Source organism: Amycolatopsis sp. MtRt-6 (assembly GCF_017308975.1).
Classification (GTDB): domain Bacteria; phylum Actinomycetota; class Actinomycetes; order Mycobacteriales; family Pseudonocardiaceae; genus Amycolatopsis.
On record NZ_JADWPD010000015.1, the window covers coordinates 91386 to 206728 of the forward strand.

At 72.2% G+C, this 115343-nt stretch carries 69 protein-coding genes, 4 tRNA genes and 1 pseudogene (2 of these 74 cut by a window edge); 50 read left to right on the top strand and 24 right to left on the bottom strand.

The window, feature by feature from the left end; genetic code table 11:
- From asnB to I4Q55_RS25015, 9 genes are all read left to right on the top strand, one after another.
- Nucleotides 1-356, top strand: the 3' end of a protein-coding gene (gene asnB, locus I4Q55_RS24980; protein WP_206790974.1) for an asparagine synthase (glutamine-hydrolyzing). It extends 1555 nt beyond the left edge of the window; only the last 356 of its 1911 coding nucleotides appear in the window; its start codon lies off the left edge, out of view; the stop codon is at nucleotides 354-356.
- A complete protein-coding gene (locus tag I4Q55_RS24985; RefSeq protein WP_206790976.1) occupies nucleotides 353-2530 on the top strand; it encodes a bi-domain-containing oxidoreductase in 2178 nt (725 codons plus the stop codon). Before asnB ends, I4Q55_RS24985 begins: the two co-directional genes overlap by 4 nt.
- The gene (locus I4Q55_RS50225) at nucleotides 2527-2658 is read left to right on the top strand and encodes a hypothetical protein (RefSeq protein WP_277991959.1); all 132 of its coding nucleotides are present in this window, start codon (nucleotides 2527-2529) and stop codon (nucleotides 2656-2658) included. The genes I4Q55_RS24985 and I4Q55_RS50225 overlap by 4 nt, the downstream gene beginning before the upstream one ends.
- Nucleotides 2655-4652, top strand: coding sequence for an alginate lyase family protein (locus I4Q55_RS24990; protein ID WP_206790978.1), 1998 nt, complete (start codon nucleotides 2655-2657; stop codon nucleotides 4650-4652). The genes I4Q55_RS50225 and I4Q55_RS24990 overlap by 4 nt, the downstream gene beginning before the upstream one ends.
- Before the next feature lie 9 nt (nucleotides 4653-4661).
- Entirely contained in the window at nucleotides 4662-6188 is a 1527-nt protein-coding gene (locus I4Q55_RS24995; RefSeq protein ID WP_206790980.1) for a right-handed parallel beta-helix repeat-containing protein, read from the top strand.
- A 1-nt stretch (nucleotide 6189) separates the two neighbouring features.
- The gene (locus I4Q55_RS25000) at nucleotides 6190-7458 is read left to right on the top strand and encodes an O-antigen ligase domain-containing protein (protein ID WP_242546672.1); all 1269 of its coding nucleotides are present in this window, start codon (nucleotides 6190-6192) and stop codon (nucleotides 7456-7458) included.
- Complete coding sequence (locus I4Q55_RS25005; protein ID WP_206790981.1) at nucleotides 7455-8624, top strand: glycosyltransferase family 4 protein; 1170 nt, start codon at nucleotides 7455-7457, stop codon at nucleotides 8622-8624. Before I4Q55_RS25000 ends, I4Q55_RS25005 begins: the two co-directional genes overlap by 4 nt.
- A complete protein-coding gene (locus I4Q55_RS25010; RefSeq protein ID WP_206790982.1) occupies nucleotides 8621-9268 on the top strand; it encodes a phosphatase PAP2 family protein in 648 nt (215 codons plus the stop codon). The genes I4Q55_RS25005 and I4Q55_RS25010 overlap by 4 nt, the downstream gene beginning before the upstream one ends.
- Nucleotides 9269-9855: 587 nt before the next feature.
- Nucleotides 9856-10464 carry a maleylpyruvate isomerase family mycothiol-dependent enzyme gene (locus tag I4Q55_RS25015; protein WP_206790984.1) on the top strand — a complete coding sequence of 203 codons (609 nt, stop codon included), beginning with the start codon at nucleotides 9856-9858 and terminating at the stop codon, nucleotides 10462-10464.
- A 228-nt stretch (nucleotides 10465-10692) separates the two neighbouring features.
- On the opposite strand, the gene I4Q55_RS25020 is transcribed toward I4Q55_RS25015, so the two are convergent.
- From I4Q55_RS25020 to I4Q55_RS25070, 11 genes are all read right to left on the bottom strand, one after another.
- Nucleotides 10693-12174 (bottom strand): right-handed parallel beta-helix repeat-containing protein, encoded by a 1482-nt coding sequence (locus I4Q55_RS25020; RefSeq protein ID WP_206790986.1) that lies wholly within the window; start codon nucleotides 12172-12174, stop codon nucleotides 10693-10695.
- Nucleotides 12175-12267: 93 nt separating this feature from the next.
- Nucleotides 12268-13584 carry a glutamate-1-semialdehyde 2,1-aminomutase gene (locus I4Q55_RS25025; RefSeq protein WP_206790988.1) on the bottom strand — a complete coding sequence of 439 codons (1317 nt, stop codon included), beginning with the start codon at nucleotides 13582-13584 and terminating at the stop codon, nucleotides 12268-12270.
- Nucleotides 13585-13592: 8 nt separating this feature from the next.
- Nucleotides 13593-14141, bottom strand: a complete 549-nt coding sequence (locus I4Q55_RS25030) for a dTDP-4-dehydrorhamnose 3,5-epimerase family protein (protein ID WP_206790990.1) — start codon at nucleotides 14139-14141, stop codon at nucleotides 13593-13595.
- Nucleotides 14138-15322, bottom strand: coding sequence for a polysaccharide pyruvyl transferase family protein (locus tag I4Q55_RS25035; protein WP_206790991.1), 1185 nt, complete (start codon nucleotides 15320-15322; stop codon nucleotides 14138-14140). The genes I4Q55_RS25030 and I4Q55_RS25035 overlap by 4 nt, the downstream gene beginning before the upstream one ends.
- Complete coding sequence (locus I4Q55_RS25040; RefSeq protein ID WP_206790992.1) at nucleotides 15319-16263, bottom strand: glycosyltransferase family 2 protein; 945 nt, start codon at nucleotides 16261-16263, stop codon at nucleotides 15319-15321. The genes I4Q55_RS25035 and I4Q55_RS25040 overlap by 4 nt, the downstream gene beginning before the upstream one ends.
- A 7-nt stretch (nucleotides 16264-16270) precedes the next feature.
- Nucleotides 16271-17596: a hypothetical protein gene (locus tag I4Q55_RS25045; protein WP_206790993.1), complete on the bottom strand. Its 1326-nt coding sequence runs from the start codon at nucleotides 17594-17596 to the stop codon at nucleotides 16271-16273.
- A gap of 5 nt (nucleotides 17597-17601) precedes the next feature.
- Nucleotides 17602-18876 (bottom strand): DUF4910 domain-containing protein, encoded by a 1275-nt coding sequence (locus I4Q55_RS25050; RefSeq protein ID WP_206790994.1) that lies wholly within the window; start codon nucleotides 18874-18876, stop codon nucleotides 17602-17604.
- Entirely contained in the window at nucleotides 18876-19895 is a 1020-nt protein-coding gene (locus I4Q55_RS25055) for an NAD(P)-dependent oxidoreductase (protein WP_206790995.1), read from the bottom strand. Before I4Q55_RS25055 ends, I4Q55_RS25050 begins: the two co-directional genes overlap by 1 nt.
- Before the next feature lie 5 nt (nucleotides 19896-19900).
- Complete coding sequence (locus I4Q55_RS25060) at nucleotides 19901-20548, bottom strand: PIG-L deacetylase family protein (RefSeq protein ID WP_206790996.1); 648 nt, start codon at nucleotides 20546-20548, stop codon at nucleotides 19901-19903.
- Nucleotides 20545-21336, bottom strand: coding sequence for a glucose-1-phosphate cytidylyltransferase (locus tag I4Q55_RS25065; protein ID WP_206790997.1), 792 nt, complete (start codon nucleotides 21334-21336; stop codon nucleotides 20545-20547). Before I4Q55_RS25065 ends, I4Q55_RS25060 begins: the two co-directional genes overlap by 4 nt.
- A gap of 1 nt (nucleotide 21337) precedes the next feature.
- Nucleotides 21338-22570 carry a class I SAM-dependent methyltransferase gene (locus I4Q55_RS25070; protein WP_206790998.1) on the bottom strand — a complete coding sequence of 411 codons (1233 nt, stop codon included), beginning with the start codon at nucleotides 22568-22570 and terminating at the stop codon, nucleotides 21338-21340.
- Nucleotides 22571-22768: 198 nt separating this feature from the next.
- Here I4Q55_RS25070 and I4Q55_RS25075 point away from each other — a divergent pair, with 198 nt between their 5' ends.
- Complete coding sequence (locus I4Q55_RS25075) at nucleotides 22769-23137, top strand: YrdB family protein (protein WP_206791000.1); 369 nt, start codon at nucleotides 22769-22771, stop codon at nucleotides 23135-23137.
- A 7-nt stretch (nucleotides 23138-23144) separates the two neighbouring features.
- On the opposite strand, the gene I4Q55_RS25080 is transcribed toward I4Q55_RS25075, so the two are convergent.
- Nucleotides 23145-24113, bottom strand: a complete 969-nt coding sequence (locus I4Q55_RS25080; RefSeq protein WP_206791002.1) for a hypothetical protein — start codon at nucleotides 24111-24113, stop codon at nucleotides 23145-23147.
- Between the two features lie 136 nt (nucleotides 24114-24249).
- On the opposite strand from I4Q55_RS25080, the gene htpX reads away from it, so the two are divergent.
- On the top strand, nucleotides 24250-25101 hold the full coding sequence (htpX, locus tag I4Q55_RS25085) for a zinc metalloprotease HtpX (protein ID WP_206791004.1): 852 nt from the start codon (nucleotides 24250-24252) through the stop codon (nucleotides 25099-25101).
- Here the strand turns inward: htpX and rfbA are convergent.
- Together rfbA and I4Q55_RS25095 are read right to left on the bottom strand one after the other, a co-directional pair.
- A complete protein-coding gene (gene rfbA, locus I4Q55_RS25090; RefSeq protein ID WP_206791006.1) occupies nucleotides 25098-25979 on the bottom strand; it encodes a glucose-1-phosphate thymidylyltransferase RfbA in 882 nt (293 codons plus the stop codon). The genes htpX and rfbA overlap by 4 nt on opposite strands.
- 51 nt (nucleotides 25980-26030) lie before the next feature.
- The gene (locus I4Q55_RS25095) at nucleotides 26031-27167 is read right to left on the bottom strand and encodes a sialidase family protein (protein WP_206791008.1); all 1137 of its coding nucleotides are present in this window, start codon (nucleotides 27165-27167) and stop codon (nucleotides 26031-26033) included.
- 134 nt (nucleotides 27168-27301) lie between these two features.
- On the opposite strand from I4Q55_RS25095, the gene I4Q55_RS25100 reads away from it, so the two are divergent.
- Nucleotides 27302-27961 carry a hypothetical protein gene (locus I4Q55_RS25100; RefSeq protein WP_206791009.1) on the top strand — a complete coding sequence of 220 codons (660 nt, stop codon included), beginning with the start codon at nucleotides 27302-27304 and terminating at the stop codon, nucleotides 27959-27961.
- A gap of 34 nt (nucleotides 27962-27995) precedes the next feature.
- On the opposite strand, the gene I4Q55_RS25105 is transcribed toward I4Q55_RS25100, so the two are convergent.
- Nucleotides 27996-28487 (bottom strand): YajQ family cyclic di-GMP-binding protein, encoded by a 492-nt coding sequence (locus tag I4Q55_RS25105; RefSeq protein WP_176173343.1) that lies wholly within the window; start codon nucleotides 28485-28487, stop codon nucleotides 27996-27998.
- Between the two features lie 117 nt (nucleotides 28488-28604).
- Here I4Q55_RS25105 and I4Q55_RS25110 point away from each other — a divergent pair.
- Nucleotides 28605-28686 (top strand) — tRNA-Tyr (locus I4Q55_RS25110).
- Between the two features lie 103 nt (nucleotides 28687-28789).
- Here I4Q55_RS25110 and lon read toward each other — a convergent pair.
- From lon to I4Q55_RS25125, 3 genes are all read right to left on the bottom strand, one after another.
- On the bottom strand, nucleotides 28790-31192 hold the full coding sequence (gene lon / locus I4Q55_RS25115; protein ID WP_206791010.1) for an endopeptidase La: 2403 nt from the start codon (nucleotides 31190-31192) through the stop codon (nucleotides 28790-28792).
- Nucleotides 31193-31292: 100 nt separating this feature from the next.
- Nucleotides 31293-32147: an SAM-dependent methyltransferase gene (locus I4Q55_RS25120; protein ID WP_206791011.1), complete on the bottom strand. Its 855-nt coding sequence runs from the start codon at nucleotides 32145-32147 to the stop codon at nucleotides 31293-31295.
- 71 nt (nucleotides 32148-32218) lie between these two features.
- Nucleotides 32219-33157: a GNAT family N-acetyltransferase gene (locus I4Q55_RS25125; protein ID WP_206791012.1), complete on the bottom strand. Its 939-nt coding sequence runs from the start codon at nucleotides 33155-33157 to the stop codon at nucleotides 32219-32221.
- A 236-nt stretch (nucleotides 33158-33393) separates the two neighbouring features.
- Here I4Q55_RS25125 and I4Q55_RS25130 point away from each other — a divergent pair, with 236 nt between their 5' ends.
- From I4Q55_RS25130 to I4Q55_RS25155, 6 genes are all read left to right on the top strand, one after another.
- Nucleotides 33394-36039 (top strand): bifunctional diguanylate cyclase/phosphodiesterase, encoded by a 2646-nt coding sequence (locus I4Q55_RS25130; RefSeq protein ID WP_206791013.1) that lies wholly within the window; start codon nucleotides 33394-33396, stop codon nucleotides 36037-36039.
- Between the two features lie 80 nt (nucleotides 36040-36119).
- Nucleotides 36120-36192 (top strand) — tRNA-Thr (locus I4Q55_RS25135).
- Between the two features lie 50 nt (nucleotides 36193-36242).
- Nucleotides 36243-36315, top strand: a tRNA-Met gene (locus I4Q55_RS25140).
- Nucleotides 36316-36364: 49 nt separating this feature from the next.
- Nucleotides 36365-36529, top strand: a complete 165-nt coding sequence (rpmG, locus tag I4Q55_RS25145) for a 50S ribosomal protein L33 (protein WP_005152047.1) — start codon at nucleotides 36365-36367, stop codon at nucleotides 36527-36529.
- A 76-nt stretch (nucleotides 36530-36605) separates the two neighbouring features.
- Nucleotides 36606-37055, top strand: a complete 450-nt coding sequence (locus I4Q55_RS25150; protein ID WP_206791014.1) for a MaoC family dehydratase N-terminal domain-containing protein — start codon at nucleotides 36606-36608, stop codon at nucleotides 37053-37055.
- Nucleotides 37052-37450, top strand: a complete 399-nt coding sequence (locus I4Q55_RS25155; RefSeq protein ID WP_206791015.1) for a MaoC family dehydratase — start codon at nucleotides 37052-37054, stop codon at nucleotides 37448-37450. Before I4Q55_RS25150 ends, I4Q55_RS25155 begins: the two co-directional genes overlap by 4 nt.
- Nucleotides 37451-37525: 75 nt before the next feature.
- Here I4Q55_RS25155 and I4Q55_RS25160 read toward each other — a convergent pair whose 3' ends face one another.
- The 4 genes from I4Q55_RS25160 to I4Q55_RS25175 form a co-directional block, all read right to left on the bottom strand.
- On the bottom strand, nucleotides 37526-38431 hold the full coding sequence (locus tag I4Q55_RS25160) for an SGNH/GDSL hydrolase family protein (RefSeq protein WP_206791016.1): 906 nt from the start codon (nucleotides 38429-38431) through the stop codon (nucleotides 37526-37528).
- A gap of 35 nt (nucleotides 38432-38466) precedes the next feature.
- Nucleotides 38467-39426 carry a hypothetical protein gene (locus tag I4Q55_RS25165; protein WP_206791018.1) on the bottom strand — a complete coding sequence of 320 codons (960 nt, stop codon included), beginning with the start codon at nucleotides 39424-39426 and terminating at the stop codon, nucleotides 38467-38469.
- Nucleotides 39423-39773 carry a GntR family transcriptional regulator gene (locus I4Q55_RS25170; protein ID WP_206791020.1) on the bottom strand — a complete coding sequence of 117 codons (351 nt, stop codon included), beginning with the start codon at nucleotides 39771-39773 and terminating at the stop codon, nucleotides 39423-39425. Before I4Q55_RS25170 ends, I4Q55_RS25165 begins: the two co-directional genes overlap by 4 nt.
- A gap of 61 nt (nucleotides 39774-39834) precedes the next feature.
- Nucleotides 39835-40755 carry a TIGR03619 family F420-dependent LLM class oxidoreductase gene (locus I4Q55_RS25175; protein WP_206791022.1) on the bottom strand — a complete coding sequence of 307 codons (921 nt, stop codon included), beginning with the start codon at nucleotides 40753-40755 and terminating at the stop codon, nucleotides 39835-39837.
- Nucleotides 40756-40961: 206 nt separating this feature from the next.
- Between I4Q55_RS25175 and I4Q55_RS25180 the strand changes: the two genes are divergently transcribed.
- The 6 genes from I4Q55_RS25180 to I4Q55_RS25205 all read left to right on the top strand — a co-directional run bounded on the left by I4Q55_RS25180 (nucleotide 40962) and on the right by I4Q55_RS25205 (nucleotide 44554).
- Nucleotides 40962-41034: transfer RNA gene (locus I4Q55_RS25180), tRNA-Trp, on the top strand.
- Between the two features lie 26 nt (nucleotides 41035-41060).
- Entirely contained in the window at nucleotides 41061-41501 is a 441-nt protein-coding gene (gene secE / locus I4Q55_RS25185) for a preprotein translocase subunit SecE (RefSeq protein ID WP_206791025.1), read from the top strand.
- 65 nt (nucleotides 41502-41566) lie between these two features.
- Nucleotides 41567-42400 (top strand): transcription termination/antitermination protein NusG, encoded by an 834-nt coding sequence (gene nusG, locus I4Q55_RS25190; RefSeq protein ID WP_206791027.1) that lies wholly within the window; start codon nucleotides 41567-41569, stop codon nucleotides 42398-42400.
- A 74-nt stretch (nucleotides 42401-42474) separates the two neighbouring features.
- A complete protein-coding gene (rplK, locus tag I4Q55_RS25195; RefSeq protein ID WP_043781763.1) occupies nucleotides 42475-42912 on the top strand; it encodes a 50S ribosomal protein L11 in 438 nt (145 codons plus the stop codon).
- 78 nt (nucleotides 42913-42990) lie between these two features.
- Nucleotides 42991-43710 carry a 50S ribosomal protein L1 gene (gene rplA, locus I4Q55_RS25200; protein WP_206791029.1) on the top strand — a complete coding sequence of 240 codons (720 nt, stop codon included), beginning with the start codon at nucleotides 42991-42993 and terminating at the stop codon, nucleotides 43708-43710.
- A gap of 70 nt (nucleotides 43711-43780) precedes the next feature.
- Complete coding sequence (locus I4Q55_RS25205) at nucleotides 43781-44554, top strand: alpha/beta fold hydrolase (RefSeq protein ID WP_206791031.1); 774 nt, start codon at nucleotides 43781-43783, stop codon at nucleotides 44552-44554.
- 1 nt (nucleotide 44555) lies between these two features.
- Here the strand turns inward: I4Q55_RS25205 and I4Q55_RS25210 are convergent, their stop codons facing one another.
- On the bottom strand, nucleotides 44556-45449 hold the full coding sequence (locus I4Q55_RS25210) for a hypothetical protein (RefSeq protein WP_206791034.1): 894 nt from the start codon (nucleotides 45447-45449) through the stop codon (nucleotides 44556-44558).
- Between the two features lie 312 nt (nucleotides 45450-45761).
- Here I4Q55_RS25210 and rplJ point away from each other — a divergent pair, with 312 nt between their 5' ends.
- From rplJ to I4Q55_RS25275, 13 genes are all read left to right on the top strand, one after another.
- The gene (rplJ, locus tag I4Q55_RS25215) at nucleotides 45762-46316 is read left to right on the top strand and encodes a 50S ribosomal protein L10 (RefSeq protein ID WP_206791036.1); all 555 of its coding nucleotides are present in this window, start codon (nucleotides 45762-45764) and stop codon (nucleotides 46314-46316) included.
- A gap of 50 nt (nucleotides 46317-46366) precedes the next feature.
- Complete coding sequence (gene rplL / locus I4Q55_RS25220; RefSeq protein WP_206791038.1) at nucleotides 46367-46753, top strand: 50S ribosomal protein L7/L12; 387 nt, start codon at nucleotides 46367-46369, stop codon at nucleotides 46751-46753.
- A 403-nt stretch (nucleotides 46754-47156) separates the two neighbouring features.
- Nucleotides 47157-48338 (top strand): ABC transporter ATP-binding protein, encoded by a 1182-nt coding sequence (locus I4Q55_RS25225; protein ID WP_206791040.1) that lies wholly within the window; start codon nucleotides 47157-47159, stop codon nucleotides 48336-48338.
- Between the two features lie 38 nt (nucleotides 48339-48376).
- On the top strand, nucleotides 48377-49129 hold the full coding sequence (locus I4Q55_RS25230; RefSeq protein WP_003060268.1) for an ABC transporter permease: 753 nt from the start codon (nucleotides 48377-48379) through the stop codon (nucleotides 49127-49129).
- Nucleotides 49130-49133: 4 nt separating this feature from the next.
- Nucleotides 49134-49970, top strand: a complete 837-nt coding sequence (locus tag I4Q55_RS25235; RefSeq protein ID WP_003060266.1) for an ABC transporter permease — start codon at nucleotides 49134-49136, stop codon at nucleotides 49968-49970.
- Nucleotides 49967-51292: an MCE family protein gene (locus I4Q55_RS25240; protein WP_206791042.1), complete on the top strand. Its 1326-nt coding sequence runs from the start codon at nucleotides 49967-49969 to the stop codon at nucleotides 51290-51292. Before I4Q55_RS25235 ends, I4Q55_RS25240 begins: the two co-directional genes overlap by 4 nt.
- On the top strand, nucleotides 51289-52317 hold the full coding sequence (locus I4Q55_RS25245; protein WP_206791043.1) for an MCE family protein: 1029 nt from the start codon (nucleotides 51289-51291) through the stop codon (nucleotides 52315-52317). The genes I4Q55_RS25240 and I4Q55_RS25245 overlap by 4 nt, the downstream gene beginning before the upstream one ends.
- Nucleotides 52314-53300 carry an MCE family protein gene (locus I4Q55_RS25250; protein ID WP_206791044.1) on the top strand — a complete coding sequence of 329 codons (987 nt, stop codon included), beginning with the start codon at nucleotides 52314-52316 and terminating at the stop codon, nucleotides 53298-53300. The genes I4Q55_RS25245 and I4Q55_RS25250 overlap by 4 nt, the downstream gene beginning before the upstream one ends.
- Entirely contained in the window at nucleotides 53297-54484 is a 1188-nt protein-coding gene (locus I4Q55_RS25255; protein ID WP_206791045.1) for an MCE family protein, read from the top strand. The genes I4Q55_RS25250 and I4Q55_RS25255 overlap by 4 nt, the downstream gene beginning before the upstream one ends.
- Entirely contained in the window at nucleotides 54481-55650 is a 1170-nt protein-coding gene (locus I4Q55_RS25260; protein ID WP_206791046.1) for an MCE family protein, read from the top strand. Before I4Q55_RS25255 ends, I4Q55_RS25260 begins: the two co-directional genes overlap by 4 nt.
- The gene (locus I4Q55_RS25265; protein WP_206791047.1) at nucleotides 55650-56915 is read left to right on the top strand and encodes an MCE family protein; all 1266 of its coding nucleotides are present in this window, start codon (nucleotides 55650-55652) and stop codon (nucleotides 56913-56915) included. The genes I4Q55_RS25260 and I4Q55_RS25265 overlap by 1 nt, the downstream gene beginning before the upstream one ends.
- 36 nt (nucleotides 56916-56951) lie before the next feature.
- Nucleotides 56952-57521 carry a hypothetical protein gene (locus I4Q55_RS25270; RefSeq protein ID WP_206791048.1) on the top strand — a complete coding sequence of 190 codons (570 nt, stop codon included), beginning with the start codon at nucleotides 56952-56954 and terminating at the stop codon, nucleotides 57519-57521.
- An 82-nt stretch (nucleotides 57522-57603) separates the two neighbouring features.
- Nucleotides 57604-58584 carry a hypothetical protein gene (locus I4Q55_RS25275; protein WP_206791102.1) on the top strand — a complete coding sequence of 327 codons (981 nt, stop codon included), beginning with the start codon at nucleotides 57604-57606 and terminating at the stop codon, nucleotides 58582-58584.
- Nucleotide 58585: 1 nt separating this feature from the next.
- Here the strand turns inward: I4Q55_RS25275 and I4Q55_RS25280 are convergent, their stop codons facing one another.
- The gene (locus tag I4Q55_RS25280; RefSeq protein ID WP_206791050.1) at nucleotides 58586-59827 is read right to left on the bottom strand and encodes a hypothetical protein; all 1242 of its coding nucleotides are present in this window, start codon (nucleotides 59825-59827) and stop codon (nucleotides 58586-58588) included.
- Nucleotides 59828-59903: 76 nt separating this feature from the next.
- Here I4Q55_RS25280 and I4Q55_RS25285 point away from each other — a divergent pair, with 76 nt between their 5' ends.
- The 12 genes and pseudogenes from I4Q55_RS25285 to I4Q55_RS25340 all read left to right on the top strand — a co-directional run.
- Nucleotides 59904-60896 (top strand): Gfo/Idh/MocA family oxidoreductase, encoded by a 993-nt coding sequence (locus tag I4Q55_RS25285; RefSeq protein WP_307793296.1) that lies wholly within the window; start codon nucleotides 59904-59906, stop codon nucleotides 60894-60896.
- Nucleotides 60893-61672, top strand: coding sequence for a Gfo/Idh/MocA family protein (locus I4Q55_RS25290; RefSeq protein WP_206791052.1), 780 nt, complete (start codon nucleotides 60893-60895; stop codon nucleotides 61670-61672). The genes I4Q55_RS25285 and I4Q55_RS25290 overlap by 4 nt, the downstream gene beginning before the upstream one ends.
- Before the next feature lie 186 nt (nucleotides 61673-61858).
- A complete protein-coding gene (locus I4Q55_RS25295) occupies nucleotides 61859-62074 on the top strand; it encodes a DUF5988 family protein (protein ID WP_242546673.1) in 216 nt (71 codons plus the stop codon).
- A 24-nt stretch (nucleotides 62075-62098) separates the two neighbouring features.
- Entirely contained in the window at nucleotides 62099-63289 is a 1191-nt protein-coding gene (locus I4Q55_RS25300; RefSeq protein WP_206791054.1) for a cytochrome P450, read from the top strand.
- Between the two features lie 41 nt (nucleotides 63290-63330).
- Nucleotides 63331-77502: a type I polyketide synthase gene (locus tag I4Q55_RS25305; RefSeq protein WP_206791055.1), complete on the top strand. Its 14172-nt coding sequence runs from the start codon at nucleotides 63331-63333 to the stop codon at nucleotides 77500-77502.
- Nucleotides 77503-77508: 6 nt separating this feature from the next.
- A complete protein-coding gene (locus I4Q55_RS25310) occupies nucleotides 77509-92658 on the top strand; it encodes an SDR family NAD(P)-dependent oxidoreductase (protein WP_374194488.1) in 15150 nt (5049 codons plus the stop codon).
- A gap of 10 nt (nucleotides 92659-92668) precedes the next feature.
- On the top strand, nucleotides 92669-98071 hold the full coding sequence (locus I4Q55_RS25315; RefSeq protein WP_206791057.1) for a type I polyketide synthase: 5403 nt from the start codon (nucleotides 92669-92671) through the stop codon (nucleotides 98069-98071).
- A gap of 28 nt (nucleotides 98072-98099) precedes the next feature.
- Entirely contained in the window at nucleotides 98100-103532 is a 5433-nt protein-coding gene (locus I4Q55_RS25320; RefSeq protein ID WP_206791059.1) for a type I polyketide synthase, read from the top strand.
- Between the two features lie 52 nt (nucleotides 103533-103584).
- Nucleotides 103585-113886 (top strand): annotated as a pseudogene (locus tag I4Q55_RS25325) (beta-ketoacyl synthase N-terminal-like domain-containing protein); the annotation flags it as partial.
- Between the two features lie 15 nt (nucleotides 113887-113901).
- On the top strand, nucleotides 113902-114678 hold the full coding sequence (locus tag I4Q55_RS25330) for an arylamine N-acetyltransferase (RefSeq protein WP_242546725.1): 777 nt from the start codon (nucleotides 113902-113904) through the stop codon (nucleotides 114676-114678).
- A 17-nt stretch (nucleotides 114679-114695) separates the two neighbouring features.
- Entirely contained in the window at nucleotides 114696-114884 is a 189-nt protein-coding gene (locus tag I4Q55_RS25335) for a hypothetical protein (RefSeq protein WP_206791066.1), read from the top strand.
- On the top strand, nucleotides 114881-115343 hold the 5' end (the start) of the coding sequence (locus tag I4Q55_RS25340) for a 3-dehydroquinate synthase (RefSeq protein ID WP_206791068.1). The gene runs 593 nt beyond the window's last position; only the first 463 of its 1056 coding nucleotides appear in the window; the start codon lies at nucleotides 114881-114883; the stop codon falls past the right edge of the window. The genes I4Q55_RS25335 and I4Q55_RS25340 overlap by 4 nt, the downstream gene beginning before the upstream one ends.

The window sequence follows — 115343 nt, forward strand, 5'->3', positions numbered from 1 at the left end:
AGGTCGTGCGGGCGGCGTTCAGGATCCCGGGGAACAAGAAGATCGTCGGCCGCGCCGGGAAGATGGCGCTGAAGAACGCGGCGCTCAACATCCTGCCCAGCGAGATCGTGCACCGGCCGAAGGGCCTGTTCAGCGCGCCGCTGCGAGCCTGGATGAGCCGCGACCTGGCGCCGCTGGTGCGCGAAGTCGTCAACGACGGCGTGCTCGTTTCGTCCGGTTTCCTGCAGCGCGAGGCGTTGCAGCGCATGGTCGCCGAGGACGCCGCCGGTCAGGAAGACCGCGGCAAACACCTTTGGCACGTCTTGACTCTTGAGTATTGGTACCGGAACGCGATGTCTGGAGCGGGAGCGAAGTGAAGCAGGTAGTCCAGAACTACAAGAGCGGGGAGCTGGCGCTCCTCGACGTGCCCGAGCCGGCCTGCAAGCCGGGCGGCGTACTGGTGCGGACGGTGTACTCGCTGATCTCGACCGGCACCGAGATGATGAAGGTGTCCGAGGCCAGCATGTCGCTGGTGGGCAAGGCGAAGGCGCGGCCGGACCAGGTCGCGAAGGTCATGCAGAGCGTGGCGACCAACGGCCTGTCGGCGACCTACCGCAAGGTGACGTCCAAACTGGACTCCTACACGCCGCTCGGCTACTCGCTGTGCGGCGTCGTCGAGCAGGTCGGCGACGGCATCACGGACGTTTCGGTCGGCGACCTCGTGGCCTGCGCGGGCAACGAGCACGCGCTGCACGCGGAGCTCAACTGGGTGCCCAAGAACCTCTACTCGCCGGTGCCCGCCGGCGTCGACCCGCGGCACGCGGCGTTCGGCACGGTCGGGTCGATCGCGATGCAGGGCGTCCGCCGCGGCGAGCCGCAGATCGGCGACGTCGCGCTCGTGATCGGGCTCGGCCTGATCGGCCAGCTGGTCGTGCAGCTGCTGGCGTCGTCCGGCGTGCGTGTGGTCGGCGTCGACCCGGACCCGGAGCGCTGCAAGCTCGCCGAGAGCCTCGGCGCGCTGACCTGCGCACACCCGGCGTCCGGCATCGTCGACACGGCCGTGGACGAGCTGACCCACGGCGCGGGCGTCGACCAGACCTACCTGGCCGCGGGCGGCAACACGAACGACCCGGTGGAGCTGGCCGCGAAGCTGTCGCGCGACCGCGGCCGCGTGATCGACATCGGCAAGTGCAAGCTCGACCTGCCGTGGAACGCCTACTACGAGAAGGAACTGGACGTCCGGTTCTCCCGGTCGTACGGGCCGGGCCGCTACGACCCGTCGTACGAGCTGGAGGGGCGGGACTACCCGATCGGCCAGGTCCGCTGGACCGAGCGCCGCAACCTCGAGTGCGTGCTCGACCTGATCGCGCGCGACCGGCTGGACGTCGAGCCGCTGATCACGCACGTGTCGGACTTCTCTGCCGCCGTCGAGACGTACAAGTCCTTGAACGAGGGCGCGTTGAAGGCCGTGGCGGTGCTGTTCCGCTACCCGGACGCGGTCGCCCGGACGGAGCCGGTGGTGACGTCGGCGCGGGTCGGGGTGGTGTCGTCTCCGGCTGCCGCGTTGCCGGCCGGGCAGCCGGTGCGCCTGGGCTTCATCGGGGCGGGCAACTACGCGTCGTCGATGCTGCTGCCGCACCTGGTCGAGCGCGCGGACGTGCAGCTCAAGCACGTCGCGACGACGTCGGCGCTGTCCGGCGCCAACGCCCGGCGCAAGTTCGGCTTCGCCGCGGCGTCGACGGACATCGACGACGTCCTCGGCGACTCCTCGATCGACGCGGTGTTCGTCGTGACGCGGCACAGCTCGCACGCGGAGCTGACCCGCCGGGCACTGCTGGCGGGCAAGACGGTGTTCGTCGAGAAGCCGCTGGCGCTGTCCGAGCTGGAGTTGCAGGAGGTCCTCGACGCGATCGAGGAGTCCGGCAACGACCGGCTCCAGGTCGGCTTCAACCGCCGCTTCGCCCCGCTGCTGCACGAGGCCCGCGAGCAGTTCGGCCCGCGCGTCGGCCCGGCGAGCGTGCGGTACCTGGTCAACGCGGGCCGCCTCGACCACGGCAGCTGGTACAACCAGACGGACTCGGAGGGCTCCCGTTTCGCGGGCGAGGGCGGGCACTTCATCGACACGGTGAGCTGGCTGCTCGACGCGGACCCGGTTTCGGTGTACGCCACGGGGGATCTGCAGGTGACCCTCGGCTACCCGGACGGTTCGACGGCGGTGATCACCTACGCCGAGGCGGGCTCGTCGGGTTTCCCGAAGGAGACCTTGGACGTCGTGGCGGACGGAAAGGTCCTGAAGTTCGACGACTTCGTCCGCGCATCGGTGTATTCGCGCAAGAAGTGGGCGAGTTCCCGGATCCCCAAGGGCCGCGACAAGGGCCAGGCGGCCGAGGTCAACGCGTTCCTCGACGCGGTCCGGACGGGCGGCCCGATGCCGATTTCGGTGGAGTCCCTGGCCGCGACAACGCTGGCAACCCTGGCCGCCCAGACGAGCGCGGCGAACGCGGCACCGGTGCGGATCGAGCTGCCGCGGAAGGCGGGTGCACCGGCATGACGAGCGTCGTCTCGGTCCGGCCGGGCATGCCGAGCGTGGGGCGTGTCCGGCGGGATCTGCTGTGCTCGGCCGTGCCGGACGTCGCGCCGATCCGGTCGGCGCTGGCGAAGGCAGGTGCCCGGCCATGATGGGTCCCGGCTGGTACCTGCGCCGGCTGTCCCGGATGGGGCCGGCGGAGGTCGTCGGGCGCGCGCGGCATGCCGTTGTCCAGCGGCAATGGCGGTCCGCGCTGCCGACGCCGCCCGACTGGCCTTCGCGCCCCCGCTTCACCGCGACGCTGCCGGCCGGCGTGCTGGGCAAGGTGTCCGGCGAGGCGGTCGCCCGGCTGCTGGCCACGGCCGACGAGCTGATGGCGGGCCGCGCGGAGTTCTTCGGCGTCGAACGCACGGACTTCGCCTCGCCCGACTGGTTCCTCGACCCGAAGACCGGGCGCCGCGCGCCCTCGGACGTGTACGCGTTCGACGTCCCGTACCGGTCGGAAGACACGGTCGGCGACATCAAGCAGATCTGGGAGCCGTCGCGCCACCAGCACCTCACCGTGCTGGCCGCGGCGTACGCCCTGACCGGCTCTCCGGCGTACGCCTCGCGCGTGGCCGAGCACCTGCGGTCGTGGTGGACCGCCAATCCGCCGTTGCGGGGGCCGCACTGGGTGAGCGGCATCGAGCTGGGCATCCGGCTCCTGTCGTGGGTTTGGACGCGCCGGCTGCTCGACGGCTGGGCGGGCGCGGCGGAGCTGTTCGAACAGAACCCGGACTTCCAGCTCCAGCTGTGGCACCACCAGAACTGGCTCGCGACGCTGCGCAGCCACGGCTCGTCGGCGAACAACCACGTGATCGCCGAGGACGCCGGGCTGCTGGCCGCGGCGTGCGCGTTCGGCTGGTTCCCGGAGTCGGCGGGCTGGCGGGTCGAGGCGATGCGGTCGCTGGACGTCCAGCTGGGGCGCAACACGTTCGCGTCCGGGCTCAACGCGGAGCTGGCGTCCGAGTACCACGGCCTGGTGCTGGAGCTGGGCCTGGCGGCGGCGGCCGAGGCCGATGCCGCGGGCACGCCGGTGCCGGATTCGACGTGGGACGTCCTGCTCCGGATGACCGACGCCCTGGCGTCCATTGTGGACAACAAGCTGCGCCCGCCGCGCCAGGGCGACGCCGACGACGGCTTCGGCCTGGTCGTCGACGGCACGGCGACGGACCGCTGGGCGTCGCTGCTGGCCTCGGGCGAGGCGCTGTTCGGCCGCCTGGACTGGTGGCCGCCGCTCCCGGGCGACGACGTGCGGACGCCGCTGCTGGCGTCTTTGGTGTCGCGCACCCCGCGGGTGCAGGGCGTCCGCCCCGGCCGCCGTCCGGCGCACCTGCGGGACGCGGGGATGACGATCCTGCGCGCGGGCCGGGTGTGGGTCCGCTGCGACGGAGGTCCCCACGGGTTCCTGTCGATCGCGGCGCACGCCCACGCGGACGCGCTGTCGCTGGAGGTCCGCCACGACGGAGTGGACATCCTGGCCGACCCGGGCACGTTCTGCTACCACGGCGAACCGCAGTGGCGGCAGTACTTCCGGTCGACGCTGGGCCACAACACGCTCGAGCTGGCCGGCCGCGACCAGTCGGTGTCGGGCGGTCCGTTCCTGTGGACCCGCCACGCGGTGACGAAGGTGCTGGAGGTGCACACCCCGGACATCGGCCCGGCCCGCTGGTCGGCAGCCCACGACGGCTACGCCCCGGCGGTCCACCGCCGCACGGTGGAGCTGGACGGCGACGAGCTGAAGATCGTCGACGAAGTGCTGGGCGAGGGACCGCCGGGAGAGGCGCGGTTGGCGTTCCACTTCGGCCCGTCGGTGACGGTCATGCTCGACGGAACCACGGCCCGCCTCCGCTGGACGGCCGATGGAACGAGCGAGTCCGGTGCCGCCGCCGATCCCGTTGCCGGGCGGGTTTCCGGTTCGCTGACCAGCGCTGCCCGCACCGCCGTCATGGAACTGCCGTCCGAACTTGCGTGGACCGTGCACCGGGGTGACACCGAGCCGCCGCTGGGCTGGTACTCCGCCGGGTTCGGGCGCAAGGAACCCGCCACCACGCTTGTCGGCTCCGGGATGCCCGGACACCTCACCACCCTGCTCCGCTTCAGTTAGGACCCCGCCGTGACAGCCCGCCGCTTCCGACTTCGCCGCGCAGCTCCGCTGCTCGGTGTCCTGCTCACGGTCGCGGCGTGCTCGGGCGGTCCGGACACCGACGGCGGCCCGGTCCAGGCCACCCCGGCCCCCAGCGGGTCGGTCGCCGCGGTGTGCGACAAGCAGCCGGCCGGCCCCGCGGCCGCGCCGGCGGGTGCCGTCGTCGTCGATCCCGCCGTGCCGGGCGACCTGGCGGCGAAGACGCGTTCGGCCGGGCCCGGCACGACCTTCTGGCTCAAGCCCGGCAAGCACATCCTGGGCGACGACAAGTACGACCAGGTGTCCCCCAAGGACGGCGACGTGTACATCGGCGCTCCCGGCGCGGTCGTCGACGGCCGGAGGATCAACCAGTACGCCTTCACCGGGCACGCGGTCGACGTCAAGATCACCTACCTGACCGTGCAGGGCTTCGTGGCCCCGCGCGACGAAGGCGTGGTCAACCACGACTCCGGCGACGGCTGGTCGATCGAGCACTCGACCATCCAGGACAACGACGGTGCCGGGCTCATGGCGGGCGCGCGCCAGCAGGTGCGCGGCAACTGCCTGCGCCGCAACGGCCAGTACGGGATGAACGCCTACTCCGGCACCACGCCGCTCACCGCGCTCGTCGTCGAGGGCAACGAGATCGCCGGCAACAACACCGGTGACTGGGAAGCCAAGATCGACGGCTGCGGCTGCAGCGGCGGCGTCAAGTTCTGGGCCGTCAACGGTGCCGACGTGCGCGGCAACTGGGTGCACGACAACCACGGCACCGGCCTGTGGGCCGACACGAACAACAACGACTTCCTCATCGAGGGCAACCTCATCGAGAACAACGACAGCGCCGCGCTGATCTACGAGATCAGCTACAACGCGATCATCCGCGACAACACGATCCGCAAGAACAACTGGGCCGACGGCCGCCGGTACGCCGACCGCGGCGACAACTTCCCGACACCGGCGATCTACATCTCCGAGTCCGGCGGCGAACCGCGGATCAAGGCCCGCACGGCGAAGATCGACATCTCCCGCAACTACCTGGAGAACAATTGGTCCGGGATCACGCTGTGGGAGAACGCCGACCGGTTCTGCAACAGCCCGGCCAACACCTCCTCGGGCGACTGCACCCGGCTGGTGCCCGCCGTCAAGCAGTGCGCGGCCCCGGCGATCGCCAGCGGCCCGCTTCTGGCCGACTGCCGCTGGAAGACCCAGCACGTCGACATCCACGACAACAAGTTCGTGCTCGACCCGGCGGTCGTGGGCTGCCAGGCCTCGTGCGGCCGGATGGGCCTGCTGTCGAACTTCGGCACCTACCCGGACTGGTCGCCGTACCGCGGCGAAGACATCCAGGAAGCGATCACGTTCAAGCAGGACAACCGCTGGCACGACAACAGCTACGTCGGCCCGTGGACGTTCATCGTCCACTCGGCCGACCGCGTCCTCGAGATCGGCGAGTGGGAAGGCGCGCCGTATTCGCAGGACAGCGGCAGCACCTTCACCGCGCAGGGTGGAGGCTGACATGGCGACGCACCCCGCACCGGCCGGCCTTCGCGGTGACGCCGCGCCCGAACCCGTGTCCTCGACGCCGAAGTGGGCGGGCGTGGCGTGGGCGCTGCTGATCCTCAACACGCTCGGCTCGACCGGCGCGAAGACGATCCTCCCGCTGCCGCGGTCGGTCAGCCAGCTGGTCACCATGGGCTCGCTGATGACGGCGTTCGTGATCGCGCTGGCGCTGAACAAGCACCTGCGGATCCGCCCGAGCGCGTACCTGCTGCTGCTGACGGCGCTGCTGGGAACGAGCATCCTCTCCAGCGCCGACCTGCAGGAGGGCCTCGGCGCGTTGTTCCGGTGCTTCCGGCTCACGGTGTTCGTCTCCACGCTCTGGTTGCTCACCCGCTGGTGGGACGGCGGGTTCAGCTTCGTCCGGTACCACATCCGCACCTACGCGGTGGTGCTCGCGTCGGTGGCGGTCGGCCTGGTGATCTCGCCCGGCAACGCGATGCCGGAGGAGTACGGCGGCCGGCTTTCGGGCGCGGTCTGGCCGTTGACCCCGCCGCAGATCGGCCAGTACGCGGCGGTGATTTCCGGGCTCACGCTCCTCCTCTGGTTCGGGCGCCGCACGACGTGGCGCAGCGCGGTGCTGATCGTGGTGCCGGTGCTGGGGCTGCTGATGCTCACGCACACCCGCACGGCGACGCTCGGCCTCGTCGCCGGCCTCGCGGTGGCCTTCCTGTCGATGGTCCTGACCAGTGCCCGTGCGCGGAAGGTGTTCGCGTGGACGGTCGGCATCGGCGGGGCCGCCGGCATCGTGCTCGCGGGCGCGCTGCAGACGTGGTTCCTCCGCGGGCAGAGCGCCGACAACTTCTCCAGCCTGACCGGCCGCGCGAAGGTGTGGGACGCACTGCTGGAGGCCCCGCGGACGACAGCGGAGTACATCTTCGGCGTCGGCCTGACGGACAAGTCCTACGACGGCCTCCCGATCGACAACAGCTGGCTCGCGATCTACCACGAGCAGGGGTTCGTCGGGATCGCGCTGGTCGCCGCGTTCCTGCTGACCCTGATCGTGGTCGCGGTGCTCCGGCCGCCTTCGCTGGCGAGGGCGTGCGCGATCTTCCTGATCACCTACTGCGTTTCGGCTTCCTATACCGAAGCGGGTCTCGGCGACGCCTCGCCGTATCTGCTGCACCTGGCGGTCGCCGCGTCGCTGCTGGTCCGCGGGGTGCCGCAGTCCGACGAACAAGCATTCATCCCGGCGAAGGGGGCAGACGTGCGAGGTGCAGGCGCGTGAAGGTGCTCGTGGTGCACAACCGCTACCGGTCCGAGCAGCCGAGCGGGGAGAACAACGTCGTCGACGCCGAGGTGACGTTGCTCGCCGAGGGCGGTCACCAGGTGTCGTTGTTCGAACGCCGCAGCGACGACATCGCGGCGATGCCGCTGCCCCGGAAGGCCGCGGTACCGCTGATGGTGCCGTGGAACCCGGTGGTGCGGAAGGAGCTCGCTGCCCGGCTGCGGGCGTCGCGCCCGGACGTCGTGCACATCCACAACACGTTTCCGCTGCTGTCGCCTTCGGTGGTCGCCGCGTGCGCGGACGCGGGGGTGCCCGCGGTCGCGACGCTGCACAACTACACGATGGTCTGCCCACCCGGCACGCTCCACCGCGACGGCCGCATCTGCACCGAGTGCGTCGGCGGCTCACCGCTGCCGGCGGTGAAGCACGGCTGCTACCGCGGTTCGACCGCGGCCACGCTCCCGATGGCGGCGAGCATGGTCGCGAACCGGCGCCGGTGGTGGACGGGGGTGTCCAGGTTCTTCTGCATTTCGGCGGCCCAACGTGACCTCCTGGTGTCGGCCGGGATGCCCGGCGAGCGGATGGTGGTGAAGCACAATTTCGTCACCGACCCCGGCGTCCGCCGCACCGGCGACGGCAAGCACGTGCTGTTCCTCGGCCGCGTCACCGAGGAAAAGGGGGTCGGCCTCCTGATGCGGGCCTGGGACCGCCTCGGCGGTGCCCTGGGCGTGCCGCTGGTCATCGCCGGGACCGGCCCGATGCAGGACGAGGTCGCCGCCTGGGCGGCCGGCCGCACGGACGTCTCGTACGTCGGCCTCCAGAACAAGGCGCAGTGCCGGGCGCTGACCGCCGACGCGGTCGCGGTGGTCGCCCCGTCGACGTGGCTGGAGGCTTTCGGTCTGGTGGTGGTCGAGGCGATGGCCGCCGGCGTGCCGACGGTCGCGGCCGCGCACGGCGCGTTTCCCGAGCTGGTCGACGACGGTGTCACGGGGCTCCTCCACGTGCCGGACGACGAGACATCCCTGGCGGACCGCCTCCGCGCGGTCGTCGCCGACCGCAACCGCGACATGGGCGACGCGGCCCGCGTCCGGTACGAGAAGGACTTCACGCCGACGGTCGGCTTGGACCGGTTGATCGCCGGGTACGAGGCGGCGATCGGGGCGTGAGGCAGCTGGTCCGGACGGCGCCCGCGGCCCTGCCGGCCGTGCTGCGGGCCCCGCTGGCGATGACGGCCGCCCTGGCAACGGCGGTCTTGGTGGCGCTGGGCATCCTCCATTTCCGCGACTCGGGCCTGACCGGCATCGATGCCGCGCTCCTCCCGTCGATTCACGGGGTCGTGCCGCCGTGGCGGTACGTCGCCTTGGTCGTCGACTTCGGTGGCGAGCCGGTGGGTGCGGTGATCTTGGTCGCGCTCCTTTCGGGGGTGTGCTGGTTGGTCCGCCGCGTTCGGACGGCCGTGCTGACGGTGGCGGGTGCCGTGGTGACGGTGGTGGTGACGACGGTGTTGAAGCCGCTGGTCGGCCGCACCATCCACGGCGAGTTCCTGTCGTACCCGAGCGGGCACACGGCTTTTGCGACGGCGCTGGCGTTGGTCATCGCGCTGTTGCTCACCGAGCGGTGGGGGCTGGGCCGGGCAGCCGCGGTGGCCCTCGTGTTGGGGTTGGCGTTGGTTGCCGGCGTGGTTATGGGGTGGGCCGAGGTGGCGTTGGGCGCGCACTACCCGACGGATGCGGTCGGCGGGTTCTGTGCCGCGCTGGCCGCGGTGCCGGCGACTGCTTGGGTGGTGGACCGGGTGGCTGACCGGCTCTGAGGGGCGGGGCGGTTCTCTGGGGTGGTTGCCTCCTAGGGGCCTGCTGTGTCAGGTGCGGGGTTGTGCCGGGTCGGCTGGTGCGCTGATCGGCTTGAGGTGCGGGTGGGGTGTGCGCCACGGCGGGTGACTTGCTCTCTGAGGGGCAGGGTTGGTTCCCGCTGCGGGGCGGACGGGCGCGCGCTGGGGTGGTTCGGCCGCCGACCGGCGATGTGGGTGGTGCGGATTGGCGTGGCTGGCGCGCTGCCCGAGGCGGACGGGTAAGTGCCGTGGGGGTGGCTGGGGTTGCCGTTCGGTGAGAGCTGGTGCGCTGGTCGGTGCGGACGGGCAGGCGGCCGTGGGGCGGCTGGGCCTGCCGAGCGAGGCGGGGCTGGTGCGCTGGTCTGCGTGGGGGCGGACGTCCGCCGAATAGCCGGGTGTGGCACGTGTTCGTCGCGGGCGGGCGCCCGCTGGGTAGCCGGGTTGTGGTGCGCCGAGCAGACGGTGCCACTCGGCTGGAGGCGACCCGGCCGGGGAACTGTTTCCGGCCGGGTGTCGGTCCAGGCCGGTTTCGTTCGTCGGTGGGGGACCTACCTGTGAAGGAGATCCCCGTGATCCACGATCTGATCGCTGCCGAACGGCGAGAGCTGGCCGGCCTGCTCGATGACCTGCCTTCGTCGGGGTGGCACTCGCCTACCTTGTGCGCCGGCTGGCGGGTTGCCGAAGTGGTTGCGCACATGACCATGCCCTTCCGGTTCTCCGGCGGGCGGTTCGTTTGGGAACTCGTGAAGTCCGGCGGGCGGTTCAACGTCATGGCCGACCGCGTTGCCCGGCGCGAGGCCGCCGAGCTTTCCCGTGAGGCGCTTGTTGCGTCGCTGCGGGACAACGCCGACCACCGTTGGCGGCCGCCGGGCGGGGGTGCCGCAGCGGCTCTGAGCCACGATGTGATCCACGGTCTCGACATCACGACCGCCTTGCGGCTGGACCGGCGGGTTCCGCTGGACCGTCTGGAAATCATCTTTGCCGCGATGAAGCCCCAGCAGATCCAGTACTTCGGCACCGATCTGACCGGCGTCGCCTTGCGGGCCGATGATCTCGACTGGTCGTACGGCGCCGGGACGCCGCTCATCGGGGCGGCACAGGATCTGCTCCTGGTTCTCTGCAATCGGCGGTTGCCCGCCGGGCGTCTTCGGGGCGAGGCGAGTGCTCGGTTCACATGAGCAATTAGTCCATAGTGGATGGAGCGGGCGAGGTGGGCGGGGTGGACGGTCGATGTGGTCATGTCTGCGACGGTACCGAACATGCGTGCGATCGCCATCGCTGAAACGGGTGAACTGTTGCTGTCCGAAATTCTCCGTTCGCGACTTTTCCCTTAAGCAGCAAGGAAAAAATGGGATTTCGGGACGGGTCGAGCCGAAAACTGTCGGACCCCGTCGGCAAGCTCGTGATCAGCAGCCGGCGGACCCACCGCCGAACGAAGAACACTCGTCCTGCGAGTAGGGCGCCGCCCGCCAGCTCGCAGCGTCGACCGTCCTGGAGGCGTCATGCACCACGAACGTCCACGGCCCGGCGTAAGAATTGCCGTGCCACCGGTTGGCCTGGTCGAACGTGATGGCCTCTTCGATCACCGTTCCCTTGTAGGGCGACCAGTCCGGGAACGTCCCGTAGTTCGACAGCAGTGCCATCCGCCCGCACAGGCTCGTGCAGCCGACGCGGCCGGCGTCGAAGCGGAACGTGTTTCCGTGGACCTCCACCCGCTGCGTCTTCCAGCGGCAGTCGTCGTACGCCGGGGGCTTCTCGATCCGGCCCGCGGTGCACGAAGCCTTGTCGGCCGTCTTGGTGCAGTAGCCCGTCGATGTGTTCGCCGGGCTGTTGCAGAAGCGGTCGGCGTTCTCCCACAACGTGATCCCGGCCCAGTTGTCCTCGAAGGTGTTGCCGCTGATGTCGATGGCCGACGTCCGCGCCGGCACGCGTGGCTCGCCGCCCGATTCCGACACGTACACCGTCGCCGCCGGGAAGTTGTCGCCGCGGGTGGCGAACGCGCGACCCTGCACCAGGGTGTTTCGGCGGAACGTGTTGCCGCGCAGCACCAGGTTGTAGCTGGTCTCGTAGAACAGCGCCTCGGCGTCGTTGGCCTCGAACAGGTTGTCCTCGACGAGGAAGTCGTTGTTGTTCGTGTCGGCCCACAGGCCGGCGCCGTGGTTGCCGTGGACCCAGTTGCCGCGGATGTCGGCCCCGTTCACGGCCCAGAACTTGGCGCCGCCGCTGCACCCGCAGCCCGGCACCTTGGCTTCCCAGTCACCGGTGTTGTTGCCGGTGATCTCGTTGCCCTCCAGCACGAGCCCGGTGATGCCGTCGCCCGCCTGGTACGCGTTGAGTCCGTACTGCCCGTTGTTGCGCAGGCAGCTGTGCCGCACGACCTGGCCGGCGCCGGCCATCAGCCCCGCGCCGGCGTTGTCCTCGATGGTCGTGTTCTCGATGAGCCAGCCGTCGCCGGAGTCGTGGTTGACCACGCCCTGGTCCTGCAGCGCGACGAAGCGGCGGATGGTGAGGCCGCGGAGCTCGACGTTGCGGGCCCGCTGCGTGAAGGCCGCCCGGTTGACGCCGCGGCCGTCGACGACCGCGCCCGGCGCGCCGAGGTACACGTCGCCGTCCTTGGGGGCGACCTGGCCGTACTCGTCGTTGCCGAGCGTGTGGGTGCCGGGCCGGAGCCAGAACGTCGTGCCCGGCGGGTGTGCCGCCGTCTTGGCCGCGAGGTCGCCGTCGACGGCCGGGTCGACGGCGACGGCTCCGGTGGGTGGCTGCTCGTACCCGGTGGGTTGGTGGTCGCACACCGGGCCGGGCCCGTCGGCGGCGCCCGCGACCGCCGGGCACGCCACGGCGATCAGGAGCGAGCAAGCAGCGACGAGAACCGCACGAGATCTGCCCATGGCAGGACGCTACGCACGAACGGGCCGGAAAACAGTCACCCTCAAGTGTCCTCATCGGACCCAACGGGTGAATCCGGCCCGCCCGTGCGGGGATCAGGCGAACTTGCGGAACACGGGCTGCACCGGGCGCCCGCCCAGCCACGGCGTGGGGTCGTTCGCGTCGAGAGCCTTCCGGTACACCGTGCAGGCCTGGGCGACGACGTCGATGGTCTTGTCGATGTCGGCTTCGGTGAGCGCGGCACTGACCACGAAGGACGGCCCGAGCACGCCGCCGCTGATGAGCTCGCGCAGGAACAGCGTCCGGTACGGCTGCGACGGCCTGCACTGCTCGTCGAGCGTGCCGAAGACCAGGTTGCTGGCCCGGCCGCGGACGACCACGTGGTTCTCGACGCCGACCCCGGCCGCCACCTCGCGGACGCCGGCGGCGAGCCGGTCGCCGAGGGCGTGCAGGCGGCCGATGACGTCCTCGTCGCGGTAGACGTCCATGACCGCCATCGCGGCGGCCAGCGAGTGGGTCTCGGCGCCGTGCGTGGTCGAGAGCAGGAACACCCGCTCGCGGTCGGTGCGCAGGCCGCCGATCTCCATCAGCTCGCGCTTGCCCGCCAGCGCGGAGACGGCGAAGCCGTTGCCGAGGGCCTTGCCGAACGTCGAGAGGTCGGGCGTGACGCCGTAGAGGCCCTGCGCGCCCTGGGCGGACCACCGGAAGCCGGTGATCATCTCGTCGAAGACCAGGACCACGCCGTGCCGGGTGGTGAGCTCGCGCAGGCCCTGCAGGTACCCCGGCGGCGGTTCCACCGCGGCCGCCGCCTCCAGGATCATGCACGCGATCTCGCCCTCGTGGCGCTGCAGCAGCTCTTCCGCGGCTTGCAGGTCGCCGTACGGGAAGGACACCGTCGCTTCCGTCGTCTCCTCCGGGATGCCCGCGTTCATCGGCGTGGTGCCGATGAACCAGTCGTCGGTGGAGAAGAAGGCGTGGTCGGCGCACTTGGCGACGAGCTTGCGGCCGGTGGCCGCGCGGGCCAGCCGGACCGCGGCGGTCGTCGCGTCGGAGCCGTTCTTGGTGAACTTCACCATGTCGGCGGTCGGGATGTTCTCGAGGAACCGCTCGGCCGCCTCCGCCTCGAGGATCGACGGGCGGATGAAGTTGCTGCCCTTGTCCAGCTCGCCGCGCACCGCTTCGACGACCCGCGGGTGGGCGTGGCCGAGGCTGACGGCTCTCAGTCCCGCGCCGTACTCGACGTACTCGTTGCCGTCGACGTCCCAGACGTGCCCGCCGCGCCCGTGGGAGATGACCGGGGCCATCCCCTCGGGATACTGGTCCGAGCCCTTGGCGTAGGTGTGCGCACCGCCGGGGATGACCCGGTGCAGCCGCTCGTTCGCCATGGTGGAGCGGGGCAGGTTCGTACCCATGTCGTGGCTCACCTCGTTGGTTTCAACGCGTCTCCGAGAGACGGCGCGCGTTCGTCCCGGTCACTGACCAGTGTGACCGACAATGGCCACGGAATGTCCAATTCGGGGTCTTTGTACGAAATTGTGATGTCCTCGGCCGGGTCGTGTGCCCGATCGATGCGGTACGACACGTCGGAAGGATCCGTGAGTGACTGGAATCCGTGCGCGCACCCCGCCGGGATGTACACGGAAACCTGTGTCTCACCGGAAAGTTCGAATGTTTTCACATTCCGGAATGTCGGCGAATCCGGTCGGAGGTCCACGACGACGTCGAAGATCGCGCCGTGCGAACACCGCACCAGCTTGGCCTCGCCGGCCCCGCCGCGCAGGTGCATCCCGCGGACGACTCCCTTGCGGGACCGGGAAAGACTGTCCTGGACGAAGCCGTCCGGGTCGATGCCCACCGAGGCGACGACGTCGCGGTCGAACGTCCGGCTGAAGAAGCCGCGCTGGTCCGCGTGCGGCGTGGGTTCGAACAGGTACGCGCCGTCGATCTCGGGCACCGGAACGGCCTTCATCGCCCACCCCCGAAGAGGGCCGCCGAAAGGGCGGCGAACTGGTCCTTGAGCCGTTGCGCGTTCATCTCGTTCCGTTCCTGGAGCGTCTGGCGCAGTTCGGCCGAGCGGTTCTCGAGTTCGGTGAACTGCTCGACGAGCCGGTCGAAGCCGACCGTCTTCGCCCGCTGGGTGAAGCCATCGAGGCCCATTTCCGCCATGAGGACGTCGTTCTTCGGTGCGTAGCCGATCGCCACGGTCGGTGTCGAGACCTTCAGGGCGCAGAGCACGTTGTGGTAGCGCGTGGCCACCACGCTGTCCACCGCGGCCATCTCGTGCATCAGCTCGTCCAGGGTCTCCGCCGGAGCCGCCGTCACCAGCGGGGACGCGGTTTTCCCGATGATCTCGTCGACGACCTGCCGGTCGATCCGGTCGCCGATGAACAGCCGGACCCCTCTGCCCTGGTCGACGAGCCACGCGACGAACCGGTTCATCGTGTCCACGTAGTGGCGGTAGATGCGGCCGGCCTCGGCGCGGTCGTCGTTGCCGCCGTAGTAGGCCATCACCCCGACGCCGACGGTGCCCGGCTTGCCGGGGGCGGCCGGGGTGGGAAGGGAGAACGCGAGGTCGGGATAGACCTGGTCGGCACTCGTGTCGACGCCCATGGCGCGCATGGCGTCGCGCGAGATGTCATCACGGTAGGAGCGGTAGGCGGCGAGCCGGCCGGACCAGCGGACCAGGGCGCGGGTCGCCCGGGCGCTGATCTCGTTGGCGCCCACGCAGACGAGCGCCACCTTGGTGCCGAAGAGGCGCCCGGTGGCGGAGAGGAGAAAGAGCGAATACGGGAAACCCCAGGGACGCAGCGGCAGCGTCGCTTCGAGCACGCCCATGCCGGGCACGATGACGACGTCCTGCTTCCGGACCCAGGCCGCGGTGCGCGCGATGTCGGCCAGCTTGCCGAAGCCCTTGAGAGCGACGGAGCGCAGGCCGGACGCCGTCTCGTACTCGGACTGGTTCCAGTGCAGCGGCGTCGCGTCGAGGCCGTACCGCTCGCGGACGATCTCGGGACCGCCGGCCAGGGCGCTCAGCACCGCGTCCGGGTACTCGGCGCGCAGGTAGCCGAGCACGGCTTCGAGGGAACCGTCGTTGCCGAGGTTCCCCGAGCCGAGCAGGCCGAACACGCCGACGCGCGGGGCACGCTTCACGCGAGCCTGCCTTCCCGGCCGGCCACGATCTCGTTGACCGTGGCGACGTCGGAGGCGGTCGGCGCGCGGTCCTCGACACGCTCGCCGTGGCCGGACCGGGCCCGGTTGGTCAGCCAGGCGCCGAGGTGGCCGAAGCACTCGCGCTTGTCGGCGGCCGAGATCGGCGCGCGGCGGATCAGGTCCGCGAAGCCGTAGACGTACTCGCCGAGCAGGCGGACGGTGGGGTTCCGGAGCCGGTTCGTGCGCCGCGGGTCCAGATTCGCGCACCGGCTCCGGATGGTCGGGTTGGCCCGCTCCGCGCGGCCCGGGTGGTCGCGGCGGAAGTAGAGCAGCTCGGGCACCTGGTGGAACGGGCCGTGCAGGGCCAGCTCGGCCGAGTACGTCCGGTCGGCGTGGTGGTAGCTGTCGAGCGGCTTCACGCAGCGGAGGACTTCGGCGCGGATGACGCCGTAGAAGTCGTCGCCGCCCGGCTCGAACAGGATGCTGCGGAAGCGGTCCGGCGCGTGCCGGGACGCGGTGTTCAGCGTGTACTCGAGCGGCTGGACGATGCGGCCGTCGCCGTCGATGATCGCCTGGTCGCAGTGGGCCAGGATGATGTCCGGGCGCTCGTCGAGGGCCTCGACGCACCGCTTGAGCAGGTCGCGGGCGTACAGGTCGTCGTGGGACACCCACTTGAAGAGCTCGGTGCGGGAGACGTCGAACACGAAGTTGTGGTTCGGCGTCGCGCCGATGTTCTTCGGCTGGCGGACGTACCGGATCCGGGAGTCCTTCTCGGCGTAGCGGCGGCAGATCTCGTCGGTGCCGTCGGTGGAGGCGTTGTCCGAGATGATCAGCTCGAAGTCTTCGTAGGTCTGGCCGAGCAGGGCGTCCAGCGACTCGGCGAGGTACTCCTCGCCGTTGTACACCGGGAGGCCGAGGCTCAGCCGCGGGACGGTGGTCATGGAGTCCTCATTCCTTGATCGGCTCTTTGATCGGCTCGAACACCACGGTGGGCTCGTCGGCCCCCGGCGGCACGTACTCGCGCAGCCCGGTCCGCAGCTGGAACCACCAGACGACGGACCCGCTGAGGGTGGCCGTCGCGACGCCCCATGCGGACCCGGCCGCGCCGCCGAGGAAGGCGCCGGCGATGCCGAACGTGACGTAGAACAGGGAGGCGACCAACTGGGAGCGCAGGCTCCGCTTGGCCGCGCCGAGCGCGCGCAGGCCGGCCGCGGCGCCCGTGGCGAAGCTCGCGCCGACCACGGCGAGGGTGACCGGCAGGATCAGCGGCGACGCCGAGTCCCACACCGACCCCATCACCCAGCGGCCGGCGCTGTCGGGCACCAGGAGCAGCAGGCCGAGGCCCCAGCACAGCGCGGCGGCGGCCTGCCCGCCGCCGAGGACCACGCAGAAGTGCTTCAGCCGGTGCGGCGCCCGCTGAAGCACCCGCGCGCCCTCGGCGACGGTGACCAGGGACAGCCCCATGAGCAGGGCCAGGAAAGGGCCCAAGAGCTGCTCGGCCCCGCGGACCGCGCCGACGGCGGTGATCCCGGTGATCGCGCCGAGGCCGTACGCGCGCAGCTGCGACGCGCCGCTGTTGCTGACGTTCTCGACCAGGTACCGGACGCTGAGGTCGCGCTGCGTCCGGAGCCAGCCCGCCATCTCCCGCGGGTGCGGGAGGATCCGCGTCTGGAACCCGCCGTACAGGGCCGCGACCGCGCCGGACAGGCCCCAGGCCAGCACGAAGGCGACCACCGTGTGGATCTGCGCGGCGACGTAGAGCGCCGGGATCAGCGCCACGCCCCACACGCAGTCGTTGACGAACGCCTTCTTGCCCGCGCCACGGGCGAAGAACGCGAAGCGCCAGGCGTCCTGCAGGAGCAGGCCCGGCAGGACCACGGCGAGCGCGACGAAGGCGTTGCCGAGCGGGCCGCCCGCGGCCAGCCCGGCAACGAGACTGACCAGCCCGGTCGCGCAGCCGACGCCGATGGCCGTGCCCGACGCGCTCGCGACCCCCAGGCGCCAGCGGTCCTCGGGGACCGCGCTGAACCGCACCATCAGCGGGTCGGTGGCGAGGCCGCGCGAGATGTTGAGCACCACGCCGTAGGTGACCCAGGCGAGGCTGAAGATGCCGAACGCGAACGTGCCGAGCGAACGGGCCACGTACAGCCCGACGGCGAAGTTGGTCAGGCTGGACACGGCCTGGTCGCCGAGGCCCCAGCTCAACCGTCCGGCCATCGCGCGAACCGCGCCCGACCGGAAGATCGAGCGCGGTGCACGGCGATGGTTGGCCACGTCGCTCACTCCTTGACCAGGCCGGCGTCGTGGAGCGCCCGCGCCGCGACGTCGACGATGTCGAAGGGCAGCCCGGCGCGCTCGGCGATGTCCAGGAGCGAGTGCGAACCGTCGGAGAGGTTGAGCACCCACAGCATCGCCATCTGGGCCTGTTTGGCGTCGCTGCGGCCGCCGAGCGAGTCGTACAGCCCGCGCTTGCCGAGCTGCGGCTCGCCGTACGGGCTGAGGTTGACGTACCGGCGGTTGCGGTCCAGGACGCCGAACGCGTCCTTCAACGCGCCGAGCGTGTCCTCCATGGCCGCGGGCGAGACGAAGCCCGGGTTGTCGGCGGAGGTGTGGTACTCGGGGTAGCCCGCGTACGGCGTGCGCGTCAGCGAGCCGACGCCGAGGTTGAAGCCCGGCGAGCAGAACTGGCGCTCGTCGTAGCCGTACGGCGAGAAGTCGACGACTCGATGCTCTCGCGACCGCAGCACGTGCTGCATGACGCGGTCGATCTCGGCGTCGTCGCGGCGGGACTTCTTGTACGTCAACGGTCCCGGGTCGCCCGCGCACGCCAGCACGAGCCCGTGACGCACCTTCTCGATCCGGGAAGCGTTGCGGGCCAGCCAGGTGATCGAGCCGATCGTCCCGGGCATGAACAGGAAGCGGTAGGTGTAATAGGGATCAACAAGCTGCTGAGCCAGCGAAACAGCCACCGCGATGCCGGCGAGGTTGTCGTTGGCCAGCGACGGGTGGCACACGTGGCAGGACACGATGACCTCGTCGGTGACGCGCCCCGGGACGACGTGCTCGGCGTAGGTCAGCGAGCCGTCGGCCAGGGTCGAGTCGATGACGACGTCGTAGTCGCCGTCGGGCAGGGCGTCGAGCTTCTCCTGCGCGAGGCAGAAACCCCAGGCCGGGGCGTAGTAACTGGTCCGGTAGGGCACCCACGACGGCTGGTCGGGCAGCGTGTGCAGGTGTTCCCGCAGCTCGCTCAGCGGCATCCGCCGCGACACCGGGACGCTGTACCCGACGACGTGCAGGTTCAGCTCCTGGAAGTCGATCACGCGCTCACCGGACGGCGAAGCGACGTACGCGTCCCGGATGTTCCACTCCTGCGGGATGGTCCAGTCCAGCACGGCCGTCCCGGTCGGGACCTCGTGCCGCTCCAGGGCGATGTGCTCGCCGATGATGTCCAGGGTCTGCCGCACGCCGTCGCCGGTGATGCTGCGGCAGATCGGGTACAGCCGCTCGACCAGGGCGTGCAGCTCCGCCCCGGTCCGCAGCTGCGGGCCCGCCACTACTTCCGCCGCAGGGTGGTGTCGACGCGGCCGGCTTCGCCCTCGCTCTTCAGCCAGGCCAGCCGGGTGAACAGCTGCTCGAACGACTCGCGGGTGAGCCCGAACTTGCGGTAGGCCTCGATGAGCTCGACCGCGCCGTCCTTGACCGACCAGTCGCAGGTGAAGCCGGGGATCGCCGCGCGGAAGCGCGAGAAGTCGACCCGGTAGGAACGCGGATCGGCGCCCGCCTCGCCGGTGATGTTCAACGTCGAGCCCGGCACGGCCTCGACGACCTCCTGGGCGATCTCGGCGACGGTGACGTTGTTCTCCTCGGTGCCGATGTTGAAGGCCTTGTTGTGCACGGCCTCCTTCGGCGCCGTCAGCGCCGCCGCGAACGCGCGCGCGATGTCCTGCGCGTGCACCAGCGGCCGCCACGGCGTGCCGTCCGACAGCACCAGCACCTCGCCGGACAGGTGGGCGTGCGCGGTCAGGTTGTTCAGCACGATGTCGCCGCGCAGGCGGGGCGAGTAGCCGAACGCCGTCGCGTTGCGCATGTACACCGGCGTGAAGTCGTCGTCGGCGAGCTCGTGGACGTCGGCTTCGACGCGCACCTTCGACTCCGCGTACGGCGTCACCGGCCGCAGCGGCGCGTCCTCGTCGACGAGGCTGTCGCCGCCGGCGCCGTACACCGAGCAGGTCGACGCGTAGATGTACCGCCGCACGCCGGCGTCCTTCGCCAGCTTCGCGAGCTTCACCGACGCGTGGTGGTTGATGTCGTAGGTCAGCTCCGGCGCGAGCGAGCCCAGCGGGTCGTTCGACAGCGCGGCCAGGTGGATCACCGCGTCGAACCCGGTGACGTGCTCGAGCGTGACGTCCCGCAGGTCGACGACGTGCCCGGCCGGGTCGGTCGGGGCGGGCCCGAGCAGGCAGTCCTCGAACAGCCCGGAGTCAAGGCCGGTGACTTCGTGGCCGGCGGCGGCGAGCACCGGGGCCATCACCGTCCCCAGGTAGCCCTTGTGCCCCGTCAGCAACACCCGCATCGGATTCAGCCCTTCAGATCGAGAGTGAGTTTCTTGACGAAAAACGCTTCGGCGTACTTCGCGGCGGCTTCGATGCCGCGGATGCGGGCCAGCCCGAGGAAGGCCTCGCGGTCGTACCAGGGCCGGTGCCGCTGCGAGGCGTAGTGCGCCTGCAGCAGCTGGATCTTCTCTTCCGCGAGCTCGTCGGTCAGCGGCTGGTACACCGACGGGCGGCCGAGGTCGCCGTCCCACTTGACGATCTCGTAGCCCAGCGTCAGGTGGTTGCGGAACGTCGTCGGCACCAGCTTCGCGAGCCCGCGGTGGTCCTGGTGGGCGTCGTCGGTGCGCGTGCTCAGGATGACGTCCGGATCGGTCCGCCGCCGCAGGTCTTCCAGGGCGTCCTTGGCCTCTTCCCAGTGGGCCGGGAAGCGCCCATCCCGCAGCTTCAGCACCGTGACGGTGAGGTCGGCGCCCGGGCAGAACGCCGCCAGCGCCGCCCGCTCCTCGTCCTCACGGGGCGTGCCGCCGCCGGTGAGGACCAGGGCGTCGACCCGCAGGCCGGGCCGGGACCGGCACAGCGTCAGCAGCGTGCCGCCGGCACCGATCGCGATGTCGTCGCAGTGCGCGCCGAGGGCGACGACGCTGCCGAGCCGGTCCGGCCGGAGCCCGATCACGCGATGCTCGCGGCGGTGCGCTCCCAGAGCGCCCAGGGCCGGTCGCCGTGGGTGTAGGCGTTGTCGAGGGCCGCGCGCTCCTTGACCGTGTCGGTCGGCTTCCAGAAGCCGCGGTACGGGTAGGCGAGCAGCCGACCGCGCTTGGCCAGCTCCCCGCAGCCGTCGGCGACCAGGTCGCCGTTCTCCGGGATGTGGTCGAACACCTCCTGCCGCAGCACGAAGTACCCGCCGTTCTCCCACAGCGGCATCTCGCTGACCGCGGTGATCGAGCCGACCTTGCCGCCTTCGTCCATCTCCACGCAGTGGAACGACGACTGCGGCGGGACGACCATCATCGACGCGCCCGCGTCGGTGTTCGAGAACCGCTCGATCATGTCCGGCAGCGGGACGTCGGACAGGACGTCGGCGTAGTTCGCGAGGAACATTTCGTCGCCGTCGAGGTACGGGCGCACCCGGCGCAGCCGCTCGCCGATCGGCGACTCGATCCCGGTCTGCACGAACGTGATCGTCCAGTCGGCGATGTCGGTGGACAGCAGTTCCGCCTGCCCGTTGCGCAGGACGAAGTCGTTGGAAATGGTTTCCTGGTAGTTCAGGAAGAAGTTCTTGATGTGCGCCGCGCCGTAGCCGAGGCACAGGATGAACTCGGTGTGGCCGAAATGCGCGTAGTAGCGCATCACGTGCCAGATGAGCGGTCTCGGACCGACCATCGCCATCGGCTTCGGGACGTCGTCGGCGGCGCCGTTGCGCATCCGCATCCCGTAACCACCGCAGAAGAGGACGACCTTCACTTCACTGCACCTCGACGATTTCCAAGTGGGGGATCGGGAAAACGAGCTTTCCGCCCCAGGTCCCGATGGAGGAGAGCTGTTCGGTCAGTTCCTCCCGGAGGTTCCACGGGAGGACGAGCACGTAGTCGGGCCGGTCCGCTTCGATCCGCTCCGGGGGCAGCACCGGGATGCGCGTGCCCGGGGTGAACCGGCCGTGCTTGTAGGGGTTGCGGTCGACGGTGTACTGCAGCAGGTCCGTCCGGATGCCGCAGTGGTTCAGCAGGGTGTTGCCCTTGCCGGGGGCGCCGTAGCCGACGACGGTCTTGCCGTCGCCGCGCGCCTCGATGAGGAACTTCAGCAGGTCCAGCCGCACGCGGGTGACGCGCTCGGCGAACTCGGTGTAGCCGGACAGCTCGTGCAGCCCGGCCGACTTTTCGCGCTCGAGCACGTCGGTCATCCGTTCGCTGGGCTCGCCCGCCACCTCGGCCGGACGTGCCCACAGCCGGATCGATCCGCCGTGCGTCGGCACGAGTTCGACGTCGACCACGGTCAGCCCGCCGGTGGCCAGCGCCCGGCGCGCGGATTCGACCGTGTAGTACTGGAAGTGCTCGTGGTAGATCGTGTCGTACTGGTTCTTCTCGATCAGCGTGAGCAGGTGCTGGACCTCGATGGAGACCCAGCCGTCGTCGGCCACCAGCGCGCGGAGGCCCTTGGTGAAGCCGAGGACGTCGGGGATGTGCGCGTAGACGTTGTTCGCGGCGACGAGGTCGGCCGGCCCGTGCTCTTCGCGCACCTTCAGGCCGGTTTCCTCGGACAGGAAGGCCGTCAGCGTGGGCACGCCGGCGTCACGCGCCGCCTGCCCGACGTTCACCGAGGGTTCCACGCCCAGACACCGGATCCCGTGCCCGACGACGTGCTTGAGCAGGTACCCGTCGTTGCTCGCGACCTCGACGACGAACGACTTCTCGCCGAGCCCCAGCCGGTCGACCGCGCCGTCCACGAAACGTTTCGCGTGCTCGACCCACGACGTCGAGAAGGACGAGAAGTACGCGTACTCGGTGAAGGTGTCGTCGGGGTCGATCAGCGGCGGGATCTGGGCGAGCCAGCAGTCGGTGCACACCTTCAGGTGGAGCGGGAAGGTGGCTTCCGGCTCGTCGAGCTGCTCCGCCGTCAAAAATCGCTCACACGGGGGAGTGGCGCCGAGGTCGACGACGCTGGCCGTGTTTGTCGAACCGCAGAGTCGACATGTGGTCATCTACCAGGCTCCCAGTCTCGCGGTCGCGATGTGCATCCAACACGTCGACCGGCGCCGGGAGGTCGTTACAGCGACGCGGGAGCCGCTGGTGGACCGATTCGGAACCGCAACCTGAATGGCCTAATTGTGGCAGGAATCACCAACCGTACCCGCTCGTACCCGTAACGTCCACTGTGGACGACCTCCTACGCTGGCCGGATGACTTCCGAGCCGACTCCCCGCCTGAGCGGGTTCGCGGGCGTGGTGCTGACGGTCCGCTTCCTGACCGAGCTGGCGCTGCTGGGCGGCCTCGCGCTCGCCGGGACCCAGCTCGGCAGCGGTGTGGTGCTGGCGATCGTCGACGCCGTCCTGCTGCCGCTGGGTGCGGCCGTGCTCTGGGGCCTGTTCGTCGCCCCGCGGGCCCGCCGCCGGCTGCCGGAGCCGGGTCGCTTCCTGCTGGAGTTCGCGCTCTTCGCGGCAACCGGCGTGGTGCTGGCGCTGCTGGGCTGGCTGGTCGTGGGCCTCGCGGTCTCCGTGGTGGGGATCGGGGTGGCTGCCCTCACCCGGGTGGTCGCCAAGGACGGCTGACGCGGGGTCAGAAATCGCGGACCAGGAAGATCCGCCCGTGCAGCGGGTCGGTGACCCAGACCGTGCGCGAGCGCTGGTCGACGGCGACGTCACCGGGGTTCACGCCCAGCGAAAGCTCGCCGCTCAGCGTGGCCGCCGTGCCGTCGACGCGGGCGAGGCCGTTCTGGCCGCCGTTCGTGTACACCGTGTTCGTGCCCTGGTGCACGGCCAGTGCGGAGGATTCGCTGCGCAGCAACACCGTCTTGCGCTCGGTGCGCGTTACCGCGTCCACAATGGACATGTGGTGGATGCCGGAGTTCGCCACGTACACCGTGCCGCTCTGGTGGTGCACCGCGACGCCCGTCGGGTTGCGCCCGACCCGCACCGAAGCGACGAACTTGCCGGTGTCGATCGAGAACACCTCGACCGAATCGGTGCCGGGGCTCGCGCAGTAGGCCAGCTTGCGGCCGGGGTCGACGCCGATGCCGGCGAGGGCCGGTTTCGGGCCCGGCACGAGCGCCACCAAGGTGCAGCTCACGCCGTCGAGCACGGCCAGCGTCCCGGTGGCGCCGCTGGCGGCGTACACGCGGTTCGCCTGCTCGTCGATCGCCAGCGCGGAGGCGCCGGCACCCGCGCCGACGACGCTCACCAGGTCGTGGCTGCGGCCGTCCAGCACCACCACCGTGCCCGCCGGCGGGTTCGCGACGTAGATCCGGCCGGCCTTCGGGTCGACCGCGACGTCGCCGGGCTCGCCGCCGACGTGGATCACGTCGTCGACCGACGTGCTGCGCGGATCGACCACGGAAACCGTCCCGGCCTGGGCGTCGGTGACGTACCCGAGGCCGGTGACCGGGTTCACCGCGAGCCGGGCCGGGGCGCCGCCGATGTCGAGCGACCGGACGTCCTCCGCCCGCGCCGTCCCGGGCAGGGCGAGGGCGCCCGCGCCCGCCGTGAGCAGGGCGAACAGGGTCCGCCGGGGTAGCCGGCCACCTCGCATGGGCGCCTCCGCTCCTGATCAACTGGCTGCCCGAGCGTAACCCGCGCCGTCGCCATGTGAAGGAACTTCGCGTCCCCCGATCGCGTTGTTTCCACTGGGTAAACCCACTCGGGACAGCGGACGGAGGCGAGCGCGCGTGCACGGGCACCAGAACGGACTCAAGACGGCACTGCTGCTCGGCCTGCTGTCGGCGATCATCGTCGCGCTCAGCGGGCTCTTCGGGCGCGGCGCCCTGGTCATCGGCCTGCTCGTCGCCCTCGGGATGAACGCGTTCGCCTACTTCAACTCCGACAAGCTGGCCCTGCGCGCGATGCGGGCGCGGCCGGTGTCCGAGGTCGAGCAGCCCGCGATGTACCGCATCGTGCGCGAGCTCGCGCAGGTCGCCCGCCAGCCGATGCCGCAGCTCTACATCAGCCCGACGGTCGCGCCCAACGCGTTCGCGACCGGCCGCAACCCGCGGCACGCGGCGGTCTGCTGCACCACCGGCATCCTCGACCTGCTCGACGAGCGCGAGCTGCGTGCCGTGCTCGGCCACGAGCTGTCCCACGTCTACAACCGCGACATCCTGATCTCGTGCGTGGCCGGCGCGCTGGCCAGCGTGATCAGCGTGCTCGCGAACATCGCGCTGTTCTTCGGCGGCAGCAACCGCGACGGGAACCCGCTGGTCAGCCTGCTGCTGATCTTCGTCGGCCCGATCGCGGCCGCCGTCATCCGGATGGGCGTGAGCCGCTCGCGGGAGTACCAGGCCGACGCGTCCGGCGCCGAGCTGACCGGCGACCCGCTGGGCCTGGCGTCGGCGCTGCGGAAGCTGGACGCCGGCACACGGGCGCGGCCGCTGGCCGCCGAGCCGCAGCTGGTGTCGCAGTCGCACCTGATGATCGCGAACCCATTCCGCCCGGGCGAGGGCCTGAGCAAGCTGTTCTCGACCCACCCGCCGATCGCCGACCGCATCGCGCGGCTCGAGGAGATGGCGCGGCGCCGGTTCTAGGCCGACGCCCCCGCCGCCACGGCGACGGCCTTCACGTAGTCGCCGTAGCCGGACTTCGCGAGCTTCTCGCCCAGCGCGTAGCACTCGGCGGCGTCGATGAAGCCCATGCGCAGCGCGATCTCCTCCAGGCAGGCGATGCGCACGCCGGTGCGGTGCTCCAGCACCTGGACGAACTGGCCGGCTTCGAGCAGCGAGTCGTGCGTGCCGGTGTCGAGCCAGGCGAACCCGCGGCTGAGCTCGACCAGCGTCGCGCGGTCCTGGCGCAGGTAGGTCAGGTTGACGTCGGTGATCTCCAGCTCACCACGCGCCGACGGCTGCAGCGCGCGGGCGATGTCGACGACCTGGTTGTCGTAGAAGTACAGGCCGGTGATCGCCTTGTTGGAGCGCGGCTTGAGCGGCTTCTCCTCGATGGTGAGCAGCTTGCCCGTCTCGTCGACCTCGCCGACGCCGTAGCGCTCGGGGTCCTTGACCGGGTAGCCGAACAGGACGCAGCCGTCGAGCTCGTCCACGGCCTGCCGGAGGCGGCCGGAGAAGCCCTGGCCGTAGAAGATGTTGTCGCCGAGGACGAGGGCCACGTCGTCGTCGCCGATGAAGTCCGCGCCGATCACGAACGCCTCGGCCAGCCCGTTCGGGCTCGGCTGCTCGGCGTAGGAGAAGGTGACGCCGAACTGGTCGCCGTTGCCCAGCAGCCTGCGGAACATCGGCAGGTCGGTGGGGGTGGAGATGACGAGGATCTCGCGGATCCCGGCCAGCATCAGCACCGAGATCGGGTAGTAGACCATCGGCTTGTCGTAGACCGGCAGCAGCTGTTTGGACACCGCCTGGGTGATCGGGTGCAGGCGTGTCCCGCTGCCTCCGGCCAGCACGATGCCCTTCATGGACTGCCTCCCTGCTCCGCGGTTGGGACCTCCCCACCCTACGGGCCACGATCAGAAGGCGGATCCCTTACCGAAGTAGGCCTTGCAGCCGGAGTTGTCCTCGGTGGCGATCTCCAGCACGTTCCGGCCGTCGTCGACCGGCAGGAGCGTCGAGGAGTAGTTGGGGCAGAAGTGGTTGCGGATGCCGGTGATGTGCACGGGAGCGGGCAGCTCGTACCAGTGACCGCTGCCGAAGTGGTCGTTCGCCAGCAGCACCTGGCCGTTCTGCGGCTGCGGCACGCCCTTGGAGTTGGTGTAGATCTGCCCGACCATGACGATCCGCACCCCGTTCGGGCCGCCGGGGAAGAGGGTGACCGTCTGCGCGTGCTGGAAGTAGTTGCCGGTGGCGGTGTCGACGCGGGTGCCGGGGTCGGCGGGGTCGCCCCAGTTGGCGCCGTCGGCGGAGATCTTGAAGTACGGGTCGCAGTAGCGGTCGCGGAAGTTGCAGATCTCGTAGGCGAAGTAGTAGCGGCCGTCGGGCAGCCGCCGGATGATCGGCATGCCGGGCCGGACGCGGTCGGGCGGGATCGCCATGGTGAGCTGCTTGGTGCCCCAGTTCACGCCGTCGGTCGAGGCGACCCGGTTGAGCACCTGCGCGTACTTCGGCGCCTGCGTCTCGTCGGCGAAGTGGAGCCACAGCGTGCCGCCGGCGTCGACGGTGAACTCGGGCTCCCAGATGCCGTCGATGTTGTGCGACCGCGCGGCCTCGGACAGGAAGGTCCACGAGCGGCCGGCGTCCTTGCTGGCCCAGACGCGGATCCCGATGCGGCGCTGCGGCCCGGCGTCCTGCCGGTAGGACGCGGCCCACAGCAGCGTCCCCGCGCGGAGCCTGCCGACGCGTTCCGGCAGCTCGTAGACGGTGCCGCAGCACATGCCGGCCCGGCCGTCGGGGTCGCGGATCGCGCCGACCTGGTGGAACGACTCGCCTTCGTCGGTGCTCTCCAGGACCGGGGTGAACTTGCCGCCGGCGTCTTCGCTGGTCAGCGTGGCGATGATGCGCCCGCGGCCGGCGGCGGAGTGTTCGAGGCGGATCAGGCGCGCGTACGCGCCGAAGCCGGGGACGAGCTGTTTGCGCTCGGCCGCGCTCGCCGGCGTGAGCAGCGAGGCGACGGCCGAGAGGGTCAGCACGAAGACCAGCAAGCGACGCATCCCGACCTCCTCCACACGCGGTGACCGCGCGATTACAGCACGACCGGTGGTCTTGGGCGGGGTGCATTCACGCGTTCGGGTAACGCTCCTGGTCTGCGGGCCGAAAGATCACTGAGGGCAGTTGAGGGGGGACGATGAAAATCCGGCTGGCCGGCCTGCTGGTCCTGGTCCTGGCTTCGGCGTGCGCGCCGCCGACCGGGTACGGCACGATCGTCACGGAGTCCTTCGCACCTTCGGCTCCTTCGACGGCGCCGGCTGCTGTTCCCCGTGACGTGCCGCCGGAGACGCACACGGGCACGGGCAGCGGCGAGTTCGCGACGACCTGGCCGGCGGACCAGGTGGGCTTCTTCACGTTCGACTGCCCGAAGTGCACGGCCAACGTGATCATCGACACCGACGGCGGCGAGCACGGCCTGGTCAACGCGATCGGCGCGTACAAGGGCACGACGTGGATGAACACGGACCCGGACCGCCCGACGAAGAGGGTGACGGTCCACGCGAACGCCCCCTGGACGGCAACGATCGCGGACCACCGGAGCATCCCGACGGCAGAGGCCGGCAAGGAGACGGCCGACCGCGGCGACGCGGTGCTCAAGCTCCCGGCGGGCGTGACACGCATCCGCTTCACGGCGAAGACCCGCGGCAGCGTGGGGCTGTGGGTGATGACGTCGCCGTCGGACCGGGACTTGATCTTGAACCAGATCGGTGATCTGCAGGTGGAGCGGGACGTGACCGGGCCGGCTTACCTGCAGGTGGACAGCTATGAGGCGAGCTGGACGCTGACGCCGTCCTGAGCGGGCACCCGGAGCCCGGGTGCCCGCGGCGGCGTCACCGGTAGTTCGTGAACTGCAGCGCGATCTCGAAGTCCTTGCCCTTCAGCAGGGCGATGACCTCCTGCAGCTGGTCCTTCTTCTTGCCCGACACCCGCAGCTGGTCGCCCTGGATCTGGGCCTGGACGCCCTTGGGGCCTTCGTCGCGGATGAACTTGGCGATCTGCTTCGCCTTGTCCGAGGCGATGCCCTGGAGGATCTTGCCGGAGATCTTGTAGATCTTGCCCGACAGCGCCGGCTCGCCGGCTTCGAAGGCCTTCAGCGAGATGCTGCGCTTGATCAGCTTCTCCTTGAACACCTCGACCGCCGCCAGGGCGCGCTCCTCGGTCTCGGACTCGATCGTGAGGGCCTCCTCGCCGGCCCAGTTGATCGTCGTGCCCGTGCCGCGGAAGTCGAACCGGGTGCCCAGCTCCTTGCTCGCCTGGTTGAGCGCGTTGTCCACCTCCTGGCGGTCGACCTTGCTCACGACGTCGAAAGAGGGATCCGCCACGTGTCCTCACACCTCGTACTCGCTTGTCAGGGCTTCCCAGCCTAGCCCCGGGTAACCCGGTTGCTCCCCGCCGGGAGCGGTTGGGTAAGCTTCACCCCGGCCGGTGAGACCGGCCTGGGCGGGTTACCCGAGTGGCCAAAGGGGACTGGCTGTAAACCAGTTGGCATTGCCTACGGGGGTTCGAATCCCTCACCCGCCACACACGAGTGAGCCCCGTGACCGGAATGGTCACGGGGCTCACTCGTATGACCGGCCGACTCCCTTTGCGGGAGAAGGGAACCGACCGTCGGCGGCGCTCGGGGTCACGCCGCCTGGGGGACCGGCGTCGACGCCGGTGTCAGGGCCAGCTCCAGGACCTCGCGGACGTTCGCCACCGCGTGGACCTCCAGCTGGGCCAGCACCTCGGCCGGGACGTCGTCGAGGTCCGGCTCGTTGCGCTGGGGGATGATCACCGTCTTCATGCCTGCCCGGTGGGCTGCCAGGAGCTTCTGCTTCACTCCGCCGATCGGGAGGACGCGGCCCGTCAACGACACCTCGCCCGTCATCGCCACGTCCGCCCGGACCACTCGGCCCGACAGCAGGGATGCCAGCGCCGTCGTCATCGTGATGCCCGCCGATGGGCCGTCCTTCGGGACCGCTCCGGCCGGGACGTGGACGTGGATTCCGCGGTTGCGCAGGTCGGCCACCGGCAGCTCCAGCTCCGCTCCATGGGACCTGAGGTACGACAGCGCGATCTGCACCGACTCCTTCATCACGTCGCCGAGCTGGCCGGTCAGCTGCAGTCCGGACGCGCCGGACTCCTCGTCCGCGAGCGACGCCTCGATGTACAGGACGTCGCCGCCCGCGCCGGTCACCGCCAGGCCCGTTGCCACGCCCGGGGTTGCCGTGCGCTGGGTCGACGCCGGCAGCGACGACTCCGGGATGTGCCGTGGGCGGCCCAGGTAGGTTTCCAGATCGGCAGCGTCGACCGTGAGTGGCAGGGAAACCTCGTCCAGGGCCACCTTCGTCGCGATCTTCCGCAGCACCTTGGCGATCGTCCGGTTCGCGTCGCGCACGCCCGCCTCGCGGGTGTACTCGGCCGCGATCCGGCTGAACGCCGCGTCCGTCAAAACCACGTCCGCGGCGCCCAGGCCGGCGCGCTCCAGCTCGCGGGGGAGCAGGTGGTCGCGGGCGATCGTCACCTTCTCGTGCTCGGTGTAGCCGTCCAGCGTCACCAGCTCCATGCGGTCCAGCAGCGGGCCGGGGATGGTCTCCAGCGCGTTGGCCGTCGCCAGGAACACGACGTCGGACAGGTCCAGCTCGACCTCGAGGTAGTGGTCGCGGAACGTGTGGTTCTGCTCCGGGTCCAGCACTTCGAGCAGCGCCGCCGTCGGGTCGCCGCGGTAGTCGGCGCCGACCTTGTCGATCTCGTCGAGCAGCACCACCGGGTTCATCGAGCCGGCTTCCTTGATGGCGCGGACGATCCGGCCGGGCAGCGCGCCGACGTAGGTGCGGCGGTGGCCGCGGATCTCCGCCTCGTCGCGGATGCCGCCCAGCGCGACCCGGACGAACTTGCGGCCCATGGCCTTCGCGACCGACTCGCCCAGCGACGTCTTACCGACTCCGGGAGGGCCGGCGAGCGCCAGGACCGCACCCGAACGACGGCCGCCGACCGGGCCGAGGCCGCTTTCCGCACGGCGCTTCCGCACGGCCAAGTACTCGATGATGCGTTCCTTCACGTCATCCAGGCCCGCGTGGTCGGCGTCCAAAACGGCCCGTGCCGCCGCGATGTCGTAGACGTCCTCGGTGCGCTCGTTCCAGGGCAGCTCCAGGACGGTGTCCAGCCAGGTGCGGATCCAGCCGCCCTCGGGGGACTGCTCGGACGTGCGGTCCAGTTTGTCCACTTCGGCCAGTGCGACCTTCTTGACCGCGTCGGGCAGTTCGGCCGCCTCGACGCGGGCGCGGTAGTCCGTCTCGTCGGCGGTGCCGTCGAGCTCGCCCAGTTCCTTGCGGATGGCTTCGAGCTGGCGGCGCAGCAGGAACTCCTTCTGCTGCTTCTCCATGCCCTCGGCGACGTCCTTGCGGATCGTGTCCGTCACCTCGAGCTCGGCGAGGTGCTCCTTGCTCCACTCGAGCGCCTTCTCCAGGCGTGCGGTTACGTCCAGCGCGCCGAGCAGCTCGAGCTTCTGGCCGGTCGACAGGTATGGCGCGTTGCCGGACAGGTCGGCGATCGCGGACGGCTCTTCGACCTGCTGGACGGCGTCGATCAGCTGCCAGCCGCCGCGCTGCTGGAGGATCGAGATGACGACGGCCTTGTACTCGGCCGCGAGCTTGGCCGTCCGGTCGTCGGTGGTTTCGGGGGCGTCCTCGGCGTGCACCCAGCGGGCGGCGCCGGGGCCGTCGGCGATCCGGCCGACGACCGCGCGGGCCGTGCCGCGCAGCAGGACGGCGGCCTTGCCGCCGGGCACGCGGCCGATGCGCTCGACCGTGGCGACGGTGCCGAACTCGGCGTATTCGCCGTGCACGCGCGGGACGATCAGGACTTCGGCCTTGGTGGCCGCGGCGGACCGGATGCCGGGGAAGGACGCCTGGCTCGGCGCCTTGGCCTGGGCGGACTCCACCGCTGCCCGCGTCTCGGTGTCGGTCAGGTCGAGCGGGACGACCATGCCCGGCAGCACGACGTCGTCATCGAGCGGGAGCACGGGCAGGAGGCGGGTGTCGGACATGTGCACTCCTCGTGTAGTTGAGTCTGCCTAGCTCAACTCTCCGATGGGAGCGTTTGTTTCCGATGGTGCGTTCGCCCACAGCGATCGAAGAAACCGCAGGTCAGCGGCCTGGTTTCGCCGCGACGGCGCACCACGCGAACGGCCGGGCCTCCGCCTCCAGGGCGTTGATCTTCCGGTCCGGCCGCCAGTCCGGCAGGTGCACGATGCCCGGCTCCAGCAGCTGCCAGTCGCCGAAGAGCGGCTCGATCTCTTCGCGGTCGCGCAACCAGACCGGGTTGCTCGTCTTCCGGTACTGCTCGACGAACCAGCGCAGCCCTTCGAGCATTTCGCCGCTGCCGTCGCCTTCGCTCATCTGGGAGATCGCCAGCCAGCTGCCCGGCGCGAGCGCGTCGCGGTACGTCGCCAGCAGGTCCTCCGGGTCGTCGTCCGGGCCGACGAAGTGCAGCACCGCCGCCATGATCAGGCAGACCGGCTGCGAGAAGTCGATGAGCCGCCGCGTTTCCGGCGCGCGCAGCACCGACTTCGCGTCCCGCATGTCCGCCTGGACGATGCCCGCCCAGTCGGTCGCCGCGCTCTCTTCGAGGATCAGCGTCGCGTGGGCGACCGCGACCGGCTCGTAGTCGACGTAGACGACCTTCGCGTCGTGGTCGTCGGGCAGCTCCGCCTCGACGACCTCGTGCACGTTGCCCGCCGTCGGCACGCCCGAGCCGAGGTCGATGAACTGCCGGATGCCGGCCCGCAACGCCGCGCGCACCGCGCGGTTCATGAACTCGCGGTTCTGCTTCGACCCCGGGCGCACCAGCGGCCACTGCTGCTCCATGCGCCTGCCGAACTCGCGGTCCACGGCCCAGTTCTGCGTACCGCCCAGGTACCAGTCGTAGATCCGGGCCGCGGACGGCTTCTCGGTGTCGACACCCTCGGGCGCTCTCGGCGCGGAATCTCGCTGGTCGGTCACTTCAGGCTCCCCTCGCTCGCGGCGAAGCCCAGCCTATAAGCCCCGGGCACCCCCGGAAATCCTCCGGTAGCTCACCGGACAGCCGGCCGGCGCTGCCAGTACGTCCACAGCGGGCGGTACCCCTGCGCGTACCAGAACGGCGTCGACAGCGGGTTCGCCGCGGCGTGGTGCAGCAGGACGACGTCGGCGCCTTCCTCGTCGAGGACGTGGTGGGCGTGCGTCGCCAGCGCGGTGCCGACGCCGGACGACCGCGCGGCCTCCGCCACCGCCAGCGACGACAGGTAGCCGACGCGGGACGCGGCGACGCGGCCGCTGATCCAGCCGGTCTCGCCCGGGTGCTGGACGCTCACCATGCCGAGCGGCCGGCCGTACAGCTCGGCGATCCACAGTGGCGGCTCCGGCCGCTTCAGCTGCTCGGCGAGGTCCTTGGCCAGGATCTCCTCGACACCGGTGCGCCAGTTCACCGTGCCGTACTGGGCGTCGTAGGAGTGCAGCTCCATGCCGAGCGCCACCGCGGTCTCGAGGTCATCGGGCTCGGCGCGGCGGATCTTGACACCGGGCGTCCCCAGCGGAGTCGCCGGGACGTGCCGCTGGGCCGGGCGGACCGCGACCACCCGCAGCGGCGCGAAGCCGTGGTGCAGCATTTCGCGCGCGCCGGCGGCATCCCGGCTCGCCCGCGGCACGATCGCCGCCGTCTCCGTGTCGCCGCGCTCGGCCACCGCGCGCAGATGTTCATCCCATCGAGTGAGCAGGGCGTCCAGCACCGCCGCCGGCTGCGGGCCGGCCAGCTGGACGTCGAGCCGGTGTTCGGTCAGCGCCCGCCACGGCGCGTTCGGGGCGTCGCGGTCGACCTGGACCCGGGAAGCCAGCCCGGAAGCGGCGGAATCGCCCGTCGCGACTTCCAGCACCACGGCGTTTTCGGCTGCCTCGAAGGGAGTTGATCCGGGGAGGAGGGAGTCCACCGCCGCGAGCCGGGTCGCGTGCTCGGTGGCAATCACATCGCTGTGCATGCGCCCATTGAAGCGCTACCGGCGTTCCGATGCGCACAGAACCGGGCGAGTTCGGACATCCGGCGTTTCACTCCTTGGTCCACGCAGGTCAGCGCGTTCGAGGCATTGTTAACCCTGGGGTGATCTCCTACTGTCTCGAAAGGGACACGGGTACGCCCTACGGGGTACGGTATGGCCCTTGTCCACACCCGAAGTCACGGATCAGCACCGGTGGACAAGCCGGGAGGGAAGGTCGGATGCCGGACACCAACGCCCACGGCGACGCCGTCGCGCAGGCGCAGCCCGGGCCGGGAGCCGCTTCCGGAACACCACCCGTCTCCGCCGAAGCCCGCACCGACGAACGCCGGTTCCGCGCCTACACCTTCGCCGTGCTCAGCCTCGGGCTCGCCGCCGCGTTCGCGGTCGGTTCGTGGCTGCCGTTCCACTGGGACGACCGGCTGCTGTGGATCGGGCCCGTGCTCGCCGTCGCCTTCCTGCTCGCCGAGCAGCTCGGCATCAACGTAGACGTCCGCAGCGGCATCTCGTGGACGATCTCGTTCACCGAAATCCCGCTCGTCATCGGGTTCTTCATCGCGCCGTTCGAGGTCGTGCTGGCCGCGCACCTGATCGCCGGCATCGGCACGCTGCTCGCGCGCAAGGTCGCCGGCCGCGTGCTCTACAACGCCGGCGCGTTCCTGCTCGAGATCACCGGCGCCTTCGCGGTCGCCGGGCTGGTGAAGTACGCCGTGGGCGCCGGGGCGGGCGACAAGATCCCGTGGGTCGCGGCGCTGGCCGGCACGCTGACCGCGCCGCTGGTGAGCACGCTGCTCGCGCTGGCCGCGGTCCGGGTGCTGCGCCGCCGCATGCGGGTCAGCACCGCCGTCCGGCTCACCGGGCGGATCCTGGTCGTCGGCTTCGTCAACGCGTCCGTCGGCCTCTCCGGCTACCTCGTCATCGCCAGCACGCCCCAGGCGTGGCCGCTGGTGCTCGCCGTCTTCCTCGGCCTCACCGCGCTGTACTGGGCGTACTCCGACCTGCTGCGCGAGCAGCGGGACATGGAGGCGCTCTCGGACGTCAGCCTGATGGTGGCCCGCTCGGGCCAGCAGGCCGCGGCGCGCCCGGCCAGCCGCGCCGACGAACTCGTCGGCGGCGTCGACGTCCGCGAATGGGCGACGATCGCCGAGCGCATCAAGGACCAGCTCGCCGCCGGCCGCGTCGTGCTGCGGCTGAGGCTCGAACCGAAGGACACCATGCGGGTCGTGGTGGCGGGCGACGACCTGCCGCCCGCGGACCCCGCCGCCGACGACCCGCTGCTGCGGCTGCCCGGCGCGCACGTCCGGCACTTCCGGATCACCGAGGCCAACCCCGACGTCCGCGCGGCGCTGCTCGACCGCGGCGCGCAGGAGGCACTCGTCGTCCCGCTGCGCAGCGCGAACCGGCTGCTCGGCGTCGTCGAGGCGCACGACCGGCTGTCCCGCTGGCGCGGCTTCGGCAAGTACGACGTCCAGCTGCTCGGCACGATGGCCAGCCACCTCGCGACGTCGCTGGACAACCGGCGGCTGCTGGCGACGCTGCGCCACGACGCCTACCACGACCCGCTCACCGGGCACCTCAACCGGCCGGGCTTCCGGCAGGTGGCGAAGGAGCCGCTGCGGGACTTCGCCAACGCCGTGGTGCTGCGGATCGACCTCGACGTCTTCTCGACGGTCAGCGACGCGCTCGGCTACGCGTGGGCCGACCGGATGGTCGTCGCCGCCGGCCGCCGCATCCGCGACGCGCTCGGCCCCGACGTCCCGCTCGCCCGGCTCGAAGGCGCTTCCTTCGCGGCGCTGCTCGTCGGCTGCCCGCCGGAAGACGCCCACCAGGCGGCGGAACGGTTGCGCGAAGAGCTGTCGGCGCCGTACCCGGTCGACCGGCTCTCGGTCGAGGCGAACGCGATGATCGGCTACGCGACGACGTCCGCGGAAGAACCCGGCGACGTCGTCGACATCGAAGGCCTGCTGCAGCGGGCGGACGTGGCCGTCCGCGCGACGAAGGGCGGCGAAGAGGTCCGCGGCTACGTGCCGAGCATGGGCCAGATCTTCCTGCGCCGCTTCCAGATGGTGACGCAGTTCCGGCAGTCCCTCGAGGACGGCCAGGTCAGCGTCCACTACCAGCCGAAGATCACCCTGCCGAACCGGCAGGTGCAGGGCGTCGAGGCACTGGTCCGCTGGGTGCACCCGGAGTTCGGCAGGCTCGGCCCCGACGAGTTCGTCCCGGCCATCGAGGCGGCCGGCCTGATCGGCGTGCTGACGGGGTTCGTGCTCGGCGAGGCCCTGAAGCGCTGCCGCAAGTGGCTCGACGAGGGCCTGCGGATCTCGGTGGCGGTCAACCTGTCGGTGCGCAACCTGGCCGACGAGGACTTCCCGGCCAAGGTCGCCCGCGAGCTGGAGCACTACGGCATCCCGCCGGAGCTGTTGACGTTCGAACTGACCGAGTCCGGTGTGATGTCCGACCCGCAGAAGGCGCTGCCGATCCTGCGCGAGCTGCACTCGCTGGGCATCACGCTCGCCGTGGACGACTTCGGGACCGGGTACTCGTCGCTGGCGTACCTGCGGCAGCTGCCGGTCGACCAGGTCAAGATCGACAAGAGCTTCGTCCTCGGCATGGGCACCGACCTCGGCGACCTCGCGGTGGTCCGGTCGATCGTCGAGCTGGGGCACTCGCTCGGGCTGACGGTGGTGGCCGAGGGCGTCGAGGAGGACGTGGCGCGCGACCAGCTCGAGGCGATGGGCTGTGACGTCGCCCAGGGCTACCTGATCTCGCGGCCGCTGCCGGAGGACCGCCTGGAGGCGTGGCTGCAGGCCCGCACCGCGCGCTCGCCGGGGCGGCACTCGGAGACCGTGCTGACCCTCCTGACCTGAGCTTTTGCGGTTTGGGGACCCCGGTTGCACGGGCGGGTGAAGCGGCTTGCTAATCTTTCCAAGTCCTCGCGAGAGGCCAGGCCCCTTTAGCTCAGTCGGCAGAGCGTCTCCATGGTAAGGAGAAGGTCTACGGTTCGATTCCGTAAAGGGGCTCTCGACCTCAGCCGCGTCACGCCTGCGTGTCGCGGCTTGGGTCATGTAAGGGCGGTGTAGCTCAGTTGGCAGAGCAAGCGGCTCATAATCGCTGTGTCGCCGGTTCAAGTCCGGCCACCGCTACGCGGTAACGACGGGGCTGGCCCCCGGACCTGAGAGAGAAGGAAACGCTGTGGCTGCCACCGACGTGCGACCCAAGATCACGCTGGCGTGCGAAGAGTGCAAGCACCGCAACTACATCACCAAGAAGAACCGGCGCAACAACCCGGATCGCCTGGAGATGAAGAAGTTCTGCCCGAACTGCGGTACGCACCGGACGCACAAGGAAACCCGCTGACGCGTACGCGTTCACCAGCTTCGAAGAGCCGCCCTGGATCACCAGGGCGGCTCTTTGCTGTTGGTAGCCTCCTCGGGTGCCCTTGGACCAGTCGTTCACCGGGCGGACTTATCCGCCGCAGACCAGTTACGAAGTGAGCCGGGAGAAGATCCGGGAGTTCGCCGACGCGATCGGCGACGACAACCCGGTCTACCGCGACCCGGAGGCGGCCCGCGAGGCCGGTCACCCCGACGTGATCGCGCCGCCGACGTTCCTCACGATCATCAACCTCGCCTCGATCAACGCGATCGTCGCCGACCCCGAGCTCGGCCTCGACTACTCGCGGATGGTGCACGGCGACCAGGGCTTCACCTACACGCGCCCGGTGTTCGCCGGCGACGTGCTCGAGGTGACGACCCACATCGACGGCATCATGGCCCGCGCCGGCAACGACTTCATCAACCTCCGCGCGGACATCACCGACGCGGCCGGCCAGAAGGTCTGCACCACCCGCGCGCAACTGGTGGTCCGAGGGGAGAACGCGTGAACACCGGCGACGAGTTGCCCGCCCTCGAGGTGCGGATCACCCGCGAGCAGCTGGTGCGCTACGCCGGGGCGGCCTTGGACTTCAACCCGATCCACTGGAACGAGGCGTTCGCGAAGGACGTCGGCCTGCCGGACGTCATCGCCCACGGGATGCTGACGATGGCGGTGGCCGGCCGCGTGGTCACGGACTGGCTCGGCGACCCGGCCCGGCTGGTCGACTTCAGCGCCCGGTTCACCCGGCCGGTCGTCGTGCCGAACACGGCAGAGGGCGCGGTGGTGGAGATCACCGGGAAGGTCGCGGACGTCAAGGACGACGGGATCGCGCGGATCGACCTCGTGGTGAAGTTCGACGGGAAGACCGTGCTGGGGAAGCCGCAGGCGCTGGTCCGCCTCTGACGCCGACGCCCCCAATGTGGCGTTCGGTGCGTCCGACGCAACCAACGCCACATTGGGGTGCTTGGGGCGGGCCCGCTAAGGCAGCTTCAACACCGCGAGCACCGCGTCGGCCATGCCCTGCTCTCCCCGGGCGTTCGGGTGGAGCGGGGCGGCCGGCGAGGCGGGCAGCAGGCCCTCGACCCAGCGCTTGTCCGACGCCGAACACACGTCGTGGCCCTTGCCGGGCGTGGCGGTGTCCGCGTAACCCGCGCGGTGGGTGTCCGCCTGGTCCTCCAGCATCTTGTTCAGCTTGCCGAGCGCGCCGCGGAAGTACTCGATGTCGCCCGCGCCGAACGGCAGGGACGGCCAGCAGCCGGCGCCTTCGGGGAGGACCGTTGGGTAGCCGACGACCACCACCTTGGCCTTCGGGGCCTGCTCGTGGATGCGGTCGAGGACCGCGCCGATCTTCGGGGCCGTCGCGTCGATGCGCTCGGCCAGCTGGTCGCGGCCGCCCGCCGTCAAGCGGTCCCGGCACGGTGACGCGTTCTGGTCGGTCGTCGCGCAGCCCGAGGCGTACGAGAAGAAGCCGACGTCGTTGCCGCCGATGCCCACCGTCACCAGCGTCGTCTCCGCCGTCACCGCGTCGAGCTGCGGCGGGTTGGTTCCGTTCCCGGTCTTCTGGGACCCGGTCAGGTTCGCCGTCGTCGCGCCGCTGCAGCTGACGTCGGCGAACTGCGCCGGCTTCAGCTTCGCCGCCACCAGGTGCGGGTAGTTGTCGTCCGAGCGGTCGCAGCCGGCCGGCGTGCCCGCCTGGCGCCCGGTCCGCGGCGACGACGTGTACGAATCCCCGAGCGCGACGTAGCGGCCGCTGCCGCCGCCGGTGTCCACGCCCTCCGGCGGCGCCGACGACGAGCCGTGCTGCCACTTGTAGTACCCGAACGCCAGGAGCCCGACCACGAGCACCAGCACCAGGCAGCCGCCGCCACCGCTTTTCTTCGCCACTTCTTCGTTTCTACCGAACGCGCCGCGCCGCCGACCTAGCCAATCCGGGTGATCCGCTGCGCGAGCAGGTCGTTGACCAGTCCCGCGGCCGTCTCCGGGTCGTCCACGCTCACCAGCACCTTCCGGCCGCTCTCCAGGGTGAGCTCCAGCGCCGGGCCGCCGCGGACCTTGTACGCCGTCGTGCCGGTGACCGGGTTGAAGCGCAGGCCGAGCCCGCCGTCGCGGAACATCGACAGCTCACGCGTCGTCGCCTCGCGGATGCTGTCCAGCCTCAGGTGCCGCCACGGGACGCCCAGCAGGCCGAAGCGGATCGTCACGCCCTTGGCGTCCACGGTCGCCGACAGCCGGTACGTCAGCGCCGCGACCACCACGCCGACCAGCGTGATCCAGCCGGCCACCGGCCAGGAGAGCCCGGCGGGAACGAGCGCGATCGCCACCGGGATCAGCGCCAGCGACCAGAGCATCGCCGGGTTCGCCGCCCCGCCCGCCCAGAACGCGCGCTGTCCCGGCCGCAGGCCGACGCTCGGCCGGTTCGCGGTCTGCTCGCGCTCCGGCGCCGACGGCACGCCGCCGACGAGCGCCGCGAGCACGCCGAGGACCGCCGCACCCAGCATGAAGAGCACGACGACGAAGCCGCTGCGGGCCGCGTGCCAGTCCGGGACGTCGAGGTTCGCCACGAGCACCGTGAGCAGGACCGCGGCCGGCAGGGCGGCGAACCCGGCCCCGACGCCGACGGCCGCGCGCGGCAGCGGCCGTCCGCGGCGCAGCGCGGTCATCGCCGTCGTGGCCAGGAGCAGCACGGCGACCACACCCAGCCCGAGGCACGCGCCGGTGAACACCCCGAGCGGGGTCGCGCTGCTCGGCGCCGTGTTCCAGTGCGTCGCGACGGGGTCGGGCAGCCGGTGCGCCCACGCGTTTTCGAGTGCGCCCGCGACGGCGAGCGCGGCGCCCGGCAGCACGGCCGTGGCGAACAGGACCCGGATCGGATTGGTCATGAGTACTTCTCCTTCAACACCCCAGTGAGTTCGTCGAGGCCGACGCCCGCGCGCTTCGCTTCGCGGACCAGGTCTTCGGCCAGCTCGGCCAGCCGCGCGCGGGACGACGCACCGCCGATGACGACGGCGCCCCGGCGCCGCCGCAGGTCGATGAGGCCTTCGTCGCGGAGCAGCGCGTACGCCCGCAGCACGGTGTGGACGTTGATCTCGAGGGCCGCGGCCAGTTCGCGGGCGGGTGGCAGCTGTTGGCCGGGAGCCGGCTTGCCGTCGGCGAGGGACCGGCGCAGCGAGGCAGCCACCTGCTCGAAGAGCGGGACGGTGGAACTCGGATCGATTTGAACGAGCATAGTTCTAACTATAATAGAACTATTGGGCCGTGCGTGAGAGGTGCGTCACACTCGACGTGGATCAGCCGCCGGCGAGTTCGGCGGCGAGGTCCAGGGCGTGGCCGACGTCCTTCGCGACGAAGTGCAGGTCGACGAGCACTTCGGAAATGCCCAGCTCGCGGGCCACGTCGAGGCAGGGGTGGACGTCGGCGACCGCCTCGACGGCGGTGCCCGGCCGCGGGTTGATCCGCAGCACCCGGCGCAGCGCGCCCGGGTCGCGGCCGGCCTTCTCGGCCGCTTCGAGCGCGACCGACCAGAGGCCGGTCAGGTACCGCTCCGGCATCCAGCCGGCGAGCCAGCCGTCCGCGCGGCGCCCGACCCGGGCCAGTGCCGGCGGGGAGAACCCGCCGAGCAGCACCGGCGGGCGCGGCTGCTGCGCCGGGCGCAGGCCCACCGTGGACGGCGCGATCCGCCACTGCGGGCCCTCGTGCTCCGCCGGGTCGCCGGTCCACAGCGCGTCGAGGGCGTCGAGCAGCTCTTCGAGCCGCAGGCCGCGGTCCGCCCACGGCACCCCGGTGGCGAAGTACTCCTCCCGCAGCCAGCCGAGCCCGAAGCCGACGTCCAGCCGGCCCGAGCTGGCCAGGTCGAGCGAGGTCAGCGCCCGGGCGAGCAGCACCGGGGAGTACACCGGGCCGGTCAGCGCGCTCGTCCCGAGGCGGGCCGTGCGGGTCACCGCCGCCGCGGCCGCCAGTGTCGTGAACGGGTCGGCGAAGGTCTCGAACTCCCGGGGGTACGGGTGTTCCGGCGTCCCGCCGCCCGGGTAGCGGTCGGACGGCGCCCGTGGCGCGAGGACGCGGTCGCCCACCCACAGCGACGCGAAGCCGAGGCTCTCCGCGGCGGTCGCGAAGCGCGGCACGGCCGCGGGGTCGGCGAGGGCGCCGTACTGGGGGAGAGCGAGCCCGAGCCGCATCGGAGCCCCCGCCGGACGGGGGGTGGTCGTCATGGCGGACATCCTGGCATGATCAGGAGGTCGGCGGGGAGTTTTCCGCAGGCCGGCCGGGGTGCGGTGGTCGATCGGGGGGCGCGGTTGCGGGCCCTCGCGAGGCTTGCCGTAGACTTCGGGACTTGGAACGCACTACGGTCATCCCCGCCTGGATGGTGGGGACGATGGAATGCGTCCACCGGGGCTCCGAGCGATCGGGGCTCCACAGGGGTGTAGCTCAATTGGCAGAGCAGCGGTCTCCAAAACCGCAGGTTGCAGGTTCAAGTCCTGTCACCCCTGCGTAACGGAACTGGTGGAGCGGAGGAGTGGTCGTGAGCGACAGCGACGCCAGCGGCGGCGAGCAGGAGCAGGGCGGCACCGGGCAGAAGCCCGAGAGCCAGTCCCGTCCCGTCACAGCCGCTGCTCGGCGTGAGCGCCGTGCGACCGCTCGTCCGGCGGGGAAGTCCGCGGCACGTGCGGACGACAAGACCCGCCCGGCCGGGAAGTCGGGGGAGAAGACCGCCCCCGACGCGAAGGGCGCTCCGACTCCGAAGCGGGACCAGAAGCCGAAGAAGGCTTCCGTGTTCGCGCGGCTGGTGCGCTTCGTCCGCGAGGTCTGGGCGGAACTGCGCAAGGTCATCTGGCCCAACCGCAAGCAGATGGTCACCTACACCGCGGTCGTGCTGGTCTTCGTGGTGTTCATGGTGGCTCTGGTGAGTGGCCTGGACCTCCTGTTCAAGTGGGGCATCGGCCACATCTTCGGCTGACGCGCCCCAGGGCGTGGCGCCGAACGGGGCCCGGCCCCGGCAATGATCAACTGAGAGGACGGAACGTGACCTCCGACAACGGCACAGCAGCCGGTCACGACCTGACCGAGCTTTCCGACGAGCAGGTGCACGCGGCACTCGGTGACGAGGAGTCCGCGCACCTCGAGCCCGTCGACGTGTCGGACTCCGAGGTCGACGACGCCGCCGCCGCTTCCGGTGACGACGACGCTTCCGCCGACGACGTGATCGACGAGACGGGGGCCGAGGCCGCCGCGGACGACGAGGACCCGGTCGCCAAGCTGCGCGCCGAGCTCCTCGCCGCGCCCGGCGAGTGGTACGTCGTGCACTCCTACGCCGGGTACGAGAACAAGGTGAAGACCAACCTCGAGACCCGGACGCAGACCCTGGACGTCGAGGACTACATCTTCCAGATCGAGGTCCCGACCGAAGAGGTCACCGAGATCAAGAACGGCCAGCGCAAGCAGGTGCAGCGCAAGGTGCTGCCCGGCTACATCCTGGTCCGGATGGACCTGAACGACGCCTCGTGGAGCGCGGTGCGCAACACGCCGGGTGTCACCGGGTTCGTCGGCGCCACCTCGCGGCCGTCGCCGCTGACCGTGGACGAGGTGCTGAAGTTCCTCGCTCCCCAGGTCGAGAAGGAAGCCCCGGCGAAGGCCAGCAAGGGCGAAGCCGCCGCCGCGGCGCCGCTCGGCGGCCCGGCCGTCGAGGTCGACTTCGAGGTCGGCGAGTCGGTCACGGTCATGGACGGCCCGTTCGCGACGCTGCCGGCGACGATCTCCGAGGTCAACGTCGACGGGCAGAAGCTGAAGGTCCTGGTGTCGATCTTCGGCCGGGAGACCCCGGTCGAGCTGTCGTTCAACCAGGTCTCCAAGATCTGACGGCCGGCCTTCCGGCCGCAGTCCCCGCGTCCACGGCAGGTACGCGGGGAACGTAGTACAGGACAGGAAAAGAAATGCCACCCAAGAAGAAGAAGCTTGCGGCGATCATCAAGCTGCAGATCAAGGCGGGTGCGGCCAACCCCGCGCCGCCGGTCGGCCCCGCGCTGGGTCAGCACGGCGTCAACATCATGGAGTTCTGCAAGGCCTACAACGCCGCGACCGAGTCGCAGCGCGGGGACGTCGTCCCGGTCGAGATCTCCGTGTACGAGGACCGGTCGTTCGACTTCAAGCTGAAGACGCCGCCGGCCGCGAAGCTGCTGCTGAAGGCCGCGGGCGTGGAGAAGGGCTCCGGCGAGCCGCACAAGACCAAGGTCGCCAAGGTCACCTGGGACCAGGTCCGCGAGATCGCCAAGACCAAGGAGACCGACCTCAACGCGCACGACATCGACCAGGCCGCGAAGATCATCGCCGGCACTGCTCGTTCGATGGGCATCACGGTCGTCGACGCCTGACGTTTGCAGCACCACGTGGGAGAGCCGAGTGCTGGCTCTGGCACCACACTGATCCGTTTTTGAAGTAAGGACAGAAGCATGACCAAGCACAGCAAGGCTTACCGCCAGGCTGCGGAGCTCATCGACAAGGCGCGCCTGTACGCGCCGCTCGAGGCCGCGCAGCTGGCGAAGGAGACCTCCAAGACCAAGATGGACGCGACCGTCGAGGTCGCGATGCGTCTCGGTGTGGACCCCCGCAAGGCCGACCAGATGGTCCGCGGCACCGTGAACCTGCCGCACGGCACCGGTAAGACCGCCCGCGTCATCGTCTTCGCCGTCGGCGACAAGGCCGCCGAGGCCGAAGCCGCCGGCGCGGACGCGGTCGGCACCGACGAACTGATCGAGCGCATCCAGGGTGGCTGGCTCGACTTCGACGCCGCGATCGCGACGCCGGACCAGATGGCCAAGGTGGGCCGCATCGCCCGCATCCTCGGCCCGCGTGGCCTGATGCCGAACCCGAAGACCGGCACGGTGACCCCCGCGGTCGAGAAGGCCGTGAAGGACATCAAGGGCGGTAAGATCAACTTCCGCGTGGACAAGCAGGCCAACCTGCACCTGGTGATCGGCAAGGCTTCCTTCGACACGGAGAAGCTGGTCGAGAACTACGCCGCCGCGCTGGACGAGATCCTCCGCGCCAAGCCGTCGTCGGCGAAGGGCCGTTACCTGAAGAAGGTCACCTTCAGCACGACGATGGGCCCGGGCATCCCGGTCGACCCGCTGCAGACCCGCAACCTCCTCTCCGAGGACTCGGCGGTCTGAGTCTGAGATCACCAGAAAGGGCGTCCCCGCTTGCTGCGGGGGCGCCCTTTCTTCGTGTCTTATTGACGGCATGCCGACTTTCGCGTCGTTCGACGGGCTCCGGTTGAACTACACGGTGTGGGAGGGCGACGGCGCCCACCGCCCGGTGCTGCTGCAACACGGCTTCGCCGCGGACACGAACGCGAACTGGATTTCCACCGGCGTGGTGGCGGCGCTCCGGTCGGCGGGCTTCACGGTGATCTCCCTGGACGCCCGCGGCCACGGCCGGTCCGAGAAGCCGCACGACGAGTCCCGCTACGCCGACGACGCGATGGCCCGAGACGTCTCGGCCCTGCTGGACGAGCTGGGTCTCGACGAGGTTTCCCTGGCCGGCTACTCGATGGGCGCGATCATCGCCCTGACGGTGACGGCGGCGGACAAGCGCATCCGTTGCCTGGCGACCGGCGGAGTGGGCTCGGGCATCGTCGACTTCGGCGGCGTGGACCTGCGGGTCGTGAAGCCGGCTGACCTCGCTTCGGCGTTGCTGGCGGAGGACCCCGCGCTGGTGCCGCCATCGGGAGTGCCGTTCCGCCTGCTGGCCGACGCGGTGGGCGGCGACCGCCAGGCGCTGGCGGCGGTGGCGCTGGCGTCGCGGGAGGGACACCTGGACCTGTCGGCGATCGGGGTCCCGACGTTGGTGCTGGCGGGCGAGCAGGACCAGCTGGCTGCGGAGCCGGAGAGACTGGCGGCCGCGATCGCGGGGGCGCGGTTGGTCCGGATCCCGGGCGACCACATGACGGCGGTGATGTCACCGGCCTTCGCGGAGGCTCTGGTGTCGTTCCTCTCGGCGCCGCACCCGCGCTGAGTCAGCCGGTCGGGGTCGCCGAGGTGGGTACTCCGCTGCACTTCGCCGGTCCGATCGCGTGGCCGGTGATGAGCCACTGGCCCTTCTCGACCTTGGAGACCGTGAAGACACCCAGTGCCGGGCCGCCCGTGACGGGGAAGGTGCACGAATCGATCGTCACGGTGTCCCCGGGCAGGGGCTCCGAGACGCTGGACGGCAGGGATTCGGCGTAGTCGTTCTTGTTCGTCACCTGGGTGGCGAGGAATTCGACGGCCTTCTTGCAGTCGGTCTGGGCGGCGTTCTGGCGGAACGTCTGGGCGATGTCCTGCGCGAACCGGGTCTGGATGTCGCGCTGCCCCTCGTTCTGGAACCGGCCGCAGGCGTCGTCGACCCGGCCCTGGGCGATGTTGTGGTAGACCATCCGCACCGCTTCGTACGGGTTCGTCGAGAAGACGTGGTTCGTGTGGTAGGTCCCGCCGCCTTCCTGGGCGAGCTGGGCGGAGGTCTTGCCGGCGTCGTTGGGGAAGAAGTGGTTGTACAGCCACGTGCCCGCGACCGCGAGCAGGATGAAGGCCAGCACCCAGGCGAGGACCTTCTTGCCGAGCCAGGTCACCCACTTCGGTGCCCGGCGGCGCTCGACCGGGACCAGCTGGTACCCGGCCGGGATCATCGGGGGCTGACTGCCCGGCTGGGACGGCGGCGCCTGGACCACGCCCGCGTCCGGCGCGGGGGCCGGCTGGTTGCCCTGCTGGGCCTGGGTGAAGCGCAGGTAGTCCTGGAACTGCTGGAACTGGCGGAACTGCTCGACCTCCGCCGGGTCGACCGGCGGCTGTGGGGGAGGCCCCGCCGCGGGCGCGTTGGAGCCCGCCGGTTCGATCTCCGCGCCCGGCTTTCCGTCATCGCGCTGCTCCGCCACGTCACCATGATGCCCTCCGCGCCGCCCCGTGGAACCCCCAGGCGCCCTAAACGCAGGTCAGACCGGCCCCCGAGAAAGCCTTGACAACCGACGGGGTATAGTTGACGACGGTTCTACCGAAGACCGCTGGTTTTCCCCGCTCCAACGGGGAACGAAGGTCCCGCATCACGTCGGGCGGCCCGCGCAGGAGGAACGAGGCCGGGCACTTCGTGTGCCCTACAACGCCCCGCGCCTGTCTGCGCGAGGGCGTTTTGTCGTTTCGCGGAGCCCCTCGAACGCCAGTGGAAACACTAGCCAAGAGAGGAGGCGACCATGGCGAAGCCCGACAAGGTGGCGGCCGTCGCCGAGATCGCGGAGAGCTTCCGCACCAGCTCGGCCACCGTCGTTACCCAGTACACCGGCCTCTCCGTGTCTCAGCTGTCCCAGCTGCGCCGCGCTCTCGGCACCAGTGCCAAGTACCGGGTCGCGAAGAACACCCTCGTCAAGCGTGCCGCTGCGGACGCCGGTGTCGAGGGTCTCGAGGACCTGTTCGTCGGCGCGACCGCCATCGCCTTCGTCGAGGGTGAAGCTGTCGACGCCGCCAAGGCGCTTCGCGACTTCGCGAAGGACAACAACGCGCTTGTGATCAAGGGCGGCTACATGGACGGCAAAGCGCTGTCCGTGGACGAGATCAACCGGATCGCCGATCTCGACAGCCGTGAGGTCCTGCTCGCCAAGGCGGCGGGCGCGTTCAAGGCGAAGCTGTCCCAGGCCGCCGCGCTGTTCCAGGCGCCGGCGTCCCAGGTCGCCCGCCTGGCTGCCGCGCTGGAGGAGAAGCAGCGCAACGCCGCCGGTACCGAAGCAGCCGAAGCACCCGCCGAGAGCTGAACCACCCCCACCCCGAACGTCTCGTTCGTTTTTTCTGAGAGGAAGCCATCATGGCGAAGCTGAGCACCGCCGAGCTGATCGACGCCTTCAAGGAGCTGACCCTCCTCGAGCTGTCCGAGTTCGTGAAGGAGTTCGAAGAGGTCTTCGACGTGACCGCCGCCGCGCCGGCCGCCGTCGTTGCCGCCGCCCCGGGTGCCGCCCCGGCCGCCGCCGCCGAGGAGCAGGACGAGTTCGACGTCGTCCTCGAGGGCGCCGGCGACAAGAAGATCCAGGTCATCAAGGTCGTCCGCGAGGTCGTCTCCGGTCTGGGCCTGAAGGAGGCCAAGGAGCTGGTCGAGGCCGCTCCCAAGGCCCTCCTGGAGAAGGTCGACAAGGAGGCCGCCGAGGCCGCCAAGGAGAAGCTCGAGGCCGCGGGCGCCAAGATCTCCATCAAGTGATTTCGGGCGCGCAAGCGCCTACGCACCACCTCGGGACGGGGCGGGCATCCACTGCGGATGCCCGCCCCGTCCCTTTTTCCGGATCTCGTGGCGGCGAGCCGCCGGCACCCCCTAGGGCCGCTGTCCGATTGGCCCCGGGCCCCCGAATCGTGGGTTCCGGGGGCCTGAGGACCTGCGTAGTTGGCCCGAATGGGCTACCGTGCTGCCCATTGGCGATCACGGCGGGATGACGATGGGCCCGGGGCTGGCCAGAAAAGAAAACTGGTGAGTAACCTGTTCGCACTCAGCTCGTTGCACCTGGTTGACGCGGGTTCGTGGGCGCCACCGGCCCACACTCGCCGCCGGCGTGGGTGGCAGGGTGTGGCAGCGGGCGCAATGACGCGGAACAGCTCCTGGAGGTGCGATGGGTGCCGAGGTGGTCATCGAAGGTCTGACGAAGTCCTTCGGTAGGCAGACCATCTGGCGGGACGTCACGTTGACGCTCCCCCCGGGCGAAGTGTCGGCCATGCTCGGCCCGTCAGGGACCGGCAAGTCCGTCTTCCTCAAGTCGATGATCGGGCTGCTGAAGCCCGACCGCGGCCGCTGCGTGATCAACGGTGTCGACATCGTCACCTGCTCCGAGCACAAGCTCTACGAGATCCGGAAGCTCTTCGGCGTCCTCTTCCAGGACGGCGCGCTGTTCGGCTCGATGAACCTCTACGACAACGTCGCCTTCCCGCTGCGCGAGCACACCAAGAAGTCCGAGACGGAAATCCGCCGGATCGTGCTCGAAAAGCTCGACATGACCGGTCTGAACGGCGCCGACAAGAAGCTGCCGGGCGAAATCTCCGGCGGGATGCGCAAGCGCGCCGGCCTGGCCCGCGCCCTGGTGCTTGACCCCGAGATCATCCTGGTCGACGAGCCGGACTCGGGCCTCGACCCGGTCCGCACCACCTACATCTCGCAGCTGTTCCTCGACGTCAACGCGCAGATCGACGCCACCTTCCTGATCGTCACCCACAACATCAACCTGGCCCGCACGGTACCGGACAACCTGGGCATGCTCTTCCGCAAGGAACTGGTCATGTTCGGCCCGCGCGAGGTGCTGCTGACCAGCGAAGAGCCGGTCGTCAAGCAGTTCCTCAACGGCAAGATGCAGGGCCCGATCGGCATGTCCGAGGAGAAGGACTCCGCCCAGATGGCCGCCGAGCAGGCGATGTTCGACGCCGGCCACCACGCGGGCGGGGTCGAGGACATCTCCGGGGTGCCGCCGCAGATGCAGACGACGCCGGGCGTGGCCACCCGGATGGGTGCCATCCGCCGCAAGGACCGGGTCATGGAGATCATGCACCGGCTGCCGCCGGCCGCGCAGGAAAGCATCATCGAGTCGCTGACCCCCGAGGAGCAGCGCCACTACGGTGTGCGGCCGCACCGCGGCCAGCCGCAGCAGGTGGGCGCGCGCCCGCAGGGTGACGGCGTCCCGAACCAGCACCACGGGCAGCTGCCCGCCGACCAGGTGGCCCGGATCCCGGGCGGCGGCCAGCCGCCGAGACCCGGCTCGCACCGGATGCCACCACCACGCGACAACGGGCCAGGTGGCAGGTGAGCTCTCCCGCAACACAGGCGAAGATCCCCGGGATCGGCATGCTCCGCGAGACCGGGAACCTGTTCGCTCTCGGCCTGGACATCGTCCGCGGCCTGTTCCAGAGGCCTTTTCAGCTGCGGGAGTTCATCCAGCAGTCCTGGTTCATCGCGAGTGTGACCATCCTGCCGACGGCCCTGGTGGCCATCCCGTTCGGCGCGGTCATCTCGCTGCAGTTCGGCTCGCTCGCCCGCCAGCTGGGCGCGCAGTCCTACACCGGCGCGGGCTCCGTGCTCGCCACCGTGCAGCAGGCCAGTCCGCTGGTCACCGCGCTGCTGGTGGCGGGCGCGGGCGGCTCCGCCGTCTGCGCCGACATCGGCGCCCGGACCATCCGCGAAGAGATCGCCGCGATGGAGGTGCTCGGCGTCTCCGCGGTCCAGCGGCTGATCGTGCCGCGCACCCTCGCGATGATGCTGGTCGCGCTCCTGCTCAACGGCATGGTCAGCGTCATCGGCGTGCTCGGCGGCTACTTCTTCAACGTCGTGCTCCAGGGCGGGACGCCGGGCGCGTACCTGGCGAGCTTCTCCGCCCTCGCGCAGCTGCCCGACCTGTGGGTCGGCGAGATCAAGGCGCTGATCTTCGGGTTCATCGCCGCCGTCGTCGCGTCCTACCGGGGCCTGAACCCCTCCGGCGGCCCGAAGGGCGTCGGGGACGCGGTGAACCAGTCGGTGGTCATCACGTTCCTGCTGCTGTTCGTCGTGAACTTCGTGATCACCCTGATCTACCTGCAGATCGTGCCCGGAAAGCTGGACTAGCGCCATGACGTTCCTCCAGGGCGCCAAGCGCGTCGCCAACCGTCCTTTGCAGACGCTGGACACCCTCGGTGACCAGATGTCGTTCTACGGCCGCGCGCTGCTGTGGACGCCGCGGACGCTGCGCCGCTACACCAAAGAGGTCCTCCGGCTGCTCGCCGAGGTGAGCTTCGGCTCCGGCTCGCTGGCCGTCATCGGGGGCACGGTCGGCGTGATGGTCGGCCTGACGCTGTTCACCGGTGTCCTCGTCGGCCTCCAGGGCTACTCGGCGCTGAACTCGATCGGGACGTCGGCCTTCACCGGCTTCCTGACCGCGTTCTTCAACACCCGCGAGATCGCCCCGCTGGTCGCCGGGCTCGCGCTGTCCGCCACCGTCGGCGCCGGGTTCACCGCCCAGCTGGGCGCGATGCGGATCTCCGAGGAGATCGACGCCCTGGAAGTCATGGGCGTGCCGAGCCTGCCGTACCTGGTGACCACCCGGATCATCGCCGGGTTCGTCGCGGTCATCCCGCTCTACATCATCGGCCTGCTGAGCTCGTACCTCGCGTCACGACTGGTGGTCATCTACATCTACAACCAGTCGGCCGGCACCTACGACCACTACTTCGACCTGTTCTTACCACCGCAGGACGTGCTGTATTCGTTCATCAAGGTGCTGCTGTTCAGCGTCCTGATCATCCTGTCGCACTGCTACTTCGGGTACCGGGCGACCGGTGGCCCGGCCGGTGTCGGCGTCGCGGTCGGCAAGGCCGTGCGGCTGTCCATCGTCACGGTGTCGATCATGAACTTCTTCATCGGGTTCGCCATCTGGGGAACCGACGTCACGGTAAGGATCGCGGGATGAGGGTGCTCCGACGCAGGCTGCTCGGCCTGCTGCTCATCGCCGTGATGGTCGGCGGGGTGGCGCTGTCCATCGCGCTCTACGACAAGGCGTTCACGCCGGTCGTCACGGTCAAGCTGGAGGCCGACAAGATCGGCAACCAGCTGATCAAGCAGTCCGACGTCAAGGTGCGCGGGCTGATCGTCGGGTCCGTGCAGGACATCGTCGCCACCGACAAGGGTGCCGAGCTGACGCTGGCGCTCCAGCCCGAGTCGGCGAAGCTGATCCCGGAGAACGTCTCGGCGCGGTTCCTGCCCAAGACGCTCTTCGGCGAGCGGTTCGTCTCGCTGGAGATCCCGAAGGACCCGTCGGCGAAGACGCTCTCCACCGGCGACGTCATCCCGCAGGACCGCACGTCGAACGCGGTCGAGCTGGAGCAGGCGTTCTCCCACCTGATGCCGGTGCTGCAGGCGGTGCAGCCGCAGAAGCTGTCGGCGACGCTCACCGCGATCTCGACGGCGCTGTCGGGCCGCGGCGACCAGCTCGGCGACACGCTGGCGCAGCTGGGCAGCTACCTCGGCGAGCTGAACCCGCACGAGCCGGAGCTGCAGCACAACCTCAAGGCGCTCGCGGAGTTCTCCGACCACCTGAAGGACGCGGCCCCGGACCTGGTGCAGAGCCTGGACAACCTGAGCACGACGACCCGGACCGTGGTCGACGAGCGGCAGAACCTGGCGAACCTCTACGGCAGCCTCACCCAGGCCTCGGTGGACCTGCAGACGTTCCTGCAGAACAACAAGGACAACATCATCTCCCTCGTCGACACCGCCCGGCCGACGGCCGAGCTGCTGGCGAAGTACGCGCCGGAGTACCCCTGCGTGATCTCCCAGATGGCGAAGAACGTGCCGCTGATCGACCAGGCGCTGGGCAAGGGCACCGACCAGCCCGGTCTGCACGCGACCATCGAGATCATCGTGCCGCGCGCGCCCTACCAGGCGGGCAAGGAAGAGCCGCGGTTCGAGGACAAGCGCGGCCCGCGCTGCTACGACATCAAGGACATCCCGAAGCCGTTCCCGTCCGAGCCGCCGGACGGCGCGTTCAAGGACGGCACGCTGCACCAGACGGCGCCGAAGAGCGCCGGCGAGGGCCTCAACCCGGCCAAGTTCAAGGCCGACGCGGCCGGCAGCGGCGCGTCCGGCGGTGATCTGGCGTACTCGACGGCGGAACAGGGCTTCCTGGCCGACCTGCTCGGCCCGCAGCTGGGCATGAACGCCGCGGACGTCCCGGGCTGGAGCGCGCTGCTCGTCGGCCCGCTGTACCGGGGCGCGGAGGTGACGGTCAAGTGAGGGGCCTGCTCGCGCCGCTGATCAAGCTCGGCATCTTCGTGGTCGTCACCGTGCTGTTCACGACGATCCTCGGGATCAGCATCGCCAACATCAACACCACCAGCACCAACGCCTACAAGGCGCGCTTCACCGACGCGACGCTGCTGCTGCCCAACGACGACGTCCGCATCGCCGGCGTCCGGGTCGGGCAGGTCAAGGACGTCAAGATCGTCGACAAGCGCCAGGCCGAGGTCGAGTTCGAAGTGGACGCCGGCCGGACGCTGCCCGCCGGGGTGACCGCGCAGATCAAGTTCCGCAACCTGGTCGGCCAGCGGTACGTCTCCCTCGGCGAGGGCGAAAACTCCGAAGGCAAGACGCTGCCGCCCGGCGGCACCATCCCGCTGGAGCGGACCACGCCCGCGCTGGACCTGACCGAGCTGTTCAACGGCTTCAAGCCGCTGTTCACCGCGCTCAACCCCGAGGACGTCAACAAGCTGTCCTACGAGGTCATCCAGGTCCTGCAGGGCGAGGGCGGAACCGTGGAGAGCCTGTTGTCGCACACGGCGTCGCTGGCCACCACGATCGCCGACAAGGACCAGGTGATCGGCGAGGTCATCGACAACCTCAACTCGGTGCTCGACACGGTCAACGCGCACACCCCGCAGCTCAACGACCTGATCGTCAAGCTGCAGCAGCTGGTGTCCGGGCTGGCCGCCGACCGCAAGCCGATCGGCGACGCGATCGAGAGCCTCGGCACCCTCGCCGAGACGACGTCCGGGCTGCTCGGCGAGGTCCGCGAGCCGCTGAAGAACGACATCAGCGCGCTCGGGAACCTCACCCAGCAGCTGAACAAGAACGAGCCGGAGCTGGAGCACTTCATCCAGTTCCTGCCGACCAAGGTGAGCACGCTGACCCGCACCGCGGACTACGGCTCCTGGTTCAACTTCTACGCCTGTGAGTTCTCCGGGAGCGTGAGCTTGCCGCCACTGATCAACGACGTCCCGCTGCCCCTGCTGCCGGCGAACCGGGCGAGGTGCAAGGGATGAAGTCCTTCCAGAAGCGCAACCCCGTGCCGATCGCGCTGGTCGGGATCGTCGTGCTGGCGCTCGGCTTCATCGCCGCGCTCAACTCCGACGACCTGCCGGTGATCGGCGGCGGCATCACCTACACCGCCGAGTTCAGCGAGGCGTCCGGGCTGCAGAAGGACAACGACGTCCGGATCGCCGGCGTCAAGGTCGGCAAGGTCAGCGACATCGAGCTCGACGGCGCGTCGGTGAAGGTGTCGTTCAAGGTCAAGGACGCCTGGCTGGGCGACCGGACCAGCGCCGCGATCAAGATCAAGACGCTGCTCGGGCAGAAGTACCTGTCGCTGGACCCGCAGGGCGAGAACGCGCTGAACCCGGGCACCGGCATCCCGCGCGACCGCACGATGGCGCCCTACGACGTGCTCGACGCCTTCCGCGGGCTGTCCCAGACCGTCGACAACATCGACACCAAGCAGCTGGCGCAGAGCTTCGACACGATCTCGCAGACCTTCGCCAACACCCCGGAGGATGTCCGCGGCGCGCTGTCCGGGCTGTCGAAGCTGTCGGACACGATCGCCTCGCGCGACCAGCAGCTGTCGAACCTGCTCGCCAACACCCGCGAGGTGTCGCAGACGCTGGTCGACCGCGACGCCGAGGTGCAGAAGCTCCTGGAAGACGGCAACGACCTGCTCGGCGAGCTGGCCAAGCGCGAGGACGCGATCACCGCGCTGCTCAACGGCTCCCGCGAGCTGGCCACCCAGCTGCAGGGCCTGATCGACGACAACTCCCACCAGCTCGACCCGGTGCTGACCCAGCTCGACCAGCTGACGTCGATGCTGCAGCGCAACCAGGACTCCCTGGCCGAGGGGCTCAAGAAGTTCGCGCCCTTCATCCGCGTCTTCACCAACACCATCGGCAACGGCCGCTGGTTCGACAACTACATCTGCGGCCTGCTGCTGCCGTCGATGGGCCCGATCAACGAAGAGGGGTGCTACACGAAATGAGTGACACCCGCTTCGGGCAGGCCCTGACCAGGGGCTTCACCATCGCGATCGTGCTCGCGCTCGTCGTCGCCGGCGGGATCTGGTGGACCCTCAAGGACGCCGGCCGCAACCACCTGACCGCGTACTTCGCCGGCGCCGTCGGCCTGTACGAGGGCAACAGCGTGCGGATGCTCGGCGTCGACATGGGCACGGTCACCAAGATCACGCCGATGGGCAACCAGGTGAAGGTCGACTTCGAGTACGACCGCAAGGTCGCCGTCCCGGCCGACGCGAAGGCGCTCATCGTGGCGCCGTCGCTGGTCTCGGACCGGTACGTCCAGCTCGCCCCGGCCTACACCGGCGGCCCGCGCATCTCCGACGGCGCGGTCATCGGCCTCGACCGCACCGAGGTGCCCCTGGAGGTCGACCAGCTGGCGGCCAGCCTGGCCCGGGTCAGCGAGACCCTCGGCCCGAACGGCGCCAACAAGGAAGGGTCGCTGTCGAACCTGCTGAACACCGCGGCGGCCAACGTCGACGGCAACGGCCAGGCCCTGCACGACACGATCACCAAGCTCGGCCAGGCGGCCGGGACGCTGTCGGGCAACAAGGACGACCTGTTCTCCACCGTGGAGAACCTCGGCAAGTTCTCGCAGACGCTGGCCGACTCCGACAAGCAGGTCCGCACCTTCGAGTCCCGGCTCGCCGACGTCAGCGGCTACCTGGCGTCCGAAAAGGACAACCTGGCGGCGACCGTGCAGCAGCTGGGCACGACGCTCACCGCGGTGCAGGCGTTCATCGACCAGAACCACGACCGGCTCAAGTCCAATGTGGACAAGCTGGCCGGCATCACGAAGGTGCTCGTCGACCAGCGCAGCTCGCTGGCCGAGATCCTCGACGTCGCCCCGGTCGGCCTGAGCAACCTGGTCAACACCTACAACGGCTCGTCCGGCACGCTCGACGCCCGGCCGAACCTCAACGAGCTGACCCAGCCACCGCTGGTGATGATCTGCCGGCTGCTCAAGCAGGCCGGCAACGGCATCCCCGACGTGCTGGGCAACGCCTGCGAGGGCATCGCCGGCGTGGTCGACGGGCTGATCCCGCTGCCGTCGGTGGCGCAGACCGTCCAGGCACTGCAGTCGGGCCAGCTGCCGCCACTGCCGCTGCCCGTCGCCGGGCAGCTCTACGGTTCGGGAGGTGGCAAGTGAAGAAGCTGCTGACCGTGGGGACGCTGGTCACGGCGTCGGCGCTCGTCCTGTCCGGCTGTGCCTTCAAGGGCATCTACGACCTGCCGCTGCCCGGGGGTGCCGACCTCGGCGACCACCCGTACACGGTGAACGTCGAGTTCCGGGACGTGCTCGACCTGACCCCGCAGGCCGGGGTGAAGGTCGACGAGGTGCCGGTCGGCCGGGTCGAGAACGTCGGGCTCACCAAGGACGGCTGGCACGCGCTGGTGACGCTGAAGGTCAACGGCGACATCAAGCTGCCGGCCAACGCGATCGCCAACGTCAAGCAGTCCAGCCTGCTCGGCGAGAAGTACGTCGAGCTGGCTTCGCCGGGTGACGACCAGGCCCACGGGAAGCTCGCCGACAACGCGACCATCCCGCTCGCCCGCACGAACCGCAGCGTCGAGGTCGAAGAGCTGCTCGGCGCGCTGTCCCTGCTGCTCAACGGCGGTGGCGTCGACCAGCTCAACACGATCACCAAGGAGCTCAACAACGCCACGTCCGGCCGGGAGCCGGACATCAAGGCACTGCTGGACAACGCGAACCAGCTGGTGACGAATCTCGACAACCAGTCGAAGAACATCACCCGGGCCATCGACGGGCTGAACCGGCTCTCCTCGACCCTCAACGACCAGAAGGACAAGCTGGTCGGCGCGGTCGACAACCTCGGGCCCGGGCTCGGCGTGCTGGAACAGCAGCGCGGCCAGCTGGTCACCATGCTGCAGGCGCTGGACCACCTCTCCGGCGTCGCCACCGACACGGTGAACAAGTCGCAGAAGGACCTCGTCGCCGACCTCAAGGCGCTGACGCCGACGCTGCAGAAGCTCGGCGAGGCGGGTAACGACCTGCCGAAGGCCCTGGAGATCCTGCTGACGTTCCCGTTCAGCGACCAGGCCGTCAACGGCGTCAAGGGCGACTACTTCAACCTGTACGCGAAGGTGGACCTGAACCTGAAGACCATCGTCGACAACCTGGGCAACAGCCGGCAGAACGCGCTCGCCGGGCAGCTGCCGCTGGCCGGCCTGACCGGCGGGGTCTCGGGTACGCAGGCCAACCAGCCGCCGCCCCTGCCGATCCCCGGCACGCAGTCCACGCAGTCGAAGCCGGGCCTGGGCAACCTCTTCGGGCTCCTGGGAGGTGTGGGCTGATGCTGATTCGCCGGACGAAGATCCAGCTGATCGCCTTCGTGGTGATCTCGGTCGTCGCGATCGTCTACGCGCTGATCCGGTTCGCCGGGCTCGGCACGGTGTTCGGGAACAGCGGCTACACGGTCAAGCTGCAGCTCAACGAATCGGGCGGCATCTTCACCAACGCCGAAGTCACCTACCGCGGCTACAACATCGGCCGGGTCGGCGAGCTGCGGCTCACCCAGACCGGGCTCGAAGCCGACCTGAACATCGACCCGTCGGCGCCGCAGGTGCCCGCGGACCTCGACGCCGTCGTCGCCAACCGGTCGGCGGTCGGCGAGCAGTACGTCGACCTGCGGCCCAAGGCCGACCAGGGCCCGTACCTGGCGGCGGGCTCGGTGATCCCGGCGAGCCGGACGACCACCCCGGTCAGCACCGACCGGCTGATCGGCGACCTCGACTCGCTGGCCGCGTCGGTCCCGGTCGACTCGCTGCGCACGGTCGTCGACGAGTCCTACGACGCCTTCCGCGGCACCGGCGGCGACCTGCAGAAGCTGCTGGACACCGCGCGCAGCTTCACCACGACCGCGCAGCAGTACCTGCCGCAGACGATCCAGCTCCTGGACGCCGGCGGCCAGGTGCTCGACACGCAGAACGCCGAGGCGGCGAACTTCGCCTCGTTCAGCAAGAGCCTCAACGAGCTCACCGGCACGTTGAAGAACTCCGACGGCGACCTGCGCAAGCTCATCGGCATCACCCCGCAGGTGGCGACGCAGATCAGCCAGGTGCTGCAGGAGTCCGGCCCGGGCCTCGGCGCGCTGACGGCGAACCTGCTCACCACGGCCAACCTCACCGTGACCCGCCTCGACGGGATCGAGCAGGGGCTCGTGACGTACCCGGCGCTGGCCGGGGCGGCGAGCAGCGTGGCGCCCGGCGACGGCACCGCGCACCTCGGCCTGGTGCTGAACCTGTTCAACCCGCCGTCCTGCACGAAGGGCTACATCCCGTACTCGCAGTACCGCACCGGCAACAACCTCTCGCCGCGGCCCGCGAACGAGCAGGCGTACTGTGCCGAACCGAAGGGCAGCCCGATCAACGTCCGCGGGGCGCAGAACGCGCCGTACGGCGGGGTGCCGGTCGCGCCGTCGGACAGCGACGTCGCGGCCAACGCGAACCGGCCGGCCGAAGAGCTGGCCGAGGAGCGGGACACCCGGGGCGTTCCGGGCATCGTCGGCAGCCCCGGCGTCAGCCTGAACAGCCTGGGCTCGCTGCTCGGCCTGTCCTGACGTGGATTTGATGACCGTTACCTACTCTGGAGTGTCATGAGCACGGACGAGCCGGCCGCCACGGCAGCGGAAGACTCCGAGACGCCGGCCAAGGACCCTTCGCGGACCCTGGTGCTCGGCGCCGGCGCACTGGCGCTGGCCGCCCTGATCGCCGCGGCGTTCTTCGGCATCCAGTGGTGGGCGGCCGCGGCCGACGACAACGCCGACCTGGCGGCCTCGCGCGAGGCCGTCGTCAAGGCGGGCACGAACGCGCTGAAGGCCTACACCGAGGTCGACTACACCGACCTCGACGGCTTCTTCGCCCGGCAGAAGGCCGTGTCGGACGACAAGATGGCGCAGCAGATCGACCAGTCGGCGCCGACGTTCCGCAAGGCGCTCTCCGACGCCAAGACGAAGGTCACCACGGACGTCCAGGACATCGCCGTCGAGGAACTGGACGACCACGAAGGCAAGGCCAGCTTCCTCGCCGCCATCGCCACCACCGTCACCCAGGGGGACAAGAGCAGCGCGAAGCCGTTGCGCCTCGAAGTGTCGATGACCCGCGTGGGCGATGACTGGAAGCTGTCGGGCATCGACAGCGTCCCGCTCGTCGCGGCCGGCCAGTAGCGTCACCCAGAAGGAGCTTGTAGTGCCCCCCTCCCGCCGCCAGCCGCCTCGCAGCACCCCGACGCCGTCGCGGCGTCCCCGCGTGGCCGGGCTGCGCAAGCCCTCGACGGACGAGACGGCCGCCGAACGGACCGGCCGGCTGCCCGCCGTGCCGGCCAAGCCACGGCCGCGGCCCGCGCCGCGTCCGGCGCCCCGGCCGGCCCCGGCGCCCGCCGCCGAGCCGGGCGAGCCGGTCGAGTCCACCAGCGGGCAGCTCGACACCTCGCCGGCCGAGGACACTCAGGTGTTCGCGGCGGTCGAAACCGAGGAGCCGCAAGTCGACGCGCTCACCGGTGAACCGGCGGCCGAGCCGTCGGTGGCGGAGGAAGCTCCGGCGCGGCCGGCGCCGCGGCGGAAGAAGCGGGACACCGGGATCGCGAAGCCGACGGAGGAATCCGAGGTTCCGGTCGCCGAAGCGGACGAGCCGGCGAAGCTCGAGCGGTCGCCGCGGGAGCGCTCGTACCTCGTGGCGGGCGCGCTGGTGCTCGTCGCGCTGGCGCTGGGCTCGCTGGCGTTCTGGTTCAAGTACCAGGAAACCAAGATCTCCTCGGCGACGAGCAACACGGCCCTGCTGGACGTCGCGAAGACCGCGCAGGTCAAGGACGCGGTGTCGAAGGCGGCCGAGGCGCTGTTCTCCTACGACTACAACAACATCAAGAAGACCGAGGACGCGGCGAACGACCTGCTCGCCAACGACGACGTCAAGAACAAGTACAACTCGCTGATGGGCGAGGTGAAGCGGCTGGCGCCGCAGCAGAAGATGATCGTGACGTGCAAGGTCACACGCGCGGCTGTCATCATGCTCAACGGCGACCTGGCGAAGGTGATGGTCTTCGTCGACCAGACCTCGACCCGCACGGACACGAAGAAGACGACGGCGGGCACGGCCCAGCTCCACCTGAACGCCCAGCTGCAGGGCGACAAGTGGAAGATCACCGACATGGACACCTACAACGCGCCGAAGGTCCCGGCCGCGTCGCAGGCGCCCTCGTCGGCCCCGGCTTCCCCCTCGCCGACGAAGTAGTTCAGTTCCGGCGGAGGGTGAACCGCGCCTTGCGGGCCTGCTTGGCGACCTTGTTGTCCGGGTGCTCCTGGGCGATCACGTCCAGGAGGCGGAGCCGGTCCGGGTGGTCCGCCGCGGCGATGACCCCGACCACGGCGAGCGGGTCGCCCAACGCGTCCAGTTCGTCGAACAGCACGCCGTGGTCGTCCATGGCCGCGAGGTGGTCGGTCATGCCGAGGGACATCTCGCCGGCCGTCAGCGATCCGGCCACGCTCTCGTCGCGTTCGGCCAGCCAAGCCGCCGTGACCGCGCCCGCGATACCGCCTTCTTCGCGGACGGTCCGGGCAGCGGCGACGCCGGCGTCACCGGTCGCGTCCAGCACGAGCAGTGCCATCAGCCGCTGCGCCGGGCTTTCCGCTGCCGGGAGGAATTCGGCGGCTTCCGCGGCGGCGTCCGCCGGGGACCGGCGGGCGATCCAGGCGGCCAGCTCGGCCTCGGCGATCTTCGGGGACGCCTCGGTGAGGTGATCGGCAAGGGTCTCGAACGGAGCCGTCGCCAGCTCACCGACGACCGGCGCGTCGACACCCTTGGCACGGAGCATGCGGTTCAAAGCCCAGAAGGCGAGCGGGGTCAAGCGGACGAGGGCCGGATCGGGGTCGGGACGGCCGACGGCTTCGGCGATCTCGGCCAGCTCCTCCTCGTCGGCGTCACGCCGCTCGATCGCGCCGAGGCGGTCCAGCACGTCCAGGGTCACCCGGAGGCCGTGGCGCCACCGCGAATCGCCGCGGATGTCGAGATCCACCAGCATGGACGACATTTCGTCGGCGATGCCGTACAGCAGTTCCAGCGGGGCCGGCGTGTGGCCCGCCGAGTACAGCGTCAGCTGCAGCCCGCCGAGGAAGTCCGGGAACAGCATCCCGAACTCGAACGGCACCTCGTCGTCTTCGACGGCGATGCCGTAGCCGGCCTCACCGAGTGCTTCGAACGCCCGTGCCCACAGCTCCAGCGGCTGCTCGAGCAGCTTCGCGTTCTTCTTCACCGGCACGTGCGTGCCCTTCAGGACGCGGACCAGACCGCATGCTTCGGCCCAGCGAGGCAGCAGTGTGTCGCCAGGCTCCGAGGTGCCGTCCAGTTCCGCGACGTACCGCCGCAGGTCGGCCAGAACGGGGCTGCGTTCGGCGGCGGCCCGCGCTTCGGCGGCAGCGGGCAGCCGCACGGGCGGCAGGGCGGGAAGGTCGGCTTCGAGTTCACATGCCTCGCACATGGCGGCCAGTGTGGCAGCCCCGAACTACCCACGTTGGTTATGGCTCCCACCGGGCGGTGTGGGCGAGTCTCGGTACGTGAACACATCGCGGCAGCTCGAGGTGGCCCTGATCGGTGCGGGGCTGATCGCCCGGCTTCACCTGGAAGCGTGGCTCGGCACCGGGGCCGCCGTGCGGGTCTACGCCGATGACGGCCGGAGTGCCGAGCTCGCGGAGGAGTTCGGGGCCACCGCCGCCGGGTCGCTGGCCGAGGCCCTGCACGGCGCCGACGCCGTCGACATCTGCACGCCGACCGGCACGCACCACGAAATCGCCATGGCCGCCATCGCCGCCGGTGTCGGTGTCGTGTGCGAGAAGCCGCTGACCGCGGACGCCGACGAGGCCGCCGAGATCGTCGCCGCGGCCAAGCGGGCCGGCGTCCGGCTCTACCCCGCGCACGACGTGCGGTTCGCCGCGCCCTACGCGCGGCTGCACGAGCTCGTCGCGAGCGGCCGGCTCGGGGACGTCGCCATCGGACGGTTCTCCTTTTCCGCCTACCACCCGCGGCCCTGGACCGGAACCGCCTCCGCCCGATCGGGTGGCATCCTGACCGACCAGCTGCTGCACGGCGCCGACCTCGCCCACTGGGTCTTCGGGGACGTCGTCCGCGTGCACGCCTGCTACCAGGGCGACATCGCCACGCCCGCGCCGGAAGGCGCCGTCGCCGCCGGGACCGTCGTGCTCACCCACGCCGGCGGGGCCATCAGCCAGATCGTGAGCCGGTGGACCGCCACGCCGAAGCCGCCCGTGCGGGTCACCTACGACGTCACCGGGACCGGCGGGACCGTCAACTACGACTCCGAGTGGCCCCAGGAAGTCCGGGTCGTCGACGGCGAAGCCGGGAACTTCGGCTACTACGGGCCTTCGGTGTTCGCCACCGAGATGCGGGAGTTCGCCACCGCCTTCGCGGGCGGGCCCGAGCCACGGATCGGGGCGGCCGACGCGCTGGCCGCCGTCCGGATCACCCAGGCCGCCGCCGAGTCCGCGTGGACCGGGCGGGCCGTCGAACTTCCGGTGGAGGGAGCAGCGTGAAGGTCGCCATCCTTTCGGCCACGCCCGAGGTCCACGCCGGTGCGCTGCGCGGCCTGCCGGACGTCGAAGTGGTCGCCACGGCGGGCTGGGACGCCTTCGAGCCGGTCCTGCGTGCGGCCGAGGCCGGAGCGCGCGTGCTGTGCGAATACCCTTCGGCGGCCAAGGAAGCCGACCTGAAAGCCGTGGTCGACGCCGGCGGCGACCGGCTCGCCTTCGCGTCTCCGGCCTGCTACGGCGAGGCTTTCGCCGTGGTGCGCAAGGGAATCGCGGACGGCGGCATCGGCGAGCTGACGACGGTCATCGGCTCACTCGGCACGAAGGCCGGCGGCGGGGTGCTGAGCACGGCCGCGCCGTACCTGCTCGACCTGGCCGACGCCGTCCTCGGTGGCGAACCCGCGCAGCAGGTGTACGCCCAGACCAATACCGTCCTCAGTGGACCCGGCGCGGAAAGCGCGGCGGTGCTCACCGTCCGGTACCGGAGCGGGCGGGTCGCCTCGTTCGACTGCCGCCGGGACCCGGCCGCCACGGACCGGCCCGCCGTCACCTTCATCGGGGACAAGGCGAGCGTGCGGTACGACGCCGGCCCGAGGCTGCTCGACGGCGATCGGCCCGAGCGGGGCGGGGAAGACCTGGTTTCCTTGATGCTGAAGGCTTTCCTGGCCGGTGGCGACGCGCCGGGGCCGGACGGCCGGGCCGCGCTGCGGACGTTCCGGATCGTTCAGGCGGCCTACGAATCGGCGCACAGCGGCCAACCAGTCGACCTGCCGCTCGGCTGAACCCGGGCTTCGAAGGGGTTTTCTCCGGTGGCGCAGGGGAAAACCCCTTTTCGTCGTGCCTGGGGCGGCCGGGTCGAGCGCTCTACCAGAGTGAGGGATGTTGCCTTGCGGTGGCTCGCCTAGCCTGAATCGAGAATGAAAAGACTGCTCTGTGCCGGGAGATCCCCGAAATAGGTGGAGGCCGCGATGAGTGTTACGCAGGTGAAAATCGTGCTGAGCGGTGGGCCGGCCGAGCTGGCACTGGCGAATCGCAGCGTCGACGCTTCCGCGCTGGAGAACACGCTGAAGATCCGCCACGGGGCCGGCTACGAGCATTTCGTGCACGGCGGGGAGTTCCAGGCCGTCGACGGCTGCGACATCGCCGTCTTCCGGTGGTCGCACCGCACGAAGATCGCCGAATAGAAATCTCCCACGGGAAAGGTTTCCATGACCGAGGCAATTTCCTTCGAGGAGCCGTGGGCGCGAATCGACAAGTTCGACCCGCCCGCGATATTCGACACCCTCCGCGAAGAACGGCCGCTCGCGAAGATGGTTTATCCGGACGGGCACGCCGGGTGGATCGTTTCCAGCTACGACCTGGTGCGCGAGGTGCTCAGCGATCCGCGGTTCAGCCACAGCTGCGAGGTCGGCCACTTCCCGGTGACGCACCAGGGCCAGGTGATCCCCACCCACCCGCTGATCCCCGGCATGTTCATCCACATGGACCCGCCGGAGCACACCCGCTACCGCAAGCTGCTGACCGGTGAGTTCACCGTCCGCCGCACGAGCCGGCTCATCCCGCGCGCCGAGGCCGTGGCCGCCGAGCAGATCGAGGTCATGCGCGCGAAGGGGGCGCCGGCCGACCTGGTGCACGACTTCGCCAAGCCGCTCGTCCTGCGGATGCTGGGCGAGCTGGTCGGCCTGCCCTACGCCGAACGCGACCGGTACGTGCCCGCGGTGACCCTGCTGCACGACGCGGAAGCCGACCCGGCCGAGGCGGCGGAAGCCTACGGGCAGGCCCAGGCCTACTTCGACGAGGTCATCGAGCGGCGGCGCAAGCAGCCCGAGGACGACCTGATCAGCTCGCTGGTCAACGAGGACCTGACCCTCGAGGAGCTGCGCAACATCGTCACCCTCCTGCTGTTCGCGGGGTACGAGACCACCGAAGGCGCGCTGTGCGTCGGCACCTTCGCGCTGCTGCACCACCAGGACCAGCTCGCGAAGCTGCGCGCGGAGCCGGCGAAGCTCGACGCCGCGATCGAGGAACTCCTCCGCTACATCACCGTCAACCAGTACCACACCTACCGGACCGCGCTGGAGGACCTCAAGCTCGACGGCGAGCTGATCAAGAAGGGCGACACGGTGACGGTGTCGCTGCCCGCCGCCAACCGCGACCCGGCCAAGTTCGGCTGCCCCGCGGAGCTGGACATCGAGCGCGACACCTCCGGGCACGTCGCCTTCGGGTTCGGCATCCACCAGTGCCTCGGCCAGAACCTCGCGCGCATCGAGCTCCGCGCCGGCTTCACGGCGCTGCTGCGGGCGTTCCCCGGCCTCCGCCTGGCCGTCCCGGCCGACGAGGTTCCGCTGCGGCTGAAGGGTTCCGTCTTCTCGGTGGAGAAGCTCCCGCTCGCCTGGTGAGCGTTCCTCCCCTCCGAATGCCCGAAAGGATCTGCGGCACGGTGCGCACCGATCTCATCAAGCCACTTCACGTCGCACTCCTGGAGAACGCGACCCGTTTCGCCGACAAGGTCGCCTTCGCCGACGACCACCGGGCGGTCACCTACGGCGAGCTGGAGGCGCGTACGCGCCGGCTCGCCGGGCACCTGGCCGCGCTGGGTGTCCGGCACGGCGACCGGGTGGCGTTCTGCCTCGGCAACCGCGTGTCCACTGTGGAGAGTTACTACGCGATCCTGCGCGCGGGCGGTACCGGCGTCCCGCTCAACCCCGGCGCGGCGACGGCCGAGCTGCAGCACCCGCTGGAAGACAGTGGCGCGGTGGCCGTCATCACCGACGCCGCGCAGGCGGCCCGGCTCCGGTTCGCCCCGCACGTCCGGCTGCTGGTGACCGGCGACGACGTCCCCGCGGGCGCGCACGCCTACGACGAACTCGCCGGCACCGAACCGGCCGAGCCCGCCGCGGACGACCTCGGCCTCGACGAGCCGGCCTGGATGTTCTACACGTCGGGGACGACCGGCCGGCCCAAGGGCGTCCTGTCGACCCAGCGCAACGGCCTCTGGTCGGTCGCCTCCTGCTACGTGCCGATCCCGGGGCTTTCGGAAGAAGACCGGGTGCTCTGGCCGCTGCCGCTGTTCCACAGCCTTTCGCACATCGCCTGCGTGCTTTCGGCCACCGTCGTCGGCGCCACCGTCCGGATCGCCGACGGCAGTTCCGCCGACGACGTGATGCGGCTGCTCCGCGCCGAGGAATCGACGTTCCTCGCCGGGGTGCCGACCACCTACCACCACCTGGTGCGCGCCGCCCGGCAGAGCGGGTTCGCCGCGCCGAGCCTGCGGATCGGCCTGGCCGGCGGCGCGGTCCTCGGCGCCGGGCTGCGCAGCGAGTTCGAAGAAACCTTCGGCGTGCCGCTGATCGACGCCTACGGCAGCACCGAGACCTGCGGCGCCATCACCATGAACCCGCCCGACGGCGCCCGGGTCGACGGCTCGTGCGGCCGGCCCGTGCCCGGCGTCGGCGTCCGGATCGTCGATCCCGAAACCGGGCTCGACGTGCCCGCCGGGCAGGAGGGCGAGGTCTGGGTCAGCGGGCCGAACGTCATGCTCGGCTACCACAACAGCCCCGAGGCGACCGCCGCCGCGATGCGCGACGGCTGGTTCCGGACCGGCGACCTGGCCAGCCGCGACGACGCCGGCTACTTCACCATCCGCGGCCGGATCAAGGAGCTCATCATCCGGGGTGGTGCGAACATCCACCCCGGCGAGGTCGAGGCGGTCCTGCGCACGGCCGACGGCGTCGCCGACGCGGCCGTCGGCGGTGCCCCGCACGACACGCTCGGCGAGGTGCCGGTCGCCTACGTCATCCCCGGGCCGTCCGGGTTCGACGCGGACGCGCTGATCGAGAAGTGCCGCGAACAGCTGTCCGCCTACAAGGTGCCGGAGCGGATCCTCGAAGTCGCCCACATCCCGCGGACCGCGTCCGGCAAGATCCGGCGTGGCCTCCTGGCGGGCGAGCCCGGCGAGGTGCGGTACGCCGCCGCCGAGCACGAGGAGCAGTCCCGGCAGGCCGACGAGACCGTCGCCGCGGCGCTGCGGGCGCGACTGTCCGGTTTGGACGAACGCGCGCAGCGGGAACTGCTGGAAGACCTCGTCCAGGGCTTGGCCGCCGAGGTGCTGGGGCAGCCGGTCCCGGCCGGCCGCGCCTTTCGCGACCTCGGCTTCACCTCGCTGGCCATCGTCGAGCTGCGCAACCGGCTGACCGAGCACACCGGGTTGTGGCTGCCGGCCGGCGCCGTCTTCGACCACCCGACGCCGGCGGCGCTGGCCGCCCGCGTCCGGACCGAGCTGCTCGGGCTCACCCAGGACATCGCCGAGCCGGTGGTGGCGGCCGACCCGGACGAGCCGATCGCGATCGTGGGCATGGCGTGCCGGCTGCCCGGCGGCGTCACTTCCCCCGAAGAGCTGTGGCGGCTGGTGGCCTCGGGCGCCGACGCCGTTTCCGGCTTTCCCGACGACCGCGGCTGGGACCTCGACAGCCTGATCGACCCCGACCGGGCGCGCCCCGGGACGTCGTACGTCGGCGAGGGCGGCTTCCTGCACGACGCCGGCCAGTTCGACGCGGGGTTCTTCGGGATTTCGCCGCGTGAAGCCGTCGCGATGGACCCGCAGCAGCGGCTGCTGCTGGAGACGTCGTGGGAGGCCCTGGAAAACGCCGGGGTCGACCCGATCGCGCTGCGGGGCACCGGCACCGGGGTGTTCTCCGGCCTGATGGGCCAGGGCTACGGGGCCGGCCCGGTTTCGCCGGAACTCGAAGGTTTCGTCACCACCGGGGTCGCGTCGAGCGTGGCTTCGGGCCGGGTGTCCTACGTGCTGGGCCTCGAAGGCCCGGCGGTCACCGTCGACACGGCGTGTTCGTCTTCGCTGGTCGCGATGCACCTCGCCGCGCAGGCGCTGCGGCAGGGCGAATGCTCGATGGCCCTGGCCGGCGGTGTCACGGTGATGGCGACGCCGGGTTCGTTCGTGGAGTTCTCCCGCCAGCGCGCGCTGGCCCCCGACGGGCGGTGCAAGGCCTTCGCGGCGGCCGCCGACGGGACCGGGTGGTCCGAAGGCGTCGGCGTGGTCGTCCTCGAGCGGCTGTCGGTGGCCCGGGAGCGCGGCCACCGGGTGCTGGCCGTGCTGCGGGGCAGCGCGGTGAACCAGGACGGCGCGTCCAACGGCCTCACCGCGCCGAACGGCCTGTCCCAGCAGCGGGTCATCCGCCGCGCCCTGGCCGCGGCCGGGCTGGCACCGTCCGATGTGGACGTCGTCGAGGCGCACGGGACCGGGACGACCCTCGGCGACCCGATCGAGGCGCAGGCGTTGCTGGCGACCTACGGCCAGGAGCGGGAGCAGCCGTTGTGGCTCGGTTCGCTGAAGTCGAACATCGGCCACGCGCAGGCGGCCGCGGGGGTCGCGGGCGTGATCAAGATGGTGCAGGCCCTGCGGCACGAGGTGCTGCCGCGGACGTTGCATGTCGACAAACCGACTCTTGAGGTGGACTGGTCCGCGGGGGCGGTCTCGCTGTTGACCGAGGCTCGGGAGTGGCCGCGGACCGGACGGCCGCGCCGGGCCGGGGTGTCGTCGTTCGGCGTCAGCGGGACCAACGCGCACCTGATCCTGGAGGAGGCGCCGGCCGAAGAGCCGGTCACCACCCCGGAGGCCGCGGTGGTGCCGCTGGTCGTGTCGGCGCGGAGCCAGGAGGCGCTGACCGGGCAGGCCGAGCGGCTGGCGTCCTTCCTCGAAGGCGACGTCTCGCTGACCGAGGTGGCGGCCGCGCTGGTGTCGCGTCGCGCGGTGCTGGACGAACGCGCGGTCGTCGTGGCCGGTTCGCGGGCGGAAGCAGTGGCCGGGCTGCGGGCGCTGAACCCGGCCGGTTCGGCGACGCCGGGCAAGGTCGTATGGGTGTTCCCGGGCCAGGGGACGCAGTGGGCCGGGATGGGCCGCGAGCTGCTGGAGTCGTCCCCGGTGTTCGCCGAGCGGATCGCCGAGTGCGCGGCGGCGCTGGAGTCGTGGATCGACTGGTCGCTGCTGGACGTCCTGCGCGGCGAGGGTGACTTGGACCGGGTCGACGTGCTGCAGCCCGCGTGCTTCGCGGTGATGGTGGGGCTGGCCGCGGTGTGGGAGTCCGTGGGCGTGCGCCCGGACGCTGTTGTCGGCCACTCGCAGGGCGAGATCGCGGCCGCCTGTGTGTCCGGGGCGTTGTCGCTGGAAGACGCCGCGAAGGTGGTTGCCCTGCGCAGCCAGGCCATCGCGGCGGAGCTGTCGGGCCGGGGCGGGATGGCGTCGGTCGCCCTGGGCGAGGACGACGTCGTCGAGTGGCTGGCGGACGGGGTCGAGGTGGCCGCGGTCAACGGGCCGGCGTCGGTCGTGATCGCCGGAGACGCCCAAGCTCTCGACGGGACGCTGGAACGCCTTGCCGCGCAAGGAATCCGGGTGCGGCGGGTGGCCGTGGACTACGCCTCGCACACCCGGCACGTCGAGGACATCCGCGACACCCTCGCCGAGACCCTGGCCGGGATCGACGCGCAGGCGCCGGCCGTGCCGTTCTACTCCACCGTCACGAGCGAGTGGATCCGCGACGCCGGGGTCCTGGACGGCGGCTACTGGTACCGGAACCTGCGCAACCAGGTCCGGTTCGGGGCGGCCGCGGTAGCCCTGATCGAACAGGGGCACCGCGTGTTCGTCGAGGTCAGCGCGCACCCGGTGCTGGTGCAGCCGATCAGCGAACTCACCGACACGGTCGTCGGGACACTCCGGCGGGACGACGGTGGCCCGCGTCGCCTGCTGACGTCGATGGGCGAGCTGTTCGTCCGCGGCGTCGACGTGGACTGGACGGCGGTCGTGCCCGCCGCCGGGTGGGTCGATCTGCCGACCTACGCCTTCGACCACCGGCACTACTGGCTCGAACCGGCGCCGGCCGGGGACTCGCTCCTGGGCACGATCGTCAGCACACCCGGTTCGGACCGCGTCACGGCCGTGGCGCAGTGGTCGCGCCGGGCGCAGCCCTGGTCGGCGGACGGCCTGGTGCCGAACGCGGCCCTGGTCGAGGCGGCCATCCGGCTCGGCGACCTGGCCGGCACGCCTTTCCTCGCCGAACTGACCGTCGACGCGCCCGTGGTGCTGCCGCCACGTGGCAGCCGCGAGGTCCAGCTGCTCGTCGGCGAACCCGGCGAGACACCCGAGCGGTCGATCGAAGTCTTCTCCCGCCTGGCGGACGCCCCGTGGACGCGGCACGCCCACGGCACACTCGCTCCCGCCGCCGCCGAGGCGACGGGCAGGGGGACCGCATGGGGAGACGCCACCGACGTCACCGTCGACGGCCTGCGGGACGTGGACCACTACGGGATCCACCCCGCGCTGCTGGACGCCGCCGTCCGCACGGTCGTCGGCGACGGTCTGTTGCCGTCCGGCTGGACCGGCGTGTCCCTGCTGGCTTCCGGGGCCACGGCCGTGACCGTGACGCCGACGGCGACCGGCCTGCGGCTGACCGACCCGGCCGGGCAGCCCGTGCTGACCGTCGAAGCGGTACGCGGCACGCCGTTCGCGGCAGCTCGGCAGACCACCGACTCGCTGTTCCGCGTCGAGTGGACGGAAATCCCGCTGCCCGCCGAAGCCGCGGACGCCGTGCCGTACGAAGCCACGTCGGTCGAGGCAACGCTGGCCAAGCTTCAGGACTGGCTGGCGGACCCCGCGGAAACCCGGCTGGCCGTGCTCACCGGGGACTGCGCCGAGCCCGGCGCGGCCGCGATCTGGGGCCTGGTGCGCTCGGCGCAGTCGGAACACCCCGGCCGGATCGTGCTGGCCGACCTCGACGACCCCGCCGTGCTGCCCGCCGTGGTGGCGAGCGGCGAACCGCAGGTGCGCGTGCGCGACGGCGTCGCGTCGGTGCCCCGGCTGGCCCGGGTGACCCCGACGCAGGACCCGCGGCCGCTCGACCCGGAGGGCACCGTCCTGATCACCGGCGGCACCGGCACGCTCGGCGCGCTGACCGCCCGGCACCTCGTCACGACCCACGGCATCCGGCACCTGGTGCTGGTCAGCCGCCGTGGCGAAGCCCCCGAACTCCACGACGAGCTGACCGCGCTGGGCGCGTCCGTCACCATCGCCGCCTGCGACGTGGCCGACCGGGCCCAGCTCGAAGCCGTCCTGGCGGCCATCCCGGCCGAGCACCCGCTCACCGCCGTGATCCACACCGCCGGTGTGCTCGGCGACGGCGTCGTCACCGAGCTGACCCCGGACCGCCTGGACACCGTGCGGCGGCCGAAGGCCGACGCCGCCCGGCTCCTGGACGAGCTGACCCGGGACGCCGACCTCGCCGCGTTCGTGCTGTTCTCCTCGGCCGCGGGCGTGCTGGGCAACCCCGGCCAGGCCGGGTACGCGGCGGCCAACGCCGAGCTGGATGCCCTGGCACACAAGCGGAACAGTGAAGGCCTGCCCGCGGTCTCGATCGCGTGGGGTTACTGGTCGACCGTCAGCGGCATGACCGAACACCTCGGTGCCGCCGACCTGCGGCGCAACGAGCGGATCGGGATGTCCGGCCTCCCCGCCGGCGAAGGCATGGCCCTGCTGGACGCCGCCCTCGGCACCGGGGGCGCACTGGTGGCGGCCAAGTTCGACGTCGCCGCGCTGCGGGCGACGGCGAAGGCCGGGGGACCGGTGCCGCCGCTGCTGCGCGGCTTGGCCCCGCAGCCGCGCCGGACAGCGGCCGAGACCGCGTCGCTGACCGAACGGCTCGCCGGGCTGGGCGAGACCGAGCAGGCCGCGGCCCTGCTCGACCTGGTGCGCCGGCACGCCGCCGAGGTGCTCGGCCACCGCGACAGCGCATCCGTCCACTCAGGACGGACCTTCAAGGACGCCGGCTTCGACTCGCTGACCGCGGTCGAACTGCGCAACCGCCTCGCCGCCGCGACCGGGCTCACCCTGTCCCCGGCGATGATCTTCGACTACCCGAAGCCCCCGGCGCTCGCGGACCACCTGCGCGCCAAGCTCTTCGGCGAGAGCACCCCGCGACCGGCCGAGATCGGGACCGCGGCGGCCGACGAGCCGATCGCGATCGTCGCCATGGCGTGCCGCTTCCCCGGCGGCGTGCAGAGCCCGGAAGACCTGTGGCGGCTGGTCGCCGACGGCGTCGACGCGGTCACCGAGTTCCCCGCCGACCGCGGCTGGGACACCGACCGGCTCTACCACGAAGACCCCGACCACGAGGGCACCACGTACGTCCGGCACGGGGCCTTCCTCGACGACGCCGCCGGGTTCGACGCCGCCTTCTTCGGCATCTCGCCCAACGAGGCCCTCGCCATGGACCCGCAGCAGCGGCTGCTGCTGGAGACGTCCTGGGAGCTGTTCGAGCGCGCCGCGATCGACCCGACCACCCTGGCCGGGCAGGACATCGGCGTCTTCGCCGGCGTCAACAGCCACGACTACAGCATGCGGATGCACCAGGCCGCCGGCGTCGAGGGCTTCCGGCTCACCGGCGGCTCGGCGAGCGTGCTCTCCGGCCGCGTCGCCTACCACTACGGCATCGAAGGCCCGGCCGTCACGGTCGACACCGCGTGCTCGTCTTCCCTGGTGGCGCTGCACATGGCGGTGCAGGCGCTGCAGCGCGGCGAGTGCTCGATGGCGCTGGCCGGCGGCGTGATGGTGATGGGCACCGTCGAAACCTTCGTCGAGTTCTCGCGGCAGCGCGGGCTGGCCCCCGACGGCCGGTGCAAGGCGTTCGCCGACGCCGCGGACGGCACCGGCTGGTCCGAGGGCGTCGGCCTGCTCCTGGTCGAGCGGCTGTCCGAGGCCCGGCGGCGAGGCCACCAGGTCCTGGCCGTGGTCCGCGGGTCGGCGGTCAACTCCGACGGCGCGTCGAACGGCCTGACCGCCCCGAACGGCCCGGCCCAGCAGCGCGTGATCCGCAAGGCGCTGGCCGCCGCCGGGCTGTCCACATCGGACGTCGACGCCGTCGAGGCGCACGGCACCGGCACCACCCTCGGCGACCCGATCGAGGCGGAGGCCCTGCTCGCCACCTACGGCCAGGATCGCGAGCGGCCGCTGTGGCTCGGCTCGGTGAAGTCGAACCTCGGGCACACGCAGGCCGCGGCGGGTGTCGCCGGCGTGATCAAGATGGTCATGGCCATGCGGCACGGCGTCCTGCCGAAGACGCTGCACGTCGACCGGCCGTCGTCCCATGTGGACTGGTCGGCCGGTGCGGTGGAGCTGCTGACCGAGGCCCGTGCCTGGCCGGTCGACGGCCACCCGCGCCGGGCGGGCGTGTCGTCGTTCGGCATCGGCGGCACCAACGCGCACGTCGTCCTCGAAGAGGTCCCCCAGCCGGTCGTGCCGCCGGAGCCGGAGCCGGAGCCCGCGGAGTTCCTGGTGCCGGTGCTCCTCTCCGCGCGTTCGGCTGCCGGACTGCGCGGGCAGGCCGCGCGGCTCGCGGACTTCCTCGGCACTGACGTGCGTGTCCCCGACGTCGCGCACGCCCTGGCCACGACCCGGGCCCAGCTCGACCACCGGGCCGTCGTCCTGGCTTCCGACCGGGAACAGCTCCGCGGCGACCTCGCCACCTTCGGCCCGGGTGTGGTGTCCGGGTCGCCGGTCGACGGCAAGCTGGCCGTCCTGTTCACCGGTCAGGGCAGCCAGTGGGCCGGCATGGGCCGCGGGCTCGCCGAGGCGTTCCCCGTCTTCCGCGACGCTTTCGAGGCCGCGTGCGACGCCGTGGACGCGCACCTGGGCGGCCGTCCGCTGCGCGAAGTCGTGTTCGGCGAGAGCGCGTTGCTCGACCAGACGATGTACACGCAGGGCGCGCTGTTCGCCGTGGAGACCGCGTTGTTCCGGCTCTTCGAGTCCTGGGGCGTGCGGCCGGACCTCCTGGCAGGCCACTCGATCGGCGAACTCGCCGCCGCGCACGTGTCCGGCGTGCTGGACCTGGCCGACGCGGGCGAACTGGTCGCCGCGCGCGGCCGGCTGATGCAGGCCCTGCCCGCGGGCGGCGCGATGGTCGCCGTCCAGGCGACCGAGGCCGAGGTCACGCCCCTGCTCGGCGACACTGTCCGCGTGGCCGCGATCAACGGCCCGGACTCGGTCGTCGTCTCCGGCGCCGAGGACGCCGTGCTCGCCGTCGCCGCCGAACTCGCGGGCCGCGGCCGCAAGACGAAGCGGCTGACCGTCAGCCACGCCTTCCACTCGCCGCTGATGGAACCGATGCTCGACGAGTTCCGCGCGGTCGCGGAGCGCCTGACGTACCGGACCGGTTCGCTGCCCGTCGTCTCGACGCTGACCGGGGAGATCGCGGCCCTCGACACCGCTGACTACTGGGTCGGCCAGGTGCGGAACGCCGTGCGCTTCAGCGACGCCGTCACCGAGCTGCACACCCAGGGCGCGACGACGTTCGTCGAGTTCGGCCCGGGCGGAGCCCTCGCGGCGATGGCGCTCGGCACGCTCGGTGGCTCGGAGCAGAGCTGCGTCGCCACCCTGCGCAAGAACGGCGCGGAGGTCCCCGACGTCCTGACCGCGCTCGCCGAACTGCACGTCCGGGGCGTGGCCGTGGACTGGACGGCCGTCCTCGACCGGCCGGGCGCGGCGGTCGGGACCGTGCTGCCCACCTACGCGTTCCAGCACGAGCGGTACTGGGTCGGCACCGGCGAAACGCCTCCGGTCGTGGCCAAGCCGGCCGAGCCGGCCGAGCCGGTGCGGGACGTCCTGGAGCTGGTCCGCGAGAGCGCCGCGGTGGTGCTCGGGCACCGGGACGCGGATGCGTTCGACCTCGACCGGTCCTTCAAGGACCACGGGTTCGACTCCCTCAGCGCGATCAAGCTCCGCAACCGCCTGCGCGACTTCACCGGCGTGGAGCTGCCCAGCACGCTGATCTTCGACTACCCGAACCCGGCGGCCGTCGCGGCCCACCTGCGGGCCGAACTGCTCGGCGAGCGCCCGGCCGCGCCGGTCGTGGTGCCGCGGGACGTCTCCGACGAGCCCATCGCGATCGTCGGCATGAGCACCCGCCTGCCCGGCGGCGCGGACAGCCCCGAAGAGCTGTGGAAGCTCGTCGCGGAAGGGCGGGACGCCATCTCCGGCTTTCCCGTCGACCGCGGCTGGGACCTCGACGGTCTCTACCACCCGGACCCGGCCCACCCGGGCACGAGCTACACGCGCAACGGCGGCTTCCTGCACGACGCGGCCCAGTTCGACGCCGGGCTCTTCGGCATCTCGCCCCGCGAAGCCCTGGCCATGGACCCGCAGCAGCGGCTGCTGCTGGAGACGTCCTGGGAAGCCCTCGAACGGGCGGGCGTCGACCCGCTGTCCGCCCGCGGCAGCGACGTCGGCGTCTTCACCGGGATCGTCCACCACGACTACGTGACACGGCTGCGCGAAGTGCCCGAAGACGTCCAGGGCTACACGATGACCGGGACGGCTTCGAGCATCGCGTCCGGCCGGGTGGCCTACGTGTTCGGCTTCGAGGGCCCGGCGGTCACCGTGGACACGGCGTGCTCGTCGTCGCTGGTCGCGATCCACCTGGCGGCGCAGGCGCTGCGGCAGGGCGAGTGCTCGATGGCACTGGCCGGCGGCGCGACCGTGATGGCCAGCCCGGACGCCTTCCTCGAGTTCTCCCGCCAGCGCGGCCTGTCGGCGGACGGGCGGTGCAAGGCCTACGCGGAAGGCGCGGACGGCACCGGCTGGTCCGAGGGCGTCGGCGTCGTCGTCCTCGAACGGCTTTCGGTGGCCCAGGAACGCGGCCACCGGATCCTGGCCGTGCTGCGCGGCAGCGCGGTCAACCAGGACGGCGCGTCGAACGGTCTGACCGCGCCGAACGGCCCGTCGCAGCAGCGGGTGATCCGCGGCGCGCTGGCCACGGCCGGACTCGCCCCGTCCGATGTGGACGTCGTCGAGGGTCACGGGACCGGGACGGCGCTGGGCGACCCGATCGAGGTCCAGGCCCTGCTGGCGACTTACGGGCAGGACCGGGAGACGCCGCTGTGGCTCGGCTCGCTCAAGTCGAACATCGGGCACACGCAGGCCGCGGCCGGGGTCGTCGGCGTGATCAAGATGGTCATGGCCATGCGGAACGGCGTCATGCCTGCCACGCTGCACGCCGGTGAGCGCACGAGCCAGGTCGACTGGTCCGCGGGCGCGATCGAGGTCCTGGCCGAGGCCCGCGAGTGGCCGCGCAACGGCCGTCCCCGCCGGGCCGGCGTGTCCTCCTTCGGCGCCAGCGGCACGAACGCGCACCTGATCATCGAGGAAGGCCCCGCCGAAGAACCCGCGGCGGACGAGACCGCACCCGTCGTGCCGCTGGTGGTGTCCGCGCGCAGCACCGCTTCCCTGGCCGGCCAGGCCGGCCGGCTGGCGACGTTCCTCGAGGGGGACGTCTCCCTGGCGGGCGTGGGCAGGGCCCTGGTGTCGAGCCGCGCGACGCTGAACGAACGCGCGGTCGTCATCGCGAGTTCGGCTGATGAGGCCCAGGATGGGTTGCGGGCGCTGGCCCGCGGCGAGAACGCGCCCGGCGTCGTCACCGGGACCGCGGGCAAGCCGGGCAAGGTCGTCTGGGTGTTCCCCGGCCAGGGCTCGCAGTGGCTCGGCATGGGCCGGGAGCTGCTGGACTCCTCGCCGGTGTTCGCCGAGCGGATCAAGGACTGCGCGGCCGCGCTGGAGCAGTGGACCGGCTGGTCGCTGCTCGACGTCCTGCGCGGTGACACCGGCTCCCTGGACCGCGTCGACGTGGTGCAGCCCGCCAGCTTCGCGATGATGGTCGGCCTCGCCGCGGTGTGGGAGTCCCTGGGCGTCGTGCCCGACGCCGTGCTGGGCCACTCCCAGGGCGAGATCGCCGCCGCCTGCGTGTCCGGGGCGTTGTCGCTGGACGACGCGGCGAAGGTGGTCGCGTTGCGCAGCCAGGCGATCGCCGTGGAACTGGCCGGACGCGGTGGCATGGCCTCGGTCGCGTTGAGCGAAGAAGACGCGCTCGCGCGGCTGGCGCCGTGGGCCGGCCGGGTCGAGGTCGCCGCGGTCAACAGCCCGTCCTCGGTGGTCGTCGCGGGTGACGCGCAGGCCCTCGACGAGGCCCTGGACGCGCTGGCCGGCGCCGGCGTCCGGGTGCGGCGGGTCGCGGTGGACTACGCCTCGCACACCCGGCACGTCGAGGCCGTCGCCGAAACCCTGGACAAGTCACTGGCCGGGATCAGCGCGCAGGCGCCGGTGATCCCGTTCTACTCCACCGTCCTCGGCGCGTGGCTCGGCGACGCCGTCGTCGACGGGGACTACTGGTACCGGAACCTGCGGCAGCAGGTGCGGTTCGGCCCGGCGGTCGCGGACCTGGCCGGGCGGGGACACACGGTGTTCGTCGAGATCAGCGCCCACCCGGTGCTGGCCCAGCCGCTGAGCGAAATCAGCGACGACGCGGTGGTGACCGGGTCGCTGCGCCGCGACGACGGCGGTCTCCGGCGCCTGCTGGCCTCGGCCGCCGAGCTGTACGTCCGCGGCGTGGCCGTGGACTGGGCCGCGACGCTGCCCGCGGCCGGCTGGGTCGACCTGCCGACGTACGCCTTCGACCGGCGGCACTTCTGGCTGCAGGAGGCCGAGCGGGCGGAGGCCGCCGAAGGCGCGGACGGCGAGTTCTGGACCGCGATCGAACAGTCCGATGTGGACAGCCTGGCCGAGCTGCTCGACCTGGTCCCCGAACAGCGCGGGGCACTCAGCACTGTCGTGCCCGTGCTGGCCGGGTGGCGGGACCGGCGCCGCGAGCGCTCGACCGCGGAGAAGCTGCGCTACCACGTCACCTGGCAGCCCCTGGAGCGCGAAGCCACCGGCGTGCCGGGCGGGCGCTGGCTGGCCGTCGTCCCGGCCGGCACCACCGGCACCCTCCTGGACGAGCTGGCCGGGCAGGGGCTCGACCTCGTCCGGCTGGTGATCGGTGCGCCGGCACGGGAACAGCTGGCCGAGCGGCTGCGCGGTGTCGTGGCGGACAACGACCTCGCCGGCGTGCTGTCGCTGCTCGCCCTCGACGGCGGGCCCGCGGACGCGACCGAGATCACCGCCTCGACGCTCGCGCTGGTCCAGGCCCTCGGCGACACCAACGTCGCCGCGCCGCTGTGGTGCCTCACCTCCGGCGCCGTGAACATCGGCATCCAGGACACCGTCACCGCACCGGCCCAGGCCGGTGTCTGGGGCCTCGGCCGCGCCGTCGCGCTGGAGCGCCTCGACCGGTGGGGTGGCCTGGTCGACCTGCCCGCCGCGGTCGACGCGCGCACGGCCCAGGCCCTGCTCGGCGTCCTGAACGGCGCCGGCGGGGAAGACCAGCTCGCGGTCCGGCGCTCGGGCGTCTACAGCAGGCGGCTGGTCCGCAAGCCGGTGCCGGAGGCCGCGACGGGCAAGTGGGAACCGCGGGGCACGGTCCTGGTCACCGGCGGTGCCGAAGGGCTCGGCCGGCACGCCTCGGTCTGGCTCGCGCGATCCGGCGCCGAACGGCTCGTCGTCACCGGCGACGGCGTCGACGACCTGCGGGCCGAGCTGGCCGAGCTCGGCACCGCGGTCGAGTTCTGCGCCGACCGGGACGCCCTGGCGCGGCTGGTGGCGGACGCGGAGGTCACGGCGGTGGTGCACGCCGCCGACATCGCGCAGACCAGCTCCGTCGACGACACCGGACGGGCCGACCTCGACGAGGTGTTCACCGCCAAGGTGACGACCGCGGTGTGGCTGGACCAGCTGTTCGAGGACACCCCGCTCGACGCCTTCGTCGTGTTCTCCTCCATCGCCGGCATCTGGGGCGGTGGCGGGCAGGGCCCGGCCGGTGCGGCCAACGCCGTCCTCGACGCCCTGGTCGAATGGCGCCGGGCCCGCGGCCTCAAGGCGACGTCGATCGCCTGGGGCGCCCTCGACGAGATCGGCATCGGCATGGACGAGGCCGCCCTCGCCCAGCTGCGCCGCCGCGGTGTCCTCCCGATGGCGCCGCAGCTCGCGGTCACCGCGATGGTGCAGGCCGTCGCCGGCAACGAAAAGGCCGTGGCGGTGGCCGACATGGACTGGGGTGCCTTCATCCCCGCGTTCACCTCGGTCCGGCCCAGCCCGCTGTTCGCCGACCTGCCCGAGGCGAAGGCGATCCTGCAGGCCTCGCAGGACGACGGCGAGGACGGCGACACCGCGTCGTCGCTCGCGGACTCCCTGCGCGAGGTCCCGGACGCCGAGCAGAACCGCATCCTGCTGAAGCTGGTCCGCGGGCACGCCTCGACGGTCCTCGGCCACAGCGGCGCCGAAGGCATCGGCCCGCGGCAGGCGTTCCAGGAGGTCGGCTTCGACTCCCTGGCCGCGGTCAACCTCCGCAACAGCCTGCACGCGGCCACCGGGCTGCGGCTGCCCGCGACGCTGATCTTCGACTACCCGACACCGGAGGCGCTGGTCGGCTACCTCCGCGTCGAGCTCCTCCGGGAGGCCGACGACGGCCTGGACGGGCGGGAAGACGACCTCCGGCGGGTGCTCGCGGCCGTGCCGTTCGCCCGGTTCAAGGAGGCGGGCGTCCTGGAAGCCCTGCTCGGCTTGGCCGAAGCGGAAGCCGGGCCGGAGCCGGAGGTCCCCGCACCGGCCGCCGCCGACGACGCAGAACTGATCGACGCACTGGACATCTCCGGTCTCGTGCAACGGGCCCTCGGGCAGACGAGCTGACCGCCGATGGCGAACGAATCGTGGAGGAAGAACATGTCCGCGCCGAACGAGCAGATCGTTGACGCACTGCGCGCCTCGCTGAAGGAGAACGTCCGCCTCCAGCAGGAGAACGCCGCCCTCGCCGCGGCCGCCGCGGAGCCCGTCGCGATCGTCTCCATGGCCTGCCGCTACGCCGGCGGGATCCGCGGCCCGGAGGACTTCTGGCGCGTGGTGTCCGAAGGCGCCGACGTCTACACCGGCTTCCCCGAAGACCGCGGCTGGGACGTCGAAGGCCTCTACCACCCGGACCCCGACAACCCCGGGACGACGTACGTGCGGGAGGGCGCGTTCCTGCACGACGCGGCCCAGTTCGACGCCGGCTTCTTCGGCATCTCGCCGCGCGAGGCCCTGGCCATGGATCCGCAGCAGCGGCAGCTCCTGGAGGTCTCCTGGGAGACCTTGGAACGCGCGGGCATCGACCCGCATTCGGTGCGCGGCAGCGACATCGGCGTCTACGCCGGGGTCGTGCACCAGGACTACGCCCCCGACCTCAGCGGGTTCGAGGGCTTCATGAGCCTGGAGCGCGCGCTGGGCACCGCGGGCGGCGTCGCGTCCGGCCGGGTCGCCTACACGCTCGGCCTCGAAGGCCCCGCCGTCACCGTCGACACCATGTGCTCGTCGTCGCTGGTGGCGATTCACCTGGCCGCACAGGCCCTTCGCCGGGGTGAGTGCTCGATGGCCCTGGCCGGTGGCTCGACCGTGATGGCGACGCCGGGCGGGTTCGTCGGCTTCGCGCGGCAGCGGGCGCTGGCCTTCGACGGACGCTGCAAGTCCTACGCCGCGGCCGCCGACGGCTCCGGCTGGGCCGAGGGCGTCGGCGTCCTGCTGCTGGAGCGGCTGTCGGTGGCACGCGAACGCGGGCACCAGGTCCTCGCCGTCATCCGCGGCAGCGCGGTCAACCAGGACGGCGCGTCCAACGGCCTGACCGCGCCGAACGGCCCCGCGCAGCAGCGGGTCATCCGCAAGGCCCTCGCCAGTGCCGGGCTGTCACCGTCCGATGTGGACACCGTGGAGGGACACGGCACCGGCACGGTCCTCGGCGACCCGATCGAGGTCCAGGCCCTGCTGGCCACCTACGGCCAGGGCCGCGAACGGCCGCTGTGGCTCGGTTCGGTCAAGTCCGTCGTCGGGCACACGCAGGCGGCGTCCGGCGTGGCCGGCGTGATCAAGATGGTCCAGTCGCTGCGGCACGGAAAGCTCCCGGCGACCCGGCACGTCGACGCGCCCACACCCCAGGTGGACTGGTCGGCGGGCTCGATCGAGCTGCTGACCGAGGGCCGGGACTGGCCGCGGGGCGACCACCCGCGCCGCGGCGCGATCTCCGCGTTCGGCGCCAGCGGCACCAACGCGCACATGATCCTGGAAGAGGCGCCCGAAGAAGAGGCGGTCGCCGACGAGCCGGCGTCCGCCGGTGTCGTGCCGCTGGTCGTGTCGGCGGCGACCGCGGCTTCGCTGGCCACCCAGGCCGGGCGCCTGGCGGAGGTCGGCGACGTCTCCCTGGCGGACATGGCCGGGACGCTGGTGTCCGGCCGCGCGATGCTCAACGAGCGCGCGGTCGTCGTGGCCGGTTCCCCTGAAGAAGCCGTGGCCGGGCTGCGGGCGCTGGCCCAGGGCGAGAGCGCGCCCGGCCTGCTCACCGGCCGCGGTTCGGGTGCGCCGGGCAAGGTCGTCTGGGTCTTCCCCGGTCAGGGCACGCAGTGGGCCGGGATGGGCCGCGAGCTGCTGGACTCCTCGCCGGTGTTCGCCGCGCGGATCGCCGAGTGCGAGACGGCGCTCGCGCGTTGGGTCGACTGGTCGCTGACCGACGTCCTGCGTGGTGACGCCGATCTGGACCGCGTCGACGTCGTGCAGCCGGCGAGCTTCGCCGTGATGGTCGGGCTCGCCGCGGTGTGGGCTTCGCTCGGCGTCGAGCCCGAGGCCGTCGTGGGGCACTCGCAGGGCGAGATCGCGGCCGCGTGCGTGTCGGGCGCCCTCTCGCTGGACGACGCCGCGAAGGTGGTGGCCCTGCGCAGCCAGGCCATCGCGGCCTCGCTGGCCGGCCGGGGCGGCATGGCCTCGGTCGCGTTGAGCGAAGAAGACGCGGCCTCGCGGATCGAGCCGTGGGCCGGACGCGTCGAGGTCGCGGCCGTCAACGGACCCACGTCCGTGGTGATCGCCGGGGACGCCGAAGCCCTCGATGAGGCCCTCGACGCGCTCGACGACCAGGGCGTCCGGATCCGGCGCGTGGCGGTGGACTACGCCTCCCACACCAAGCACGTCGAAGCCGCCCGCGACGCACTGGCCGAGATGCTCGGCGGGATCCGCGCGCAGGCCCCGGCCGTGCCGTTCTACTCGACCGTCACCGGCGGCTGGGTCGAAGACGCCGGCGTGCTCGACGGCGGCTACTGGTACCGCAACCTGCGTCGCCAGGTCCGGTTCGGCCCGGCCGTGGCCGCGCTGATCGAGCAGGGGCACCGGGTGTTCGTCGAGGTCAGCGCGCACCCCGTGCTGGTCCAGCCGATCAACGAGCTGGTCGACGGCGCCGAAGCCGTCGTCACCGGGACGCTCCGGCGCGAGGACGGCGGCCTCCGGCGCCTGCTGGCCTCGGCGGCCGAGCTGTTCGTGCGCGGCGTGACCGTCGACTGGTCCGGCGTGCTGCCGCCGTCCCGCCGCGTCGACCTGCCGACCTACGCCTTCGACCACCAGCACTACTGGCTGCGGCTGGGCGGGACGGCGACCGACGCCGTGTCGCTCGGCCTGGCCGGGGCCGACCACCCGCTGCTCGGCGCGGTCGTCCCGCTGCCGCAGTCCGACGGTCTCGTCTTCACCTCCCGGCTGTCGCTGAAGACGCACCCGTGGCTGGCCGGCCACGCGATCGGCGGGGTCGTGCTGATCCCGGGCACGGTCTACGTCGACCTCGCGCTGCGTGCCGGGGACGAACTCGGCTTCGGCGTCCTCGAAGAGCTGGTCATCGAGGCACCGCTGGTGCTGGGCGAGCGCGGCGGGGTCCGCGTGCAGGTCGCGGTGAGCGGGCCGAACGAAACCGGCTCGCGCGCGGTGGACGTGTTCTCGATGCGGGAAGACGGTGACGAATGGATCCGGCACGCGACCGGCCTGCTGGGCGAGTCGGCGTCCCGGGAACCGGACCGCTTCGACTTCGCCGCCTGGCCGCCCGCCGGGGCCGAGCCGATCGACGTCGAGAACTTCTACGCCGACCTCACCGAACGCGGCTACGCCTACAGCGGCGCGTTCCAGGGCATGCGGGCGGTCTGGCGCCGCGGTGACGAGGTCTTCGCCGAGGTCGCGCTGCCCGACGACCACCAGGAGGATGCCGGCAAGTTCGGCCTCCACCCCGCGTTGCTCGACGCCGCCCTGCACACGAACGCCTTCGCCAACCCCGGCGACGACCGCAACGTGCTGCCGTTCGCGTGGAACGGCCTGGTCCTGCACGCCGTCGGTGCCTCGGCACTGCGGGTGCGGGTCGCGCCGGGCAGGCCGGACGCGCTGACGTTCCAGGCCGCCGACGAGACCGGTGGCCTGGTCGTCACCATGGATTCGCTGGTCTCCCGCGAGGTCTCGGCCGCGCAGCTGGAGACGGCGGCGGGCGAAGAACGCGACTCGCTGTTCCAGGTCGACTGGATCGACCTGCCCGCGGCCGAAAGCGTGGCCACGGACCACGTCGAGGTGCTCGAAGCCGCCGGCGGGCAGCCCTTGGACCTGACCAGCCGGGTGCTGGAAGCCGTGCAGGCGTGGCTCGAACGCGCGGCCGACGACGCGCGGCTGGTCGTGGTGACCCGCGGCGCCGTCCGCGAGGTGACCGACCCCGCCGGGGCCGCCGTGTGGGGCCTGGTCCGGGCCGCCCAGGCGGAGAACCCGGGCCGGATCGTCCTCGCCGACACCGACGGCGAGCTGCCGCTGGGTGCGGTGCTGGGCAGTGGCGAGCCGCAGATCGCCGTGCGCGGTGGTGCTTTCTCCGTCCCGAGGCTGTCCCGTGCCACCGGCGAGGCACCCGAAACCCCGGCGGTGTTCCGTCCGGACGGGACGGTGCTGCTCACCGGCGGCACCGGCTCGCTGGGCGGGCTCGTCGCCAAGCACCTCGTTGCGCGGCACGGCGTCCGGCGGCTGGTGCTCGCGAGTCGTCGAGGGGTGGCCGCGGACGACCTCCTCGCGGAGCTGACCGAGCAGGGCGCGAGCGTGTCCGTGGTCGCCTGCGACGTCTCCGACCGCGACCAGGTCGCCGCGCTGCTGGCCGAGCACCGCCCGACCGGCATCGTGCACCTGGCCGGTCTGCTCGACGACGGCGTCATCGGGGCGCTGAACCGGGAGCGGCTGGCCGGGGTGTTCGCCCCCAAGGTCGACGCCGTCCAGCACCTCGACGCGCTGACTCGCGACAGCGACCTCGACGCCTTCGTCGTGTTCTCCTCCGCGGCCGCGCTCATGGGCTCGGCCGGGCAGGGCAACTACGCGGCGGCGAACGCCTTCCTCGACGGCCTGATGGCCGGACGCCGGGCCGCGGGCCTGCCGGGCGTGTCCCTGGCGTGGGGTCTGTGGGAGCAGGCCGACGGCCTCACCGCCCACCTCAGCGCCACCGACCAGGCCCGGATGAGCCGCGGCGGCGTGCTGGCCATGACGCCCGCCGAGGCCCTCGACAGCTTCGACATCGGCCTGGCCGCCGAGCAGGCGCTGCTCGTGCCGATCAAGCTCGACCTGAAGACCCTGCGCGGCGGCGGAGACGTCCCGCACCTGCTGCGCGGCCTGGTCCGCGCGAGCCGCCGGGTGACGCGGACAGCGGCGGCGAGCGGCGGTGGCGGCCTGGTCCAGAAGCTCGCCGGGCGGCCCGCCGAGGAGCAGGAAGGCGTCCTGCTGGGCATCGTCCAGGCCGAGGCGGCCGCGGTGCTCGGCTTCAACGCCCCCGAGCTGGCCCAGGGCACCCGCGGGTTCAGCGACCTCGGCTTCGACTCGCTGACCGCGGTCGAGCTGCGGAACCGGCTCAGCGCGGCCACCGGTGTCAAGCTGCCCGCCACGCTCGTCTTCGACTACCCGACGCCGGTCGCGCTCGCCCGGCACCTGCGCGAGGAACTCGGCGAGACGGTGGCGGGCGCGCCCGCCACGCCGGTGACGGCCGAAGCGGACGCGGGGGAGCCGATCGCCATCGTCGGCATGGCCTGCCGGCTGCCCGGTGGCGTCATGAGCCCCGACGACCTGTGGCGGATGGTCGCCGAAGGGCGCGACGGCATGTCGGCCTTCCCCGAGGACCGCGGCTGGGACCTGGCGGGCCTGTTCGACTCCGACCCCGAGCGTCCGGGCACGGCGTACATCCGCCAGGGCGGTTTCCTGCACGAGGCCGCGCTGTTCGACCCGGGCTTCTTCGGCATCTCGCCGCGCGAGGCCCTGGCCATGGACCCGCAGCAGCGGCTGCTGCTCGAAGCGTCCTGGGAAGCCCTGGAGCGCGCGGGCATCGACCCGACGAAGGCCCGCGGTGACGCCGTCGGCGTGTTCTCCGGCGTCTCCATCCACGACTACCTCGAGTCCCTGGGCAACATGCCCGCGGAACTCGAAGGCTTCGTCACCACGGCCACCGCCGGCAGCGTGGCCTCGGGCCGCGTCTCCTACACCTTCGGCTTCGAGGGCCCCGCCGTCACGGTGGACACGGCGTGCTCGTCGTCGCTGGTCGCGATCCACCTCGCGGCGCAGGCACTGCGGGCGGGAGAGTGCTCGATGGCGCTCGCCGGCGGTGTCGCCGTGATGGGCTCGCCGATCGGCGTCATCGGCATGTCGCGGCAGCGCGGCATGGCCGAGGACGGCCGGGTCAAGGCGTTCGCCGACGGCGCGGACGGCACCGTCCTGTCCGAGGGCGTCGGCATCGTCGTCCTCGAACGGCTTTCGGTGGCCCGCGAACGCGGCCACCAGGTCCTCGCCGTGCTCCGCGGCAGCGCGGTCAATCAGGACGGCGCGTCCAACGGCCTGACCGCCCCGAACGGGCCGTCCCAGCAGCGGGTGATCCGCGCCGCGCTGGCCGGGGCCGGCCTGCAACCGTCCGAAGTGGACGTCGTCGAGGCGCACGGCACCGGCACCGCGCTCGGCGACCCGATCGAGGCCCAAGCCCTGCTGGCCACCTACGGCAAGAACCGTGAGACGCCGTTGTGGCTCGGCTCGCTGAAGTCGAACGTCGGCCACACGCAGGCCGCCGCGGGCGTGGCCGCCGTCATCAAGATGGTCCAGGCGCTGCGGCACGACGCCCTGCCGCCGACGCTGCACGTCCAGGAGCCCACCAAGCAGGTGGACTGGTCCGCGGGCGCGGTCGAGCTGCTGACCGAGGGCCGCGAGTGGGTGCGCAACGGCCACCCGCGCCGGGCCGGCGTCTCGTCGTTCGGCATCAGCGGCACCAACGCGCACCTCATCCTCGAAGAGGCGCCCGCCGACGACACTCCCGAGGCGGACGTGCCCGACGGCGTGGTGCCCGTGGTGGTTTCCGCGCGCAGCACGGGTTCCCTGGCCGGCCAGGCCGGCCGGCTGGCCGCGTTCCTCGACGGTGACGTCCCGCTGACCCGCGTGGCCGGTGCCCTGCTGTCGACCCGCGCGACGCTGACCGACCGGGCCGTCGTCGTGGCCGGTTCGGCGGAGGAAGCCCGTGCGGGGCTGACCGCGCTGGCCCGTGGCGAAAGCGCGCCCGGGTTGGTCAGCGGCACCGCGGGAATGCCGGGCAAGACCGTCTGGGTGTTCCCGGGCCAGGGGACGCAGTGGGCCGGGATGGGTCGGGACCTGCTGGAAGCGTCGCCGGTGTTCGCCGAGCGGATCACCGAATGCGCGGCCGCGCTGGAGCCGTGGATCGACTGGTCGCTGCTGGACGTCCTGCGGGGCGAGGGTGACCTGGACCGGGTGGACGTGTTGCAGCCCGCGTGTTTCGCGGTGATGGTCGGGCTCGCCGCCGTCTGGGCCTCGGTCGGCGTCGTGCCGGACGCCGTCCTCGGCCACTCCCAGGGCGAGATCGCCGCGGCCTGCGTGTCCGGCGCACTGTCCCTTGCGGACGCGGCCAAGGTCGTGGCCCTGCGCAGCCAGGCGATCGCGGCGGAACTGTCGGGCCGCGGCGGCATGGCGTCGGTCCAGCTGAGCCACGACGAGGTGGCCGCCCGGCTCGCGCCGTGGGACGGCCGCGTCGAGATCGCCGCCGTCAACGGCCCGGCCTCGGTCGTCATCGCGGGCGACGCCGAAGCGCTCGCCGAGGCCGTCGAAGCCCTCGGCGGCCGGCGGGTGGCCGTGGACTACGCGTCCCACACCCGGCATGTGGAAGACATCGAGGGCACCCTCGCCGAGACCTTGGCCGGGATCGAGGCGCAGGCGCCGGTGGTGCCGTTCCTCTCGACGGTCACGGGTGAGTGGATCACCGAAGCCGGGGTCGTCGACGGTGGGTACTGGTACCGGAACCTGCGCAACCAGGTCGGGTTCGGCCCGGCCGTGGCCGCGCTGATCGAGCAGGGCCACGGTGTGTTCGTCGAGGTCAGTGCCCACCCGGTGCTGGTACAGCCGATCAGCGAGATCGGCGACGACGCCGTGGTCACCGGGACGCTTCGGCGTCAGGACGGCGGGCTGCGGCGGCTGCTGACGTCGATGGCCGAGCTGTTCGTCCGCGGTGTCCCGGTCGACCTGGCGACCATGGCCCCGCCCGCGCGGGCCGACCTGCCGACGTACGCCTTCGACCACCAGCACTTCTGGCTCAGCCCGCCCGCCGCGGCCGACGCGCCCGCGCTCGGCCTGGCCGGGGCCGGCCACCCGCTGCTGGGGGCGGTGCTGCCGCTGCCGCAGTCCGACGGCCTGGTCTTCACCTCGCGCCTGTCGGTGCGGTCGCACCCGTGGCTGGCCGACGGCGTCCCGGCCACCGCCCTCGTGGAGCTGGCCGTGCGGGCCGGTGACGAAGCCGGCTGCCCGGTCCTCGACGAGCTGACCGTCGAGGCGCCGCTGGTGCTGCCGGAAAGCGGTGGCCTGCGGGTGCAGGTCACCGTGAGCGGCGAGCGCACGGTCGAGGTGTATTCGCAGCGCGAAGGCGACGAGGACTGGACCCGGAACGCCACCGGGCGCCTGTCCGCCACGGCTCCGGCGCACGAGCCGTTCGACTTCACCGTGTGGCCGCCGGCCGGCGCGCAGCAGGTCGACGGCATCTGGCGGCGTGGCAGTGGCGAGAACACCGAGATCTTCGCCGAAGTCGCGCTGCCCGAGGAGCTGGACGCCGGCGCGTTCGGCATCCACCCCGTGCTGCTGGACGCGGCCGTGCGTCCGGTCCTCGCGGACGACGAGCAGCCGGCGCAGTGGCACGGCCTGGTCCTGCACGCCGCGGGTGCCTCGGCGCTGCGGGTGCGGCTGGTGCCCGGCGTCTCCCTCGAAGCGGCCGACGAAACGGGTGGCCTGGTCCTCACCGCGGGTCCGGTGGCAGGCCGGGAACTCTCGGCCGGGAAGACCCGCGCCGGCTCGCTGTACCGGGTCGACTGGACCGAAGTGTCCATTGCGGACAGTGCGGCACCGGCGGAGCAGGTCGAGGTGCTCGAAGCCGTCGGCGAGGAGCCTCTGGAGCTGACCGCCCGGGTGCTGGAAGCCGTGCAGAGGTTCCTCGCCGACGCGGCGGACGACGCCCGGCTGGTCGTGGTGACCCGGGGCGCCGTCCGTGAGGTGAGCGACCCGGCCGGGGCCGCGGTGTGGGGTCTGGTCCGGGCCGCGCAGGCGGAGAACCCGGACCGCATCTTCCTGGTCGACACCGACGGCGAGGTCCCGGACCTGGCGAGTGACGAGCCGGAGATCGCGGTGCGCGGCGGGAAGTACTTCGTGCCCCGCCTCGCCCGCGCGGAGCAGAGCGGGGAGGCCGGGTTCCGCCCGGACGGGACGGTCCTGATCTCGGGCGCCGGTGCGCTCGGCGGCCTGGTGGCCCGCCGCCTGGTCGAACGCCACGGCGTGCGGAAGCTGGTGCTGGCGTCCCGGCGCGGCCGGGACGCCGAGGGCGTGGCCGACCTGGTCGCCGAGTTGGACGCGGAAGTGTCGGTGGTGGCGTGCGACGTCTCCGACCGCGCTCAGGTGGCCGCGCTGCTCGACGAGCACCAGCCGACCGCCGTGGTGCACACCGCCGGTGTCCTCGACGCGGGCGTGATCGGGACGCTCGACCGCGAGCGGCTGGCCCGGGTGTTCGCGCCGAAGGTCGACGCGGTCCGCCACTTGGACGAACTGACCCGGGACCGGGACCTCGACGCCTTCGTCGTCTACTCCTCGGTCTCGGCCGTGTTCATGGGCGCGGGCAGTGGCAGTTACGCCGCGGCGAACGCCTTCCTCGACGGGCTGATGGCGAACCGCCGGGCCGCGGGCCTGCCGGGTCTGTCGCTGGCGTGGGGCCTCTGGGACCAGAGCACCGGCATGGCCGCCAACACCGACGAGGCCACCCGCGCCCGGATGAGCCGGCGCGGTGGCCTGCAGATCATGACGCAGGCCGAAGGCATGGACCTGTTCGACGCCGCCCTCGGCTCGAGCGAGTCGCTGCTGGTGCCCGCGAAGCTGGACCTCCGCGCGGGCGGGGCCGTGCCGCACATGCTGCGTGGCCTGGTCCGCCCGGGCCGGCGGCAGGCCCGCACCGCGTCCACTGTGGACGGCGGACTGGCCGGGCGGCTCGCCGGGCTCGCCCCGGCCGACCAGCTCACCCTGCTCCTGGACCTCGTCCGGGCCCAGGTCGCGACCGTGCTGGGGCACGCCGACGCGAGTGCCGTCCGCGTGGACACCGCGTTCAAGGACGCCGGCTTCGACTCGCTGACCGCGGTCGAGCTGCGCAACCGGATGCGGACCGCCACCGGGCTGAAGCTGCCCGCGACACTGGTCTTCGACTACCCGAACCCCCAGGCCCTGGCCAAGTTCCTGCGCGAGGAACTCGGCGGCGCGGCGGAGACACCGGTGACCACGACGGCCGCGAAGGCCGACCTCGGCGAGCCGATCGCCATCGTCGGGATGGCCTGCCGCCTGCCGGGCGGGGTCGCCGGCCCCGAGGACCTCTGGCGGCTGGTCGCCGAGGGCCGGGACGCCGTCTCGGGCTTCCCCACCGACCGCGGCTGGGACATGGACAGCCTGTACGACCCGGACCCGGCGGTCCCGGGCAAGACCTACACCCGGCACGGCGGATTCCTGCACGAAGCGGGGCTCTTCGACGCGGGCTTCTTCGGGATCTCGCCGCGCGAGGCCGTCGCCATGGACCCGCAGCAGCGGCTACTGCTGGAGACGTCCTGGGAGGCCATGGAGGACGCCGGGGTCGACCCGCTTTCGCTCAAGGGCACCGACGTCGGCGTGTTCACCGGCATGTTCGGCCAGGGTTATGTCGCCCCGGGGGACAGCGTCGTCACCCCGGAGCTGGAGGGCTTCGCGGGCACGGGCGGGTCGTCGAGCGTGGCGTCCGGCCGCGTCTCGTACGTGTTCGGCTTCGAAGGCCCGGCCGTGACGATCGACTCGGCCTGCTCGTCCTCGCTGGTCGCGATGCACCTCGCCGCGCAGTCGCTGCGGCAGGGCGAGTGCTCGATGGCACTGGCCGGCGGCGCGACCGTGATGGCGAACCCCGGCGCGTTCGTGGAGTTCTCCCGCCAGCGCGGCCTCGCCGTGGACGGGCGCTGCAAGGCGTTCGCCGCCGCGGCCGACGGCACCGGCTGGGCCGAGGGCGTCGGCGTCATCGTGCTGGAGCGGCTGTCGGTGGCCCGCGAACGCGGCCACCGGATCCTGGCCGTGCTCCGCGGCAGCGCGGTCAACCAGGACGGGGCCTCCAACGGCCTGACCGCCCCGAACGGGCCTTCGCAGCAGCGGGTGATCCGCCGGGCGCTGGTGAGCGCCGGGCTGGCACCGTCCGATGTGGACGCCGTCGAGGCGCACGGCACTGGCACGACCTTGGGTGACCCGATCGAGGCGCAGGCCCTGCTGGCCACGTACGGCAAGGACCGTGATACGCCGTTGTGGCTCGGCTCGCTGAAGTCGAACATCGGTCACGCGCAGGCGGCCGCGGGGGTCGCGGGCGTGATCAAGATGGTGCAGGCGCTGCGCCACGAGGTCCTGCCGCCGACGCTGCACGTCGACAAGCCGACCCCCGAGGTCGACTGGTCCGCCGGTGCCGTCGAGCTGCTGACGGAAGCGCGTGAGTGGCTGCGCAACGGCCGTCCGCGCCGGGCCGGGGTGTCCGCGTTCGGCGTCAGCGGCACCAACGCGCACCTGATCCTCGAAGAGGCGCCCGCCGAAGAGCCGGTGCCCACGCCCGAGGTGCCGGTGGTGCCGGTGGTGGTGTCCGCGCGGAGCACGGCTTCCCTGGCCGGGCAGGCGGATCGGCTCGCCGGGTTCGTCGAGGGGGACGTGCCGCTGGCGGGCGTCGCCCGGGCGCTGGTGACGAACCGGGCCGCGCTGACCGAACGCGCGGTCGTCGTCGCGGGCTCCCGCGAAGAAGCCGTGACGGGCCTGGCCGCGCTGGCCCGCGGCGAGGACACGGCCGCGGTGGTGGCCGGCCGGGCCGGGACCCCGGGCAAGGTCGTGTGGGTGTTCCCCGGCCAGGGCTCGCAGTGGGCCGGCATGGGCCGGGAGCTCCTCGAAGAGTCCCCGGTGTTCGGCGAGCGGGTCGCCGAGTGCGCGGCCGCGCTGGAACCGTGGGTCGGCTGGTCGCTGCTCGACGTGCTGCGCGGGGAGTCCGACCTGCTCGATCGCGTCGACGTCGTGCAGCCCGCGAGCTTCGCGGTGATGGTCGGCCTGGCCGCGGTGTGGCAGTCGGCCGGGCTCCGGCCGGACGCCGTCGTCGGCCACTCCCAGGGCGAGATCGCGGCCGCCTGCGTGTCGGGCGCGTTGTCCCTGCAGGACGCCGCGAAGGTGGTCGCGTTGCGCAGCCAGGCGATCGCGACCCGGCTGGCCGGCCGCGGCGGCATGGCTTCCGTGGCGTTGAGCGAAGAAGACGCGACCACGTGGCTGGCGCCGTGGGCCGACCGGGTCCAGGTGGCCGCGGTCAACAGCCCGACGTCGGTGGTGATCGCCGGGGAAGCCCAGACTCTCGACGAGGTCGTCGAAGCGCTGTCCGGTCAGGACGTCCGCGTCCGGCGGGTGGCCGTGGACTACGGCTCCCACACCAACCAGGTCGAAGCCATCGAGGACCTCCTCGCCGAAACCCTCGCCGGGATCGAGGCGCAGGCCCCGAAGGTGCCGTTCTTCTCCACGCTCACCGGCGACTGGATCACCGAAGCCGGGGTCGTCGACGGCGGCTACTGGTACCGGAACCTGCGCAACCGCGTTGGCTTCGGCCCGGCGGTGGCGGAACTCGTTCGCCAGGGCCACGGCGTGTTCGTCGAGGTCAGCGCCCACCCGGTGCTGGTCCAGCCGCTCAGCGAAATCAGCGACGACGCCGTGGTGACCGGTTCGCTCCGGCGCGACGACGGTGGCCTGCGCCGCCTGCTGACGTCGATGGCCGAGCTGTTCGTGCGGGGTGTCCCGCTCGACTGGACCGCGGTCCTGCCGCGGACGGACCGGGTCGACCTGCCGAAGTACGCCTTCGACCACCGGCACTACTGGCTCCGGCCCGCCGAGTCCGCGACCGACGCGGCCTCGCTGGGCCAGGCGGCCGCCGATCACCCGCTGCTGGGCGCGGTCGTCGAGCTGCCGCGGTCCGACGGCCTGGTCTTCACCTCGCGGCTGTCGGTGCGGACGCACCCGTGGCTGGCCGACCACGCGGTCGGCGGCGTGGTGATCCTCCCCGGTTCCGGGCTGGCCGAGCTGGCCGTCCGGGCCGGCGACGAAGCGGGGTGCACCGCGCTCGACGAGCTGGTCATCGAGGCCCCGCTGGTCGTGCCCGCCCAGGGCGCGGTCCGCGTGCAGGTCACGCTGAGCGGCCCGGACGAGACCGGCTCGCGCACGGTGGACATCTACTCCCGGCGCGACGGCGGAAGCTGGACGCGGCACGCCACCGGCGCCCTGTCGTCGGCTCCCGCCGAAGACACCGGCTTCGACTTCCGGGCCTGGCCGCCCGCGGACGCCGAGCGGATCGACGTCGAGACCTTCTACGCCGACCTCGCCGAGCGTGGTTACGGGTACGGGCCGGCGTTCCAGGGGCTGCGGGCGGTCTGGCGGCGGGACGGTGACGTCTTCGCCGAGGTCGCCCTGCCCGAGGACCTGCGCACGGACGCGGGCCGCTTCGGCGTCCACCCGGCGCTGCTCGACGCGGCTTTGCAGGCCGCGACGGCCGTCGGCGGGGAAGAGCCCGGCGAGCCGGTGCTCGCGTTCGCCTGGAACGGCCTGGTCCTGCACGCCGCGGGTGCTTCGGCGCTGCGGGTCCGGCTTTCGCCGGGCGGCCCGGACGCGCTGTCCGTCGAAGCCGCCGACGAAACCGGCGGCCTGGTGCTGACGATGGAGTCGCTGGTGTCCCGGCCGGTTTCGGCCGAGCAGCTGGGCGCCGCGGGTGGCACGGGCCACGACGCGATGTTCCGCGTCGACTGGACCGAGCTGCCCGCCGTGCCTCGTGCGGAGATGCCGGCGTGGCGGCAGGTGGACACCGCCGACGACGTCGTGGCCCTGGCGGAGAAGGCGGACGCGCCACCGGTGGTGGTCTGGGAAGCCGGGGGAGACACGGCCCTGGCCGTCAGCTCCCGGGCTCTCGAAATCGTGCAGGCGTGGCTGGCCGCGTCGGCGTTCGAGGATTCCCGGCTGGTGGTGACGACCCGGGGCGCGGTGCCCGCCGGGGGCGACGACACGCTGACCGACCCGGCCGCGGCGGCGGTGTGGGGCCTGGTCCGGTCCGCGCAGGCGGAACACCCGGACCGGATCGTCCTGCTGGACACCGACGGCGAAGTTCCGCTGGGCGCCGTCCTGGCCACCGGCGAACCGCAGCTCGCGGTGCGCGGCACGGCGTTCTTCGTGCCCCGCCTGGCCCGCGCGACCCGCCTGGCGGACGCGCCCGCGGTGTTCGGCCCGGACGGGACGGTGCTGGTCTCCGGCGGCGGGTCGCTGGGCACGCTGGTCGCCCGGCACCTGGTGACGCGGCACGGCGTGCGGAAGCTGGTGCTGGCCAGCCGCCGGGGTCCGGACGCCGAGGGCGCCGCCGAACTGGTCGCGGAACTGACCGGCGCGGACGTGTCCTTCGTGGCCTGTGACGTCGCCGACCGCGACCAGGTGGCCGCGCTGGTGGCGGACCTGCCCGACCTGACCGGGGTGGTGCACACGGCCGGCGTCTTCGAGGACGGCGTGATCGACGCGCTGACCCCGGAGCAGCTGGCGAATGTTTACGCCGCGAAGGTCGATGCCGTCCGGCACCTCGACGGGCTGACCCGCGATCGGGACCTCGGCGCGTTCGTCGTGTTCTCGTCCGTCGCCGGGGTCATGGGCGGTGGCGGCCAGGGACCGTACGCGGCGGCGAACGCCTTCCTGGACGCGGCGATGGCGCACCGCCGGGCGGCGGGCCTCCCGGGCCTCTCGCTGGCCTGGGGCCTGTGGGAACGCAGCAGCGGCATGGCCGCCCACCTGAGCGAGATCGACCACGCCCGGGCGAGCCGCAACGGCGTGCTCGAACTGACCCGGGCCGAGGGCCTGGAGCTGTTCGACCTCGCGCTGCGGACCGACGAGTCCCTGCTCGTGCCGATCAAGCTCGACCTGGCGGCGATGCGCCCGGGCCCGGTCGGCGTGCTGTTCCGCGGCCTGGTCCGGCCGAGCCGGGCGCAGGCGCGCTCGGTGTCCACTGTGGACAAGGGACTGGCCGGGCGGCTGGCCGGGCTCGCCCCGGCCGACCGGGAGGAACTGCTGGCCGACCTGGTGCGCGGCCAGGTCGCGGTGGTGCTCGGCTACGACGGGCCGGAGGCGGTGCGTCCGGACACGGCGTTCAAGGACACCGGGTTCGACTCGCTGACGTCGGTGGAACTGCGCAACCGGCTGCGCGAGGCGACCGGGCTCAAGCTGCCCGCCACGCTCGTCTTCGACTATCCGAATCCCTTGGCGGTGGCCCGCTACCTGGGCGCGCGGCTGGTCCCGGAAAGCAACGGGCACAACGGAAACGGGCACAGCGGGAACGGGCTGCGGCAGGTGCCGGCGTCCGTCGCGGCCGAGGACGAGGAGCGGTCGATCGCCGACCTGGGTGTCGACGACCTCGTGCAACTGGCTTTCGGCGACGAGTGATGGGGAGCAAGTGGTGAGTGCGTCGTATGAAAAGGTCGTCGAGGCGCTGCGGAAGTCCCTCGAGGAGGTCGGCACGCTGAAGAAGCGGAACCGCCGCCTGGAAGGCGCGTCCCGTGAGCCGATCGCCATCGTCGGCATGGCCTGCCGGCTGCCCGGCGGCATCAGCGGTCCCGCGGACCTGTGGCGGCTGGTGTCCGAAGGCGGCGACGCGGTCTCGGGCTTCCCCACCGACCGCGGCTGGGACCTGGACACCCTGTTCGACCCGGACCCGGACCACCCGGGCACCTCGTACGTCAGCCAGGGCGGCTTCGTGCACGAGGCCGGGCAGTTCGACGCCGGGTTCTTCGGGATCTCGCCGCGGGAAGCCCTGGCGATGGACCCGCAGCAGCGGCTCCTGCTGGAAACCTCGTGGGAGGCGTTCGAGAACGCCGCCGTCGACCCGGCGACGCTGAAGGGCGGCGACGTCGGCGTGTTCGTCGGCGCGGCGCCGCAGGGGTACGGCTCCGGGCCGATCGGGCCGGAGATGCAGAGCTTCGCGGGCACCGGGGTGGCGTCGAGCGTCGCGTCGGGGCGGCTGTCCTACGTTTTCGGCTTCGAAGGCCCCGCGGTCACGATCGACACGGCGTGCTCGTCGTCGCTGGTCACGATGCACCTGGCCGCGCAGGCGCTGCGGCAGGGCGACTGCTCGATGGCACTGGCGGGCGGCGCGATGGTCATGTCGAGCACCAACTCCTTCGTCGTGTTCTCGCGGCAGCGCGGCCTGGCGGCGGACGGCCGGTGCAAGGCGTTCGCGGACGCCGCCGACGGGATGGGCATGGCCGAGGGCGTCGGCCTGGTGGTCCTCGAACGGCTTTCGGTGGCGCGTGAGCGCGGCCACCGGGTGCTGGCGGTGCTGCGGGGTTCCGCGGTGAACCAGGACGGCGCTTCGAACGGCCTGACCGCGCCGAACGGTCCTTCGCAGCAGCGGGTGATCCACAGCGCACTGGCCAGTGCCGGGCTGGCACCGTCCGATGTGGACGCCGTGGAGGGGCACGGCACGGGGACCGCCCTGGGCGACCCGATCGAGGCGCAGGCGCTGCTCGCCACCTACGGCCAGGACCGCGATCCGGACCGGCCGCTGTGGCTGGGCTCGCTGAAGTCGAACATCGGCCACGCGCAGGCGGCCGCGGGGGTCGCGAGCGTGATCAAGATGGTGCAGGCGCTGCGGCACGGCGTCCTGCCGGCCACCCTGCACGTCGACGCCCCCAGCTCGGCGGTGGACTGGTCCGAGGGCGCGGTCGAGCTGCTCACGAGCGCCCGCGAATGGCCGCGCACGGACCGGCCGCGCCGGGTGGGCGTGTCGTCGTTCGGGGTCAGCGGGACGAACGCGCACCTGATCATCGAAGAAGCACCCGAAGAACCCGCCTCCGAGGCGGTGTCCGACGGCCTGGTGCCGCTCGTGCTGTCGGCCCGCGGCACCGGTGCCCTGGCCGGGCAGGCGGCCCGGCTGGCCGGGTTCCTCGAGGAGTCCGGGACCCCGCTCGCGGCGGTGGCCGGGGCCTTGGTGACCGGCCGGGCGGTCCTGGACGAGCGGGCCGTCGTGGTGGCGGAGTCGCCGGAAGACGCTGTGACCAGCTTGCGAGCACTGGCCCGCGGGGAAGACACGGCCGCGGTGGTCACCGGCCGGGCGGCCGCGCCGCGCAAGCTGGTGTGGGTGTTCCCGGGCCAGGGGACGCAGTGGGCGGGCATGGGCCGGGAACTGCTGGAAGAGTCGCCGGTGTTCGCCGAGCGGATCGCCGAGTGCGCGGCCGCGCTGGACCCGTGGACCGGCTGGTCGCTGCTGGACGTCCTGCGGGGCGAGGGTGACCTGGACCGCGTCGACGTGCTGCAGCCCGCGTGCTTCGCGGTGATGGTCGGGCTGGCCGCGGTGTGGGCGGCCGCGGGTGTCCGCCCGAGCGCCGTCGTCGGGCACTCCCAGGGCGAGATCGCCGCGGCCTGCGTGTCGGGCGCACTGTCCCTTGAGGACGCCGCGAAGGTGGTTGCCCTGCGCAGCCAGGCCATCGCGGCGGAGCTGTCGGGCCGGGGCGGGATGGCGTCGGTCGCGCTGAGCGAAGACGAGGCGGCCGCCCGGTTGGCGCTGTGGGACGGCCGGGTCGAGGTGGCCGCGGTCAACGGGCCCGCCTCGGTCGTGGTCGCCGGGGACGCCCAGGCCCTGAACGAATGCCTGGAAGTGCTGGCCGGCGACGGCGTCCGGGTGCGCCAGGTCGCGGTGGACTACGCCTCGCACACCCGGCACGTCGAAGACATCGAGGACACCCTCGCCGAAACCCTGGCCGGGATCGACGCGCAGGCGCCGGTCATCCCGTTCCACTCGACCGTCACCGGCGAGCGGATCACCGAAGCCGGGGAGCTGGACGGCGAATACTGGTACCGGAACCTGCGCAACCAGGTCCGGTTCGGCCCGGCCATCGCCGCGCTCCTCGAGCAGGGGCACGGGATGTTCGTCGAGGTCAGCGCGCACCCGGTGCTGGTGCAGCCGATCAGCGAGCTGACCGACGCGGTCGTCACCGGCACCCTGCGGCGCGACGACGGCGGCCTGCGGCGGCTGCTGACGTCGATGGCCGAGCTGTTCGTCCACGGGGTGGCCGTGGACTGGACGCCGGTGCTGCCGGCGGGCGCGGCGGCCGCGCGGGTCGACCTGCCCACCTACGCCTTCGACCACCAGCACTACTGGCTGCCCGCCACCGAGTCCGCGTCCGACGCGACGGCGCTGGGCCAGGCCCGGCCGGACCACCCGCTGCTGAGCGCGGCGGTGCGGCTGCCGCAGTCGGACGGTCTCGTCTTCACGTCGCTGCTGTCGCTGCGGACGCACCCGTGGCTGGCCGACCACGCGATCGGCGGGGTGGTGCTCTTCCCGGGCACCGGCCTGGTGGAGCTGGCCGTGCGGGCCGGGGACGAGGTCGGCTGCCCGGTGCTCGAGGAGCTCGCGACGCAGACCCCGGTCGTCGTGCCCGAGCACGGCGGGGTGCGGATCCAGGTCGCGGTGGGCGGGCCCGGCGAGAACGGCTCCCGCACGGTCGAGATCTACTCCCAGCGCGAGGACGACGGCGAGGTGTGGACACGGCACGCCACCGGCGTCCTGTCCGCGACGCCGGCCGCGGCCGCGGGCTTCGACTTCACCGCGTGGCCGCCGCCGGACGCGCAGCCGGTCGAAATCGGTGGCTTCTACGACGGCCTGGTCGAACGCGGTTACGCCTACGGGCCCGCGTTCCAGGGCGTCCGGGCGGTCTGGCAGCGCGGTGAGGAGGTCTTCGCCGAAGTCGCCCTGCCCGAAGACCTGCGCGAGGACGCCGCCGCGTACGGCCTCCACCCCGCGCTGCTGGACGCGGCCCTGCAGACCGGAACCATCGCGGCCGCCGCGGCCGGGGAACCCGGGCGGTCGGTGATGCCGTTCGCGTGGACCGGGCTCGCCCTGCACGCCGTGGGCGCGCCGGCCCTGCGGGTCCGGCTCGTGGCCGGCCCGGAGTCGATGACCGTCGAGGCCGCCGACGAAACCGGCGGCCCGGTCCTGTCGATGGATTCCCTGGTCCTGCGGGAGGTGGCCACCGAGCAGCCGACGGCGCGGGCCGGCGCGCTGTACGAGGTGGTCTGGACCGAGCTGCCACCGGTCGCCGCCGGGCCCGCGCCGTCGTGGGCGGCGGTCGCCACCGCCGGCGACGTGACGGCCCTGACCGACGTGCCCGCGGCCGTGGTGCTGGCGGCGTCCGGCGAGAGCGACGCGCTGACGCTGACTTCGCGGGTCCTGGCGGTCGTGCAGGCGTGGCTGACGGCCGAGCCGGCCGAGTCCCGCCTGGTGGTCGTCACGCGGGGCGCGATGCCCGCCGGCGACGGCGTGGTGACCGACCCGGCCGCGTCGGCGGTGTGGGGCCTGGTGCGGGCCGCGCAGACCGAGAACCCGGACCGGATCGTCCTGCTCGACCTCGATCCCGCGGCCGGCGACGGTCCGGAACCGGTGCTGGGCGCGGTCCTGGCGACCGGCGAGCCGCAGCTGGCGGTCCGCGGGACGACGTTCTCCGTGCCCCGCCTCGCCCGGGTCGCCGCCCCGGCGTCCGACCCCCCGGCCGGGTTCGGCCCGGACTCGACGGTCCTGGTCTCCGGCGGCGGCACGCTCGGCGCGCTCGCGGCCCGGCACCTGGTCGCCCGGCACGGTGTGCGCCGCCTGGTGCTGGCCAGCCGCCGGGGCCGGGAGGCCGGCGGGGTCGCGGACCTGGTCGCCGAGCTCACCGGGCTGGGCGCCGAGGTGTCGGTGGCCGCCTGCGACGTCTCCGACCGCGAACAGACGGCGACGCTGCTCAAGGAACACCGGCCGACCGCGATCGTGCACACCGCGGGCGTGTTCGACGCCGGTGTCGTCGGCGCGCTGACCCCGGAGAAGCTGGCCAAGGTGTTCGCCCCGAAGGTCGGCGCCGCGGCCAACCTCGACGAGCTGACCCGCGATCCCGGCCTCGACGCCTTCGTCGTCTACTCCTCCGCGTCGTCGATCTTCATGGGCGCGGGCAGCGGCGGCTACGCGGCCGCGAACGCGTTCCTGGACGGGCTGATGGCCCAGCGGCGCGCGGCGGGCCTGCCGGGGCAGTCGCTGGCCTGGGGACCGTGGCAGGAGCTCACCGGCATGGCCGACACCATCGACGACCTCACCCTGAGCCGGATGAGCCGGCGCGAGGGCCGAGGCGGTGTCGGCGGGCTCGGCGCCGAGGACGGCATGGAGCTGTTCGACGCCGCCCTCGGCTCGGGCCGGGCGCTGCTGGTGCCGATCGAACTGGACCTGCGGGCAGCCCGGGCCGACGCGGCGACGGGGACCTCGGTGCCGCCCCTGCTGCGCGGGCTGGTCCGCGTCGGCAGGCAGCAGGCCAAGGCCGCGGCCGGCGGGGAGGACGGGCTCGTCCGGCGGCTGGCGAAGCTCGCCCCGGCCCAGCAGGAGGCGCTGCTGCTGGACGTGGTGCGCACCCAGGTCGCGGTCGTGCTCGGGCACTCCGGCGCGAGTGCCGTCCGGGCGGACACGGCGTTCAAGGACTCCGGGTTCGACTCGCTGACGTCGGTGGAACTGCGCAACCGCCTGCGGGACGCGACCGGCCTGAAGCTGCCCGCGACGCTGGTGTTCGACCACCCGACCCCGCAGGCGCTCGCCCGGTACCTGCGCGACGAGCTCGCCGTCGGCGAGGTGTCCGCCATCGACTCGGCGCTGGCCGGGCTGGCAGGCCTGGACGCGCTCATCGAAGAGGCCGACGCCGGGGCGCGCGACCGGATCACCGCGCGCCTGAAGGAGCTGCTGACCGCGGCGGAGACGGCCGGCCGCGAACCGGGCTCGCCCGGCGACGACCTCGACACCGCCAGCGACGAGGAGCTGTTCGCGCTCGTCGACGGGCTCAACTGACAGAAATCTTCCAGGGAGGAAGAGTCCAGTGGCTGATGAGACGCAACTCCGCGATTACCTCAAGCGGGCGATCGCGGACGCCCGCGACGCCCGCAAGCGGCTGCGCGAGGTCGAGGACGACGCGCGCGAGCCGATCGCCATCGTCTCCATGGCGTGCCGGTACCCCGGCGGCGTGTCGACGCCCGAACAGCTGTGGCAGCTGGTCGCCGACGGCGTCGACGCCGTCGCCGACTTCCCCGCCGACCGCGGCTGGGACCTCGACAGCCTGTTCGACTCGGACCCCGACCGCGCCGGGACGTCGTACACCAGCCAGGGCGGGTTCCTCCAGGGCGCGGGACTGTTCGACGCGGGGTTGTTCGGCATCTCGCCGCGCGAGGCCCTCACGATGGACCCGCAGCAGCGGCTGCTGCTGGAGACGTCCTGGGAGGCGCTCGAACGAGCCGGCGCCGATCCCTTTTCCCTGAAGGGCAGCGACGTCGGGGTGTTCTCCGGCCTGTCCACCCAGGGCTACGGCGCCGGCGGCGGCGTGGTCCCGCCGGAGGCGGAGGGCTTCGCGGGCACGGGCGCGGCGACCTGCATCGCGTCCGGCCGGGTGTCCTACACCTTCGGGTTCGAGGGCCCGGCCGTCACGATCGACACCGGGTGCTCGTCGTCGCTGGTCGCGATGCACCTCGCCGTGCAGGCACTGCGGCAGGGTGACTGCTCGATGGCACTGGCCGGCGGCGCGATGGTGATGGCGACGCCCGGCTCGTTCCGGTCGTTCTCGCGGCAGCGGGCGCTGGCCGCGGACGGCCGCTGCAAGGCGTACGCCGAGGGCGCGGACGGCACCGGGCTGGCCGAAGGCGTCGGCGTGGTGGTGCTGGAACGGTTGTCGGTGGCGCGCGAGCGCGGGCACCGGGTACTGGCGGTGATCCGCGGCAGCGCGGTGAACCAGGACGGCGCGTCGAACGGCCTCACCGCCCCGAGCGGCCCGGCGCAGCAGCGGGTCATCCGCGGCGCACTGGCCAACGCCGGGCTGGCACCGTCCGAAGTGGACGTCGTCGAGGGCCACGGGACCGGGACGGCGCTGGGCGACCCGATCGAGGCGAACGCGCTGCTGGCCACGTACGGGAAGGACCGGGACCCGGCGAAGCCGCTGTGGCTCGGGTCGTTGAAGTCGAACATCGGCCACACGCAGGCGGCGGCCGGCGTCGGCGGCGTGATCAAGATGGTGCAGGCGCTGCGGCACGGCGTCCTGCCCCCGACGCTGCACGCGGCCGAGCCCACCAAGGAAGTGGACTGGTCGGCGGGGGCGGTCGAGCTGCTGACCGAGGCCCGGGAGTGGCCGGCCGACGGCCGCCCGCGCCGGGCCGCGATCTCGTCGTTCGGGATCAGCGGCACGAACGCGCACCTGATCCTGGAAGAGGTGACCGAGGAGCCCGCCGCGCCCGAGGCCGGCCCCGAGGGGCTGGTGCCGCTGGTGGTTTCGGCGCGCACCACGGCTTCCCTGACCGAACAGGCCGGGCGGCTCGCCGAGTTCCTCGCGCAGGCCGACGTGCCCCTCGCGGAAACGGCCGGGGCGCTGGCCGCGGGCCGGGCGGTGCTGGACAAGCGTGGTGTGGTGATCGCGGGCGACCGCGAAGAGGCGATCGCGGGCCTGCGGGAAATCGCGGCGGGCCAAGGTGTCGCCGGGGACGGCGCGCGCGACGGCGGGGTCGTCTTCGTGTTCCCCGGGCAGGGCACCCAGTGGGTCGGCATGGGCCGGGAGCTCCTCGAAGAGTCGCCGGTGTTCGCCGCCCGGATGGCCGAGTGCGACACGGAGATCGCGGCACTGACCGGCTGGTCCGTGCTCGACGTCCTGCGGGCCGACGAGGGCCTGGAACGCATCGAGGTCCTGCAGCCGGTGCTGTTCGCGGTGATGGTGTCGCTGGCCGCGGTGTGGGAAGCGGCCGGGGTCCGGCCCGGCGCCGTGGTCGGCCATTCGCAGGGTGAGGTCGCGGCCGCGCACGTGGCCGGGGTGCTGAGCCTGGCCGACGCCGTGCGCGTGGTCGTGCTGCGCAGCGACCTGTTCGCGCGGCGGCTGGTGGGCCACGGCGCGATCGCGTCGGTGGCCTTGTCCGCCGACGACGTCCGGGACCGGCTGGCCGGGCACCCCGGGCTGAGCGTCGCCGGGCGCAACGGCCCGGGCGCGTGCACCGTGGCGGGCGACGACGAGTCGCTGGCGCGGTTCCTGGCCGAGTGCGAGGCCGCCGACGTGCGGGCCCGGATCGTGCCCAGCACCGTCGGCTCGCACACCGCCCAGGTGGAGCCGCTCCGGGACGAGCTGCTGGACCTGCTGAAGGACGTGCGGCCCGAGGCGGGCACGGTGCCGTTCTACTCGACCGTCAAGCCCGGCGTGCTCGACGGCGAACGCCTGGAAGCGACGTACTGGTACGAAAACTGCCGGCACATGGTCGACCTGCACGGCGCGGTCGACGCCCTGCTCGACGACGGGCACCGGTTCTTCGTCGAGGTCAGCCCGCACCCGGTGATGGTGCAGCCGATCACCGGCATCGTGGACGACGCCGGCGTGGACGCCGTGGCCGTCGGCTCGGTGCGGCGCCAGGACGGCGGCCTGCGGCGGCTGCTGACGTCGACGGCCGAGCTGTTCGTGCGCGGGGTCGCGGTGGACTGGCGCGGGATGCTGCCGGCCGTTCCGCCCGGCCGCGTGGCCCTGCCGACGTACGCCTTCGACCAGGAGCACTACTGGCTGCAGCCCGCCGACGCGGACTCCGACGCCGTGTCACTGGGGCAGGCGGCGGCCGAGCACCCGATGCTGGGCGCGGTCGTGTCGCTGCCGCGGTCCGGAGAGATCGTCTTCACCTCGCGGCTGTCGGTGCGGACGCACCCGTGGCTGGCCGGCCACGCGATCGGCGGTGCCGTGGTGCTGCCCGGCAGCGGCCTGGCCGAGCTGGCCGTGCGGGCCGGCGACGAGGCCGGGTGCTCGGTCCTGGCGGACCTGACGATCGAGACTCCGCTCGGCGTGCCCGAGACCGGGGGCGTCCGGATCCAGGTCGTGCTGGGCGCGCCGGACGAGCGTGGCGACCGCGGCGTGGAGGTGTACTCCCTCGACGACGCGGACGCGGGGACCCGGCACGCCACCGGCACCCTGTCCGCGACGCCGGCCGCGGCCGCGGACTTCGATTTCACCGCGTGGCCGCCGCAGGGCGCACAGCCGGTCGAGGTGGACCCGGGCCTGATCTACGACGACCTCGCCGAGCGCGGGTTCGGCTACGGGCCGGCGTTCCAGGGCCTGCGTGCGGTGTGGCGACGCGGGGACGAGGTCTTCGCCGAGCTCGCGCTGCCCGAGGACCTGCGGGAGGACGCCGCCGCGTTCGGCGTTCACCCGGCGCTGCTGGACGCGGCCCTGCACCCGGCCATGCTGACCGCCGATGGTGACCTGGACGACCAGGCCCTGCGGCAGGCGACCGGGTGGCGCGGGCTGGTGCTGCACGCCGCGGGTGCTTCGGCGCTGCGCGTGCGGCTGGCGCCCGGCGGCTCCGGCGGCGTGTCGCTGGCGGCGGCGGACGGGACCGGCGCCCCGGTGCTGTCGGTCGACCAGCTCGAGCTGACGCCGGTGGATCGCCTCCCGGCGGCCCCGGCCCGCGCGGGCTCGCTGTTCGAGGTGGCCTGGACCCCGCTGGCCGCGCCCGCCGGCCTGCCCGCCCCGCTGTGGGTCGAGGTGGCCGGCGCGGACCAGGTGACGGCGTTCGCCGAGGACGTGCCGCCGGGTGCGGTGGCGGTCCTCGAGGCGGTCGGTGCCGCGGGTTCCGTGCGGGAGCTGACGAGCCGGGTGCTGGCCGTCGTGCAGGCGTGGCTGGCCGCTCCCGACGTGGACTCGCGGCTGGTCGTGGTGACCCGCGGCGCGGTGGCCGCCGGGGGCACCGCGGTGACCGATCCGGTCGCGTCGGCGGTCTGGGGACTCGTGCGGGCCGCCCAGTCCGAGAACCCGGACCGGATCGTGCTGCTGGACCTCGATCCCGCGGCGGCCGGCGGACTCGAGGAGGTGCTGGGTGGCGTGCTGATGACCGGGGAGCCGCAGCTCGCGGTGCGCGGGGAAACCCTGTCCGTGCCGCGGCTGGCGCGCGCCGGCGAACAGCGGGAACCGTCCGCGGTGTTCGGTCCGGACGGGACGGTCCTCGTCTCCGGCGCCGGGGCGCTGGGCGGGCTGGTGGCCCGGCACCTGGTCGAGCGGCACGGCGTGCGGCACCTCGTGCTCGCGAGCCGGCGGGGCCTCGACGCCGAAGGCGCGAAGGACCTGGTCGCCGACCTCACCGCGCTGGGCGCCGACGTCTCGATGGCGGCCTGCGACGTGTCCGACCGGGACCAGGTGGCGGCGCTGCTGGCCGCGGTGCCCGCCGAGCACCCGCTGACCGGGGTGGTGCACACGGCGGGCGTCCTCGACGACGGCGTGATCGGGACCCTGACCGAGGAAAAGCTGGCCAGGGTGTTCGCCCCCAAGGTCGACGCGGTCCGGCACCTCGACGAGCTGACGCGGGACATGGACCTGGGCGCGTTCGTCGTCTACTCGTCGGCCTCGGGCGTGCTGGGCGCCGCCGGGCAGGGCAACTACGCCGCGGCGAACGCGTTCCTGGACGGCCTGATGGCGAGCCGGCAGGCGGCGGGCCTCCCGGGGGTCTCGCTCGCCTGGGGCCTGTGGGAGCTGGCGACCGAGATGATCGCCCACCTCGGCGGGGTCGACAAGGCGCGGATGAGCCGCGGCGGTGTCCTGCCGATCACCGCGGCCGAAGGCATGGACCTGTTCGACGCCGCCCTGGCGTCGGGGCAGCCGCAGCTGGTGCCGGTCAAGCTGGACCTGCGGGAGGTCCGGGCCGGCGCGAAGCACGGTGGCGCGATCCCGCCGCTGCTGCGCGGGCTGGTGCCGGTGGGCAGGCAGCAGGCGAAAACGGCGTCGGCCGGCGACGGCGAGCTGGTCCGGCGGCTGGCCGGGCTGGCCGCCGCCGAGCAGGAGGCCCTGCTCGTGGAGCTGGTCCGCGAACGGGCGGCGGCCGTGCTCGGGCACGGCGGCGCCGAGGGCGTGCCGGCCGAAATGGCGTTCAAGGACGCCGGGTTCGACTCGCTGACGTCGGTGGAGCTGCGCAACAGGCTGCGCGAAGGGACCGGCCTGAAGCTGCCCGCCACCCTGGTCTTCGACTACCCGACCCCGCTGGTCCTCGCCCGGCACCTGCGTGCCGAGCTCGGGGTCAGCGAGGACGCGCTTTCCCTGGTGCAGGCGAAGATCGAGGACGTCGAGTCGCTGCTCGGCGGCCTGCGCCTGGACGACTCCACGAAATCGAGCATCACGCTCCGCCTGCAGGGCCTGGTCGCGATGTGCAACGGGGTGCTCGACTCCGGCGGCACCGCCACCGCGGCGGACCAGCTGGAAGCCGCCTCCGCCGACGAGGTCCTCGAATTCATCCACGACGAGCTCGGGCTCGTCTGACCCACCGGTCCGAGACGCCTGTTCCGGCAAAAACTCCGTGAGGGATCGAAGAATGGCTACGGACGAGAAACTCCTCAAATACCTCAAGCGCGTCACGGCCGAACTGCACGACCTGCGCAAGCAGGGCTCGCGGCACGCTGACGAGCCGCTCGCCATCGTGGGGATGGCGTGCCGGCTGCCGGGTGGGGTGTCCTCGCCCGAGGAATTCTGGCAACTCGTGGTCAACGGGGTCGACGCCCTGTCCGACTTCCCCGACGACCGGGGCTGGAACCTGGAGGGCTTCTTCGACCCGGACCCCGACCACCCGGGCACGTCCTACGCCAGCCAGGGCGGCTTCCTCGACGGGGCCGGGCAGTTCGACGCCGGCTTCTTCGGCATCTCGCCGCGCGAGGCGCTGATGATGGACCCGCAGCAGCGCATGCTGCTGGAAGCGTCGTGGGAGGCGTTCGAGGACGCGGGCGTCGACCCGGCCGCCTTGAAGGGCACCGACGTCGGGGTGTTCTCCGGCCTGTTCACCCAGGGCTACGGGACCGGCGCCGGGACGATCCCGCCGGAACTGGAGGGCTACGCGGGCACGGGCAGCGCGTCGAGCGTGGCGTCCGGGCGCGTCTCCTACACCTTCGGCTTCGAGGGACCCGCGGTCACGATCGACACGGCGTGCTCGTCGTCGCTGGTCGCGATCCACCTCGCGGCGCAGGCGCTGCGGCTCGGCGAGTGCTCGATGGCGCTGGCCGGCGGCGCGACGGTGATGCCGACGCCCGGCACCTTCGTGGCGTACTCCCGGCAGCGGGTCATGGCCGTCGACGGGCGCAGCAAGGCGTTCTCTTCGACGGCGGACGGCACCGGCTGGGCCGAGGGCGTGGGCGTGGTGCTGCTGGAGCGGCTGTCGGTGGCGCGGGAACGCGGGCACCGGGTGCTAGCCGTGCTGCGGGGTTCCGCGGTGAACCAGGACGGTGCGTCCAATGGCCTGACCGCGCCGAACGGGCCGTCGCAGCAGCGGGTGATCCGCAAGGCGCTGTCCGGGGCCGGGCTGTCACCGTCCGATGTGGACATCGTGGAGGCGCACGGCACCGGCACCGCGCTGGGCGACCCGATCGAGGCGCAGGCGCTGCTGGCCACCTACGGCAAGAACCGGGACCCGGCGAAGCCGTTGTGGCTGGGCTCGGTGAAGTCGAACGTCGGGCACACGCAGGCGGCCGCCGGCGTGGTCGGGCTGATCAAGATGGTCAAGGCCCTGGAGCACGGCGTCATGCCGCCCACGCTGCACGTGGCGGAGCCGACGCCGGAGGTGGACTGGTCGGCCGGCGCGGTCGAGTTGCTGACCGCGGCGCGGGAGTGGCCGTCGGAGGGCCGCCCGCGCCGGGCCGGGGTGTCCGCGTTCGGGATCAGCGGGACGAACGCGCACGTGATCATCGAGGAGGCGCCGCCGCTGCAGGCGGAGCCGGACGCGGTCGAGCCGGAACCGGCCGGTGCGGTGCCGCTGGTCGTGTCGGCGAAGAACCCGAGTTCCCTGGCGGCGCAGGCGGGCCGGCTGGCGTCCCTGCTCGCCGGTGACGACGTGTCGCCGGCGCGGGTGGCCCGGGCGCTGGTGGCGAAGCGGGCGACCTTCGGCGAGCGGGCGGTGGTGGTCGCCGGCTCGGCCGAGCAGGCCGTCGCCGGGTTGACCGCGCTCGCCGAAGGGGCGAGCGCACCCGGTGTGGTGACCGGCAGCGCGGGCACGCCGGGCAAGGTCGTGTGGGTCTTCCCCGGCCAGGGTTCGCACCGGTCCGGGATGGGCCGGCAGCTGTACGAGCGGTATCCGGTGTTCGCGGCGGCGTTCGACGAGGCCTGCGCGCGGCTGGACGAGCACCTGGCCGGCTGGGTCGGCCACTCCGTCCGGGAAGTGGTGCTGGGCACCGTGGCCGGCAGCGCGGAGCTGCTCGACCTGACGGTGTTCACGCAGGCAGGCCTGTTCGCCGTCGAGACCGCCCTGTTCCGGCTGGCCGAGTCGTGGGGGGTGCGGCCGGACGTGGTGGCCGGGCACTCGATCGGCGAGCTCGCCGCCGCTCACGCGGCGGGCGTCCTGTCGTTGCCGGACGCGGCCCGGGTGGTCGCGGCGCGGGGCCGGCTGATGCAGGCGCTGCCGCCCGGCGGGGTGATGGTCGCGGTCGCGGCCGGCGAGGACGAGGTCGCCGAGCTGCTGGGTGCCGGCGTGGAGCTCGCGGCGGTCAACGGCCCGGCCGCGGTGGTGCTCTCGGGCGAGCACGACGCCGTCCTCGCCGCCGCCGACCGGATGCGGGAGCGCGGGCACAAGACCAAGCAGCTCACGGTGTCCCACGCCTTCCACTCGTCGCAGATGGAACCGATGCTGGCCGCCTTCACCGCCGAGATCGCCGGCGTGACCTGGCGGGAGCCGGAGATCCCGGTGATCTCCAACGTGACCGGGCGCCTGGCCGGACCCGGCGAGCTCACGGACCCGCGGTACTGGGCCGAGCACGTGCGGCGGCCGGTCCGGTTCGCCGACGGCGTCGCGGCCGCGGCCGGGCACGGCGGCACGCTGTTCGTGGAACTCGGCCCCGGCGCGGCCCTGAGCTCGCTGGTCGAGGAAACCGCCGGCGTTCCCTGCGTCGCGGCCCTGCGCGACGACCGCCCGGAAGACCAGACGCTGCTGGCTTCGGTCGCCGGGCTGTTCGTGCGCGGGGTGCCTGTCGACTGGGACGCCGTGCTGCCGGCCGCGGCCGGCTGGGTGGACCTGCCGACCTACGCCTTCGACCGCCGGAACTACTGGCTTTCCGGCACCGGTACCGCGACGGACGCGACGTCGCTCGGGCAGGCCACGGCCGGGCACCCGATGCTCGGCGCGGTGGTGCGGCTGCCGCGCTTCGACGGCCTGGTGTTCACCTCCCGGCTGTCGCTGCGGACGCACCCCTGGCTCGCCGACCACGCCATCGGCGGGGCCGTGCTCGTCGCGGGCACCGGCCTGGTGGAGCTGGCCGTGCGGGCCGGCGACGAGGCCGGCTGCCCGGTGCTCGAGGAACTGGTGATCGAGGCACCGCTGGTGGTGCCGGAGCAGGGCGGCGTGCGGGTGCAGGTCGCGGTGGGCGCGCCGGGGGAGACCGGCGTCCGCACCGTCGACGTCTACTCCCTGCGTGAGGACCAGGAAGGCGACGAGACCTGGACGCGGCACGCCACCGGCACCCTGACGCCCGCCGCGCCGGCCCCGCGCCCGGGGTACGACTTCACCGCCTGGCCGCCGCCCGGTGCCCAGCGGATCGAGGTCGGGGACTTCTACGCCGACCTGGCCGACCGCGGGTACGCGTACGGGCCGGTGTTCCAGGGCCTGCACGCGGTCTGGCAGCGCGGCAGTGGGGACGACACCGAGGTCTTCGCCGAAGTCGCGCTGCCCGAGGACCGGCACGAGGAAGCCGGCCGGTTCGGCATCCACCCCGGCCTCCTGGACTCCGGGCTGCACGCCGGCATGCTCAAGGTCGCGGCCACCCCGGAGGACGAGCTCGGGCCGCCCGCGCTGCCGTTCGCGTGGAACGGCCTGGTGCTGCACGCCGCCGGCGCGTCGGCGCTGCGGGTACGGCTGGCGTTCGGCGGCCCGAACACGGTGTCGCTGGAAGCGGCCGACACCACGGGCGGCCTCGTGGTGACGGCGGACTCCCTGGTGTCCCGCCCGGTGGCCGTCGAGCACCTGGACGCGACGCCGCCGGTGACGCGCGACGCGTTGTTCCGGGTGGTGTGGACCGAGCTTCCGCAGGCCGCGGCCGAGGTGGCGGACGTCCAGGTGTTCGAGGTGCCCGGCGGTACCGACGTCCTCGACGTGACGTCCCGGGTGCTGGAAGCCGTGCAGGCGTGGCTCGCGTCGACGCCCGGCGGCGACCCGCGGCTCGTGGTCGTGACCCGTGGTGCGGTGCCCGCCGGTGACGGCGCGGTGCCCGACCCGGCCGCGGCGGCCGTGTGGGGCCTGGTCCGGTCCGCGCAGGCCGAGAACCCCGATCGGTTCGTGCTGCTGGACCTCGACCCCGGAAGCGACGTGCCGGCGGTGCTCGGCTCAGTGTTGGCCACGGGCGAGCCGCAGGTCGCCGTCCGGGGCAGCACGTTCACGGCACCCCGCCTGGCCCGGGCCGAGGCCACCGGCGCGGCCGTGCGGTTCGACCGTGACTCGACGGTCCTGGTGTCCGGCGCGGGCTCCCTCGGCGCGCTGGTGGCCCGGCACCTGGTGGCCCGGCACGACGTCCGGCGGCTGGTGCTCGCCAGCCGCCGCGGCCGGGACGCCGAGGGCGTCGCCGACCTGGTCGCCGAGCTCACCGGGGCGGGCGCGGCGGTCTCCGTCGTGGCGTGCGACCTCGCCGACCGCGACCAGGTCGCGGCGCTGCTCGAAACCCACCGGCCCACCGGGATCGTGCACACCGCCGGCGTGCTGGACGACGGCGTGATCGAAGCGCTGACACCGGAACGGCTGGCGAAGGTGTTCGCGCCCAAGGTGGCCGCCGTGCGGCACCTGGACGAGCTGACCCGCGACGGGCAGGTCGGCACGTTCGCCGTGTTCTCCTCGGCTTCGGGCGTCTTCGGGTCCGCCGGCCAGGGCAACTACGCCGCCGCGAACGCCTACCTGGACGCCGTGGTGGCGAACCGGCAGGCTGCCGGGCTGCCCGGGACGTCGCTCGCCTGGGGCATGTGGCAGCAGGACGACGGCATGACCGCGCGCCTCGGCCGGTCCGACCAGGCCCGCGCGAGCCGCGGCGGCGTCCTGGCCATCACGGCGACCGAAGGCATGGACCTGTTCGACGCCGCCGTCGGCTCCGGGCAGGCCCTGCTGGTGCCGCTGAAACTGGACCTCAAGAGCACCCGGGCTGCCCGCGCGGAGGTGCCGCACCTGCTGCGCGGCCTGGTCCGCGCGGGACGGCAGCAGGCCCGCGCGGCCGCCGCGGGCACCGGCGGCCTGGTCCGGGACCTGGCCGGACGCACCCCGGCCGAGCAGGAGTCGCTGCTGCTCGACCTGGTCCGCGGGCAGGTCGCGCTCGTGCTCGGGCACGCCGGGCCGGAGAGCGTCCTCGAGCACACCGTCTTCTCGGACGCCGGGTTCGACTCCCTGACGGCGGTGGAGCTCCGCAACCGGCTGCGGGAGACGACCGGGCTGAAGCTCCCCGCGACGCTGGTGTTCGACTACCCGACCCCGGTGGCGCTCGCCCGCCACCTGCGTGACGAACTCGGGGACACCCTCACCGCGAGCGCGGCGGACCGCGCCGCGCCGGTGGTGGCCGCGGCGGCGAACGAGCCGATCGCGATCGTCGGCATGGCGTGCCGCCTGCCCGGCGGCGTCGCCGATCCCGAAGACCTGTGGCGGCTGCTGGTCGACGGCCGCGAAGGACTGTCCCCCTTCCCCGAAGACCGGGGCTGGGACCTGGAGAACCTGTTCGACGCGGACCCGGACAGGTCCGGCACGACCTACACCAGCCAGGGCGGTTTCCTCGAAGGCGCCGGGTTGTTCGACGCGGCCTTCTTCGGGATCTCGCCGCGCGAGGCCGTCGCCATGGACCCGCAGCAGCGGCTGCTCCTGGAGACGTCGTGGGAGGCCCTGGAGAGCGCGGGCCTCGACCCGCACGCCTTGCAGGGCACCGACGTCGGCGTCTTCGCCGGGGTGTCCAACCAGGGCTACGGCATGGGCGCGGACGCGTCCGAAATGGAGGGTTACGCGAGCACCGCGGGCGCCTCGAGCGTGGTGTCCGGCCGGGTGTCCTACGTGTTCGGCTTCGAAGGCCCGGCGGTCACGATCGACACGGCGTGCTCGTCGTCGCTGGTGGCGATGCACCTGGCGGGGCAGTCGCTGCGGCAGGGCGAGTGCTCGATGGCACTGGCCGGTGGCGTGACGGTGATGGGCACGCCCGGCACCTTCGTCGAGTTCTCGCGGCAGCGCGGGCTCGCCGGGGACGGGCGGTGCAAGGCGTACGCGGACGGCGCGGACGGCACCGGCTGGGCCGAGGGCGTCGGCGTCGTGGTGCTGGAGCGGCTGTCGGTGGCGCGGGAACGCGGGCACCGGGTGCTGGCCGTGCTGCGGGGTTCAGCGGTGAACCAGGACGGTGCGTCCAATGGCCTGACCGCGCCGAACGGGCCGTCGCAGCAGCGCGTCATCCGGCGGGCGCTGGTGAGTGCCGGGCTGGCACCGTCCGATGTGGACGTCGTCGAGGGGCACGGCACCGGGACGGCGCTGGGTGACCCGATCGAGGCACAGGCCCTGCTGGCCACGTACGGCAAGGACCGTGATCCGGAGCAGCCGTTGTGGCTGGGGTCGCTGAAGTCGAACTTCGGGCACACCCAGTCGGCCGCCGGCGTCGCGAGCGTGATCAAGATGGTGCAGGCGCTGCGGCACGGCCTGCTGCCCCGCACGCTGCACGTGGACCGGCCCACCACCCAGGTGGACTGGTCCGCCGGCGCGGTCGAGCTGCTCACCGAGGCACGGGAGTGGCCGTCGAACGGCCGCCCGCGCCGAGCCGGCGTCTCCTCGTTCGGGATCAGCGGGACCAACGCGCACCTCATCATCGAAGAGGCACCGCTGGAGCCGCGACCGCCCGCCGAGGAGCCGTCCGGCGGGGTCGTGCCGGTGGTGCTGTCCGCGCGCAGCGCCGGTTCCCTGGCCGGTCAGGCGGCCCGGCTGGCGGAGTTCGTCGGCGAGCCTTTGGACACCGTGGCCGGTGCCCTGGTCAACGGGCGGGCCGTGTTCGGTGAGCGCGCGGTCGTGGTGGCGGCGTCCGCCGGGGAAGCCCGGGACAGCCTGGCGGCGCTGGCCCGCGGCGAGGACGCGCCCGGTCTGGTGACCGGCCGGGTGCCCGCGTCCGGACGGCCCGGCAAGGTCGTGTGGGTGTTCCCGGGCCAGGGGACGCAGTGGGCCGGGATGGGCCGGGAGCTGCTGGAGTCTTCGCCGGTGTTCGCCGAGCGGATCAACGAATGTGCGGCGGCACTGGAGCCGTGGATCGACTGGTCGCTGCTCGACGTCCTGCGGGGCGAGGGCGACCTGGACCGCGTCGACGTCCTCCAGCCCGCGAGCTTCGCGATGATGGTCGGCCTGGCGGCGGTGTGGTCGTCGGCCGGCGTGGTGCCCGACGCGGTGCTCGGGCACTCCCAGGGCGAGATCGCCGCGGCCTGCGTGTCCGGCGCACTGTCCCTTGAGGACGCGGCGAAGGTGGTTGCCCTGCGCAGCCAGGCCATCGCCGCGAAGCTCTCCGGGCGCGGCGGCATGGCGTCGGTCGCGCTGAGCGAGGACGAAGCCGTCATGCGGCTGGTGCCCTGGGCGGGCTGGGTCGAGGTGGCGGCCGTCAACGGCCCGTCGTCGGTGGTGGTCGCCGGGGACGCCGACGCCCTCGACGAGGCCCTGGACTGCCTGGCGCGCCAAGGCGTCCGCGTCCGGCGGGTGGCCGTCGACTACGCCTCGCACACCTGGCACGTCGAAGACGTCCGCGAAACCCTGGCCGGGACGCTGGCCGGGATCGAGGCGCGGGCACCGCTGGTGCCGTTCCGCTCGACGGTGACCGGCGAGTGGGTCACCGAAGCCGGCGTCCTGGACGGCGGCTACTGGTACCGGAACCTGCGGCACCAGGTCGGCTTCGGCCCGGCCGTGACCGAGCTGCTCGGGCAGGGCCACGGCGTGTTCGTCGAGGTCAGCGCCCACCCGGTGCTGGTCCAGCCGATCACCGAGCTGATCGACGACACCGGCGCGGTCGTGGCCGGGACGGTGCGGCGGGCCGACGGCGGGCCGCGGCGGCTGCTCACCTCGATGGCCGAGCTGTTCGTCCGCGGGGTCGCGGTGGACTGGAGCGGGATCGTGCCCGCCCCGGCCGGGCCGGTCGACCTCCCGGCCTACGCCTTCGACCACCGGCACTACTGGCTCAGCCCGGCCGAGCCCGCGGCCGACGCCGTCTCCCTCGGCCTCGCCGGGGCCGGCCACCCGCTGCTCGGCGCGGTCGTGCCGCTCCCGCAGACCGGCGGGCTCGTCTGCACCTCGCGGCTGTCCCTGCGGACGCACCCCTGGCTGGCCGACCACCTGGTGCGGGACGTCGTGATCGTGCCAGGGACCGGCCTGGTCGAGCTGGCCGTACGGGCCGGCGACGAAGCCGGCTGCCCGGTGCTCGACGAACTGGTCATCGAAGCCCCGCTCGTGGTGCCCCGCCGGGGCGGGGTGCGCGTCCAGGTGGCGGTGAGCGGGCCGGGCGAGGACGGTTCGCGCACGGTCGACGTCCACTCCCTGCGCGAAGACGCGGACACGTGGACGCGGCACGCGACCGGCGTGCTGGTCCCGGCCGGCCGCCGGACCGCCGCGTTCGACTTCACGGCCTGGCCGCCGCCCGGCGCGCAGCCGGTGGACATCACCGGGGCCTACGACGTGCTCGCGGACGTCGGCTACGGGTACGGCCCGGTGTTCCGGGCCGTCCAAGCGGTGTGGCGGCGCGGAGACGAGACCTTCGCCGAGATCGCGCTGCCCGCGGAACACCGCGCGGAAGCGGCCCGGTTCGGCATCCACCCCGCGCTGCTCGACGCCGCCCTGCACTCGACGATGGTGGCCGCCGCCGGCGACGCCGGCTCCTACGGCGACGAGGTGCGGCTGCCGTTCGCGTGGAACGGGTTGCGGCTGCACGCGGCCGGCGCCGCGGCCCTGCGGGTGCGGGTCGCCAAGGCCGCGGGCGAGGACCTGTCCCTCGAGGCCGTGGACGAGACCGGCGGCCTCGTCGTCACCCTGGACGCCCTGATCGGCCGCCCGGTGACCGACGACCAGCTGGCCACGGCCGAGGGCAGCGGCTCGCTGTTCCGGGTCGGCTGGACACCACTGTCCCGGGTGGACAGTGCGCGGCCGGTGCCGTCGTGGGTGCCGGTGGCCACCGCGGAAGACGTGGCGACGCTGGCCGACGACGTGCTGTCCGGCGTGACCGCCGCTCCCGAGGTGGCCGTCATGGAAGCCGGGGGCGACCCGGCACTGGACCTCACCGTGCGGGTGCTGGACGTCGTGCAGTGCTGGCTGGCCGGCGGCGGCCTGGAGGGCGCGAAGCTGGCGATCGTGACCCGGGGCGCGGTGCCCGCCGGCGACGGCGTGGTGACCGACCCGGCGGCGTCCGCGGTGTGGGGCCTGGCCCGGGCCGCCCAGGCGGAGAACCCGGACCGGATCCTCCTGGTGGACACCGACGCCGAGGTGACCCCCGCGCTGGGCGCGGTCCTGGACAGCGGCGAACCGCAACTCGCCGTGCGCGGCGGAACCCTGTCCACCCCGCGCCTCGCCCGGGTCGGTCCGCCGGCTGCGCCCGCGGTGTTCCCGGCCGGCGGGACGGTGCTGGTCACCGGCGGCACCGGGTCGCTCGGCGGCCTGGCCGCCCGGCACCTCGTCGAGCGGCACGGGGTGCGGCAGCTGCTGCTGGCGAGCCGTCGAGGGCTGGACGCCGAGGGGGCGAAGGACCTGGTCACCGACCTCACCGCGCTGGGCGCGGACGTCTCGGTGGTGGCCTGCGACGTCGCCGACCGCGCCCAGGTGGCGGCGCTGCTCGAAGAGCACCGGCCGACGGCCGTGGTGCACACCGCCGGTGTGCCGTCCGCCGGCGTGATCGGCACGGTGACACCGGACCAGCTGGCCGAGGTGTTCGCGGCCAAGGTCACGGCCGCCGATCACCTGGACGAGCTCACCCGCGGCACGGACCTGGCCGCGTTCGTCGTCTACTCCTCGGTCTCGGCGGTGTTCATGGGCGCCGGCAGCGGTGGGTACGCGGCGGCGAACGCGTACCTGGACGGCCTGATGGCCGCCCGGCGCGCGGCGGGCCTGCCGGGCCAGTCGCTGGCGTGGGGCCTGTGGGACCAGAGCTCCGGCGGCATGGCGGCCGGTTCCGACGAGGCCGCCCGCGCCCGGATGAACCGCCGGGGCGGGCTCGTGGCCATGCGGCCCGAAGAGGGCATGGAACTCTTCGACGCCGCCCTCGCCGCCGGGGACGCGCAGCTGGTGCCCGCCCGGCTCGACCTGCGCGAGGTGCGCAAGGGCGGCACCGACGTGCCGCACCTGCTGCGCGGCCTGGTCCGGACCGTGCGGCAGCAGGCCCGCACCGCGTCCACAGTGGACAAGGGGCTGGCGGACCGGCTGGCGGGCCGCACGCCGGACCAGCGGATCGCGGTGCTGCTCGACGCGGTGCGCGCCCAGGTGGCCGGGGTGCTGGGCTTCGGCTCGGGTCACCAGATCGACGAGGACCAGGGGCTGTTCGAGATCGGCTTCGACTCCCTGACCGCCATCGAGCTCCGCAACCGCCTGCGCGCCATGACCGAACGGAAGATCGCGCCCAGCGTCGTCTTCGACCACCCGACACCGAAACTGCTCGCCGCGCACCTGCACGAACTCGTCTGAAAGAAGGTGGTGAAACTGTTCGACGCAAGTACCTACCTCCGGCGGATCGGCTGCGCCGGAGCCACCGGCGCGAACCTGGAAACGCTGCGCAGGCTGCAGAAGAGCCACCTGATGGCGATCCCGTACAGCAGCGTCGCCTACGGCCTGCGTGACGCGGTCGACGTCGTCGACATCGACGAGGACGCCGTCTTCGAAACCAGCGTCGTCGAGGGCAAGGGCGGCGCCTGCTACCACCTGAACCGGCTGTTCCACCGGCTCCTGACCGAACTCGGCTTCGACGTTTCGCCGCTCGCCGGCAGCACCACCGAAGGCCGCGAGACCTTCGGGACCGACGTCGAGCACATGTTCAACCTGGTCACCCTGGACGGCCGCGAATGGCTCGTCGACGTCGGCTACCCCGGCCCGACCTACCTCGAGCCGCTGCCGGTCGCCGGGGGTGTGCACACCCAGTACGGGAGCCAGTTCCGGCTGGTGGAACGGGAATCCGGGTACGCGCTGCAACGCCGGGGCGCGGTCACCCGCTGGAGCGTCGTCTACACGTTCACGACGCAGCCCCGCCAGTGGAGCGACTGGAAGGAGCTGGAGGACAACTTCCGGGCCCTCGTGGGCGACACCGCCCGCACGGACCTGCAGGAGGTCCTGTGCGGCCGGGCGTTCGGGAACGGCCAGGTGTTCCTGCGGCAGCGCCGGTACCTGACGGTCCGGGACGGCCGCGAGCAGGTGCGCACGATCACCGACGACGACGAGCACCGCGCGCTGATCGACCGCGTGCTGTCCGGCGAGCTCGGCTGAACCGGGAAGGGAAGACGATGCGGAAAAGGGACGGCCTGCTGGCCCGGTTCGCCGGCCTGTGCAGGTCCGCGTACGCGCACCACTACATCCCGTACCTCAATTTCTTCTACGGCGGCGAGTACCTCCACCACGGCAGCGAGCCGGTCACCCGGATCGCCGACCTGCCGTACCGGACGCTGCCGGAGCCGCGGGAGAAGGCACCGTGAGCACCACGATTCCGGTACGCCTGAACGAGCGTTCCTACGACGTGCTCGTCGGCTCCGGGATGCGGAACTCGCTGCCCGAAGTCGTCCGGCGGCTCGGCGCCCGGCGGGCCGCGGTCGTCTCGGCGCGCCCGGCGGACTGGGTGCCGGACACCGGCGTCGAGACGCTCCTGCTGCCGGCCCGCGACGGCGAACCGGACAAGCGGTTGTCCACAGTGGAGGAACTGTGTGGCGAGTTCGCGCGGTTCGGGCTGACCCGGTCCGACGTCGTCGTCTCCTGCGGCGGCGGCACGACCACGGACGTCGCCGGGCTGGCGGCCGCGCTCTACCACCGCGGGGTCGCCGTGGTCCACCTGCCCACGACGCTGCTCGCGCAGGTCGACGCCAGCGTCGGCGGGAAGACCGCGGTGAACCTGCCGGCGGGCAAGAACCTGGTCGGCGCGTACTGGCAGCCCAGCGCGG

What these genes read in the sequence shown, in the direction of transcription:
- I4Q55_RS50225 (WP_277991959.1), top strand. Translation starts at nt 2,527, where the DNA reads ATGACGAGCGTCGTCTCGGTCCGGCCGGGCATGCCGAGCGTGGGGCGT.
- I4Q55_RS24990 (WP_206790978.1), top strand. Translation starts at nt 2,655, where the DNA reads ATGATGGGTCCCGGCTGGTACCTGCGCCGGCTGTCCCGGATGGGGCCG.
- I4Q55_RS25000 (WP_242546672.1), top strand. Translation starts at nt 6,190, where the DNA reads ATGGCGACGCACCCCGCACCGGCCGGCCTTCGCGGTGACGCCGCGCCC.
- I4Q55_RS25020 (WP_206790986.1), bottom strand. Translation starts at nt 12,174, where the DNA reads ATGGGCAGATCTCGTGCGGTTCTCGTCGCTGCTTGCTCGCTCCTGATC.
- I4Q55_RS25025 (WP_206790988.1), bottom strand. Translation starts at nt 13,584, where the DNA reads ATGGGTACGAACCTGCCCCGCTCCACCATGGCGAACGAGCGGCTGCAC.
- I4Q55_RS25030 (WP_206790990.1), bottom strand. Translation starts at nt 14,141, where the DNA reads ATGAAGGCCGTTCCGGTGCCCGAGATCGACGGCGCGTACCTGTTCGAA.
- I4Q55_RS25040 (WP_206790992.1), bottom strand. Translation starts at nt 16,263, where the DNA reads ATGACCACCGTCCCGCGGCTGAGCCTCGGCCTCCCGGTGTACAACGGC.
- I4Q55_RS25055 (WP_206790995.1), bottom strand. Translation starts at nt 19,895, where the DNA reads ATGCGGGTGTTGCTGACGGGGCACAAGGGCTACCTGGGGACGGTGATG.
- I4Q55_RS25070 (WP_206790998.1), bottom strand. Translation starts at nt 22,570, where the DNA reads ATGACCACATGTCGACTCTGCGGTTCGACAAACACGGCCAGCGTCGTC.
- I4Q55_RS25075 (WP_206791000.1), top strand. Translation starts at nt 22,769, where the DNA reads ATGACTTCCGAGCCGACTCCCCGCCTGAGCGGGTTCGCGGGCGTGGTG.
- I4Q55_RS25080 (WP_206791002.1), bottom strand. Translation starts at nt 24,113, where the DNA reads ATGCGAGGTGGCCGGCTACCCCGGCGGACCCTGTTCGCCCTGCTCACG.
- rfbA (WP_206791006.1), bottom strand. Translation starts at nt 25,979, where the DNA reads ATGAAGGGCATCGTGCTGGCCGGAGGCAGCGGGACACGCCTGCACCCG.
- I4Q55_RS25095 (WP_206791008.1), bottom strand. Translation starts at nt 27,167, where the DNA reads ATGCGTCGCTTGCTGGTCTTCGTGCTGACCCTCTCGGCCGTCGCCTCG.
- I4Q55_RS25100 (WP_206791009.1), top strand. Translation starts at nt 27,302, where the DNA reads ATGAAAATCCGGCTGGCCGGCCTGCTGGTCCTGGTCCTGGCTTCGGCG.
- lon (WP_206791010.1), bottom strand. Translation starts at nt 31,192, where the DNA reads ATGTCCGACACCCGCCTCCTGCCCGTGCTCCCGCTCGATGACGACGTC.
- I4Q55_RS25125 (WP_206791012.1), bottom strand. Translation starts at nt 33,157, where the DNA reads ATGCACAGCGATGTGATTGCCACCGAGCACGCGACCCGGCTCGCGGCG.
- I4Q55_RS25130 (WP_206791013.1), top strand. Translation starts at nt 33,394, where the DNA reads ATGCCGGACACCAACGCCCACGGCGACGCCGTCGCGCAGGCGCAGCCC.
- I4Q55_RS25165 (WP_206791018.1), bottom strand. Translation starts at nt 39,426, where the DNA reads ATGACCAATCCGATCCGGGTCCTGTTCGCCACGGCCGTGCTGCCGGGC.
- I4Q55_RS25170 (WP_206791020.1), bottom strand. Translation starts at nt 39,773, where the DNA reads ATGCTCGTTCAAATCGATCCGAGTTCCACCGTCCCGCTCTTCGAGCAG.
- I4Q55_RS25175 (WP_206791022.1), bottom strand. Translation starts at nt 40,755, where the DNA reads ATGACGACCACCCCCCGTCCGGCGGGGGCTCCGATGCGGCTCGGGCTC.
- rplK (WP_043781763.1), top strand. Translation starts at nt 42,475, where the DNA reads ATGCCACCCAAGAAGAAGAAGCTTGCGGCGATCATCAAGCTGCAGATC.
- rplA (WP_206791029.1), top strand. Translation starts at nt 42,991, where the DNA reads ATGACCAAGCACAGCAAGGCTTACCGCCAGGCTGCGGAGCTCATCGAC.
- I4Q55_RS25205 (WP_206791031.1), top strand. Translation starts at nt 43,781, where the DNA reads ATGCCGACTTTCGCGTCGTTCGACGGGCTCCGGTTGAACTACACGGTG.
- rplJ (WP_206791036.1), top strand. Translation starts at nt 45,762, where the DNA reads ATGGCGAAGCCCGACAAGGTGGCGGCCGTCGCCGAGATCGCGGAGAGC.
- rplL (WP_206791038.1), top strand. Translation starts at nt 46,367, where the DNA reads ATGGCGAAGCTGAGCACCGCCGAGCTGATCGACGCCTTCAAGGAGCTG.
- I4Q55_RS25225 (WP_206791040.1), top strand. Translation starts at nt 47,157, where the DNA reads ATGGGTGCCGAGGTGGTCATCGAAGGTCTGACGAAGTCCTTCGGTAGG.
- I4Q55_RS25230 (WP_003060268.1), top strand. Translation starts at nt 48,377, where the DNA reads ATGCTCCGCGAGACCGGGAACCTGTTCGCTCTCGGCCTGGACATCGTC.
- I4Q55_RS25235 (WP_003060266.1), top strand. Translation starts at nt 49,134, where the DNA reads ATGACGTTCCTCCAGGGCGCCAAGCGCGTCGCCAACCGTCCTTTGCAG.
- I4Q55_RS25240 (WP_206791042.1), top strand. Translation starts at nt 49,967, where the DNA reads ATGAGGGTGCTCCGACGCAGGCTGCTCGGCCTGCTGCTCATCGCCGTG.
- I4Q55_RS25250 (WP_206791044.1), top strand. Translation starts at nt 52,314, where the DNA reads ATGAAGTCCTTCCAGAAGCGCAACCCCGTGCCGATCGCGCTGGTCGGG.
- I4Q55_RS25255 (WP_206791045.1), top strand. Translation starts at nt 53,297, where the DNA reads ATGAGTGACACCCGCTTCGGGCAGGCCCTGACCAGGGGCTTCACCATC.
- I4Q55_RS25265 (WP_206791047.1), top strand. Translation starts at nt 55,650, where the DNA reads ATGCTGATTCGCCGGACGAAGATCCAGCTGATCGCCTTCGTGGTGATC.
- I4Q55_RS25270 (WP_206791048.1), top strand. Translation starts at nt 56,952, where the DNA reads ATGAGCACGGACGAGCCGGCCGCCACGGCAGCGGAAGACTCCGAGACG.
- I4Q55_RS25280 (WP_206791050.1), bottom strand. Translation starts at nt 59,827, where the DNA reads ATGTGCGAGGCATGTGAACTCGAAGCCGACCTTCCCGCCCTGCCGCCC.
- I4Q55_RS25295 (WP_242546673.1), top strand. Translation starts at nt 61,859, where the DNA reads ATGAGTGTTACGCAGGTGAAAATCGTGCTGAGCGGTGGGCCGGCCGAG.
- I4Q55_RS25300 (WP_206791054.1), top strand. Translation starts at nt 62,099, where the DNA reads ATGACCGAGGCAATTTCCTTCGAGGAGCCGTGGGCGCGAATCGACAAG.
- I4Q55_RS25310 (WP_374194488.1), top strand. Translation starts at nt 77,509, where the DNA reads ATGGCGAACGAATCGTGGAGGAAGAACATGTCCGCGCCGAACGAGCAG.
- I4Q55_RS25335 (WP_206791066.1), top strand. Translation starts at nt 114,696, where the DNA reads ATGCGGAAAAGGGACGGCCTGCTGGCCCGGTTCGCCGGCCTGTGCAGG.